The sequence below is a fragment of the Shewanella sp. genome (genome assembly GCF_048265805.1).
Classification (GTDB): Bacteria; Pseudomonadota; Gammaproteobacteria; order Enterobacterales; family Shewanellaceae; genus Shewanella.
The window spans coordinates 1-111,539 of sequence record NZ_JBLXAT010000014.1 but is presented as its reverse complement, the minus strand read 5'-3'; the positions used below and the strand labels follow the sequence as shown (position 1 = coordinate 111,539).

The 111,539-nt window shown below is 47.9% G+C and carries 80 protein-coding genes, 2 pseudogenes and 1 riboswitch; of the genes and pseudogenes, 28 read left to right on the top strand and 54 right to left on the bottom strand.

Annotation, left to right across the window (positions count from 1 at the left end; all coding sequences use genetic code 11):
* Nucleotides 1-159 precede the first annotated feature (159 nt).
* The 4 genes from ACN0TT_RS11590 (at nt 160) to ACN0TT_RS11575 (ending at nt 4,475) form a co-directional block, all read left to right on the top strand.
* Complete coding sequence (locus tag ACN0TT_RS11590) at nt 160-1,188, top strand: methyltransferase (protein WP_417762313.1); 1,029 nt, start codon at nt 160-162, stop codon at nt 1,186-1,188.
* 145 nt (nt 1,189-1,333) lie between these two features.
* Entirely contained in the window at nt 1,334-3,004 is a 1,671-nt protein-coding gene (locus tag ACN0TT_RS11585) for a FapA family protein (protein WP_417762312.1), read from the top strand.
* A complete protein-coding gene (locus ACN0TT_RS11580) occupies nt 2,982-3,326 on the top strand; it encodes a DUF4144 family protein (RefSeq protein ID WP_417762311.1) in 345 nt (114 codons plus the stop codon). The genes ACN0TT_RS11585 and ACN0TT_RS11580 overlap by 23 nt, the downstream gene beginning before the upstream one ends.
* Nucleotides 3,327-3,389: 63 nt before the next feature.
* Nucleotides 3,390-4,475, top strand: a complete 1,086-nt coding sequence (locus tag ACN0TT_RS11575) for a metalloprotease (RefSeq protein ID WP_417762310.1) — start codon at nt 3,390-3,392, stop codon at nt 4,473-4,475.
* Nucleotides 4,476-4,529: 54 nt separating this feature from the next.
* Here ACN0TT_RS11575 and ACN0TT_RS11570 read toward each other — a convergent pair whose 3' ends face one another.
* The 5 genes from ACN0TT_RS11570 to ACN0TT_RS11550 all read right to left on the bottom strand — a co-directional run bounded on the left by ACN0TT_RS11570 (nt 4,530) and on the right by ACN0TT_RS11550 (nt 9,446).
* On the bottom strand, nt 4,530-5,375 hold the full coding sequence (locus ACN0TT_RS11570) for a pirin family protein (protein ID WP_417762309.1): 846 nt from the start codon (nt 5,373-5,375) through the stop codon (nt 4,530-4,532).
* Between the two features lie 350 nt (nt 5,376-5,725).
* Nucleotides 5,726-6,616, bottom strand: coding sequence for an SMP-30/gluconolactonase/LRE family protein (locus ACN0TT_RS11565; RefSeq protein WP_417762308.1), 891 nt, complete (start codon nt 6,614-6,616; stop codon nt 5,726-5,728).
* Between the two features lie 428 nt (nt 6,617-7,044).
* A complete protein-coding gene (locus tag ACN0TT_RS11560) occupies nt 7,045-7,713 on the bottom strand; it encodes a sulfite exporter TauE/SafE family protein (RefSeq protein ID WP_417762315.1) in 669 nt (222 codons plus the stop codon).
* A 185-nt stretch (nt 7,714-7,898) separates the two neighbouring features.
* Nucleotides 7,899-8,663: an SDR family NAD(P)-dependent oxidoreductase gene (locus ACN0TT_RS11555; protein WP_417762307.1), complete on the bottom strand. Its 765-nt coding sequence runs from the start codon at nt 8,661-8,663 to the stop codon at nt 7,899-7,901.
* A gap of 63 nt (nt 8,664-8,726) precedes the next feature.
* Complete coding sequence (locus ACN0TT_RS11550; protein WP_417762306.1) at nt 8,727-9,446, bottom strand: FadR/GntR family transcriptional regulator; 720 nt, start codon at nt 9,444-9,446, stop codon at nt 8,727-8,729.
* Between the two features lie 408 nt (nt 9,447-9,854).
* Here ACN0TT_RS11550 and ACN0TT_RS11545 point away from each other — a divergent pair, with 408 nt between their 5' ends.
* Together ACN0TT_RS11545 and ACN0TT_RS11540 are read left to right on the top strand one after the other, a co-directional pair.
* The gene (locus ACN0TT_RS11545) at nt 9,855-11,504 is read left to right on the top strand and encodes a sodium:solute symporter (RefSeq protein WP_417762305.1); all 1,650 of its coding nucleotides are present in this window, start codon (nt 9,855-9,857) and stop codon (nt 11,502-11,504) included.
* A 246-nt stretch (nt 11,505-11,750) separates the two neighbouring features.
* Nucleotides 11,751-12,767, top strand: a complete 1,017-nt coding sequence (locus ACN0TT_RS11540) for an arabinan endo-1,5-alpha-L-arabinosidase (protein WP_417762304.1) — start codon at nt 11,751-11,753, stop codon at nt 12,765-12,767.
* Nucleotides 12,768-13,052: 285 nt separating this feature from the next.
* Here the strand turns inward: ACN0TT_RS11540 and ACN0TT_RS11535 are convergent, their stop codons facing one another.
* From ACN0TT_RS11535 to ACN0TT_RS11510, 6 genes and pseudogenes are all read right to left on the bottom strand, one after another.
* Nucleotides 13,053-15,467: a beta-L-arabinofuranosidase domain-containing protein gene (locus tag ACN0TT_RS11535; protein ID WP_417762303.1), complete on the bottom strand. Its 2,415-nt coding sequence runs from the start codon at nt 15,465-15,467 to the stop codon at nt 13,053-13,055.
* A gap of 110 nt (nt 15,468-15,577) precedes the next feature.
* Nucleotides 15,578-16,990: an MFS transporter gene (locus tag ACN0TT_RS11530; protein ID WP_417762302.1), complete on the bottom strand. Its 1,413-nt coding sequence runs from the start codon at nt 16,988-16,990 to the stop codon at nt 15,578-15,580.
* 315 nt (nt 16,991-17,305) lie between these two features.
* The gene (locus ACN0TT_RS11525; RefSeq protein WP_417762301.1) at nt 17,306-20,095 is read right to left on the bottom strand and encodes a TonB-dependent receptor; all 2,790 of its coding nucleotides are present in this window, start codon (nt 20,093-20,095) and stop codon (nt 17,306-17,308) included.
* 819 nt (nt 20,096-20,914) lie between these two features.
* Nucleotides 20,915-23,743: a TonB-dependent receptor gene (locus ACN0TT_RS11520; RefSeq protein ID WP_417762300.1), complete on the bottom strand. Its 2,829-nt coding sequence runs from the start codon at nt 23,741-23,743 to the stop codon at nt 20,915-20,917.
* A gap of 1,032 nt (nt 23,744-24,775) precedes the next feature.
* A pseudogene (locus ACN0TT_RS11515) lies at nt 24,776-25,700 on the bottom strand (IS5 family transposase).
* A gap of 370 nt (nt 25,701-26,070) precedes the next feature.
* Nucleotides 26,071-28,923 (bottom strand): TonB-dependent receptor, encoded by a 2,853-nt coding sequence (locus tag ACN0TT_RS11510; RefSeq protein ID WP_417762299.1) that lies wholly within the window; start codon nt 28,921-28,923, stop codon nt 26,071-26,073.
* A gap of 559 nt (nt 28,924-29,482) precedes the next feature.
* On the opposite strand from ACN0TT_RS11510, the gene ACN0TT_RS11505 reads away from it, so the two are divergent.
* The 5 genes from ACN0TT_RS11505 (at nt 29,483) to ACN0TT_RS11485 (ending at nt 37,509) form a co-directional block, all read left to right on the top strand.
* Nucleotides 29,483-32,908 carry a LamG-like jellyroll fold domain-containing protein gene (locus tag ACN0TT_RS11505; RefSeq protein ID WP_417762298.1) on the top strand — a complete coding sequence of 1,142 codons (3,426 nt, stop codon included), beginning with the start codon at nt 29,483-29,485 and terminating at the stop codon, nt 32,906-32,908.
* A gap of 257 nt (nt 32,909-33,165) precedes the next feature.
* The gene (locus ACN0TT_RS11500) at nt 33,166-34,119 is read left to right on the top strand and encodes a glycoside hydrolase family 43 protein (protein WP_417762297.1); all 954 of its coding nucleotides are present in this window, start codon (nt 33,166-33,168) and stop codon (nt 34,117-34,119) included.
* A 17-nt stretch (nt 34,120-34,136) separates the two neighbouring features.
* Nucleotides 34,137-35,678 (top strand): alpha-N-arabinofuranosidase, encoded by a 1,542-nt coding sequence (locus ACN0TT_RS11495; RefSeq protein ID WP_417762296.1) that lies wholly within the window; start codon nt 34,137-34,139, stop codon nt 35,676-35,678.
* 576 nt (nt 35,679-36,254) lie between these two features.
* Nucleotides 36,255-37,130 carry a hypothetical protein gene (locus ACN0TT_RS11490; protein ID WP_417762295.1) on the top strand — a complete coding sequence of 292 codons (876 nt, stop codon included), beginning with the start codon at nt 36,255-36,257 and terminating at the stop codon, nt 37,128-37,130.
* The gene (locus tag ACN0TT_RS11485) at nt 37,123-37,509 is read left to right on the top strand and encodes a hypothetical protein (RefSeq protein WP_417762294.1); all 387 of its coding nucleotides are present in this window, start codon (nt 37,123-37,125) and stop codon (nt 37,507-37,509) included. Before ACN0TT_RS11490 ends, ACN0TT_RS11485 begins: the two co-directional genes overlap by 8 nt.
* Nucleotides 37,510-38,093: 584 nt before the next feature.
* Here ACN0TT_RS11485 and ACN0TT_RS11480 read toward each other — a convergent pair.
* The 3 genes from ACN0TT_RS11480 to ACN0TT_RS11470 all read right to left on the bottom strand — a co-directional run bounded on the left by ACN0TT_RS11480 (nt 38,094) and on the right by ACN0TT_RS11470 (nt 42,305).
* Nucleotides 38,094-39,998 (bottom strand): methyl-accepting chemotaxis protein, encoded by a 1,905-nt coding sequence (locus tag ACN0TT_RS11480; RefSeq protein ID WP_417762293.1) that lies wholly within the window; start codon nt 39,996-39,998, stop codon nt 38,094-38,096.
* A gap of 367 nt (nt 39,999-40,365) precedes the next feature.
* Nucleotides 40,366-41,382, bottom strand: coding sequence for an AraC family transcriptional regulator ligand-binding domain-containing protein (locus ACN0TT_RS11475; protein ID WP_417762292.1), 1,017 nt, complete (start codon nt 41,380-41,382; stop codon nt 40,366-40,368).
* Nucleotides 41,382-42,305, bottom strand: coding sequence for a GGDEF domain-containing protein (locus tag ACN0TT_RS11470; RefSeq protein ID WP_417762291.1), 924 nt, complete (start codon nt 42,303-42,305; stop codon nt 41,382-41,384). Before ACN0TT_RS11470 ends, ACN0TT_RS11475 begins: the two co-directional genes overlap by 1 nt.
* A 349-nt stretch (nt 42,306-42,654) precedes the next feature.
* On the opposite strand from ACN0TT_RS11470, the gene ACN0TT_RS11465 reads away from it, so the two are divergent.
* Both ACN0TT_RS11465 and ACN0TT_RS11460 read left to right on the top strand, forming a co-directional pair.
* A complete protein-coding gene (locus ACN0TT_RS11465) occupies nt 42,655-45,438 on the top strand; it encodes a TonB-dependent receptor (RefSeq protein WP_417762290.1) in 2,784 nt (927 codons plus the stop codon).
* Nucleotides 45,439-45,440: 2 nt separating this feature from the next.
* Entirely contained in the window at nt 45,441-47,345 is a 1,905-nt protein-coding gene (locus tag ACN0TT_RS11460; protein ID WP_417762289.1) for a phytase, read from the top strand.
* A 137-nt stretch (nt 47,346-47,482) separates the two neighbouring features.
* On the opposite strand, the gene ACN0TT_RS11455 is transcribed toward ACN0TT_RS11460, so the two are convergent.
* The 10 genes from ACN0TT_RS11455 to ACN0TT_RS11410 all read right to left on the bottom strand — a co-directional run bounded on the left by ACN0TT_RS11455 (nt 47,483) and on the right by ACN0TT_RS11410 (nt 58,941).
* On the bottom strand, nt 47,483-48,802 hold the full coding sequence (locus tag ACN0TT_RS11455) for a sensor histidine kinase (protein ID WP_417762288.1): 1,320 nt from the start codon (nt 48,800-48,802) through the stop codon (nt 47,483-47,485).
* The gene (locus ACN0TT_RS11450) at nt 48,799-50,130 is read right to left on the bottom strand and encodes a sigma-54-dependent transcriptional regulator (protein ID WP_417762287.1); all 1,332 of its coding nucleotides are present in this window, start codon (nt 50,128-50,130) and stop codon (nt 48,799-48,801) included. Before ACN0TT_RS11450 ends, ACN0TT_RS11455 begins: the two co-directional genes overlap by 4 nt.
* 23 nt (nt 50,131-50,153) lie before the next feature.
* Nucleotides 50,154-51,359: an ABC transporter permease gene (locus ACN0TT_RS11445; RefSeq protein WP_417762286.1), complete on the bottom strand. Its 1,206-nt coding sequence runs from the start codon at nt 51,357-51,359 to the stop codon at nt 50,154-50,156.
* A 12-nt stretch (nt 51,360-51,371) separates the two neighbouring features.
* The gene (locus ACN0TT_RS11440) at nt 51,372-52,727 is read right to left on the bottom strand and encodes an ABC transporter permease (RefSeq protein WP_417762285.1); all 1,356 of its coding nucleotides are present in this window, start codon (nt 52,725-52,727) and stop codon (nt 51,372-51,374) included.
* A gap of 13 nt (nt 52,728-52,740) precedes the next feature.
* Nucleotides 52,741-53,976 (bottom strand): ABC transporter permease, encoded by a 1,236-nt coding sequence (locus ACN0TT_RS11435; protein WP_417762284.1) that lies wholly within the window; start codon nt 53,974-53,976, stop codon nt 52,741-52,743.
* 10 nt (nt 53,977-53,986) lie between these two features.
* A complete protein-coding gene (locus ACN0TT_RS11430) occupies nt 53,987-55,354 on the bottom strand; it encodes an ABC transporter permease (protein WP_417762283.1) in 1,368 nt (455 codons plus the stop codon).
* 10 nt (nt 55,355-55,364) lie between these two features.
* Nucleotides 55,365-56,048 (bottom strand): ABC transporter ATP-binding protein, encoded by a 684-nt coding sequence (locus tag ACN0TT_RS11425; RefSeq protein WP_417762282.1) that lies wholly within the window; start codon nt 56,046-56,048, stop codon nt 55,365-55,367.
* Between the two features lie 139 nt (nt 56,049-56,187).
* Entirely contained in the window at nt 56,188-57,468 is a 1,281-nt protein-coding gene (locus ACN0TT_RS11420) for an efflux RND transporter periplasmic adaptor subunit (RefSeq protein WP_417762281.1), read from the bottom strand.
* Between the two features lie 159 nt (nt 57,469-57,627).
* Nucleotides 57,628-58,476 (bottom strand): EamA family transporter, encoded by an 849-nt coding sequence (locus ACN0TT_RS11415; RefSeq protein WP_417762280.1) that lies wholly within the window; start codon nt 58,474-58,476, stop codon nt 57,628-57,630.
* Nucleotides 58,477-58,581: 105 nt separating this feature from the next.
* Nucleotides 58,582-58,941 (bottom strand): HPP family protein, encoded by a 360-nt coding sequence (locus ACN0TT_RS11410; protein WP_417762279.1) that lies wholly within the window; start codon nt 58,939-58,941, stop codon nt 58,582-58,584.
* Between the two features lie 25 nt (nt 58,942-58,966).
* On the opposite strand from ACN0TT_RS11410, the gene ACN0TT_RS11405 reads away from it, so the two are divergent.
* Entirely contained in the window at nt 58,967-59,257 is a 291-nt protein-coding gene (locus tag ACN0TT_RS11405; RefSeq protein ID WP_417762278.1) for a hypothetical protein, read from the top strand.
* Nucleotides 59,258-59,499: 242 nt separating this feature from the next.
* On the opposite strand, the gene ACN0TT_RS11400 is transcribed toward ACN0TT_RS11405, so the two are convergent.
* Nucleotides 59,500-59,700, bottom strand: a complete 201-nt coding sequence (locus ACN0TT_RS11400) for a hypothetical protein (protein ID WP_417762277.1) — start codon at nt 59,698-59,700, stop codon at nt 59,500-59,502.
* A gap of 127 nt (nt 59,701-59,827) precedes the next feature.
* The gene (locus tag ACN0TT_RS11395; protein WP_417762276.1) at nt 59,828-61,936 is read right to left on the bottom strand and encodes a winged helix-turn-helix domain-containing protein; all 2,109 of its coding nucleotides are present in this window, start codon (nt 61,934-61,936) and stop codon (nt 59,828-59,830) included.
* Nucleotides 61,937-62,140: 204 nt separating this feature from the next.
* On the opposite strand from ACN0TT_RS11395, the gene rluA reads away from it, so the two are divergent.
* Together rluA and asnC are read left to right on the top strand one after the other, a co-directional pair.
* A complete protein-coding gene (gene rluA / locus ACN0TT_RS11390; RefSeq protein ID WP_417762275.1) occupies nt 62,141-62,818 on the top strand; it encodes a bifunctional tRNA pseudouridine(32) synthase/23S rRNA pseudouridine(746) synthase RluA in 678 nt (225 codons plus the stop codon).
* 112 nt (nt 62,819-62,930) lie between these two features.
* On the top strand, nt 62,931-63,392 hold the full coding sequence (gene asnC, locus ACN0TT_RS11385; RefSeq protein ID WP_238896622.1) for a transcriptional regulator AsnC: 462 nt from the start codon (nt 62,931-62,933) through the stop codon (nt 63,390-63,392).
* Nucleotides 63,393-63,430: 38 nt separating this feature from the next.
* Here asnC and lysC read toward each other — a convergent pair whose 3' ends face one another.
* Both lysC and ACN0TT_RS11375 read right to left on the bottom strand, forming a co-directional pair.
* Nucleotides 63,431-64,789, bottom strand: a complete 1,359-nt coding sequence (gene lysC / locus ACN0TT_RS11380) for a lysine-sensitive aspartokinase 3 (protein ID WP_417762274.1) — start codon at nt 64,787-64,789, stop codon at nt 63,431-63,433.
* Nucleotides 64,790-64,920: 131 nt separating this feature from the next.
* Nucleotides 64,921-65,096: riboswitch (Lysine riboswitch) on the bottom strand.
* A 96-nt stretch (nt 65,097-65,192) separates the two neighbouring features.
* The gene (locus ACN0TT_RS11375; protein ID WP_417762273.1) at nt 65,193-65,627 is read right to left on the bottom strand and encodes a DUF3293 domain-containing protein; all 435 of its coding nucleotides are present in this window, start codon (nt 65,625-65,627) and stop codon (nt 65,193-65,195) included.
* A 514-nt stretch (nt 65,628-66,141) separates the two neighbouring features.
* Between ACN0TT_RS11375 and arcA the strand changes: the two genes are divergently transcribed.
* Nucleotides 66,142-66,858 (top strand): two-component system response regulator ArcA, encoded by a 717-nt coding sequence (gene arcA, locus ACN0TT_RS11370; RefSeq protein ID WP_417762272.1) that lies wholly within the window; start codon nt 66,142-66,144, stop codon nt 66,856-66,858.
* A 487-nt stretch (nt 66,859-67,345) separates the two neighbouring features.
* On the opposite strand, the gene fusA is transcribed toward arcA, so the two are convergent.
* From fusA to ACN0TT_RS11350, 4 genes are all read right to left on the bottom strand, one after another.
* Nucleotides 67,346-69,433 carry an elongation factor G gene (gene fusA, locus ACN0TT_RS11365; RefSeq protein WP_417762271.1) on the bottom strand — a complete coding sequence of 696 codons (2,088 nt, stop codon included), beginning with the start codon at nt 69,431-69,433 and terminating at the stop codon, nt 67,346-67,348.
* 581 nt (nt 69,434-70,014) lie between these two features.
* On the bottom strand, nt 70,015-71,673 hold the full coding sequence (locus tag ACN0TT_RS11360; RefSeq protein ID WP_417762270.1) for a methyl-accepting chemotaxis protein: 1,659 nt from the start codon (nt 71,671-71,673) through the stop codon (nt 70,015-70,017).
* 214 nt (nt 71,674-71,887) lie between these two features.
* The gene (rlmC, locus tag ACN0TT_RS11355; protein WP_417762269.1) at nt 71,888-73,066 is read right to left on the bottom strand and encodes a 23S rRNA (uracil(747)-C(5))-methyltransferase RlmC; all 1,179 of its coding nucleotides are present in this window, start codon (nt 73,064-73,066) and stop codon (nt 71,888-71,890) included.
* A 137-nt stretch (nt 73,067-73,203) separates the two neighbouring features.
* The gene (locus tag ACN0TT_RS11350) at nt 73,204-73,650 is read right to left on the bottom strand and encodes a MarR family winged helix-turn-helix transcriptional regulator (RefSeq protein ID WP_417762268.1); all 447 of its coding nucleotides are present in this window, start codon (nt 73,648-73,650) and stop codon (nt 73,204-73,206) included.
* A 113-nt stretch (nt 73,651-73,763) separates the two neighbouring features.
* On the opposite strand from ACN0TT_RS11350, the gene ACN0TT_RS11345 reads away from it, so the two are divergent.
* Nucleotides 73,764-74,180, top strand: coding sequence for an organic hydroperoxide resistance protein (locus ACN0TT_RS11345; RefSeq protein WP_417762267.1), 417 nt, complete (start codon nt 73,764-73,766; stop codon nt 74,178-74,180).
* A gap of 200 nt (nt 74,181-74,380) precedes the next feature.
* A complete protein-coding gene (locus tag ACN0TT_RS11340; RefSeq protein ID WP_417762266.1) occupies nt 74,381-74,821 on the top strand; it encodes a hypothetical protein in 441 nt (146 codons plus the stop codon).
* 42 nt (nt 74,822-74,863) lie between these two features.
* Here the strand turns inward: ACN0TT_RS11340 and ACN0TT_RS11335 are convergent, their stop codons facing one another.
* Nucleotides 74,864-76,648: a methyl-accepting chemotaxis protein gene (locus tag ACN0TT_RS11335; protein WP_417762265.1), complete on the bottom strand. Its 1,785-nt coding sequence runs from the start codon at nt 76,646-76,648 to the stop codon at nt 74,864-74,866.
* Nucleotides 76,649-76,979: 331 nt separating this feature from the next.
* Here ACN0TT_RS11335 and ACN0TT_RS11330 point away from each other — a divergent pair, with 331 nt between their 5' ends.
* Nucleotides 76,980-78,380, top strand: a complete 1,401-nt coding sequence (locus tag ACN0TT_RS11330; protein WP_417762264.1) for a cytochrome C biosynthesis protein — start codon at nt 76,980-76,982, stop codon at nt 78,378-78,380.
* Between the two features lie 116 nt (nt 78,381-78,496).
* Nucleotides 78,497-78,688 (top strand): cytoplasmic protein, encoded by a 192-nt coding sequence (locus tag ACN0TT_RS11325; protein ID WP_417762263.1) that lies wholly within the window; start codon nt 78,497-78,499, stop codon nt 78,686-78,688.
* 77 nt (nt 78,689-78,765) lie between these two features.
* Here ACN0TT_RS11325 and ahpF read toward each other — a convergent pair whose 3' ends face one another.
* From ahpF to ACN0TT_RS11310, 3 genes are all read right to left on the bottom strand, one after another.
* On the bottom strand, nt 78,766-80,313 hold the full coding sequence (gene ahpF / locus ACN0TT_RS11320; protein WP_417762262.1) for an alkyl hydroperoxide reductase subunit F: 1,548 nt from the start codon (nt 80,311-80,313) through the stop codon (nt 78,766-78,768).
* Nucleotides 80,314-80,443: 130 nt separating this feature from the next.
* Nucleotides 80,444-81,010 carry an alkyl hydroperoxide reductase subunit C gene (ahpC, locus tag ACN0TT_RS11315; RefSeq protein WP_417762261.1) on the bottom strand — a complete coding sequence of 189 codons (567 nt, stop codon included), beginning with the start codon at nt 81,008-81,010 and terminating at the stop codon, nt 80,444-80,446.
* Between the two features lie 286 nt (nt 81,011-81,296).
* A complete protein-coding gene (locus ACN0TT_RS11310; protein ID WP_417762260.1) occupies nt 81,297-82,040 on the bottom strand; it encodes a methyltransferase in 744 nt (247 codons plus the stop codon).
* Nucleotides 82,041-82,123: 83 nt separating this feature from the next.
* On the opposite strand from ACN0TT_RS11310, the gene ACN0TT_RS11305 reads away from it, so the two are divergent.
* Nucleotides 82,124-82,687: a mechanosensitive ion channel domain-containing protein gene (locus tag ACN0TT_RS11305; protein ID WP_417762259.1), complete on the top strand. Its 564-nt coding sequence runs from the start codon at nt 82,124-82,126 to the stop codon at nt 82,685-82,687.
* Here the strand turns inward: ACN0TT_RS11305 and ACN0TT_RS11300 are convergent.
* Together ACN0TT_RS11300 and ACN0TT_RS11295 are read right to left on the bottom strand one after the other, a co-directional pair.
* A complete protein-coding gene (locus tag ACN0TT_RS11300; RefSeq protein ID WP_417762258.1) occupies nt 82,684-83,679 on the bottom strand; it encodes a 2-hydroxyacid dehydrogenase in 996 nt (331 codons plus the stop codon). The genes ACN0TT_RS11305 and ACN0TT_RS11300 overlap by 4 nt on opposite strands.
* A 178-nt stretch (nt 83,680-83,857) precedes the next feature.
* The gene (locus ACN0TT_RS11295; RefSeq protein ID WP_417762257.1) at nt 83,858-85,651 is read right to left on the bottom strand and encodes a flavocytochrome c; all 1,794 of its coding nucleotides are present in this window, start codon (nt 85,649-85,651) and stop codon (nt 83,858-83,860) included.
* Between the two features lie 785 nt (nt 85,652-86,436).
* Between ACN0TT_RS11295 and ACN0TT_RS11290 the strand changes: the two genes are divergently transcribed.
* Nucleotides 86,437-88,353: a methyl-accepting chemotaxis protein gene (locus ACN0TT_RS11290; RefSeq protein ID WP_417762256.1), complete on the top strand. Its 1,917-nt coding sequence runs from the start codon at nt 86,437-86,439 to the stop codon at nt 88,351-88,353.
* Nucleotides 88,354-88,483: 130 nt separating this feature from the next.
* Nucleotides 88,484-89,023 carry a glutathione peroxidase gene (locus ACN0TT_RS11285; protein WP_417762255.1) on the top strand — a complete coding sequence of 180 codons (540 nt, stop codon included), beginning with the start codon at nt 88,484-88,486 and terminating at the stop codon, nt 89,021-89,023.
* Nucleotides 89,024-89,105: 82 nt separating this feature from the next.
* Here the strand turns inward: ACN0TT_RS11285 and ACN0TT_RS11280 are convergent, their stop codons facing one another.
* From ACN0TT_RS11280 to ACN0TT_RS11245, 8 genes are all read right to left on the bottom strand, one after another.
* Nucleotides 89,106-90,227: a tetratricopeptide repeat protein gene (locus ACN0TT_RS11280; protein ID WP_417762254.1), complete on the bottom strand. Its 1,122-nt coding sequence runs from the start codon at nt 90,225-90,227 to the stop codon at nt 89,106-89,108.
* A 168-nt stretch (nt 90,228-90,395) separates the two neighbouring features.
* Nucleotides 90,396-91,031 carry a cob(I)yrinic acid a,c-diamide adenosyltransferase gene (gene cobO, locus ACN0TT_RS11275; protein ID WP_417762253.1) on the bottom strand — a complete coding sequence of 212 codons (636 nt, stop codon included), beginning with the start codon at nt 91,029-91,031 and terminating at the stop codon, nt 90,396-90,398.
* Between the two features lie 78 nt (nt 91,032-91,109).
* Entirely contained in the window at nt 91,110-91,646 is a 537-nt protein-coding gene (cobU, locus tag ACN0TT_RS11270) for a bifunctional adenosylcobinamide kinase/adenosylcobinamide-phosphate guanylyltransferase (RefSeq protein ID WP_417762252.1), read from the bottom strand.
* Complete coding sequence (locus tag ACN0TT_RS11265) at nt 91,643-92,428, bottom strand: adenosylcobinamide-GDP ribazoletransferase (RefSeq protein WP_417762251.1); 786 nt, start codon at nt 92,426-92,428, stop codon at nt 91,643-91,645. Before ACN0TT_RS11265 ends, cobU begins: the two co-directional genes overlap by 4 nt.
* A complete protein-coding gene (cobT, locus tag ACN0TT_RS11260) occupies nt 92,428-93,495 on the bottom strand; it encodes a nicotinate-nucleotide--dimethylbenzimidazole phosphoribosyltransferase (RefSeq protein WP_417762250.1) in 1,068 nt (355 codons plus the stop codon). Before cobT ends, ACN0TT_RS11265 begins: the two co-directional genes overlap by 1 nt.
* A 26-nt stretch (nt 93,496-93,521) precedes the next feature.
* Nucleotides 93,522-94,550, bottom strand: coding sequence for a FecCD family ABC transporter permease (locus ACN0TT_RS11255; protein WP_417762249.1), 1,029 nt, complete (start codon nt 94,548-94,550; stop codon nt 93,522-93,524).
* Nucleotides 94,537-95,352, bottom strand: coding sequence for an ABC transporter ATP-binding protein (locus ACN0TT_RS11250; RefSeq protein ID WP_417762248.1), 816 nt, complete (start codon nt 95,350-95,352; stop codon nt 94,537-94,539). Before ACN0TT_RS11250 ends, ACN0TT_RS11255 begins: the two co-directional genes overlap by 14 nt.
* 110 nt (nt 95,353-95,462) lie before the next feature.
* The gene (locus ACN0TT_RS11245; protein ID WP_417762247.1) at nt 95,463-96,125 is read right to left on the bottom strand and encodes a histidine phosphatase family protein; all 663 of its coding nucleotides are present in this window, start codon (nt 96,123-96,125) and stop codon (nt 95,463-95,465) included.
* A gap of 291 nt (nt 96,126-96,416) precedes the next feature.
* Here ACN0TT_RS11245 and metH point away from each other — a divergent pair, with 291 nt between their 5' ends.
* Entirely contained in the window at nt 96,417-100,139 is a 3,723-nt protein-coding gene (gene metH, locus ACN0TT_RS11240) for a methionine synthase (protein ID WP_417762246.1), read from the top strand.
* A gap of 51 nt (nt 100,140-100,190) precedes the next feature.
* On the opposite strand, the gene ACN0TT_RS11235 is transcribed toward metH, so the two are convergent.
* Nucleotides 100,191-100,538 (bottom strand): hypothetical protein, encoded by a 348-nt coding sequence (locus ACN0TT_RS11235; protein WP_417762245.1) that lies wholly within the window; start codon nt 100,536-100,538, stop codon nt 100,191-100,193.
* 579 nt (nt 100,539-101,117) lie between these two features.
* Between ACN0TT_RS11235 and ACN0TT_RS11230 the strand changes: the two are divergent.
* Nucleotides 101,118-101,474: pseudogene (locus tag ACN0TT_RS11230) on the top strand (ATP-dependent zinc protease); the annotation flags it as partial.
* A 123-nt stretch (nt 101,475-101,597) separates the two neighbouring features.
* Nucleotides 101,598-102,509, top strand: a complete 912-nt coding sequence (gene rimK, locus ACN0TT_RS11225; protein ID WP_417762314.1) for a 30S ribosomal protein S6--L-glutamate ligase — start codon at nt 101,598-101,600, stop codon at nt 102,507-102,509.
* A 72-nt stretch (nt 102,510-102,581) separates the two neighbouring features.
* Here the strand turns inward: rimK and ACN0TT_RS11220 are convergent, their stop codons facing one another.
* Both ACN0TT_RS11220 and ACN0TT_RS11215 read right to left on the bottom strand, forming a co-directional pair.
* Entirely contained in the window at nt 102,582-103,025 is a 444-nt protein-coding gene (locus ACN0TT_RS11220) for a hypothetical protein (RefSeq protein ID WP_417762244.1), read from the bottom strand.
* 357 nt (nt 103,026-103,382) lie between these two features.
* Nucleotides 103,383-103,949, bottom strand: a complete 567-nt coding sequence (locus tag ACN0TT_RS11215) for a TetR/AcrR family transcriptional regulator (protein WP_417762243.1) — start codon at nt 103,947-103,949, stop codon at nt 103,383-103,385.
* A 110-nt stretch (nt 103,950-104,059) separates the two neighbouring features.
* On the opposite strand from ACN0TT_RS11215, the gene ACN0TT_RS11210 reads away from it, so the two are divergent.
* Nucleotides 104,060-104,992, top strand: a complete 933-nt coding sequence (locus ACN0TT_RS11210; protein WP_417762242.1) for a hypothetical protein — start codon at nt 104,060-104,062, stop codon at nt 104,990-104,992.
* Nucleotides 104,993-105,107: 115 nt separating this feature from the next.
* Here ACN0TT_RS11210 and ACN0TT_RS11205 read toward each other — a convergent pair whose 3' ends face one another.
* The 5 genes from ACN0TT_RS11205 to ACN0TT_RS11185 form a co-directional block, all read right to left on the bottom strand.
* Complete coding sequence (locus ACN0TT_RS11205) at nt 105,108-105,908, bottom strand: DUF1338 domain-containing protein (protein WP_417762241.1); 801 nt, start codon at nt 105,906-105,908, stop codon at nt 105,108-105,110.
* Between the two features lie 56 nt (nt 105,909-105,964).
* Nucleotides 105,965-107,425: a succinylglutamate-semialdehyde dehydrogenase gene (gene astD / locus ACN0TT_RS11200; protein ID WP_417762240.1), complete on the bottom strand. Its 1,461-nt coding sequence runs from the start codon at nt 107,423-107,425 to the stop codon at nt 105,965-105,967.
* An 8-nt stretch (nt 107,426-107,433) separates the two neighbouring features.
* Nucleotides 107,434-108,462, bottom strand: coding sequence for an arginine N-succinyltransferase (gene astA / locus ACN0TT_RS11195; protein WP_417762239.1), 1,029 nt, complete (start codon nt 108,460-108,462; stop codon nt 107,434-107,436).
* A gap of 98 nt (nt 108,463-108,560) precedes the next feature.
* Nucleotides 108,561-109,778 (bottom strand): aspartate aminotransferase family protein, encoded by a 1,218-nt coding sequence (locus tag ACN0TT_RS11190; protein WP_417762238.1) that lies wholly within the window; start codon nt 109,776-109,778, stop codon nt 108,561-108,563.
* Between the two features lie 395 nt (nt 109,779-110,173).
* The gene (locus ACN0TT_RS11185) at nt 110,174-111,310 is read right to left on the bottom strand and encodes an HDOD domain-containing protein (protein WP_417762237.1); all 1,137 of its coding nucleotides are present in this window, start codon (nt 111,308-111,310) and stop codon (nt 110,174-110,176) included.
* Nucleotides 111,311-111,539: the final 229 nt, after the last annotated feature.

The following is a 111,539-nucleotide window of genomic DNA, read 5'->3' as shown; positions in this document are numbered from 1 at the left end:
AGCGTGAGCCTTCAAATCAACTCACTTCATTAGATCAAAGTCCTAGATTGACGTCCAGGACTTTGTCAGCAGTCTGAAAGGGCTCTTTTGAGCCCTTTTTCATTTCTACCGCAAGCTAGCTTATAATGCCCGCCAATTTCACCTCAGGAATCGACTATCGTGCTCACTGCGCCGTCTGAAATACTTATTCGTAATCAATCACTATTGGCTGATAAACAGGTGCTACTACTCAACCATGAAGCCGACCGCTGCCCCGAGCAGCTACTTGCTGTCTGTGACAGCGTGACGACGCTAGCGCTTGATTACCCACATTTTCAGCTGCAACCGAGCAACAAAGCCAAGTTATATGCCGAGTTTGGTCATAAACTGGCGGCAACGAGCGCACAAGCTTTTGATACCGTAGTGATCTACTTTCCTAAAGCTAAGCCACTGTTAGATTACCTGCTGCATTTGGCCGCCTATTACTTGAAAACTGATGGTGAGCTGATTGTCATCGGCGACAACAAAGGCGGTATTCGGTCATTCAACAAACTAAAATCAACCGAGTTTAGTCCACCGATTAAGCTGGATAATGCGCGCCACTGCTTGCTGTTTGCCAGCACAGTATTAAGCCATCCCACAGCCATCGATATCGACCGTTTTGTCAGCCAATATACGCTTAAGATCGATAACCAGCGGCTGACCATCTGCAACATGGTAGGCACCTTTAGCGAAAAGCAGCTCGATCAAGGTACCGCATTATTGCTTGAGCATTTGCCCACATTAACTGGTCGCGCGCTGGATTTTGGTTGCGGCGCGGGGGTCATTACAGCAGCACTGCTAGCACGTTTTCCAGCGCTTGAGATGGAGTGCGTTGATATCAATGCCATGGCGTTGCTGTCTTGCGAAAAAACGCTGGCAGCCAACGGTATGCAAGCCAAGATATATGCCTCTGACGGCCTCAGCCGATGCACGGCTGGATTTGATGCCATTATCTCTAATCCACCGTTTCATGATGGCTTAATGAGCACGACAGATATCGCCACCCAATTCGTCAAAGATAGCCAGCAACAGCTGCGGCGCGGCGGACTATGGCAGATTGTTGCTAATCGTCATCTTCCCTACGCTGATGGTATTGCTGCCAGCTTTGGAAATGTAAATGTCGTGGCGGAGAATAATCGCTATAAAATCTATAAAAATATAAAATAAACAATAGGTAAGGTGTTAAAGTTATCAATTTTGAGACATTCATTATACGTTTGTTAACAAAAGAGTGCTGCTGATATTCAACTATTGATATACTCGTGGGGTTAAAGTAGGTACCGGCGATAAAAAATCTATATTGGATAACAACATGCTGACACCCGATCTGCTCAATTTTAGCGGCGACGGTCTATTTGCTGAGCTGAAGCTGATCCCTAATACCGACGGCCCAGTTTCTGAAGAGGCCGTGCGACATTTATTGACACTTCCCGAGTTCAATAAGCTATTTCCTATTGATTTTAATATAAAAAAAGCAGTTAAAGACATTAATGCACTCGCCAGTGATGGTGAAGGAAAAACCCCTGTCACCTTTAAAATTGCCGAACGGCGCGACGGCCAAATTTTACTGGAAACCAGCAATGACAAGATGCAAGCCAGTATGACATTGGTCGCCCCTTGGGGTGGAAAGCAACCCGATTTGCCAGATATCTTGCGCAGCCTGAAAGAAAAAGGCATTAGCATGGGGCTCTCGCGCGCCAAAATAGAATCCATGCTGCACAAACTGCCCCAACTCAAAGCCGGTGAAAGTGTCAGTGGTGTAATCGCCATTGGCAAACCCGCTATCAACGGCACCCATGCGCAACTGGAGCGTAAAGTTCCCCTCGCCCGCGAACGCTTACTTCATCCGCAAGAGCGCGAAGATGGCACCGTAGATATGCGTAATTTAGGGTCTGTGGTGATGGTCAGCGTCAACGATGTGCTGATGCAAAAAATCCCCGCAACCAACGGTACCCGCGGCTACAACGTTATGGGAGAAAACATCGAGCCCAAAATAGGTAAAGACTTACCTTTAGTGGCGGGTGAAGGTACCCATTTAGATCCTGACGATCCCAATATTTTAGTTGCCAGCGTGGCGGGTCAACCGGTTGAAGCCAATAACGGCATGCAAGTTGACGACGTATTGCAGATTAAAGAAGTCAACGTGGGCTACGGCAATGTCGATTTCAAAGGCAGCGTGCTGATTACGGGCGATGTGTGTGAAGGCATGCAGGTGCGCAGTTCTGGAGATATCACGGTGATGGGCTTCGTCGAATCGGCGTTATTAGAAGCCGAAGGTGATATCACCGTCAGCAAAGGTGTGCTTGGCCGTCAGCTTGCTGGCGATGAGTTCTCGACCAAATTGCACGCCAAAGGGCAGATCTCCGCCCAATTTGTACAGTATTCGGAGTTAACCTGCCAAAAGAACATTCTGGTCACTAAGCAGTTGCTCCATAGCCACAGCACTAGCGAAAGTAAGTTAATTGTCAGTGATGCCACTGGTCGTCGCGGTGATCTTATCGGTGGCCGCGCCTATGCCGAGAAAGGCATTGAAGCGGTCACCATTGGTGCTACCGCCGACACCAAAACCGAAGTGTTGTGTGCCATGAATTTGGAAACGTTAAAACAACACCTTAAAGAACTCGAAGATGGTGGCCGCAGCTTATTTGTAGCCAAACTCGATTTAGAAGCTCGTTTGCGCCGCCTGCCGCCGAAAGAGGAGTGGCAGAATGATCCCACAATGGTCGACCAAGTCAAAATGATGCTAGCACAGAAGCATCGCGTCGAGGCTGAACTAGCGCGCGAAGAAACAGAAAAAGACCTGCTCAGCAAAGAAACGGAAGATTACTACACCAATTACTTCATTGAAGCAAAGAAGCATATCTACTCCAATGTGGAAATACATATCGGCTCCGCTATTCAACGCACACAACGGGAACATGGCCCCTGTCATGTCTATCATCAACATGGTGAATTGAACTTTGACTACAGCGCCAAAAAATGAGTTAACTGACGTTTGTTGGCCTGCGCTCTGGTTAGCAGCGCAGGCTGATGAATTAGTGGTGGTAGAAGATCTGCACGACTTAATCGCCTTAGCCGGAGAACAATATCGTTTAGTGAATGTTGCAGATCGCCTTATCGACAGCCAATTACAGCAATGGTGCTGGCAAGACAATGCTTGGCTGCACCAACCAGCACGCTGCACCTTAGTAGAACTTACCGAGCATTTTCGCCGCCATGCAGCATTATGTAATGTGTGCTGTTTAGAAAAGCTGACATTCCCTGATTTCACCACGCTAATAAACACATTAAAATCCATTGATTAGGCTTCTACCGCCTGTGCCGAACAGGCATAATCGCCGCATTGATGTAAATGCTAGGATTTTTTTGTGGAACTGCTAAATATCGATTGTCTCGGTAAACCTCTCAAACTCGAAGGCTCTCCTGCTGGTTGGCAACAACTGCACTGGGATGGACAGATCGTCTCACAAAAACAAGGCTCCGCTGATGGCCTAAAAGTACACGTGTTTCGCCTGCATGATGGGAGCCACCAAACCGATATTGAGGTTAGATTAGAGACCTACTTGCGCTGGCAGCCGTTTGTGTTGGATTACCGTTTGGTGGTGGAAGATGAGATCATCGCCAGCGGCCAACGACTAACCAAAGATATTGAGCGGCAAACACCCACTAAACCTGCGGTGGCAAACAAGCAGGTCAAACCGCTGGGCTTACTGGCGTTAGCGTTTAAGCTGTTTAAAAGCGCCAAAGTCATCAAAGTCGTATTGGCTGGTGCCAGCATGGCGGCCTACAGTTGGCTGTTTTCCTTTGAATTCGCCATAGCATTGATCCTCTGTTTAGTGATCCACGAGTATGGCCATATCCGCGCCATGAAGCGCTTTGGCCTACAAACCAAAGGGATTTATTTAATTCCGTTCCTCGGCGGTTTAGCGATATCAGATAGTAAGCTCAACACCCGTTGGCAGAATGTGGTGATTTCCATCATGGGGCCAACCTACGGCATGTTGCTGTCGGTGATCGCGTTTATCGCTTATGAAATCACTGGCATGGAACTACTCGCCGGCTTAGCGGTGTTCAATGCCTTGCTGAATATCTTCAACCTATTGCCAATATTGCCGCTGGATGGCGGCCATATCATCAAGAGTATTGGCTACTCACAAAACCACCTAACTGGGTTAATCGTCTGCATTGCGGGAGCTGCATTGGGTGTGTATATCAGTTACGCCCTGGGGCTGACGCTATTGGGGATTCTACTCGCTGTGGGCAGCTTAGAGATTATTATGGAGTGGCGCTATCGCCATCAGAGTGATCTGTTACCTATGGACCGCTACGGACAAATCGTTTCAGCGGTGTGGTATCTGCTAACGATTGCTATATTGGCAGGCATTATCGCAGTACTGGCCTCCAGCAGTGATAACCCGGTAATGCAACTCCCTTTGCATATCTTACGCGGCTAATGATTGACGCTAGAAATTCGGTGGCATGACTCGAAAGCGTCGCCCAACGGGCCATTAAACGATGTCACCGAATTTACCGCTTTGGTAATCCTTAATCGCTTGCATAATCTCCGCCTGAGTATTCATCACAAACGGCCCCATCTGCACTACTTGCTCACCGATACGATTACCGGCTAGCACTAACATACCAGCTCCTTCAGCCTGACTACGAAGCTGAATGGCTGTTTGTGGATCAACCACCAACATCTGCCCTGCATGAGCCACTTGGCCATGGTCGAGCTTGAGTGAGCCATCGTATAGATACAGTGCCACAAAACTGTATTGGGACAGTTCAAGCTGTGCATCCGCGTTCACGCCTAACATCAGATCGGCCAATGCGCTATTCGCTGCCAGATCAGTTAATGGCCCGACAGCCTCCTGTCCAGCGAACTGCCATTCACCAGCCAGTAGATAGAGCAAACTGCCTTCGCCAGTAATAATGGCATGGTTCAGCTCGCCACTATCGCGATACTGCGGCGGACGCATTTTGTCTTTCGCAGGCATATTGATCCAAATTTGGAAACCATGCAGCCCATCAGTCGCATCAGCCAGTGGCATTTCTGAGTGCACTACACCACGCCCAGTACTCATCCACTGTACTCTGCCTGCACGGACCGCTTTCACATGGCCCATCTGATCACGGTGTTCAAAACCACCTTTACGAATGTAGGTGAAGGTTTCCATGCCCCGATGTGGGTGTGGCGGAAAACCGCCGACATAATCCTGTTCATCGTCAGAACGGATCTCATCAAGCATCAGGTAAGGATCTAAGGTAAGACGCTGAAAATCAGCCACTCGCTGGATATTAACGCCATCACCATCTTGGGTAGGCTGAGCATTAATAATTTGCACTAGACGCATCGCTCTATTCCGCTTTAAAAAACAACCTTGCCAGAATAACGGCAAAAAATTGACACTTAAAGCGGTTTATAACGAATGAATAGATCAACTAATTAGAATATTCGCGACTGCTGACCTTTATTGATCACATAGACAACTGGAAGTGCCGGTCGAGACAAGATTGGTTGTCGTCATTCGCCGTAACAGCAGCTAACGCTAAATCAATTGCATGCTACTGCCTGAAGGACTCATCTCAACGTCACTGAACTTTATTGCCTCTAGCTTGCTTAGTTGACCATGCGTCTTTAGCAGCGCCTCATGTTTGACGCCGCTAATTTGGGAGAACACCAAACATGAAATATCAACAACACCTAACAATTAAATGGTGTAGCAGCTAGGCCCCTAACACCAACATTGAGTTCAAACAGACAACCAGCTTGAGGATATTTCAAACGCTGCTGCAGAGATAACCCTTGATACGCAGTAGTCACAAACAAACGATCAAGATTTTTGCCACCGAAACACACATTAGTGACTTGTGGTACCGGTAGCTCAATCCGCACGTCAATGCGGCCATCTTCGCTATAACGCACAATGCCATGCCCGCCCCATTGCGCAACCCACAGGCCGCCTTCGGCGTCCATGATCATGCCATCAGGGCAGCCCATATCATCTTCAAACTTAGCAAACGGTTCTTTGGTAACGGGCATACCACGAGAATCGAGAATAAACCGATAAATAGTACGTTCTAGTGTGGAATTGTGATACATCACACGGCTGTCTGGCGTGATCACAGGCCCGTTACTGACCACATAGCCATCATCAACCACTTGTGGCCGTTCAGACATGTTAGCCATGCGGTACAGCTTACCTGTCGGCAGTTGTTCACTATCGTCCATAGTGCCAAACCACAAGCAACCAGATGGATCAATAGAGGCATCATTCAGACGGTTAGAACTAGGCTCTGGCGGCTGAACTATTACCGTGCGTTCACCACGAGCAAAATCAACGCGGTAGATACCACTAGCAAAACCAGCAACCATTTCACCCAGTTGGTTATGCACGACCCAACAAACCGATTCGGTAAACGTGCGATACAAATGCAGTTGGCTTTCAGGATTGAATTGGTGAATCCGATTGCGACGGATATCCACCCAGTAGAGACAGTTATCAAACGAGTTCCAGTGCAGGCCCTCACCTAACTGACAGGAAAAACCCCAGCACTTGCGTGCATGAAACAAATCTTGATGATAATTCGACAAAAAATGGGTTCTCCGGTATAAACCGGAGAACCTGAACGCCTGTTCGCCCCCCATAGGCACAGACTGAATCTCTTTATCAAAAAGGTTATTAACTTTCACAATATCACTACTGCTAAATTAAAATTTCGCCCAAAAGCAAAATTAAATTGTTGTCCAAGTAATAAAATTACCAAAAGGACTCTTTAATAAGCATCACAACATTTTTTATAAATTAAAAGCTGCAATCGCTCCCCAAATATATGGGTAAGATAATGCCTGTAAATGAGAATAAATTGAATCGTTTTGGGACGAGAATCGTTAGACTTTGGTCTATAGAAAAGTGTAAAGATGCAGAGATTCACTATAACCAATTGATTTTATTAAACTACACTTTAGTCTTAATTAAACCTTTTGCTTAAATATGGGACAACTCTCACAATTAATAGTCATTATGAGAAGAAAGAGGCAATACCAGAGAAAAATGCTGCCAACAGCGTCAATTTCCTTACGACATCGTTATTAATGTAGCCCTTTAAAAACTCTGACAATAACCATCCGAGTAATATTGCGGGAATACATTGAATAAATAGCACAATGTCAGAATAACCAGCCGCCCCAGCAATCCAAAGGACACATAAACCAAATATATTGATATACAAGAAGAAAACACTAAGGTTAGCTTTAATCTTATGGTGCTCTGCCGACTGATATAACAAGCCCATCGGCGCCCCGCCAGCCGATGTCGTCGTTCCCATAAAGCCAGACAACGTACTCGCAAACAGGTTATTGACCACATTGATAGCGGGTTTATGCCCCACAAAAGACGCCACAACACCGATAATGATGCTGGCCCCCAGCAAATACTTGTAATGGTGCGGTTCAATATAGAGCATCACAATGCCAGCAATGGCTACCCCAAGCGTACCGCCCATGATTGACACAGAGGTTTGTCGCACATCGATAGAACGCATATGCCGAACAGATAAGAGTAGCGTGAGAAACAACGCGTTAAGAATCATTGGTGCAGGAACGAGTTGTGGATAGATGAGAAATAATATGGGCGCGCACAATAAGCCTAGGCCAAAGCCTATGACGCTTTGCAAACAGGCGCCAATCATTAGCACCAAGTATACCCACACCATATCAACCAATATGACACCTATCTATTATTAAATACGACTAAGTTCATCAATCCCCATATTAATGAACTTAGCAATATAATAAAATTATTATAATATAATTAAATAGGTGTGCAACGTATGAGGTTATATAAATGTTAGTTAATGAGAGATAACTCGAATTGTTATATCCAGCCGCCATCAACTATTAACGTTTGTGCAGTTAACATTGCACTTTCGTCTGAGGCTAAAAATAATGCGGCATTGGCTATATCGTCGGGCGTCAAACTCTCTTTGACACATTGATTATCTTGGATCTCTTGCAGCATATCCGGTGTTAACCAATGAGATAACTGCCGTTCGGTAATCACCCAGCCTGGAATTAAGGTATTCACGCGGATATGGTGCTTACCAAACTGCTTGGCTAAGGTACGGGTTAACCCTTCCAATCCAGCTTTAGCTGTAGTGTAGGCAGGCATACAGGCTTGCTTGATATGCCAACTGATTGAACCGAGATTAATAATGCTGCCACCGCCGAGTCGCCGCATTTGTGCCTCTACCGCCTGAGCGGTAAAGAAACACGGACGTAGATTGATCGCCATGCGATCATCCCAATACTCGACAGAGACGTCAGCTACTTCGTGACGCGTATCGTCAGCGGCGTTATTGATCAACACAGAGATATCACCTTGGACAGCCTGTGTTTGGCTAATCGCTGCCTGTAATGCAGCAACATCGCGAATATCACAGTGAATGAAGCTTGGCTTATGATCATATTGCTTAGCGAGGCGAGCACAGAGCGCAATACTGCTTTCATCATCAATATCAACGAAAGTGACTTGCGCGCCCTGCTGGCAGAAACGCTCAACTAAAACGGCACCGATGCCAGCACCACCACCAGTAATGAACACGCTTTTATCTTTGAGACAGGGATAGCGAGTGCGACCCATTAACTGATCTCTCATTTTCTAAACAACTTGTAAGGCAATGACATCATACTACCGAGAAAGCAATTACGCCTCCAGCTTTGCTTGCAATTCTCTATCGATCACCTGCATTGCTTCCTCAATCAGTCCTTTCATTAACGAGCTAGCCAGCTCAGGTTGCCGTGCGACAATCGCATCGTACACTGCTGCGTGTTCTTCGGCGACACTTGAGTCACTCCCTTTGGCTGGCGTAGTGTGTTGGATACTCACGCCCAAGGCTGTGTTAATAAAATCACGCAGATGGAAGAAGAAACGATTACCACTAGCCAGCAGAATGCTGGTGTGAAATGCCAGATCTGATTCATGCAGAGTTTGGTTAGGTGTTCGGGCAGCTTTACGCATGCTCTCTAACGCCTCGGCGATCTTAGCGATATCTTCCTCTTTACCATACTGTGCCGCTAACGCGGCTGCCTGTGGCTCAATGGCAAGTCTTACTTGTAAAAACTCTTTCAACACCTGCAATGATGGGCCGCTTTGCAGCATCCAGTTTAGTACGTTAGTATCGTATAAGTTCCAGCTGGCCGCCGCTTCAACACGAATCCCTTGGCGAGGACGAGAGGAGATTAACCCTTTGGCCGCCAACATTTTTACTGCTTCACGGATAGCAGTTCGGCTAATACCATACATGTCACACAACTGTGCTTCTGTAGGGAGCCCTGTATCAATATTATATTTGCCAGCAACAATCGCTTTGCCGAGTTCATTGGTCACTCGCTGTGACAAATTCAAATTTTCTAACCTTGCCATCGGATGTCCTTGGTTGAGTGAGGTCAATGCAATAGTAGTACAATAGTTTTTTTATACAACGAGTCAATTAGTTACCTATTTCTTACGCGCTAGCTCACAGATTATTTGCACGAATTTTGAACATCATCCATATTAGCTGTGGGGGATGCGAATCATTCGCGAGTAACTCGGTGATGACACGCTGTTTTTCGAGGTGAGTTAGCGCCTTCCCACCCTGTATGCCTGACCCGCTGCGGCGACATAATAACAAGTCGTCGACGAATCTAAGCATGAAAATGGCTTAATGATAACGACAAAGCCCCTTAAATAACTTTATTTTATAATATAATATGTTCTAATTAAGGATTGACTAAGGTGTTGGTAGTGGGAACTGACGCCTAATATTAAAGCACAAACGGAAATAAAAGTATGGTTGAACTAAGTACCTTAGACTGGCTGGTACTCGGTGGCTTTTTTATATTGCTAGCGGGTGTGGTCGTCATGTCGTTAAGACAAAAAGAGGAAGATACCGCTGACTACTTCCTCGCCGGGCGCAATGCCAGTTGGGTGGTGATTGGCGCATCGATTTTTGCTTCAAATATTGGCTCGGAACACCTAGTAGGCTTATCAGGCTCAGGCGCTGAAACAGGCATGGCGATGGCGCATTGGGAACTGCAGTCATGGATTATTCTCTTGCTCGGTTGGATCTTTGTGCCCTTTTATTGGAGCTCCAAAGTCTACACCATGCCAGAGTTTCTAGAACGTCGTTTTAACTCGCAATGCCGGACCTTCTTATCGGTGATTTCACTGATCAGCTACGTACTGACCAAAGTAGCTGTGACTGTCTACGCTGGTGGGGTGGCGTTTAAAACAATTCTCGGTATCGAGTCTATTTGGGGAATCGACTTTTTCTGGATCTCAGCCATTGGCCTAGTGGTGGTAACAGGTATCTATACAGTACTTGGCGGTATGAAAGCGATTATGTGGACCTCAGTACTGCAAACCCCTGTACTGATTATTGGCTCACTGGTGATTCTGGTCGTTGGCTTAGAAACCCTTGGGGGAGGCAACGGCATGATGGCCGGTTGGGATGTAGTAGAACGCGTGAACGGTGACAACATGCACTTGATGCGCTCCGCTTCCGACCCTAACTTCCCTTGGCCCGGCATCATTTTCGGCTCATTCATTATCGGCTTTTGGTATTTCTGTACCGACCAATACATAGTGCAACGTGTGCTGTCAGCCAAAGGCATTAAAGAAGCACGCCGCGGTACTATGTTTGCTGGTTATTTAAAACTGTTGCCTGTGTTTATCTTCTTGGTGCCTGGCATGATTGCAGTGGCACTGAAACAAACTGGCGCCATCAGCTATGACACTTCAGATCAAGCTTTCCCTACTCTCGTCGCACAGCTCTTGCCAGCGGGTGTAAAAGGGATTGTGATCGGTGGGTTAGTCGCTGCATTGATGAGTTCACTGGCATCCCTGTTTAACTCATCTGCCACCCTGTTCACCATCGACTTCTACAAAAAATATCGTCCACAGTGCAGTGAGAAAAAACTGCTGCAAGTGGGTCGTATCGCTACAGTAGCCGTGGTGGTGTTGGGGATTGTGTGGATCCCAGTAATGAAGGCAATTGCTGATGTACTATATGAATATCTGCAAAGTGTACAGTCACTGATTGCTCCAGGGATTGCAGCCGTGTTCGTGATGGGCTTAATCAGCCGCAAGATCACACCAAGTGCGGGTTTCATTGGTATGTTGGTTGGTTTCATACTCGGTATGATCCGTCTGGTGTTATTGCCGTTTAAAGACAGTGTTGCGGGTACGTCATTCGCATGGATTGTCGATATGAACTGGCTGTATTACTGCGTCATGCTATTTGTCATCGTTTGTGCGGTGATTGTCGTTGCCAGTATGTTCACCAAGCCGGCCACCGAGGAGCAGATCCAAGGCCTGACCTTTGGTACCTTGGGCAAAGGCACCATGAAAGAAGTGATCGATGGGTTAGATAAGTGGGATTACATTCACACTGTCGGCATCCTTGGCATTACTGCGTTTATTTACTGGCGCTTCTGGTAAACACCACTCAAGCGATTAAGGCCGTCTAATGACGGCCTTTTTATTTTGCGCAGTTCAATGTTTGCTTGCGCTACCGCAGCGGCTAAGATGCCCGCAGCATTGCTCAACCGCATAACGACCAAAACGTAGGCTGAGCAAGATCGCGTAATACATCATAATAACTATTATTGTATTACTTATGTGCTACCATCCGAAGCTGGGGGATTTGAGGTTTCGGACCAATTATTATTTGATAGGAAACGATTCATGAAGGCGATAGCAAAACTTGCCGCAGCCACTGTGATGGCATTAGGCATTAGCCATACTGCACAAGCAATTCAAGTAGAAGTTCATGACCCAGTGATGGCTAAAGAGGGCGATACTTATTACGTCTTTAGTACAGGCCCAGGCATTACCTATTACAGCTCAAAAGACATGAAACACTGGCAGTTGGTAGGTCGGGTTTTCAAAGACCAACCCACTTGGGCAAAAGGCGTTGCCCCTAGCTTTGATGGCCACATCTGGGCTCCTGATGTTTACCACAAAGATGGTAAATTCTACGTGTACTATTCCATCTCCGCATTTGGTAAAAATACCTCAGCCATTGGCGTTACTGTGAACAAAACCCTCGACCCGAAATCACCCGATTTCAAGTGGGAAGATAAAGGCATTGTCGTGGAATCGGTACCAAACCGCGATGATTGGAATGCCATCGACCCAGCCATTGTTGAGGATGACGATGGCACGCCATGGATGAGTTTCGGCTCGTTTTGGGACGGTCTGAAACTGGTCAAGCTAGATAAAAGCATGACCAAAGTCGCTGAACCAGAAGAGTGGTATAGCATTGCTAAACGTCCGCGCGACGTTAACTTACCTGATACTGAAGCCGGAAATGGCGCCATTGAAGCACCGTATATCTTCAAGAAAAACGGTTACTACTACCTGTTTGTTTCATTTGATTTGTGTTGCCGCAAAATGGACAGCACCTATCACATCATGGTCGGCCGCAGTAAGAATGTACAAGGGCCATACCTAGATAAAAACGGCAACGATATGCTGCAAGGCGGCGGTACCTTGGTACTGAAAGGCAACAAAGATTGGGTGGCGCTTGGTCACAATGCAGCGTACACCTTTGACGGTAAAGACTACTTAGTCTTCCACGCATATGAAACCGCCGATAATGCATTGCAGAAACTGCGTATTTTAGAGATGAAATGGGATAATGACTGGCCAGTGGTTGATCCTGCCGATCTCAACAAAAACACCACAGTGTTAGAGAAGTAAGCGCTCAGTTTCAAATAGCTGAAAGCCTCCGCCAGGAGGCTTTTTCATTGGTTATCACGACTCCTCGTTAATCCACAAGACATCGTCGTTGCCATGAATTCAAAACCAGTGAACCGTGTCACCATACTGTGAGCCCACAACACGGACTAACTATATCGTATACTCAGCAACGTAACGCTCTCGCATGCGGTAAAAAATGGTAACCGTTAGCTGCCGTTGCTATCCCATATAACAAACAGCCCCGCATTCGCGAGGCTGTTTCAATGACTTATAAAACCGAGACTATTACTTCGATTTCGCGGTCGAATTCAGCAAACGGATCCCATAAATACCACCCGCAATAGAGCCCGGTTTAGCAACGAACTTGAGACGATAGCCTTGCTTAGTCACCATCGCAGCAGGAATAGCATAATCGACGTCATAGATACTGTCACCATGCCCATGCCCAGGCTGCAACGCTACGGTTTGTAACAGTTGACCATTGAGCAGAATATCAAAGCTACGATTTACATCACCGCCAAAATAGGTGATACGTAAAGTCTTAGCCTTGCCTTGCTTGTCAGCTAAATCATAAGCAAACCAGTCGGTACTATCGCGCCAGTGCACACCTTTATTAACGCCTGCGCGGCTGCCTTCACCAGCAAAGTTATGCTCAGCTTCTGGCTGCTGCTCACCTGGGTTGATCTTATCCAAGGTTTGCTGTGCTAATAGCTCGGCGGCGGCCTCCTTGGCTTTGGCGTCAGCCATAAACTCAGGATATTTAGCAGCGGACATCTGTGGCAGATAGACTTCGTAGCGGCTTTCGTGAATGCGGAAAAACGGCACTAAGTCGATTTTCTTCGGCTTATCTTTTTCACGCACGCCCTGCTCGGCTTCAAACGCTAATTGCTCACCCGGCAGACGCTTCAAACCTTTGAGGAAGGTTTGAGGCTCACCCACCATAATCGGCAGTGCTTCTGGCGGACAAGTTGGTCCAGCAGCAATGTGCCCCATACGGCTACCGTTAGCAATAAAGTCGAGCTTCTCATTAGCAAATGGCTCCACCTTAGATGCTAATACCACTGGCCCATAAAGCACTGAGTAGTAGTCGCTGCCGTCAGGTAGTTGCTCCAAGGTAGGTTGCACGCCAAAGGAGAACTCTAGCTTGTCACCAGCCTGCCAGCTCCGTTCCAGCGTGAGATAACCATCACGACGTTGCTCGGCTTGCACCGCTTTGCCATTGAGTAACAACCGTGGCGCCACCCCATTCATCCACGCAGGTACGCGAATGCTAATCGCTTGCTTCCCCTTACCAGACGCTTTATCTATGGTCAGCGTCATAGCATTTTGATCGGGGAAATGCGTGCTCTGGGTGACAGCTACGCCCTGCTCTTGCCAATCTAAGGTAGAGCCGATAAACAGGTTCACCAGTAACTCGTTATCTTCATGGGCGTAAATCATCTCGCCATACTTGCTGTGGTTCTCAATCCCAGAGCCAACACAACACCACATGGACTTATCGACATCGGAATACATGCGATAGTGCCCGGGACGCATAGCGGTAAAGTAAACTAAGCCGCCATTCTCAGGGTTTTGCGAAGACAAAATATGGTTGAAAGTGGCACGCTCATAAAAATCGAGATAGCGGGTATCGCCGCTTTCTTGATACAACATTTTGCTGAGCTTAAGCATGTTGTATGTGTTACAGGTTTCGGGCCCTTCCACATCCTCCATCATGCTGGTGAAATCTTTTGAGTCGTGGAAGTGCTCGCGCACACTATTTCCACCAATGGAGACTGAACGATGTTTAGTGACAGTTTCCCAGAAGAACTCGGCCGCATCGTGCCAATCTTGCTTATGTTCCTCTTCGCTAACACGCAAATATCCAATCACTTTTGGGATCTGGGTATTGGCATGTAAGCCGTTGAGCTTATCTTCATGCTTGAGCAATGGTTCGAGAATGATCTTTTGCGAGAACTGCTCAGCCAATGTGAGATAGTCCTTGTCGCCCGTGATTTCATACATGTCGGCAAACACTTCATTCATGCCGCCATGCTCGGAAATCAACATGGTTTGGATCTGTTCGTCACTCAGGTTAGCCACTAAATTCTTAGCCCATTTACCTAAGTCGACCAACATCACTTTGGCTAACTCGTTGTGGCCTAACTGATACGCATCACGAATACCAGCAAAGGTTTTGTGAATGTTGTACCACGGCACCCAATGGTCATTCAGACTAAACAGATCGGCTTTAATTTTGCCCGCTTTGATATCGGCCCACATCTGCATGCCACCGGGAATACCACCAACGTAACCATTACCGTTTTTCAACTGTGCACGGCGCAGTTCATTGATCATATAGTCAAGACGGCGTTTCATCTCGGCGTCACCAGTGGCTTCATAAGCCAGACTCAGCGCAGACAGATAATGGCCGCCGATATGACCATCCAGCCCAGTGTTTTCCCAGTTGCCATATGACTCGGCTTTCACTGGCAAACCTGCCTCACGTAGGAATGGAGACAGCAGTTTGTCAGGTTGAAGTTGTTCGATATAACGGATGTTAGTTTGTTGAGCGTGCGAGAAAGGACTACCAGAGGTTAAGCGTACCTGTTCGAGTGAAAACAGGTCCATCGCTTCGACATTGGCACTCATCCCTAGAGCAACGGCGAGTGCTAATGGCGACACAAGCCGCCCGATACGGGTGGCTTGTGGGTGATTCATGCTTGCCCGAGAGTACCAAACACTGGTATCCCGGCCTCATTGTAGCTATTGAGTTGAATAAAACAGTGACGCTCAGAGTTCCGAATCGGCTCGTTGCAATTCATCATGTATTACTTAGCTCCTGTAACCAGATTTACATTGTCAGTATTTGGCTGCACTGGGGCTGATGTTTCTGCAGCAGACGCATCAACGTCCATATCTAAATGAGTAGCAAGTTCACGGTATTCTTCATCGGTAATGTGATATTTCATCATCAACGAACCGTTAATGAAGTGGAATACGCCAGGGATAACCGTCAGCATCAGGGTAATACCCAGCAGCGAAGTTTCAGTTTGTACTTTGTCCGCTTCATAACCATAGAAAGTCAGCAATACACCAACGACTGCACCAGCGACCCCCATACCCGCTTTTTGGAAGAACGAGATGCCGCCAAAAGCCAAACCTGCCACACGTTCACCAGTTTTCACTTCGCCGTAATCTACCGCTTCAACAATGGCAGACCAGAACACTGGCGCATGCAAGTCCACCACAAATGACAGCAAGAAGTACAGCACAAAGGCGAGTACAACATCATCAGGACCGCTGACCAAATAGAACATCGCCACACTAATAACACCGACGGCCATTTGGCTATAGCGGAACAACTTAAGTTTGCAGTAGCGCTTAGTGATCCACGTAGAAGCGACCATAGCTAAAATGGCTGCGAGTACCCCAGTGCCGAGGAAATAGCCTTGGTCGGTATGCAGATAGTATTTCGCATAGTACATAGCCACCGAGTTGCGAATAACGTAGCCAACGGTGCCCAATAGACACACGCCGCACAGAATCATCATCTGGTCGTTTTTGACCAAATACTTCATTTGAATCCAGATGGATTTTGGATCGACATGGTGTTCTAAACGTTCTTTGGTGGAGAAGAAGCAGAACAACAGCAGAGCAATACCGAGTATGGCCATTGCCCCCATCGACATTTTATAGCCAAGGGCTTTATCGCCTTCCCAGTAGCTCCAGTCGGCCAACTTGGGCACCACGATAGAGACTAAGAACGCAGCAATTTTGGCGAAGAATAAACGGTAGCCGTTAGCCGATAGACGCTCTTTCGGATCATCAGTCAACACACCAATCAACGAAATATACGGAATGGTCACCCCAGTAAACATCAGAGTAACCAGCATATAAGTCGCGTAGGCGTAAGCCAGTTTAAGGTTGTAATCTAAGTCTGGCGTGCTAAACGTCAGGAAGATTGACACCCCGAAAGGTACCGATAAGAACGCCAAATACGGGCGATAACGTCCCCAACGGGTAGTCACTTTATCAGTGATCGTCCCCATAATAGGATCGGCAATACCGTCCAGAATGCGTACAATCAGAAACATTAACCCCATGTCAGTAGGTTTAAGGCCAAAGACATCGGTATAAAAATAAGAGATAATCAAGAAGAATGACGAGATAACGACGTTAACCGCCATATCACCAGCACCAAATCCGACCTTCTCAAACGTTGACAACTTGAATGAACTCATGAGTACTCTTCCATTCTGACTTGGTCCAAGGACAGCTCACCATAAACAGGGCGTTTATAGTACCACCGCCACTTCCTCGGCGTTCTGCATAACTGCCGAAATTTAGCAGATATATAGAAGCATTAGCAATCTTTAAATACTATTATCATACCAATTGAAAGACAATGCTTTATCTCGCTTATCCTGTGGGTTTGCCACACTGTTCACATATCAGCGGAATCTCCAGCTCAGTGAATATCCATTTCTCACACCAACAAGTAGAAAAAAGCCCCGTCAAACGGGGCTTTGGTGGGGAAATGTGCAACTAAGACTCAATTACATCGAGTAACGAATACCTAAACCGTAGGTACGGCTGTAGATAGCGGTACCCGCGTTAAAGACATCTTGGTCTTCGTAATATTCTTGGAACTTCTCGTTAGTGATGTTAGTCGCATCAAAGGTCACAACTAGGTCATCAGTCACGTTGTAACTGAACTGGAAGTCCAAGCTCTGTTCTGGACGACGGTAGATACTACGTGGGTTGGCAAACGAGCCTGAGTCATAAGCATTCAAAAATGCATCACGCCATACATAAGACAGTCGTGTACTGAATGACTCTTTCTCATAAATCAACACCGCACTGTAGGAAGAATCGGACACGCCGAAAATATCGCGAGTGGTATATCCATTAAGTGTGCCATCCGCTTCATAGTTAGGTACATCTTGTGACGAATCTAAGAAAGTACCACTAGCTTGCAGACCTAAACCATCTAACCAGTTAGGCACATTCTCAAGGAAGTACACACCGCCAATCTCGATGCCTTTTAGCACGCCGTTAGAAGAGTTATCAGGCATACCTACGATGTATGGATACATCACGCCTTCATCGTTCTCATGCATCACTCGACGCAGTGAGCTGTATACAAAGCCTTCAATATCACGGTAGAAGTAAGTGCCATAAACTGAACTGCCCTTGCCGAAATAATACTCTAGCGACAGGTCATAGTTTTTCGATTCAACAGGTTTAAGATCTTTATTACCACCACTACCAGTACCGTAACCAATGTTGGTTACATCATCGTAGTAGCGGATAAAGCTATTTAACTGGTCAAAGTTAGGTAAACGGATCGTTTCGGTATACGCCGCACGTAACAGCAAATCATCAGTTAAGTGGTAGCGCAACACTAAATTGGGCAACAGTTTGCTGCTGCTGTTGCTCGCATCATCAGTAATGATCACGCCGACTGGGGCGTCAACATCGAAGAAGGTCATATCCGCTTTGGCATGTGAGTAACGCACACCCACTTGACCATCTAAACGTTTACCAAATAACTCGGTTTCAAAGTCACTTTGTGCATACGCTGACCAAGTGGTTTGTTCGATATCAAAAGTCTGCTTCAGATTTAATTTAGCAGCCTGTTCATCTGACGAATAAAAACCATATAACTCACGGTAAGCTTCGCGGTTACTCCACAAAGAGTGGCCGTTAATGGTTACCCAAGAGGATGGAATATTAGCTTCGCCATCAAAGAAATCGCTATTAGTGTGCAGCATACTTGGGTCTATAGCTGACAAGTTTTGCTGGTTATAGCCCTCTACGCCGCGAGTGTAGTCTTTCGCTGTGCGTAAGTCATAACGTAACCCAGTTTTGGCCTTAGTGAAAATGCCCCAATCTAAATACAGATCAGCATCTAGCGTAAAGGTCAGCGCATCACCTTTACTCTTACCGCCGTTGTCATACATCTGCGCGGTATTCCACATAGATGGATTGGTTAAATCGACAGATTCCCCACCTTCGCCAGTCAATACATCCCAGCCGAGAATGCCATCTTTTTCATTAAAGTTAACGTCAACATAAGGTAACGTTGTATCTGTGCGCATAGCAACAAAGTCAGTTTTATATTCACTGGTTTGGTAAACCAACTCTGACTTAATAGTGGTGTCTGCACCTAAATCCCATTTACCGCCCAAGGCAAACATGTAGCTATCAGTTTGGCTCTTGGTCAAGTCGCCAGAAGTAAATGAATATGGAGCGCCGAGTCCACGCGAATGAACTACGTTGGTGCCATCGTATAAATCGGGATATTGACTGCTTGGCGCCCCCCACCAATCAGCAAAAGAGAACAGCAGATTGTTAAAGCTTTCGTTACGATAACCGTTGTAAAAACCTTCAAACAGATATTCAGAGGTATCGTTTGGTGCCCATTGCAATGACAAGTTCACCGCGGGACGTTCACGTTTACCAGTAAAATCACTTTGGAAAATCGCATCACGCGACAGAACGTATTCAGCCACTTCGCCGGTCTGAGCATTAGTGATTGTTGACCCCGGCGCAGTGCTTAAACCATTTTCCAAGCCCGGCGTCCAATCCCACACGGTATTGCCGTTATCATCGGTCGGGAACATGCGCTCCAAGTTATCAGCACGGAATGGCACAAATGCACCAGGTGTCGCACTTTGGTCACGGTAGTTAGTGCGTGTGTACGACACGTTCAGCAGTGCGCCCAATTCCCCAATTGAGCTATTCCAGCGAGTACTGGCCAACGCACTGACGATAGGATCAGTTTTTTCCGCTTGATCTTGATATACGCCGCGAGCGTTAAAAACGAATTTTGAACCTTCAAAGTTGAACGGGCGTTGCGTACGTACGTCTAACTGACCAGCGATACCGCTTTCCAGTTGGTTTGCAGAACGGGTTTTATAAACTTCAACAGTTTCCAGCAGTGCCGCTGGAATATCAGCGACCGCCAGTGAGCGGCCCGCAGCGGTGAACATTTCACGGCCGTTAATGGTGGTAGTTACGTCAGTCAAACCACGGATAGTAACGGTATTCACTTCACCCGATGCACGGTCTGTTACCTGCACCCCAGTCACACGTTGTAGTGCTTCCACCACGTTATTGTCAGGGAATTTACCGATATCTTCGGCAACGATAGCGTCAACCACTTGCACGTTTTGGCGCTTAAGGTTAACAGCTTTATTCAAGCTGCTGCGAATACCAACAACTTCAATAACTTCCATATCATCAGCTTGTTGTTCTTGAGCCGCATCGTTGTCAGCCGCGAAAACTGCTGGGCTAGATAACGCTAGTAATACAGCACTTGCCAGATAGGTCTGCTTAAACATCTGTTTTATTCTCCGGTAGTTATTATTCAAACCGGTTCAGTCTTAGACACCAACTAGACTTTCCCAGTAATCCTTTAACACTTGAGCCATCTCATTGCCCCCAACGAATGCCACAAGCGTTAAGTTTATGTTAACTAGGTAAAATCATATTGTATGATTAATAGGCTGTCAATCTATCTACAGCCAATAATTGCTATCACTGCCAACGGTAAAAAATACATAAAAAGGTAGATACAAGAACTAACAACATAAAAATATCCTTTTGTTTTGATTGGAATTTTATAATAAAAAGCAATCAATAAGGCTAAAATCAAATAGAAAAGCAAGGGTCTATTAGACCTAGGTCTATCAAGCTATAACATAGGTGATTTACCCACTTAAAAAACAAACATAAAAGCAACATTTAAGACGTAAGCACGCCAAAAAAACTGGTCAAGGCCAGCTTTATGTAAACAAAAGATCTCAATATATTACAAGATATTACAGGTAGTGGTTGTACTGAAAACAGCGAAGAAACACCATAAGATTTCTTGAGCTATCCCCTTAGCTTTTCTAATCTTTGGATGAAAAACAAACAGGATAGATTGCACGGTAAATGAGCGATAAGTCACGCTAATGCTGTGGCAAGCAACGCAGAAATAGTGAGTCATGCTCACAAATAAAATTACCAAACTGAGAGTTACAGCACACTGGTTGCAGCGTATTTGCCTTCGGTCTGCTGAGACATCAATGAATAAACTGCATAATTTTTTAAACAGACATAAGAAAAGGAGCCCCGAAGGACTCCTTTAGATTAAGAATCGCATTTAGTTGTGGCGATTAGAAACTGTAGCGTGCACCCAATGAGAACGTGCGGCTATACAAACTGGTAGTCGTATTGTAGATATCGGAATATTCATAATACGCTTGGTACTTCTCGTTAGTGATGTTAGTTGCATCAAAGGTCAGTACAAGGTCATCAGTCACGTTGTAACTCATTGACAAATCTAGGCTCTTCTCTGGCTTACGGTAAATACCGCGCGGACTTGCGAAGGTAGTACCATCATAGTCCGCCAAAAAGTCATCACGCCACACATAGGACAGACGAGTACTGAACACTTCTTTATCGTAAATCAACACAGCGCTGAACGACTTGTCTGACACACCAAACATATCGCGGGTGTTGTAGCCAGTCAGCTCGCCAGTTTCTGTATTGAACTGCGGAATATCTTGTGATGAATCCAAGAAAGTCGCACTGATCTGTGTACCAAGACCATCTAACCAGTTAGGCAAGCCTTCTGGGAAGTACACTGTACCTAATTCATAACCTTCCAATTTACCATTTGAGGTGTTGCCTGGGCGGCTCAGAATATAGTCATAGGCTTCAGTTTCACCCGGTTCCACATGATCTTGTACCAAACTTAATGAATCGTATGTGAAACCATCGATATCACGGCGGAACCAAGTACCGTAAACAGAGCTGCCGTTACCGAAGTAATACTCTAGCGACAGATCGTAGTTTTTAGATTCAACGGGTTGCAGCTCTGGGTTACCACCCGCAGCAGAGCCACGACGGTTACCTGTCAGATCTTTGGTCCATGTAATGTTTGGATTTAACTGGTTAAACTCAGGTTGGCGTAACGTTTGGGTATAAGCGAAACGCGCAACTAAATCGTCGGTTAACCACAGACGCGCGATCAAGTTTGGCAGGAACTTATCATTGCTGTTACTTGCTTCATCTGTCGCGGTAAGGATATTAGCTGCAGTCGGACTTTCATAGCGCAAGAAAGTCAGATCGTTTTCAGTACGGGTATAACGTACACCGACTTGACCATCGATACGCTTGCCAAATAGTTCTGTTTCATAATCCGACTGAATATAGGCTTCGTATGTTTTCTCTGTGATATCAAAAACTTTACGCAGTGCTAATTCATCATCGGGGAATCCGTAGAACTCACGGTATTCATTGCGATGGTTATACAGATAAGAGCCATTTGCGACTATCCATGAAGTAGGCACATCACCTTCATGATCGAAGAAGAATGGATTTGCATAGGCTACATTGTCGTCGAGGACTTCAGTGTCATGATTGGTTGCATCAACTCCGCGAGTTTTACTGCTTGCACTGCGGTTTTCATAACGCACACCAAATTTAGCTTTAGTAAATATGCCCCAATCTAGATAGTAATCACCATCTAGGGTCCAGCTAATGGAATCACCTTCGTCTTCGCCACCGTTGTCATACAGCGTACCATAATTCCATTGAGCTTGAGTCAGATCCACTTCAGTGGTGTAATCATCTTGCACGATTGCCCAACTTGGAGTGCCATTACCATCATTGAAATCAACGGCTAAGTTTGGCAAACCAACGGCATTGGCACGCATGGCGATGAAGTCAGTTTTGTATTTACTGGTTTGATATACCAACTCAGATTTCAACTGCAGATCTGAGGAGATATCCCATTTACCGCCCAAAGCAAATACATAGCTGTCAGTCTCACTCTTGGCATAGTCACCTGAACTCCATACTGATGGACTACCAACAATACGAGATTTGACGACGTTCGTGCCAGGATAAAACTCCATTGGCGCGTTTGGATCGAGATCTTCCCACCAGTCAGTGTAACCGAACAGCATAGAGTTGAAGCTTTCATTACGGTAGCCGTTGTAGAACGCTTCAAACAAGTATTCAGAAGTATCGTTTGGTGCCCATTGCAGAGACAAGTTCAACGCTGGACGTTCACGCTCACCGGTATAGTCATTTTGGAACACTGCATCGCGCGACAAAACATAAGGTACGCCCTGTGCACCATTAGTAAGATCGAAGGTAGGTAATTCGCCGTTAGCGCCCAATTCAAATGGAACACCATTATCTAGGCCCATTGGCCAGCCATCAAACATACGTTGATAGTGATAATCAAAGCCATTGGTACCAGCGTCACCCGCATAGAATGGTACTACAGCACCCGCAGTGACGTTCTGGTCACGATAATTTGAGCGAGTGTAAGACACGTTGATCAATGCACCAACTTCACCAATTGCGGTATCCCAACGATTAGTAAGTAATGCACTTAATGCAGGATCGGTTTTATCAGCTTGGTCGGCATATACACCACGCGCGTTGACGACGACTTTAGCGCCTTCAAAGTTAAATGGGCGGTGAGTACGAATATCAATTTGTCCCGCTAGGCCACTTGCCAATTGGCTGGCGCTACGGGTTTTAAAGACTTCGACACTTTCAAGTAATGATGCTGGAATATCCGCTACTGCAACCTGTTGGCCTGCTGCAGTGAACATCTTACGGCCGTTAACTGTAGTAGTAACGTCTGTAAGACCACGAATACTTACGGTGTTAACTTCGCCAGAAGCACGGTCAGTTACCTGTACCCCAGTCACGCGTTGCAATGCTTCAACGACGTTATTATCAGGGAACTTACCAATATCTTCTGCGACGATTGCGTCAACAACTTGGACGTTTTGACGTTTTAAGTTAACAGATTTGTTCAAACTGCTGCGAATACCAACGACTTGGATTACTTCCATGTCATCAGCTTGCTGTTGTTGAGTGGATGGTTCAGATTGTTGAGCTACATCGTTTTCAGCGGCATAGACTGCCTGACTGCTCAGCGCCAGAAAGATAGCGCTTGCCAATGTGGTTTGCTTAAACATCTCATTTTCTCCGGTAGTTTTTATATCAATACCGGCAGGCCTCACGACACCCAATTAAGACTACCGGTATCTCTAAACTCCCCAAAGTATCCTTTGACCGCCGTGATAAATTCACGACTTTGTAATTATGATGAAACAAAGGGACTTTAGTTAGAAAAAATAATATTGTATGACGAATTAAGTGTCAATCTGAATGGAGTCTTAATCTCTCAATATCGATCCTAGCTCTCATTTTTTTGTACGATGAAAAAACACACAGACAAGGACAATATTAACTGCATGATAAATAAGGAGTTATTTCATCATTCTTGACAACCAACAATGTTAAAATTTAATTCATAAAAGATCAATTTTCACATTTAACATACAAATGAAACGTGGACGCACTATTTACTGCTCACGAGAGATAAATAAACATCAATGCAACACAAAATACACAAATGTAATTTTAGAACAAATAATGTTCGAATGTTTAATTAACTCAACTTGTCTCAATAGTGCTATATCACCGACACAACTGCGTTTGCAGCACATTTAGCTAACATCCACATCAGACTTCAGCAAACACAAAGGCAAATAAGCAAGTCTTGAAATGCGGCATGATACTGATATTGACGGCAGAAGCCAGCAAACTGAGTAATTTATTGAGTAAAGAGAAGGTTACACTATATCGCATCGTCGTAAATTGTTGTCGGTGGATAATGCTGATATGGCGAAGGCGTACCAATATCAATGCAAAAGCAGACATTACGTCTACTCAGCCTTAGAGAGGGAACTAAATAGAAGTGTCTCAGGGAGGTGCAAATAAGTCCCGAGCGCAACTCCGCATGGACACACTGCTTTCACACGCAAGCACAGTTTGCCGTAAATGGTTAGCCCTTTACAAAGTCCCAGTAGCAGTTGTAGAAATGAACCAATGTAAACAGAATGTCGCCTATCGCCCCAAAGCATAGTTGGCCCGGATGTAAGTGACTCGCGGCTTTGTTTCCTAAATCGATTCAGCGAACAAAGCCCCTAATAATCGTTTAAATATCAAACTACATAGTAAGTTTCAGGCATACCTAGCCCTGTAAGCTTGTTCAACGCCTTTATCATCGCGTAAGTTTCTCCTACCTGACCGTTATAATTTCGCAGGCTTAATCTGCCACCGAGTAGTTGCTTCACTCTGTACATTGCTGTTTCTGAGATTGACCGCCGATGATAACCATACCGTTTTTTCCACTGTGTATTTGAACCATAAAGCTTTTGCCAACTGACCGCTAAGTTACGCGGATGTCCCTGTTCCCAGAGAGCGGCACCTTCCCTCGGTGGAATGAGTAACCAAAGCCCGTTTTCTACGAACGGCATCGTGACAGGCTCTTGTGTCGTAAGCACCATCACCTGAAATATTGCGGATTTTTCGCTGGGTTTGCTTGAGCAAATTCGGCATGACTTCAGCGTCAGTAACGCCGGATAAACTCAGTTCTGCGGCAATAATTTCGTGGCTATGTGTATCGACAGCAATATGCAGTTTACGCCACTCTCGGCGCTTACCATCTGTCCCATGTTTCTTTACTTTCCACTCACCTTCGCCATAAACCTTTAAGCCTGTTGAGTCGATAGCCAAGTGTTCAATGGTGCCACGCGTCTTGGTTTTAAAAGCAATCTTGACGGTTTGGGCTCGTTTACTGATGCAAGTGTAATGTGGGCAAGAAAACGGAATATCAGCCAGTTTAAACACAGAGTTGATAAAGCCTTGCAACGCTCGCAGTGGCATAGAGAAAACACGTTTAACCATCAGCGCGGTGGTAATGGCTAAGTCGCTAAATACGCGTGGACGACCTTTCTTTGGTTGCTCGGCCTTGGCTTTCCACTGCGCTATAGCATCCTCGTCAATCCAGAAGGTAAGTGAGCCACGATTGATTAGGGCTTGATTGTATTGCTTCCAGTTGGTTGTTTTATAGCGAGGTTTTGGCACGGTTGATGAGTGAATTGATGGGCGATGCCGATCAGATCAGCCTTTATCGTTTTAGTTCAACCGATTTAGGAAACAAAGCCGTGACTCGCCGTCATACTCGGAGCATTACGCAAAGCAGCTTAATTTAGCAAGTAGTTCACCTCGGCGTTGAATTCGCGGTCCTCGGATTCAAATATTCTCAACACAAAAAAATAAACAGTTAGTGATTGCTGAACTGTAATATCCGCTAATGTATTTAGCCCCACCTGAGATGAATTACATTGTGATAAGTAATCGCCAGCTAAAGTTTTCAGGTTGAAACGTCAATAGAGAAAGAAAAAACCCAGCTAATTAATTAGCTGGGCTTTTAATAAAATAACTAATTTATGGCTTAGAAGCTATAACGCATACCCAAGGCATAAGTACGGGTATAGATATTATTGGTGCGGTTATACAAGGTTGAATCTTCATAATATTCTTGATAAATATCATCCAGAATATTAGTGGCATCAAAGGTCACCACTAAATCGTCGGTGACGTTGTAGCTCATTTGGAAATCTAAGCTTTTTTCAGGTTTACGATAGATACCACGAGGCATTGCAAAACTTGCTGCATCGTAACTATTCAAGAATTTATCACGCCAAGTGTATGATAAACGAGCACTAAATACCTCTTTATCATAAATCAGCACACCACTAAATGATTTATCAGATACGCCAAACATCTCACGGGTCGTAGTTGATATTTGCTCACCAGTTGTTTGATCAAATTCAGGAATATCCTGCTCAGAATCGAGGAAAGTCGCGCTTACTTGAGTACCCAATCCATCAAGCAAACTTGGTAGATTTTCGGGGAAATAAACAGCCCCTAATTCATAACCGGTTAGTTTACCATTTGAGGTATTCGCTGGTTGACTCAAAATATAACGATTGTTTTCGCCATTAACTTCTCGAGTGATCATTCGTGAAGAGCTAAAGACAAAGCCATCGATATCGCGGCGGAAGTAAGTGCCATATACGGATGAACCAGAACCAAAATAATATTCCAAGGAGAAATCATAGTTCTTTGATGTGGTAGGTTTTAAATCAGGGTTACCACTCGTAGCCTGCCCAAAGCCGAGGTCTGTTAAGTCTTCGGTGTAACCTACTGCGGTACTAAGATCGGCGTAAGCAGGAAGACGAATGGTTTCAGAGTAAGCTAAACGCGCTACAAAATCATCAGTCAGCCAGTACCGCAGCATCAAACTTGGCAACAATTTAGAGCTGCTGTTTTCACCGGATGTTGGGTCAATATAATAGAGTTGTCCATCAACAGGATCTTCATATTGTTTACGTTCGCCAAAATCCATATCCGCTTTTGAATGTTCATAACGGAAACCTATTTGACCATCTAAGCGCTTACCAAATAGATCTGTCTCAAAATCACTTTGGATGTAGGCTGCATATGATGTTTCATCAATATCATAGTTAGTATACATGGCTAGCGCTTGAGGATTGGCACCATATAGCTCTTCAATTTCACTACGATGAGAATACAAGTAGCCACCACGAGGTAAAACCCACGACGTTGGCACATCACCACGACCTTCGAAGAACCCCGTGACAGTATTGAACATGTCAGGATCGAGATCAGTGTAAGCAATGTTGGTTGATAAGGCACCAGCATCGTACAAGCTATGTTTGGCCGTGCGGTCTTCGTAGCGCAAACCAAACTTCATCTTAGTGAAAATGCCCCAGTCGAGGTAATAATCCCCATCAAATGTCCAAGAGATAGAGTCCCCTTCATCCTTGGTACCACTATCATAAAGATCTGCTGTCTGCCACAGCGCTAATTGGGTGATATCTGATTCATCAATTGCGGTGCTTGGGTCATCCAGATAGTTCCATGCGGGTACCCCCCCATGTGAAGCGTTGTAATCAATATCAACACCATAAAAAGCTCTATCTTGATTATTAGCAATGCCACGCATCGCAAAAAACTGTGATTCATAAGTACTCGTTTGATAAACCACTTCAGACTTCAACGTCAGATTATCAATTTCCCACTTACCACCTAAGGCGAATACATAGCTGTCGGTTTCTGCATGAGTGTGATCGGCACTACTAAAACCACCAACATTATATGAGGTTCTGGATTTTACGACGTTAGTGCCATCGTATAATTCAATACCATCATCAATCACCTGATCCCAATTTGCTGCGCTGTTGACGTCACTAAACAACATCATATTGTCGTTGTCATTACGGTAACCGTTGTAGAAAGCTTCGAACAGATATTCGGAAGTATCATTTGGCGCCCATTGCAATGACAAGTTGAGTGCTGGACGTTCACGTTCACCAGTGTTGCTATTTTGAAACACTGCATCGCGCATTAATAGATAGGGAGTACCGTCAGAAGTAGTTGCGCCATAAGCGGTATCCATCCCATGAGCTAGGCCACGAGTCCAATAATCATCACTGATCTCAACCCCAGTTTCTGCGGCATAAGGTAATGAAGCACCAGGTGCGACACTTTGGTCATTATAGTTAGTACGAATATAGGAGATGTTTAACAATGCACCGACTTCACCAATGCCAGTATCCCAACGATTACTCATCAAGGCGCTAAATGCTGGATCAACTTTGTCTGGTTGGTCAGAGTACACACCTTTAGCCGCGACACTGACTTTACTACCCTCAAAATCAAATGGACGGTGGGTGCGAATATCAATTTGGCCTGCAATACCACTCGCTACTTGTGAAGACGAACGTGTTTTAAATACCTCTACACTCCCCAACAATGCAGCTGGTACGTCAGCAATCGCCACTTCACGACCTGTAGACGTAAAGATTTTACGTCCGTTCACGGTGGTGGTTACGTCGGTCAAACCACGAATGCTCACCGTGTTAACTTCACCCGCCTCACGGTCAGTTACCTGCACCCCAGTAACACGCTGCAATGCTTCGACCACGTTGTTATCAGGAAATTTCCCCACATCTTCTGCAACAATGGCGTCAACCACTTGCACATTCTGACGCTTGAGGTTGACGGCTTTATTCAAACTACTACGAATACCAACGACTTGAATAACCTCCATATCATCAGCAGGCGCTTGCGCCTGTTGATTGTCAGGCTGTTGTTCTGCTGGCTGTTCCACTGCTGCAGTTTGTGCTTGTTCATCAGCGACTTCAGCATCGGCCGCATACAGAGCATGGCTGGTCAACGCCATAAACACTGCACTAGCCAGATATGTTTGCTTAAACATCTGTTTTATCTCCGGTAGTTATTTTAATCGTTCCCTCTAAACACCAACGAGTAGCCCGATCTTTTTGATAACTATATTGTTTACCGTCGCAATATTTCCCCAAACATTGGTAGATAAAAATATAGTGGCATATGGTTGAATAAAATCATATTGTATGATTTTTGACAGATCAACTGATTTAAATATCGCCTTTTAGCTAATACTGCAAAAATCTGCGTTAGTTTCTACATCTAGAAATAAATTACAAGTGAGCAGAGGCAGCTTTTAATAAAAATGAAATCAACGAGTTGAAATCGAAATTATTATTTGAGCTATATAAGAAAATTAAAATTAATACGACCAAAGTATTAACAAATGTGGATAGCGCCAATTAATCGACTATTCCCCCCCCTAAATGACTCACAAAATGAAAAGGAAAGATGAACAAGCGTTAACGTAAGTAACTAAAATGCTACTTTTATCTACTTTTTATATTAATGTCGTATTGTAATATAAATATGCCATTGGCACACAAACAACAAAGCAACTATCAAGTGGTTAACCAAAAGGACTGATTCTTATGGTATTTCAACGTTCACTTGTGTCGTTGGGGATAGTACTATCGCTAGCATCCTGTGGGGGGAATGACAGCGATCACGATACTAACGACACAGACCAATTTGCAATTCCGGAAGCCGTTACCGTCGCTGACCCGACCATCAGCGGAGAAGTAAATTATTCAAACGTTTCAGTACATGATCCATCTATCATTAAGGGAGATGATGGTAAGTACTATGTATTCGGTTCCCATATGGCTTATGCCAGCTCTGATGACCTAATGAGCTGGGAACAACTGAATCCATCAGTTCCAGACCCTCTGCCAGATGGAGAGACCGATGGAAATGCATATTCAGCAAAAATCACTCCGTTATTTAATACTTACGAATCGGAAGTTGCTGAAGGTATCGCATGGGTTAAAGGCTATGTAGGCTCTTGGGCGCCAGACGTCAAAAAACTGGCAGACGGTAAATACCATTTCTACTTCAGCCATTGCGCCGGGAATACTAACGGCCAAGATGATGCAGATGTTATCGGCCCAGACTGCTGGCGCAGATCATACTTAGGTGACGCCACAGCCGATACTCTCACCGGACCATATGTAACCGATGAAATCTTCTTAAAATCTGGCCAAGTCACCGGAGAAGAAGACCAACTGCCAGATGGTGCAACAGCACCATATGATGGTGCAACTAACCCGAACGCGATCGATCCGGCGGTCTTTAATGACGCAGATGGCAATTTATGGATGACTTACGGTTCATATTCCGGCGGTATTTTTATACTGCAGTTAGATCCTGATACTGGAAAACCATTGCCAGGCCAAGGTTTTGGTACTCACGTAGCGGGTGGCGCTTATGGCCCTATCGAAGGCTCTTACGTTATCTACAGCCCCGAAACCCAGTACTATTACATGTTTATGTCATTCGCTGGCTTTAATAATGGCGATGGCTACAACATGCGGGTGGCACGCGCAACTTCACCTAATGGCCCTTATCTTGATGCCGCAGGTCAAGATATGGTTAATGCGGCCTCTACCAATTTAGATATCCTAGGCAACTACGGCACTAAGTTACTTGGCAGTATCTTTTTTGATAAGCAAGTTGGCGACGCCGGTAGTGATCACGGTTACATGTCTCCAGGGCATAACTCTGCATACTATGATGCGGAAACAGGTAAATACTATCTGGTATTCCATACCCGTTTCCCTGGACGTGGCGAAGGCCATGAAGTTCGCGTCCACGAAATGTTTATGAATAAAGATGGCTGGTTGGTTGCTTCACCAACTCGTTATGCACCAATAACAGGTGAAAATATCGTTGATGAAGCCGATGTAGTTGGTGCCTATCAATTTATTGATCAGCGCCACGACAATAATACCGAAGCTCACGTATCCACCTACATCCGTTTAAAACGTACCTGGACCAACCAAGGTGACATTCTTGGTGAACATACTGGCCGTTATGAAATGGATGATGCCAATCACATCACGCTTAATTTCGATGATATTGGCAGCTATGAGGGGGTATTGGCATGGCAATATAATGACAATATTGGCAAGTTAGTGCCTACGTTCTCGGCTATTGCAACTGACGGCTCATCCGTATTAGCAATGCAATTACCTGTTTCAGATGTTGCCGAAACCTTAACCAACATTTCTAACGCGCTCATATTACCAACCAATACCAGCACGAATCTGGATTTGGTCGAAATGGGTTCGCAGGATGCCACAATAGCTTGGAGTTCCAGCGATCCATCTGTGATCAAAAACAATGGCAATGTAATCCGTCCAGCAGGTGGTTCTGAGGACGCCACGGTTACCCTAACAGCGACGATCACGCTAGATGGACAAACAGTAACCAAAGAGTTTGTCGTCACAGTACCCGCTCGTTTTGAATACAACCTAGTGGCAAATTACAGCTTCGAAAATGGACTTAGCGACAGCCTGGGACATAAAGCTGATGGCATTTATGTCGGTCCAGGATTGGTAGAGGCCGATGGGGCAGCAACATTTGCTACCGGTCAAGAAGGTCAATCTCTGGCACTTGACGGTACTTATGGTATCAAACTGCCCGATGGCTTAATCGACAGCAATGAATACACTGTATCATTGTGGTTTAGAGCAAACGCCTTAACCACTCATACTCCAGTATTCTTCGGCGCAGCAACTGACAGCTCTTGGGCAAGTCTCGTACCACAAGCGTGGGACAATAACATCATGGTTTGGAGCAATAATAATGGCGCTTGGTATGATGGCCGTACTATGGTTCCTGCTGCGGCTGGCCAATGGACGCATCTGGCGTACTCCGTTAACCATGGTGGTATTCGCATCTATGTGAATGGTGAAGAACGCTTCAATGGTGGCAATTTCCCAGACCTGTATACCAATGTAACTGGAACCTTCGCCATCGGTGCCAACCTATTCGCCGATGCACCATTTAATGGTGATATAGATGAAGTGAAGATCTACGATGCGGCATTGAGCGCTGAAGATGTGAAAGCGTTGGATATCGACCATCTAGATTCAGCTGCGTTGCTACAATCAGCAGTTAACCAACTCAGCCTTGGTGACACCAGCGCCATAGTGGAAGATATGAACCTTACTGCTTCTGGTCCATATGCCTCAGGCGTCACATGGGTTTCATCTAATCCAAGCCTAGTCAGCAACGATGGGGTTGTTACTCGCCCAACGATGACTCAAGGTGATCAACAAGTCACATTAACGGCAACTATCACCCTTGATGGGCAAACTGCCACTAAAGACTTTGTTGTGACCGTACGTTCTATGGGGGCTCCGACGCCAATCGCTGAGTTTAACTTTGACAACAGTGACCTATCGGATGCTCAAAGCAACTTCTCTAGTGGTACCGTTGCCCAACGAACAGGTAGCAGCATAGTGGCTAGCGACAGTCCTGTGAGCTATTCAGAGGGTGTGGTAGGTAATGCCTTGGTGTTGAGTGATGGCTTAGGGGTACAACTGCCAAATAATATGATTGATGATGATACTTACAGTATCTCCCTATGGATCAATCCATCTGCGTTAACCAGCTATACACCAGCACTATTTGGCTATAGCGATGCTAACAACTGGATAAGTATGATCCCTAGAGGCCATGATGGTGTTAGCAACAACACTATGGTGTGGTCAGCAATTAATGGTAACGGTTACTATGACACCAATACCCAATTCCGTATGCCAGTTAATGAATGGTCACACATGGTGATGATAAACAACAGTGGACACATCACCATCTACATCAATGGTGAATTAACCTTCACTGGTGATAACTTCCCCGATGTATTGTCTATCGGCGGTAGCACCCATTTTACTTTAGGCCTTAACTTCTGGGATGTGCCATTTAATGGCATGATCGACGAGGTTGAGTTCTTCGATACAGAGATTAGTGGTGATGATGTGCCGCTGCTCTATCAAGCAGGGATTAACTAAACTTTAGTCGTAAGCAAAAAGCCATGCCAAAGTGCATGGCTTTTTTTCTTTTTAAAGCAACAATCTAGCGAGCTGTGTAAGGGATCACATATCCCTACAGTCATCAGTTATACTGGGACGTCAATCGTTGACTTTTGTCTGTATTTCCCAATAATTGTATTACAATAATATTTAGCAATAACCATTTGCACAGCAGCCATGCGGGGGATGTACAGACATAGCTGCCAGCAACTCACCTATAAGATGAAGGAATGATAATGCGCAAAACATTACCTTTTTTAATTGCTTCGGCGCTGCTTGCCAGCTCTGCTGCACACGCAAAGAATCCACTGTTTGAAGATGTCTTTACCGCTGACCCCGCAGCGATGGTCGATGGTGATACCGTCTACCTTTATACCGGCCACGATGAAGCACCTAACAATAATGTATTTTTTGAAATGCATGACTGGCTAGCATTTTCTTCCAAGGATATGAAAAACTGGACCAAACATGGTCCGATCCTTAAAGCCGTAGATTTCAAATGGGCGACAGGCCAAGCTTGGGCAGCGCACATGATTAAACGTAATAACAAGTATTACTTCTTCGTTACTGTGCGCCATAACGATGAGCATCCTGGCTTTGCTATTGGAGTCGCAGTGGCTGATTCACCACTGGGTCCATTCAAAGATGCCATCGGCCACGCACTGGTGACCGACGACATGACCAAGCAAACGCCTAATGATTGGGACGATATCGACCCGGCAGTATTTATCGACGATGACGGCCAAGCCTACATGTTCTTCGGCAACTTGGTACCTAAGTACGTTAAGTTGAAAGACAACATGATCGAGCTCGATGGCGACATCAAAGTGGTTGACCTGCCTAACTACACTGAAGCCTCTTGGGTGCATAAACACCGTGACTACTACTATTACTCTTATGCATGTGAATTCCCTGAAAAAATTTGCTACGCCATGAGTAAAAACGTCAATGGCCCTTGGGAATACAAAGGTATTTTGAATGAAATCGCTGGCAACAGCGAAACCAACCACCAGTCAATTATCGACTTTAAAGGCCAAGGCTATTTCATCTACCACACCGGCGCTGTACCGCCACAAGATGGGAAAGAAAGTGGTGGCCGCTTCCGTCGCTCCGTAGCCGTAGATAAATTGCACTACAACGACGATGGCACCATCAAACGGATCATCATGACCACCGAAGGCATTCAATAAGCATAAGGATGACAAGGATGAAGATTCTCCAGCCCAAAGTGCTCGCATTTGCCGTTGCAGCATTATTACCGCTCAGTGTACAAGCTCATCAAGCTAGCATTACTTTTGATGCTAGCCAGCAAGGCCCGGTAATCAATCGTGATATCTATGGCCAATTTGCCGAACATTTAGGTCGGGGGATCTACGAAGGCCTATGGGTCGGCAAGGATTCAAAAATCCCTAACACCAAAGGCTTTCGTAACGACGTCCTTGCGGCATTAAAAGAGATTAAAGTACCGTTAGTCCGCTGGCCCGGCGGCTGCTTTGCTGATGAATACCATTGGCGCGAAGGCGTCGGCCCGCAAGACAAACGTCCAATCAAAGTGAATACCCACTGGGGCGGCGTTGAAGAAACCAACGCCGTGGGTACTCACGAGTTTTTCGACCTAGTAGAACTGCTAGGAGCTGAAGCCTATATCAATGGCAATTTAGGCACAGGTACACCGCAAGAGATGGCGGAATGGTTGGAATACATGACCTCTGACAAAAACTCTACCTTAGCCAACGAACGCCGCGCCAATGGCCGTGATAAACCGTATGAAATTGCCTACTTTGGTGTCGGCAACGAAGCTTGGGGCTGCGGTGGCAACATGCGTCCAGAGTATTACTCTGACCTATATCGCCACTATGCCACCTTCTTAAAAACACCACCGGGCAAAATGCCAAAACTGGTCGCCAGTGGCGGTGATACCTCAGATACCAGCTGGACAGATGTGCTGAGTAGCCATATTCCATTGCGTATGCTCGATGGCATCAGCTACCACTTCTATACCCTGCCGAAAAATGACTGGAAAGATAAAGGTGATGCGCTCAACTTCTCGCAAGATGAGTGGTTCACCACCATGGAACGTACCTACCGCATGGAAAAATACGTCAGTGACAACGTCGCCAAACTGGACAAAAACGATCCAGACGGCAAGTTGGGCTTCTACGTCGATGAATGGGGTACTTGGTACAACCCAGAGCCAGACCGCGAACCGGGCTTCCTCTATCAACAAAACTCCATGCGTGACGCGGTAGTGGCAGCGGTTAACTTCAACATTTTCCACAAACACGCAGATCGCGTACGGATGACCAGCATTGCGCAAATGGTTAACGTGTTGCAGGCAATGATCCTCACCGATAACGAAAAAATGGTGCTCACTCCCACCTACTACGTCTATGACATGTACAAGGTGTTCCAAGATGCCACCAGCATTCCGTTTACCATTAAAACGGATAAATATAGTTTTGAGGGGGACAACGTCCCAGCCGTCACCGCATCCGTAGCCAAAAGCACTGATGGCAAGCTCTATGTTGCCTTAGTGAATTTAGATCCAACGGAAAGTGCCACCATCAATCTTCATGTTAACGGTGTCAAAGCCAGCAAAGCCGTCGGCCAGATCCTGACCGCGGATAAAATGGATGCTCACAATAGCTTTGATAATCCGCAGCAGGTTAAACCTGCAAGTTTCAGTTCTTCCCTGAATAAGCTTTCACTGCCAGCTAAGTCAGTGGTCGTGGCCGAGCTTATTCCCTAAAACTTAGTGTCCGCATTGCCGAAAGGGTCGGGGAATCATTGATTCCCCATTTTTTTGGCCAAATTTTGGTGTGTTACTAAATTTGGCGGGTTTTGTTTTAGGGGGGCTTGAAGCGGCAATCATTTCACGAGGCTGATTTATCGCTGGTTTGCTGCAGTGTTAGCTAATCGCCTGCAGCGGGGACGTGCATGGATGCACTAATGTGGCGAAGGACAGGACGTCCGAAAGCCACCTTATGCACATGCAGTTCAGTGACACGCTACAAGCTCATCCCTGAGCGCTCGACCTCGGCTTCCCTGCCTCGGACGGTCACTGACCCGCATGTGCTGAGAATTCACGGAGTACACCTGTCAATTTTGGGGAACCTTTAGCTATTAAAAGCCTAATCACTTTTGCCCCAAAACGAGTTGAAGCCGCGTACTCTGCTGATGAAACTAAGCCGAATTGTAGTGGTCAACTACTTCACTCACTCCTGTTACTGCTTTTGATGAACTAGCGTTAATCTGCAACGACAAACTACTTGTGTCATTGTGAGTTACGCGTAAAAATCTAACAGACTGAATAGTGGAGAATTATATGTCTGTTGGCTACTCAATCCGAATCGACTTCGACAAAACAGAGGAAAGGCCAGAGCGAGTCTTTCACGCAATGGCTGTATACATCGAGGGGTTCAACGAGCTTCAAGAAGCTTTTATTAAAGGCTACGGCAAAGACATAGAGTTTATTCCTTCATTAAACAGTACTCGCGAAGGCTCTTGTATCGCGGATATTGGAGCAAAGCTTAAAGACAAAATTCGTAATGCAAAGCTGAATAACATCTTTGACGGCATCTATAATGGCGTAAGAAAAGAAATCGCCACGGCTAATAAGATTGATTCAGAAAGTGATGTACGAACGTTCGTGGATAACGTCTACACAATAGCATCTGCAAATGAATCATCTTTTGAGCAATTCACTTGTGAGGCTGATGCTCACTTGATAGATGTAGCAAACGCATTGAACAAAATCTACAAAGCCAAGGGTATGCTTTCACCATCCGATTTGGTTCAATTCGGTCGTGAACTAGACTTTGATGACATCAATAAAGATTTTTCTTGCCCTCGAACGGGAGATCAAATTTTTGAAGACACTGTTCAGCCTTTTCCGTCTAAAGAGGTGTTCATTGTTCGTCGTCCGTCTTATGTTGAGAATCTGCAATGGGACTTTGAGTGCAATACACGCAAACCTAAGAATTTCAGTGCGAAAATGTCAGACGCGGAATGGTTCAAAAAATGGTCGAATCATGAAGAACAAATATGGCCTGGTGATGCTTTGCATGTTCAAGTAAGAACGAAGCGAAGAACGAATAAGTTCAAGGAAAAAGTATCATATGAAACCGAGATTTTAAAAGTGATTCGAGTTGTTCCGCAAAGCGAGATAGAGCAATTCACACTGGACTTAGAAAATGACTAGAAGTTATGACACAGCGAAGAAAGAAGCGATATTCATAGCACTACCGCTTCTGGTGCTGTTCTTGATAAAGATGCTTAACAATGAGCTGATGTCATTCTTAAAGCTGTCTGACTTCTCTCTAGCGACTTCTATCATGTACGGGCAGTTACTAGCTAAGACACTTGATGTTCCTGATAAAAACAAGAAAAGAGATAGGTTCAGCACTTATCAGGTATACATTTTTGTTGTGTCTATTTTGTCTATGACAATGTATATCGGATTCCAGTTGATACCTGATATTAACTTCAATTTTTACATAGCTCAGGTAGTTACTTTCTTAGTTGGGATTATGTTTTATATCCCGTTATCAACACTCATGAGTGACTTGTCGAAAGATTAACTGACATTCCCTTATGTTGCTGCAAAGCTTTTGTTTGCTATCTCAGATTCTTATGAGCATGATGAGAAACGGTATGATGCTAGCGCAAGGTTGAGATTAGGTTGGTAATATAAGTTATATGCACTTTTGTAATTAGGTTACTTTCTCTCATCTGAATGAAGTAAGTTAGCTCTATTGCTCTAACTTGCTTTTATCCAAACGCTTGTTCTAACTTCACACTATCAAGCAACACCGATTCCCCTTCGGCGCTGCGTAGGTGCGTTGGGCAGCCATTGAGCAATCGAGATATGGATATTGAGAAGCGATGGTGAGCGAGGGACCGCGAATCAGAGCGATTTGCGAAAATGACAAACCAGAAGCGCCGTAGCGTTTTGCACCGTGGGGCGTCGTCGGGTTTCCAAAGGGCGAGGGACGAGCATCGCCCTTTGGCTCTGGTGTGGAGCGAGTAGCTCCACGACTTTGGCAACCGCAGGTTGCAAGGGCTGCAAGCCATAAATGCCAAGCGGCGAGCTTATCAACTCCACCAAAACCCCACAAAAAAGGGCCATCAAGGCCCTTTTCAACATTCCACAGGAACAGTAAAACTACAGCGAGAAACGGCGTATCAAGCCATTCAACTGATTCCCCAAACCGGCGAGGTTTTCAGATGAATGCGCAATATCATCAGAAGCAGAAGCTGATTGCTCAGCAATATCACGCACTCGCACGACACTTTGATTGATCTCTTCTGCCACGGCGGATTGCTGCTCGGCGGCAGCGGCAATCTGGTGGTTCATGTCCTGAATAGTCGATACCGCTTTAGTGATCTCTTTCAGCATATTACCCGCATCGCGCGACATGCTGACGGCATCAGTACACTGTTGCATACTTTGTTGCATCATGGTCATCGACAACTGGCTGCCGCTTTGCAGGTTACTGATTAGCTTTTCAATCTCAACCGCTGAGCTTTGCGTGCGGCTGGCGAGATTTCGCACTTCATCGGCGACCACGGCAAAGCCGCGCCCAGCTTCACCAGCGCGGGCGGCTTCAATGGCGGCATTGAGCGCCAGTAAGTTGGTTTGCTCCGATACTGCTTTAATGACATCCAGCACCGCATCAATCTGCTCGGTATCGCCGCGCAATTTGTTCATTGCCACTGAGGTTTTATCTAGGCCGTCGGCCAGCGCTTCAATCTGCTGAATCGCTTTGCTCACCATGCTGTCACCTTGGCTAGTTTTCTCATCGGCCTCTTTGGCAGCGTAAGAGGCTTGCTCTGCGTTATCGGCCACCTCTTGTACGGAGGCGGTCATCTCGTTAACGGCAGTGGCGACTTGATCGGTTTGGCTGCGTTGTTCTTGCATTCCGACACTGTTTTGCTCGGTGGTGGCAGAAAGTTGGCTCGCCGCTCCATTGACGTGGTTGATAGAGTTTTCAATCTGTCCCAGCACGCCTTTTAGCGTGAGATTCATCTCGCCGATAGCACGCAGTAATTCGCCGAGTTCATCTTGGCGCGATGACGCGATATTTATCGATAAGTCGCCTTTGGCAATTGCTTGAGCCGCTTTAACTGTGTCTTGCAGCGGCACGGTGATCTTGCGGCCGATAAACAACGCCGCCCATATGCCCACTAAACAGGCAAACACTATGATGCTGATCATCAGATTTTGCATCATCGTTTTGTTGTGTTCCCCTTGTTGCTGTAGGTGCTCAACCAATGCACGAATATGCGACAGCAACTGTTGCGCGACCTGCCCCATATGCTCAGAGACCTTGTGGATGTCGCTATTAAGCACCACCAGCGCATCCAACTCTTGATCGTAACGATCCAATACTGCCAATGCACTACCGACCTCAAAACCGTTAAGTTTATTCACTTGTTGCCGTAAGCCATTGATGGCGGCTTTCGCGGTATGCAAGTTGGTTTCAGAGCCATCATAAACGTAACCACGAATGTGATAGCGCAGCATGGTCATCTGCTGGCTGATCTGCATCGATAATTGCATTAGCTGATGATCTTGCTGCTGTTGTGCCTGTATATTTACTTGCTCAACTAAGGTGGCATAGGTGCTAACCAAGCGCTTGCCAATTTGTGGCCCGTTAGCCATCAGTGTCGCCTTGCGCTCCATCTGCTGTTTAAATGCAACAATAGCTTGTTCGTAGCTATCTAACGCGGCGACGGCCGCATCCACTTGCTGACGGTCAGCTTCATTGGTAAAGAACTGACGTTGCTGTTTGAGCCCAGATTTGGCTTGTTCAGCAATCGCGGTGATTTGTTCATAGAGCGAATTATCACCACGGGCCATGGCATCCATTCGCACCACTTTGGCTTCCAGCAGGCTTTGATCAATACCAGAAATAGTATTCAGCCTTTCGATGTTGTTAGTAATGATGGCATTGGTTTGATAGCCCACAAAGGCAACCAGCAGCATCAAACACAAAATGACGCCGAAACCAGAATGCAACTTGTAAGTCACCGATATATTGTCAAACTTGCTCGCTAGCCAATTCATCACAGCTTCCCCTTTCGAACAGATGTTGTGGCAATGGCGGGCGACTATAGCAGCTATCTTTCAGGAAAATTTTGAGTTAGTTAACCAATCTCTAAAAAAACATCATACATATGATCAAAATGAGAACTAACAAGAAAAATCTAACGGTAACATACCGATTTTATTGAAAAATAAAGGATGAACACCATCACGTAATAAAGGTGATATTGATCGAGAATCGTCACCGTTCTAGCCGCTGCAGTTCACAACCCGCCACCGATTCGTGGCCGTCTTCGCAGCGCCAGCAAAATACGTGATATAGCGCGGCAGCGACTAAGATGCGCCAGCAAAATACGTGATATAGCGCGGCAGCGACTAAGATGCGCCGCTAACGGAATTGACTGGGGAGCATGCCGGTCCAGCGTTTGAAGGCGCGGCGAAAGTTGTGCATATCGTTGATGTTAACGCACTCAGCGAGTTGACGATTGCTGTAGCCGTAAATATCGAGCCGTTGCAGCACTTCGTGGCAACGTACATCATCTTGCAGTTGTTGAAAGCTGACACCGTCCTGTTTCAGACGCCGTTTCAAGGTAGCAGGACTCAACCCCACAAAGGCAGCGCCCTGCTCTAACGTGACGCCGAGCTGGAGTTGCCGACGGCACAAGCGACGCAACTGCGATTGCAAGCTCTCGTGTACTGACGTACCGCGTATCTGCTGTCGTGCGAGTCGCATAAACTGCTGGCAACGCCACGATGACGCGGTCGCAAACGGGGTAAATAGCGCTTCAGCTTTAAGATGTATCGCGCAGCAAGGCGCTGCAAAACGTAACTGTTCACCTAGGGCGCTGCTCAAATGCGCACGCCATTGCGGCGCAGGCCAAGGCAAATCTACCTGCATCAATAGATGTTTCCCCAGTTGCTCCTGTAACCAAGTACGCAACGCCGCCAATATCGCACTGTAGATAAAGCGCTGCTGCTCGCCCAATGCCAGCGTACTTTGCAGCACGAGCACTAAACGTTCACCGTGCTGGCGTGGCCGCAGTTGCACCACTGTGGGAAACCATGGCGCAAGTTGACTAAGATGGCGCAATGCCTGTGCTAAGTTGGCCGAATTGGCCCATACCTCACTCAATAGCGGCAGATGATTGAGTGCCTGCTGCTGCCCATACAGCAAAGCCATCGCTTCTGGCTCGGGGTGCATGCGGCAAAAACGCGCAATAAGCTGTAGCCATTGCCGGCAGGATAGCCGTTTATCGGCCTGCGATAAGTCTTCATAAAATAGCCGAGAACCACGCAATAACTTGTCGACATCTAGCTGTTGCTGCTCTGCCAAATCGACTAAACCACGCGCTAGCGCGATAGGCAGCACTGCATCATCCATGACAAAGCCCGCCGTCAACGCCATTACGCCACTCCCTGCCCGTTGGCATAGCGGCAACGCTTTTGCCAATCTAACCGCATGGTCAAGCGAGTGATAAGCTCATCTGCCGTTTCATGGACATTCAAATTAATGGTCACGGCGGTGACCGACAAGGGCTGTGGTTGCAACATCTGGCTGTGCTGGTGTAAGCCATCAACCACCGCGGTAGCAATCTCTGCTGAGGTTTCTGGCAGTAGCATCACAAAGCGGTCGCTAGTGAAACGGCAGGCCAAATCTTGCGCGCGCAACCTGAGTTCGATAGCGCCCGCCAGCGAACGTAAGCAGTTATCTGCCAGCGCCATGCCCCAACGGCGATTATGCTGAGCGAAACCATCAATATCGACCATCGCTACCGCTAACGGTTTTGACGTCAGTCGATGCAGCTCAATCTCCCGTTGCAGTTGCAACATAAAGTAGCGGGCGTTGTAGAGCTGAGTGACGGGATCAATCAGTTGATGTTCGCGCTGGAAATGTTCGCGCTGTGCCAGTTGGCGATTTATCGACTGCTGCTCTGCCAGCCATTGTACTAAACCGATGGAGATCATCACCATGCCGATGGGCACTGGCAGCGATTCGAGCCAAGCAAATAGACGCATATCGGGCGGATATTTAATGAATTCATCGATCAGATCCAACACCGTGGTTAGCCAATAAAGACTGGTGCCGATTATCAACCAGTTAGTCACTCGGCCACGTGGTCGGCTAATCATCAACAACCACAGCCAAAATAGCGCCATTAGGCTAGCGGCCGACTCACCGAGCACATCGAACATATCGACCTGCTGCCAAGTTTTGGGCATGCCGGAGGAGCAAGCGGCCACGCTCAGCAGCAGCGCGACTAGCAAGGTTAATGCGAGCTTACCTTGGTGTAGCACTGGCCATGTAAGCAGCGCCGTTTTTTGGGGCAATAAGCTGTTCATTTCCGCGAGCATAGCGAGCGTTTATGAAGCGCTGATGACAACCCACAGAATGCCGCGCACCCCATGAGCTGTTTTGACCCCGAGTCAAACTAGCTCAGCTAACACCAACATCGCGATCAACAAACTGTGCGGAGTTACGCCTGCGCCGACATTTCCTCGATGACACGGCCATTTTAGCGGCACATGCTAAGGGTCAAATTGGCTCAAACCGCGCTATTTTCTCCTAAATGACCGCCGCAAATGCACACTCAGTGACCGACTGACATGTTACTGACACATTTCCTTTTTAGCTTGTTGCGGCGTTAACCCTGCATATCAGAATTTTCGGAGAGAAAAAATGACCCGCACCTCTGTTGGCCGCCGCCCACTACGTAGCCGCAAAACGCCGCTGGCGATGGCTTGTGCCATTGTCTTATCCACTGTTGCTGCAAACAGTATTGCTGCTGATATCAGCGGCACTGTAACCGACCAGCAAGGCAAACCGATTCAAGGTGTTAGCATTAGTTTGCAAGGCCAGAGTCGGCCACAGCTCACCGATGCGGCGGGCCACTACCAGTTTCGCGATCTCGCCGCGGGTCAATATCAATTACAGGCGGGCACTGGCAGCCACCAGCAGAGTAAACCACTCAAGCTTGATGCAACGCAAACAGCGACTATCGACTTCAGTTTACATGCCACCGATATCGAGCATGTGGCGGTGATTGGCCAAGGTGGCGCCTTGAGTGCCTCGCTCAATGCTCAACGTAATGCCGATAACTTTATTACCGTATCTTCAGCCGATGCTATCGGCGAGTTTCCCGATTCCAATGCCGCCGAGTCATTACAGCGCATGGCGGGGTTATCAATTGAACGCGACCAAGGTGAAGGCCGCTTTGTTCGAGTACGCGGTTTATCGCCAGATTTAAACGCAGTGACCTATAACGGCGCGCAACTGCCGGCACCGGAAGCGGGTAGCCGCGCGGTCGCGTTAGATGTCATCCCGTCCGATCTGCTGCAATCACTCACAGTGACGAAAACGCTTACGCCAGATATGGACGCCGACTCATTAGGTGGCGCAGTCGATATTAAAAGCCTGTCAGCCTTCGATAAGGATGGTCGGTTTACTAAGCTGACCGCCGAAGGCAGCTTTGACACCCACCAGTCTGAATATGGCAACAAGCTGGCCGCTACCTATAGTGATCGCTTTGCCATCGGCGGGCTAGATGACGACTTTGGCATGGCCTTAGCCGCCAGTAATGCCGTACGTAAATTCGGTTCAGATAACGTCGAAACTGGTGGTGATTGGCAACTGAGTGACCAAGGGCCATTGCTAGAAAAAGTGCAGATGCGCGATTATCAAATCGAGCGCGAACGCTTAGGGCTGGCGGCTAACTTTGATTGGCGCCCCAACGACAGCAACCAAGTTTATCTGCGTACCCTCTACAGCCGCTTTAGCGATCAAGAAAGCCGTAACGCGATTGTCAGCAAATTCGGCGACGGTTTAGCCCTCGGTGATGACCAGCAAAGTGGCAAAGTCAGCCGAGAGCTGAAATCACGCGAAGAGGTGCAAACCATTAAGTCGATTGTGATGGGCAGCAAATCCGACATTGATGACTGGCAACTGAGTAGCCAATTTGGCTGGAGTGAAGCAGAAGAAACTAATCCCAACGGTATTGCTGGCGCCGCCTTCGAGCAAAAATTTAGTGAGGGCTTAAGTTATCAATCCACCCGCCAGCCAGTGATCAGCGGGCCAGACGCTTTTTACGATGCCAGCGGCTACGAGTTAGACGAGATTGAAGTGGTTAACTCCGATGCCAAAGACCGTAGCTACAATGGCCGTCTCGATCTGAGCCGTAATCTCTATTTGGACGATGTGGTGCTGCAGCTTAAAAGTGGTATCAAAATCAATCGCCGTAAAAAATCGAATGAAGAAACCCACTGGTTATATCAAGACTTAGACGAACAAGGCGTGAGTGGTACGGCGCTTACGCTCACCGATTATGCCGGTAAAGCGGTGGACTATGAGTTTGGTGATTTTGGACCACGCATTGAAGAGCAAAGCATCCACCAACTGCTGAACTCCCTCAACCGCGACGACAATATTGACCCGCTAGAATCCACCTTGAACGACTACGTCATCCACGAAGATGTGAATGCCGCCTACCTGATGGCCACCTCCGATTGGGGCAAGCTACGCATGGTGGCGGGCGTTCGCTATGAAGACACCTCACTGCGCGGTGACGGTTGGCAATATGATGAACCCAATGATCAGTACAGCGACCGTCAAGTCGGTAATGATTATGATAACTGGCTACCATCAGTGCAGTTTCGTTATGGTGTCAGCAGCAACTTCATCTTGCGCGCCGCTTGGACTAATTCGCTAGTACGGCCGACCTTTGAGCAAGTCTCACCGGGCTATCTGCTGGAAGGCAGTTCCGACGCGCCAGAAGCCAGCTTTGGTAACCCAGCACTGCAACCGCTGGAGTCAGCAAACTATGATCTGTCCGCCGAATACTACATGGGTGAATCTGGCGTGTTATCAGCGGGGTTGTTCTACAAATCGATCGACAACTTCATATATGAAGCCGATTTAGCGGGCCGCAGTGGCTATGAAAACTATGATGAGGCCACCACCTTTATCAACGGTGATAGCTCTAAGCTGTATGGCGCTGAATTTAACTTTGCCCAAAAATTAGATAGTCTGCCAGCGCCGTGGAATGGCCTGCTATTCAGTGCTAACTTAACCCTCACCCATTCAGCAGCGAGCATTAGCTGGCTGGATGATGGCGAGTTACAAAGCCGCGACATTCGCTTTCCCAGCCAGTCAAATACCACTGGCAATATCGCGCTGGGGTATGAAAACGAGTACCTGAGCTTACGGTTCTCCGCCGCCTATAAATCCAATTACCTGACGGAAATTGGCGCGTTAGATGATGCCGACTACGACATCTACCAGCAGGAACATCTGCAGTTCGATTTTATCGCCAAAGGCTTTATCAGTAAGGATGTGATGGTCTATTTCAAAGCGCTCAATATCAACGACGAACCTTACTACACCTACTCAGGTAGCCCCGCTCGTAACGCGCAATACGAAGATTACGGCCCAACTTATCAAATTGGTATTAACATCAGCGGATTTTAATCATGAAGAATTTTGCCTTATCTCAACTGGTCACTGCCTTTCCGTTACTGTTGTTGGCGGGCTGCCAACAACCTAGCAGTGCGCTGATCCAACCCACGCTATTGAGTCATCCAACCGCTTCAGCCAGTTGGCAAAGTGGTGACGCCAGCACCTTAGTCAGCGTCAGCGAGCAACAAGGTATGCGGTTGCGTAATCGTAACGGTGACAGCCAACTCAGCGGCGAGTTTGACCAACTCAGCGTTAAAGACTTTGGCCAACAGTGGGTCGCCGCCACCTTAGATGAACGCGCCAATAGCATTACCATTGCCAGCTTCAGCGCCGAGACACCGTTAACCCAGCAACTGCAATGGCGCCTCGATAAGCTGCAACCAGACAGCCTATGTTTGTTCCGTGATGCGCAAAATCACACGCTGTCACTGTTTGTGCAAGATGGAGCCAGCCATGCCCAACAGTGGTTACTGGCGCAAGATCAACAATGGCTGAAGACGCCGCTGCTGATGCGCGATATCAATCAACCGCAAAAAGTGGCCGCCTGCGCCGTAGATGATAACCACGGCTGGCTCTACAGCTTGGAAGAAGGCATAGGTATTTGGCGCACACCAGCGCGGTTAGAAACCACCGCCGAACGCACCCCGATTGCACAGCTGCAACCTTGGGGAACGTTATCGGCGGAACCTAAAAGTCTGACCACCGATGAGCAAGGCAACCTGTTCGCCGTGGATGAAGCAGGTAAACAACTGATGTATTGGAGCGTGACGGCTTTGCAACAAGCCAGCCGTCAGCAAAAAACGCCCCATATCACCCTGCGGATGCCAGCCAGTGACACTGAAACCTTAAGTGCCAGTATCAGCCAACCGGGGCAGAGCCGCATTATCATCAACCGTGACGATGGTAGCGCTGTAAGCGTTGCATTGGCCTCAGCCACCAGCCCAGTAGAGGCGGTGTTGCCTATGGTCAGCGCCGATGCCGAAACACCGCCTGCCGACCGCACTGGCGATGTGATGGACGACCCAGCCATTTGGGTTAACCGCGTCAATCCGCAACAATCGCGCATTCTCGGCACCCACAAAAAAGATGGTTTGTATGTGTATGACTTGGATGCCAACCAAGTCGCGCGCTTTGGTGATGGCAAGCTCAATAACGTCGACGTACGTGATGGTTTTATATTTAACGGCGAACGTATCGGCCTCGCCGCCGCCAGCAAACGCGAAGATGACTCGCTAATGTTTTATGGCATTCACGCGAATGGTGATGTGTTCCGTATCGGCAAGCAACCATCCGATCTCGCTCCGATCTACGGTCTGTGTATGGGCAACATCGACGGTAAGTTTTATGTGTTTGCCAACGACAAAACTGGCCGTATCGACCAGTACTTAGTGACCGAACAGCAAGGGCAAATACGCGCTGAACGCGTGCGCCGCTTAAACGTGGCGAGCCAGCCGGAGGGTTGTGCGGTGGATGATCAGCGCGGCCGCCTGTTTGTGGGCGAGGAAGATGTCGCAGTGTGGGCGGCCGATGCTCACCAAGACGCTAGCAGCAAACTCACTAAAGTGGCTGACGTCGGCTCGACCTTGGTTGCCGATATTGAAGGGATGGAGATCACGAGTGGTGAGCAACCACTGCTGGTGGTGTCGAGCCAAGGCAATGACAGCTACGCGGTATTTGATGGTATTCCGCCGTATGCCTATCGCGGCAGTTTCCGCATCGGCTTGAATGCGAAAACGGGCATTGATGGCGCCTCAGAAACCGATGGGTTAGATGTGGTCAGCACACCGGTTGGCAGCCAATATCCGCACGGTTTATTAGTGGTGCAAGATGGTCGCAACCGATTGCCTGATGCACCGCAAAACTTTAAGTATGTGGATTGGAACACCGTACTAAAAACGCTTGATCTATCAAGCAAGTAAACGCCAGCACGTTCATCCGCTGGCAATAAAGCAAAAACGGCCACCCAGTGACACTGTGTGGCCGTTTTTAATGGGAGCAGTCATCAGCGCTAATGCAGCGGCCATTGCTGTAGCGTGTGTGACAGTAGCGCATCTGGCTATTGTGATGGTAACAGCGGCAGCCAAAAACTCACTTCTAAGCCGCCCTTATCGCGATTGCGAATCGCCAACTGTCCGCCGTGGTTTTCAATAATTTCTCGGCACAAGGCCAACCCCAACCCCGTCCCTTCGGTTTTGGTGGAATAGAACGGCAACAAGGCATTGCGTAAGGTTTCATCACTCATGCCTGTGCCACGGTCACACACAGTGACCCACTGCCGATGTGGCGTGTGGCGGATTTCTAGCGTGATCGCTTGTTCATCTGTGCCCGCTTCGCTAGCGTTTTTAAACAGATTCACCAACACCTGCGCCAGTTGCTTAGTGTCGCCATACGCCGCTTGCTGTGGCAATTCTCCCAGCAAGGTAAACGGCCGAATGCCACGCAATGTTTCCAGCAATTCCTGCCAGTAAAACACTTTGCACTGCGGCTGCGGCAGCCGCGCAAAATCCGCATATTGCTGTAAAAAGCTGTTGAGGTGAGCACTGCGCTCGGCAATGGTGATGAAGATCTTTTTCAACATGACGGGATCGGCAGATTGCTGCAGCAGCTTTTGGCCGGAATGCGCCATAGAGCTGATCGGTGCCAGTGAGTTATTCAACTCATGGCTGATCACGCGGATCACCTTTTTCCATGTTTGAATTTCGGCTTGGGTCAGTTCCTGCGTCAGCGGCTTAAATTGGTACAACTGCACCGCCATGCCATTCATGCGCATATTGGCGTAGCTTAAATGCCAAATCTGCGGTTCATCACCCCGTAACAGCGAGAACACGCCATCACGTGGCTGAGTAATGATGGGCCCTAAATCTTCATTGGCAGCGGCCACTTGCCCCAATGTTTTCTGTTCTAAGCGGCTGCCCTGCCCCAACAACTGGCGCGCGGCAATATTGGCAAACAACACTTGCCCGAGTTCATCTGCCAGTAGAATCGCCAACGAGGTATTTTGCAGTACCGTGTCGAGCAACAGCTCGCGTTGGAAGATGTCCGTGCGCTGTTTGCGCATACTGTCAGATGCTTGATTAAAGCGCTGCGCTAACTGATTGAGTTCATCGGCACCGCTAACACTCAATGACACCGAGAAATCGTTATCCTGAAAATTGAGCAAGCCAGTATTTAACGCTTGCAGCCCGTGATTGATCCGCCGCGTCACGCTGCGTCCAACAATCAAGCCGACACCACCGCCAACCAATGCTACAGCTAGTAACATTAGCGATAATGGCCACTGCCAATAGCTTGCCAGCGCCACCGCGCCAGCCGCAGCCCCCAGCGCGATAATCAACACGGCGGTCAACTTGCCTTCAACGCTAAGCCTTAGATTCACGAATGCTCAATCCCATATTTATCCATGCGCCGATACAGCGCTTGGCGCGACAAGCCCAATTGCCTTGCCGCTTCCGCCACCGAACTGGTATTGGCTAACGTGGTTTTGATCTGTTCCGCATCAGGCTCATACGCCGGGCGCGGCACCGCATGTTGTACGCTCGGCAGCCCCAAATCGGCGACACCAATCGTTGGGCTAGCGGCTAACAATGAGGCTCTGGTGAGGATGTTTTGTAACTCGCGCACATTGCCCGGCCAGTCGTAATTCTCTAGCGCGCGCAGCGCATCCAAACTCAGTTCACGCCCAGTGAGAAAATGGCGCGCGAGCGGTAAAATATCTTCACGGCGTTGGTTGAGTGGCGGCAGATTTAGCTCAATCACATTGAGGCGATAATAGAGATCTTCGCGAAAGTTCCCGTCACGAATGGCTTGCGGCAGATCGGTATTAGTGGCGGAAATCAGCCGCACTCGACAGTGACGTGTTTGCGAAGAGCCGAGCCGCTCAAATTCACCAGTTTGCAGCACCCGCAGTAACTTCATCTGCCCAGCAAGCGACAAGTTACCCATTTCATCCAAAAACAGCGTGCCACCGTCGGCCGCTTCAAAACGGCCAATACGGGTTTTGTTAAGGCCAGTGTAAGCACCAGCCTCAGCGCCAAATAGCTCGGCTTCCATCAAATCGGCAGGCAGCGCCCCCGCATTCACGCGAATAAATGGCCCCGCTTTGACCGCGGAGTTTTGCTGCACCAGCTCGGCAATTTTTTCTTTACCCGCACCATTGGGGCCTGTGATCAAAATCGGCACGTCTGCCCGTGCCACTTGCAACGCGGTTTCCACCAGCCGCTGCATTTGCTCCGACTGATAGATCAAACCACTGACATCATACTTAGCCGCAATCTGTTGCCGCCGCTTGGCTAAATCACTTTGTTGCTGCCGTTGCTGTCCAGACAGCTCCGCCAGTTCCAGTAAGTTGTTCACCGTCGCCAGCAGTTTGGCGTCATCCCAGGGCTTGCCGAGATAGTCGGCGGCACCGGCTTTCACTAGCTCCACCGCCATTTCTAACTCAGCCCACGCGGTTAGCAGAATCACAGGTAAGTCAGGAAACTGTTGGCGAATGGCCAAAAACAGCTGTTTGCCTTCACTGCCGTCAGTTTGATCGCGGCTAAAGTTCATGTCTTGGATCACCAAGGCGATATCGCCTTGGGCTAACCGTTTTATGCCAGCGGTAGGTGTGGCGACAACATCGGCATTAAAGCCGTTGACCGTTAATAGCAGCGACAGTGCATCACACACTGCGCTGTTGTCATCAATGATTAAAATGGTGTCCATACGGCCCTTTTATTTACCTGCAGTTATACACTGCGGGTCGCTAGTGCGGGGGAAACTAAACTGCTGCGCCATGCAGGAATCATCGCGGCCGCAACACCTAACAGTAACACGGCTACTGTGGTCGCGAAAATGTAGGATACCGGCAAGGCCTTCATCTGATAATGCTGCACCATCAACTGGTTAACGGCAAGTGATAGTACAACACCAAAGCCGCCACCCACGGCGGTGATCAGCACATTTTCGGTCAAGAAGTAGCGAATGATATCGCCACGGGTTGCCCCTAGTGCTCGACGTACGCCAATCTGGCGTCGGCGTTGATTGCCCCACAATAACGTTAGCCCCACAATACCAAGGCTAGTGACACACACCACTAACGCCATGGTTGCCACCAACATTTTCACGGTAGATTTGGCGCGACGATAAGTGGCATCTTTCACCTGAGTTAACGGCTTCACATTGCGAATAATGCGGTTAGGATCGATGTTCCTCAGTAAATCAGGCACTTTTAACATCAAGTTTGATAGTTCACCCGGTTTACAGCGAATGATGTACGTTGGAGGATAGGCAGAGATAAAACGTGGCATAAACGCCACGCCGGCAACGTAATCCTGCGCCACATAACTCACCATGGCAGGTTCAACCACACCAATAACTGTGGTATCCGCTAATTGTTTGCCCAACGGGTCAACACCTGCGCCATAGAGTTTGTCGGCCAGACTGCGTGTGACCACGATTCCCGCCATGGATGGTCCGTCATTGCTTAACGCAGAACCTGTCATAATTTCAGCGGGGTCAAAGAAACGCCCTGCTATTAGTTTTAGCCCTAACGCATTAAGGATATGGCTATCGCTTGAGACCAAGTCCGCCATGGCGGACACTGGCTTGTCGGGGTCTTCCTCGTTATTCAGATCGCTGGAACTGCCAGAGTTGGATAAGGGTGACGTCAATGAAAAACTCGCATCCACCACGCCCGGCAGTTGGCGGATCTCGTTCATATCACGCACCACATCCTGATAGTTATACTCAGCATCAGATAAAGCGGCGACCGACAATACAAAGATATTTTGCTCATCCAGCCCGGTGGGGCGAGCAACATACGCTTGGCGCTCATGCACCACGAAAGCCGCGTTAGAAATGATGCCTAACGTTAACGCCGCCTGCACGATGATTAACAAAGCACCGGTTTTGCTGCGCCACAAGGTGCGCAGAATTGGACCAAATTCAAACATAATGTTGTTCTCCTACCGCGACTTCAGTGATTGGGCCAGTGAGATCTGGCTAATACGCCAAGCGGGATAACAGCCAGCTAAGAGGCTAGCAATAATCGCTATCAGCACCGTTAACAAGATAGTGAAACCATCGCTATAGACCACTTTGGCTTCATCGGCACTTACCAGCATGCGCACGAAGCCGAGCCCTAACTGGCTGAACGCGATGCCCAAAATGCCGCCGACTAAACCAATGAGGCCACTCTCAATCAGATTTTGGCTAAAGATGGCACTGCGAGTCGCGCCAAGCGCGCGGCGGACTCCGGCTTCGGAAGATTGCCGCAGCAACTTCGCCAACAACAGCGCCACCGAATTGATGATACAGACCAACAGAAACGCTAATGCCATCCAGGTCATCACGCGGGTATCGTTGCTAACCACGTTGTTCAGTGCTAACCATTCGGACGGCGTTGATAACGCATAGTCAAAATCACGCTCAAAAAAGCCGTTTTTGTGTTGTTCCTCAAAATAATGTTGTAGAAAATTCACCAAGGTTGCTTTGCTTTGCTCGTCGGGCAACTCCACCCAGATCTGCAACCAGAAGTAGCGGTCTTGCAGAATGCGTTCATAGCGTTGTTCAGGAGTCTGCGCTGCTGTTGCCGCGCTAGCATTACTGTCTTTACTGGAGGAGTAGCGCATATTGCCATAAGGCAACATCTGCAATGCACGATGTAAGCCAAAGGGCAGATAAACATGGGCATTACCCGCGTATGACCCTTGAGTCAGATCTTGCACTGACGGGTTAGGGGTGAAATCCTCAACCACCCCCACCACTTGATAAGGGCGACCATTGAGTTGTACGTCACGCCCGACCGAGTTTTCACCGTTGAACAAGCGATCATTCATGGTACGGTCGATCACCACTTGAAAGCGCGCATCATCATCGGCTGACTTGTCCCACACTTTGCCGTAGATAAATGGCACGCCAAACAGGGCAAAGAAGTCCCGCGAGCTAACACGGATCACCTCTTTGGTGGCTTTAACGCTGTTATCTGCCAGCGACACGGCCGCCGCCCAACGATGCATCGCCACCACATGCGGCGCAGCATTCGACGCTAACAGCGCCCTTGCCGTGCGATATGTCAGCAGATCGGGTAAGCCATTTTTCAGCAAGTTATTATCGTCTTGATTTTTGGTCCCGTTAGCTAATTGCAGCGCATAAATACGGTCATTTTGCTCCGCCAGCCCATTGGCAGACATCACATGTTGCAGTGTCACCATGGTCATCGACACCGCCACGCCGACGGCTAAGGTGACAATCATTAGGCTGGAGATAATCGGCGTACGTTTAACGGATAACCACGCCAGTTGCATATAGTAAGTCAACATATTGAGTCCCTTGTTAAATGGAGCGAGTGGCTAGTGAGGGAGAGATGGTAGTTGTGCGAAATACTGGCACAACAGCCGCGAGCAACCCCAATAACCAGACGCCGATCATGCCTATGGCGATGTAGTTAAACGGTAAGGCTTGCATTTGGTAGTGCTGCATCAACAATTGATTTAGTCCGAGCGCCAAGATCGCACCAAAACATAAGCCAATGGTGGTCACTAAAAAATTTTCAGTAAGGAAGTAGCGCACGATGTTAAATCGGGTTGCCCCCAGAGCGCGGCGCACACCAATTTGCCAACGACGACGATTGACCCAAATGAGTGTGAGGCCAATAACCCCAAGCCCAGTGATGGTTGAAACTAACACAATCGCCGCCGTCATCATCACCACCATAGTGCGGTCAGCACGTAGCGTTTCATGTTTGTTATTCAGCACTGTGCTCAACCCCGTAATGATGCGGTGATTATCCAACTGCTTGAGTTTTTGTGGCACCGCCAGCATCAGTTGGTTACATTGGCTTGGCTGACAACGGATAAGGTAAGTGATCGTTTTATCTGGTTGATAAAAAGGCAGAAACATCACACCATCATTCGCGCTAACGACCGATGTGATATTGGCATCAGCGGCTACACCTACCACAGTAAACAGTTGGCTATCTTTAATAACTTGCTTATATTTTTCGGTGAGCGGCAAACCAGAGGAAGTGATTTGCTGACCAATGACATCTGCGCCCTTGCCAAACGCGGCATCTGCCACACCGCGGCTAATAACCACCACTTTGCCTGCTTTAAGATCACGTACCATGTCACTGTCATTGAAAAAACGCCCTTGTTCGAGCGCCACGCCAAGCGTGTGCAAACCATGAGGATCGGTAGCGAGTTGCGCTAATCTGACACTTAGCTCCATATCATCATTTTTGGCACTACGACTAGACTGGCTGTAGTGACCAGACAAGGGTTTATCACTGATGTAACTGGCATCTACCACTCCGGCTATTTGTCGTAGTTCCAGTGTATCTCGCTGAATTTCGCCCACGCTAAACAGCTCTTGCCCTAAGGGCTTAATATCGATAGTAAATAGATGTTGTTCATCGATACCGGTGGGCTGATTTATCAGTTGCAAGCGTTGTTGCAGCACAAATGCCGCATTAGCCACAATGGCTAAGGTCAGCGCACTTTGCAGTATAATCAACGAGGCGCCAGTCTTGTTACGCCAGAGGGTGCGTAGAATCGGTCCAAACTCAAACATGGCGTACTCCTTACTTTTGATTGAGGTACTTGGCAGGTTGGGCATAACTGATCCGCCACGCCGGATATAGCCCAGCCAAAATGCTAGCAACAACCGCCATCAGCACCGTAAAACCGAGCATCAGCCAGTCACTGTGTAATACCGCCGCGTCTTCTTTGGCTAATAGCAATCGCAGCAGCAATAAGCCCAACTGACTCAAACCAATACCGATAACGCCGCCGAGCACACCAATTAACAGCGTCTCTATCAAGCTCTGGCTAAAAATCGCCGTTTTACTGGCACCAAGCGCGCGGCGCATACCCGCTTCGGGCGCCTGTTTCAGTAACTTAGCCAATACCAATGCCACTGCATTGATGATGCAGACAAGCAGGAATACCAGTGCTAGCCAAGTGATGATTTTGGTGTCGGTACTGACCACGTTATTTAGTTGCAGCCACTGTGCGGGGGTCGATAGTGCATAACCAAACCTTTGAGTGAAAAAGCCATTGCTCTTTTGCTGATCAAAGTAAGCACTCAAAAAGGCGACGTATTTATCTCTGGCTTGCTGATCTGGCAATTCCACCCAGTACTGCAACCAATAACAACGATTGTTCAAGATAAACTCACGCATTGCTTGCCGTTCTTGTGGAAACTCAGCCCCTTGTTGCTGAAACTGACAAGAGAGAGTCCCTTTCATGTTGTGTAGCAAGTTAGGGGTTTGCACCGTGCCAAAGGGCAGGTAAATATGGCGATTGCCGCCAAACGCGCCCATTGATAAGTCCTGCACCGACGGCTTGGGCATAAAGTCCTGCACCACCCCTACCACTTGGTAAGGAACATCGTCTAACAGTAACTGGCGGCCCACGGAGTTTTCACCGTTAAACAGGCGCTGATTCATGCTGTTATCTATCACCACCACAGGAGTTATTTCATTGTCTGCTTTGGCATCCCACACTTCGCCATAAATAAATGGCACACCAAACAACGCGAAAAAGTCTCGACTGGTGGTGCGGATTAGCTCTTCTGCAGGACTTAAATCACCCTCTGGTAGTGTGAGCACATATTGCATGCTAAACATGGCGGCCTGACGTGGCGCAATATCAGGGTTATCCAACAATGTGCTGACGGTACGATAGGTCAACGACCGCGACATAGCGTTGCTGGTGGTGTCTTGTGATAGGTCGCCAGTAGCCCCCGTATCATCACTGGTATTATTGAGTTGCAGCGCAAAAATCTGACCGTTGCGCTCAGCCAAACCGTTGTTAGACATCACATGTTGCAGTGTCACCATGGTCATCGACACCGCCACGCCCACGGCTAAGGTCAGCACCATTAAACTCGAAATAATGGGGGCTCGCCTGATAGAGCGCCAAGCGAGTTGCAGGTAATAGCCAAACATAACCTGCTCCTTACACCGCTCGTTTGAGCGTGAGGTCGGCGACTTCACCATCCACAATCTGAATATTACGCTGGGCACGACGGGCCAATTCGGGGTCGTGGGTTACCATCACAATGGTGGTGCCTTGGCTATTGATCTGCTCCAGCAGTTCCATCACCTGCCGTGCCATCGTGGTATCCAAGTTACCTGTGGGTTCGTCAGCTAATAGAAATGCAGGCTCTCCAGCCAGCGCACGTGCAATCGCCGCCCGTTGCTGTTGCCCACCGCTGAGCTGCGATGGCAGATGCTTAGCACGTGCGGCTAAGCCCACTTTCACTAATGCTTCCTCGATACGGCGCTTTCTTTCGGCGCGGCCAAAACCACGATAGCGCAGCGGCACATCGACGTTATCGAAGATGTTGAGGTCGGGGATCAAATTAAAGCCCTGAAAAATGAAGCCAATTTTTTCATTGCGCAGCTTTGAGCGCGCACTGTCGTTCAAACCACTAACATTGATGCCATCGAGCTGATAGCTGCCGCCATCAAAACTGTCGAGCAATCCAGCAATGTTTAAAAAGGTAGTTTTACCAGAGCCAGATGGGCCAGTGACCGAGACAAACTCACCCGCTTTTACATGCAAACTAAAATCTCGTAGGGCATGAGTGGCAACGGTATCGGTGCGAAACACTTTCGCAATATGTTCCATTTTAAGCATATCGATTTCCTTTTAGTTCAGTTAGTTACCGCTTACTCGGTAACGATAATCACCATGAAATGTGGTACATCTATGTACCTAAGTATCAGTTTGATAATGTGGCACATCCTTGTGCCGAAGCGTCGGGAGTTGCTTGGTGTCACTTGGTAAGTAACAAGGTATTGGCCTCTTTAAAGCGGCTGGTGTCGGAGATGATCACCTGCTGGCCATCACTCAGCCCAGAACTGACTTCCACATAGCTGAAGCCGCTGGCACCGAGTGCAATAGGGACGCGGGTGGCAGTATCGCCCTGCACCACAAAGGCGCTGCGCCCACTGTCTGAATCGATAAAGTTGCCACGTGGCAGGCGCAGAATATCTTGGCGGTTTTCCAGCAAAATACGGCCAGATAAGCGTTGGTTTTGGCGAATTTGTGCTGGTACAGCATCAGTGAAGCGCAAACGGGCAACCACTTGGTTGTTGGTAATTTCTGGGCTGATAGCCGCAATTTCACCGGGATAAGTTGTGCCATTACTAGTGATTTCGACTGGCATATTGAGGCTCAAGTCATCGGCATAGCTTTCTGGCACCATCACTTCCACTTCGTAGCCAGACAGGTCGACCACGGTCAGCAAGGATTGATAGGCAGGCACTGCCGCTTTCTGCGCTTGCGATAAGCTACCGACCATGCCATTAACGGGCGAAATGACGTTTAACGTATCTGATTGGCGTTGCAACTCGGCGACCAGCAACTCTTGCGCACGGATCTGCTGACTGAGGATTTGGCTTTCAAACTCGGCGGATTGCTTCGCTAGTGTTAGCGATGTTTGGCTTTGTGCGGCAACCAGTTCGGCGCGGCTTAACTCATCTTTGCTACGTTGGAAATCACGATCGCTGACGATCTCTGTTTGGCGCGCCTCTGCGTTACGCGCCAACTCCCGCTTCGCAGCCAGCAAATCAACGTTGGCTAAATCAAGCGCTTGCTGCTTCTCGAGGAGATCGCGTTTGGAGGTAATCTGTTGTTGCGCTTGTTGCCCCTGCAACTGCGCCAGAGTGGCTTGTTGCTGTTTCAGCTCTGAGGTGGTTTGTGGACTATCAATAACGGCGAGCAGTTGGCCTTGGCTGACCTTATCACCCGCCTTTACACTGTAGGTCACAATCCCTTGGGCGGTGCTGTAAAGCGTTGGGCTATTGGCGGCAACCACTTTACCTTGCACGCTTAAATCACGTTGTACATCGCCTTTATCAACAGTCGCGATACGAATGGCACTGCGACTGACTGACATATCCGTGCCCACTGCATGCTGCCATTGCTGCGCTAAATAGAACACGATAGCCAGCAGCACTACCATACCTGCCATCCAGTACACCCATTGGTACTGGCGTTTCGGAGACAATATGACGTCTTGGCCGGTGGTATCTTGGATCGTTGCGACATTCATCTTGGTATCTTCTTATTTGCCAAAGTTACTTAGCTATAACCAAGTTGCATGCCAACTTTTAAATTATTGTTTTATAAAATTTTTTTATTTATTACCTGTCCGTTTTAGCTGTCCACACCTGTCCGGACAGCTAACGATTAACTAAATGACTACGGGATATTAACGCTGCGGTACCGCATAACATTTAGAAACCCACAACGCCAACAACATACAGATACAACCCGCAACCAAACGTGGCCAATCACTGACCTGCCCGCCCCAAAACAGCACGTTTACCGCGATTCCAGCAGGAATAAGCATATTATTCATCACCGCCAATTGCTGGGCATTCACCTTAGTAGAACCATAGCTCCATGCCAGATAACCAAGACCAGAGGTGACAATACCGAGCCACAGCAACACGCTAAGTTCACTGCGGGTATCGGGCAGCAGAGTCCAATCAGCTTTGGCTAACATCATCGCACCACTGACCAACAACGCTCCCGCAAAAAACCAGAAAAACCGCGCTCGATGCGGTAAAGGATTACGATGAGTTTGATGGCGATACCATACCTGACCGAAGGCAAAACAGGCGTTAGCGCCCTGAATATAAGCAAAGCCTAACCAATACTGTTCACTCAACTCAGTCCAACGGATCACCGCTGCACCAGCCACCGCCAACAAAGCCGGTAACCACAACTGGTAGGGTTTACGCTTGGCGAACAAATCAGCAAACAAACTGACGTACAACGGCGTAAAAATGGTAAACAACAGTAACTCGGGCACGGTGAGATACTGATAGCTGTGATACAAAAACAGGTAGGTGCCAGCAATCTCAATCGCCCCCGTCGCCATCATGACTGCGGCCTGCTTCAACGGCACTTTCTGAAAAAACGGCACAAAGATGATAAAGGCCAGCGCCATGCGCGATGCCACCGCAATGTAATCATCCACTTGCCCATGCAAGTACACGCCAATCAATGAAAACGAAAACGCCCAAATGAGCGTGATAAGCCATAACAACGCCATGTATCTAGAATCCAAAAATAGCAAAGCGCCAACACAGAAGATGCAGCGCTATTTTTACGTGGCGGCAGTGTAACAAATAATCATCTCACCGCATGGTTTAAATCATCATACCGCCCGAAGCAAACGCCGTTGCAGCCACTGCATCGCTTGCGCCACCAGCACCATTGCGATAGCGCCTAGCAACACCGTGGAAAAGAGAAACCACCAATGTTGTTGAGTCAGCATGATCAACAATGGATTAGCACCTGCGGGTGGATGCGTGGTTTTAGTGAGCAACATTAAACTCACCGCTAGCCCAGTTGCCAATGCCAAAGTTAACGGAGTTACGGCAAAAAATTCGACAAAACACAGCCCTAAAGCGATTATCAATAATGAGTTAAGCGATTGCTTAACCAAGTTTATTAGCTGTGCTATTGTCAAAAAGGACGCTTGACGACAACTGCCGCCGAAGTGAGGTTTTACCACTTAAAAGTAAAAAGAGGTTTGCTGTATGTTTCCCTACCCCGAACATTACCGCGCAGCCGCACCACCGATGCTGACATTTATCATGGTGATGTGGAGTCTACTCGGACATTGGGTCATCGGTGACGGCAATGCGGTGGTTGCCGTGGTGTTGGCGATATTGTTTCCGCTGATTTTTATCATGCACCTGCATTTAGTGTTTATCGCCGAAGGCATGAAGCGACTCGACCACGCCTTTTACGGCTTGGTACATTGCACACTGTCTTTTGTCGTGTGGACTTTCTGCTTTATGTTAATTTCCGGCAACGGTATTTTGTAGTGCCAACCGGAATGTTAGCGGGTCATGGCCGATCAGCACATCAACAACACCGCACAAAAAAAGCACGCTAACCGTTAGTTGCGTGCTTGCTCAAATTGAGAAAGGGAGTCGTTGTTATTCCTGCGTCTCTTCCATTAATTTTGATTCTTCAGAAGCGAGCAATATGTTGAAGAACATTAAGCACATTAGCCCGATGGTGCTCAGTGTGCCGATGAAATAGAGCAGAATATTCATCACATCACCTATAGTTCAGCATCAACACCGTAAATCACACACTCGGGATATGGCTCACACAGTATGTAGGGAGATTGCAGTTGGTTTTCATCCTTTGGCTGTGGTGCACTAAGCTGCGAAAACGCTGAAAAGAATGGCGCGGCGACCATAATAGGTAACAGCGTTAAGCCAACAAACTTTTTCACATTAGGTACGCTTATTTTCATCATCTTATCTCCTCAGAGTGATTTAACTAGCAGCTAGCGCTGACGTGCATTACAACCTGTAGACCCAAGCTATACACTCAGTAAGACATAACCATAACGAAAAGATGATGAAAATATTATGTGAATTATATCAGCGTGTTAGTGACACAATATCGGTGCTCGACTTAGCCAACATAGATAGAATCACATCACCATGTTCACTGACGGACAGCGAACGATAGGACACATTTGCCATTGGAATAGGCAGTGTCGTGATTTGCCCATTTGAGGTGCTGATCCGGCTGAGTTGTGGCCGTTGTTGCAACGATTCAAGCAGCCACAAATCATCACCCGCCAGCTGCCAAGCACCACCAATATGTGGTGTGTAGCGATCAGTCAATTGTGATACGGCACCGTGTTGTAGACGCCAAATGCCCGGTTTATGCAACCTAGAGAAATACAGAACACCATAACGATCATACTTAGCGCAAAAGGCGTCATTCACCAATAACGCCTGAGTGCCGTTGGCAATATTAAATGACTTTATCTGCCACAATCCCTCAATTGATACCGCGGCAATGAGATGCTGTACGTCGGTGCCCCAAGCAAGATTCTGCACATTGTTCATCTGTTCAGGAAGCTGCAACTGGTTGTTTAGCAAGTCAAACACAAAAGCACGACGATTCAGTGTGCCCGCAATCCATTGATTATCCGCCGAGAAGCTCAACTCATTGATATGCGAGAATGAGGTTAAATGCGTTAACTGTAACTCTTGACCATTTTGACGCCGCAGCCATAACTGTGGCAAACCGCTACGATTGGACACAAACGCCAACACCTTTCCGTCATGCGAAATCGCAGGGCTATAATCACGACGGCTGCTATACACCCAACGCTGCGGAGCTTGGCTATAAGGCAACTGCCAACGCCATAACTCCTCTTCAAACAGCTCGCCTGATACCGCGGTCAACTGCCCGGCGGTGTTACTGGCCGGTGAATTAATCTCAGACACCACACTAGTGATGCGCGTCAGTTGCCGAGATTCAAGTGAGAGTCGATAAAGCTGCCCAGCCTCACCACGGTAAATAATGGCATCACCTTGAGCGCTCCACGCTACTGACCGCAGCGGATAACCAATTTCAATCAAATTGCGCCATTCACCGCTGACTAAATCGAACAGCAGTATTTGAGTATTAAACCAATCAATGCTGCGCAGTACCGCCATTTTCTGACCATCTGGCGCCAGTGCAATGGCATAGTCCCCCTGCCCCGCAACGTGCGGTTGGCTGAGTTGCTCGCGGCGACCGTCAATCAAGTTGAGTCGAAATAGCCGCTTATAACTGGCTTTGCTATTAGTATCAACGTAATACAAAGCATTGCCAGATGGCGCCCAAGCAATACTGGTCGATTGCGTTGCCGCGTGGCAGCCAAATGCTCGTGGTGCCCGCTCAGGCTCAGTCATTGACTGCACTACCAGTTGGCATCCCGCAGGGCTACCCCAGTTTAAAAACGCCAGGAACTGACCATCTGCACTCCACGCCGGATAGCGCATATTACCGCCCATGGCAGGCTGAATATCGGCGTACGTTTGCTCGCGGATCGATAAGATACGAATGCGCCAATGGTTGTCTGTAAGCTCACGGTGAGCGAACGCTAACTTGCTGCCATCATTAGACAAGGCGGGGTCAATCTCCTGCCCTTCAAAAAAGGTGATGGGCTTGACCTGCATAATATCGCTAGCGGATTGAGGAACTACCTCACTCGGCCTATATGGCATACCAAACCATGTTATTAGTCCGGCAATCATCAGTAACAGTAGCCCCCATGCCAGATAACGCCGGCGAACATGGGTAGGTTTAATGCTACCTTGAGCGTACTCGGCAGCAGGTAATGGCAAGAGTAATGGCGGTGTAGCGGGGTCAGTAGCGGTAGTAGATGGCGGTGAGATTGGTGACAGGTCGGCAATCAGTACATAACCTTTTTTCGGCACGGTACGAATAAAGGCTGGCGCCTTCGCATTATCGCCAAATGCCTGTCGCAGCAAGCCGATAATACGGTTGATGGCGTTATCAGACACCGTACCGCCGTGCCAAACTTCGTCGATAAGCATTTCGCGTGACACTACCTGATCAGCATGCTGGATCAGACACAACAAGACCTGCATCACTCGGCTTTCAAGTCGAATCTCCGCTGTACCACGCAGCAAAGTTAGGCGCTGTGGGTCAAGAATCCAGTCATTTATTCGGTATTTGCTACACAAAAAGTTCTCGCCACCCAAGCTAAATATTAACCTATGATACTAATCGCCAACGAAAAAAATGAGAAGCCCTCACCGATGAATTTATCTACAGCGGTATAATCTGCTAGCGCGCCAAACATCGCCTATTTTGGCAAGCGCATGCTAACTTGCATGCAGCATAGTTCGGGGGTAAAGTTGCGCTCCGCTTCAACACTGTGGTGATTTATGAGTGATTTTGTGTACCAGCCGCCAACATTACCGTGGCTCGATACTCTGTATCAGGACCGCGATATTATTGTGATTAACAAGCCATCAGGTTTGTTATCTGTGCCTGGCCGCGCCGCAGAACACTACGACAGCGCTTACAGCCGTGTATTGCAACTGCATGAAGGCGCACAAGTGGTACATCGTCTCGACATGGCCACCTCTGGCGTACTATTGCTAGCGCTGCGACGCAGTGCCGAACGCGAACTTAAACGCCAGTTTCAAGAACGTGAAACCCACAAAACATACTATGCCCGCGTGGCTGGCCATCTACGAGAACCTGCTGGAACAGTAGATCTGCCGTTGATCTGCGACTGGCCTAATCGACCACTGCAGAAAGTGGATCATCAAGTAGGTAAGCCCTCAGTCACCCATTATGAAGTGGTAAGCCAAGGCAAGTATTCCACGTTGGTAAAGCTAACGCCGATAACCGGTCGTTCTCACCAGTTGCGGGTACATATGATGGCACTGGGCCATCCGATTTTAGGTGATGGTTTCTACGCGGATAGCCGAGCGAAACAGATGGCTAATCGGTTACTACTGCACGCAGCATCTCTGACCATAAAACATCCTTATTCTGGTGAATTGCTGACGTTTTCGGCACCAGTCCCCTTTATTGAGGCAGAGCCACAGCAGTAGCTAGCAGGAAAACTTTACAGTTAATCGGTTACTAAATGCTGTTAATCACTGGCAATAAGCTAACAAAACACGTAAATTCGTGCCTGTTTTAAAGAACATAAGGCAAGTTGTTGTGGATACATCATTCCAAAGAGATCAACTGGACAACCAGATCCTCGAAGCCCTGATGCTGGATGCGAGAACGCCTTTCGCAGAGCTGGCAAAACGCTTTAATGTGAGTGCCGGTACTATCCACGTTCGTGTGGAAAAAATGAAGCAGGCCGGTATTATCACCGGTGCTCAGATCACCGTAAATCCAAAAGCCTTGGGTTATGACGTGTGCTGCTTTATCGGCATCAATCTAAAAAGTGCTGGCGACTATCCGTCAGCATTGGCAAAACTTGATGCGCTAGAAGAAGTGGTAGAAGCTTACTACACCACTGGGAATTACAGTATTTTTGCTAAAGTCATGTGCCCATCTATTGATGCGCTGCAACATGTACTGATTAATCGCATCCAATCGATTGACGAGATCCAGTCAACCGAAACGTTAATCAGTTTGCAAAATCCCATCTCTCGCGCGGTCAAACCATAGAATTAAGCGGGCATAACTGCCCGCTTTTCTTAGCCAAATTACACTTCAAATAAACTACGGTGCAATGCGGCAACGACGTCGTTAGCTTCAGATTCATGCACCAGCACACATAAGTTATGTGGGCTAGCCCCTTGGCAAATCATACGCACATTGTGTGGTGCTAAGACCGAGAACACTTGCTGGCAGATGCCCGCAGTGGTCGCAATGCGGTTACCAATAATCGCAACCAAGGCCAACTTATCTTCTACACGCACACGACAATGTTGGGATAGCTCTTGTAGTAGCACTTCCGTTAGCAAGCCTTGCCCACTGGAATCAGAACCGGTTTTGTCTAAGGTAAGTGACACGTTCACTTCTGAGGTAGTAATCAAATCCACGCTGATTTTATGCTTGGCTAATGTGGCAAATGTCTGCGCTAAGAAGCCTTGGGCATGCAGCATTTGTAAGCTGTGCAAGTTCAGCAAGGTTTGGTCACGACGTAACGCCACGGCACGATAAACCGGTGGATTTTCCACTTCATGCCGAATCCATGTACCACCGAGTTCAGGCGCTTTACTGGAGCCAACAAACACTTGGATCTGCTGCCGTACCGCCGGCAGAATCGTGGCAGGATGCAGCACTTTGGCACCAAAGGTGGCCATTTCCGCCGCTTCGTTAAAGCTGATCTCTGGAATGGCCGTCGCGTGAGGTGCCAAACGTGGGTCCGTAGTAAAAATCCCCGGCACGTCAGTCCAAATCTCTACCGCTTCGGCCGCTAACGCCTCCGCCAACAACGCCGCGGAATAATCGGAACCACCGCGACCTAAGGTAGTGGTATTGCCGTCAGCGTCAGCGTCAGCACCGATAAAACCTTGAGTAACAATAATTTGTTGGGATAGTAGCGGTAGTAACTTCTCGGTAGCCAGTGTTTTTAGCTCACCAATTTGCGGTTCGGCGCGGCCAAATAAACTGTCAGTACGCATCACTTGGCGCACATCAAATGCCGATGACACCACGCCACGTTCGCGGATCACCGCTGCAAACAATGCAGAAGAACATTGCTCGCCCATAGATAACAACTCATCAGCGATCGCTTTCGTCGGCTCCAGCTGAAAACGTTGGCTTAGCACATCCACTCGGCTCAATAAGCTGTCCACGGTTGCAGCAACATCATCTGGTCGCGCCAAGCGATCAACAATCGCATATTGGATCTGCGCGATTTTTTTTAGCACCGCCAACCGCTGTGATTCGATAACGTTAGGTTGTGCCAACTCAACCAATAAATTCGTCACACCACTAGAGGCACTCACCACCACAATACGCGTAGCTGGATGGTTGAGTACGATATCGGCACAGCGATTCATTGCGGTGTAATCAGCGACTGAGGTTCCGCCAAACTTAGCGACGACTAAAGACATTAGTTGCTCCTCCATTGCTGGAAGATGGGGCAAGAAGTTACAGGATAAAAATTCATGTCAGCTCCGAACAAATTTCGTTCGAAGAGCCTGGTGCTGGTACAAGGCACCCTAGAAAAGGGAAAAGCGATGGTCACACCAGAAGCTCTCCACCAATAAATACGGTGACAGTCGCCAGGATTCAGCCTGACCAACCGGTTTACGCGAGACCAATCTTGCGTGAACCTCGGCGCTCATCTCCCTCGTGAATTATCAGTGGATATTGGTATCCTCAAATTCACTACCTAGTGAGCGCTCCTCTTCTGTGGCTTCCAACAGGAAGCGAGGCGAAAAAAGTACAGTAATCCGCCTGAGGTTGTCAATAAAAAGTTAACCGTTGCGCCAACAGCACCGCAGAATGGCGAACTTATTCGTCACGTGGCTCCGGCAAAACTTCTACGATACGCACATACTCAGTAAACGGCCCCATTACCACTGCATCTTGCTCACAGTGGCACGGTAGCAGATGCATAATCCCATCAGTGACAAAATAAAAAGCAAATTGCTGATATTTATGCGCCAATTGATAGGCGGCTTGCTGTTCTAGGTAGACAGCCCAGCTCTTTTCTTGGTGCTGCAGGTCGGGAGATGCACCGACCATGGCACGGAAGGCACAGCCGCTGTCGATAATATCTTGCTGTAGTTGCTTGTCGAGCAGTCGATTATGCGAAGTAGGAAGACGTTGCCCTAAAGGATTGTGAGCAGTGATGATGGCAAATGAACAAGGAGGAGTAAGCGCTTGGGTAAGTAAAAAACAACTATTCTGATATTGCTGCCACAGCAAATTGAAGCCTTCGTCCATTATTAAGCTGCCTCTGATTAAAGCTCGAATAAGTCTAGCAAACGGTCCGAAAAATCCAAAGCACTAAAGAGATTGTCGCAAACAAACCGCTCTACTTGTGAAACTGTGTCGTTATTTCGGCAAATCGGCGGTTATCGGGAAATTTGTTAACATTTCATTTGTTAACAAATGCCCAATAAGAGTACAATGGCGCCATTGATCACAAACTGATGTTTTTAGGTCAAGCTGCTCGTAAAGATCCCCAACGTGTTTAAAACAACGCAAAGCTGAGCGGTTCCTGAACGAACAAGAATTTTAATAAGGTATTCAATTGCCAACGGAACTAAAATCCGGGCAGAGTATCTCAATTATTACATTTCGTGCACGTTTTGATGCACACCAGAATTCAACTAATCATGAAGTGTTGACTGTGTACCTTGAAATGGTCATTGACCAATAAGCTTTAACAGTAAAACAACTAACAGGCATGAGCGCTGCTCATGGTTAGACTCAACTGATTTATTAGGTAAAAAATATGCAAAATCCGCACATTCTTATCGTCGAAGACGAAGCAGTCACCCGTAATACTCTGAGAAGCATTTTCGAAGCTGAAGGTTATGTCGTTTCAGAAGCAAACGACGGCGCGGAAATGCATAAAACCCTGCAAGAAAACAAAATTAACTTGGTAGTTATGGACATCAACCTGCCAGGTAAAAACGGTCTACTGTTGGCACGTGAACTACGTGAAATCAACAACATCGGCCTGATTTTCTTGACTGGTCGCGATAACGAAGTAGATAAAATTTTAGGTTTAGAAATTGGTGCGGATGATTATATCACTAAGCCGTTTAACCCACGTGAACTGACTATTCGTGCACGTAACTTGCTGACTCGTGTAACAAGTGTAAGCTCAGAGCCAGAAGAAAAATCACCAGTTGAAGCATTTAAATTCAACGGTTGGACGCTGGATGTTAACAGCCGCTCACTGATCAACCCTAACGGCGAAGCTCACAAACTGCCACGTTCTGAATTCCGAGCTATGCTCCACTTTGTTGAGAACCCAGGTAAGATTTTAACCCGTGCTGATCTGCTGATGAAAATGACCGGCCGCGAACTGAAACCACACGATCGTACTGTGGACGTGACTATCCGTCGCATTCGTAAGCACTTCGAAAACCATCAGGAAACGCCTGAAATCATCGCGACAATCCACGGTGAAGGTTATCGTTTCTGCGGTCACTTAGAAGACTAAAATTTATCTAAGTTACCCCAACGCACTCATTTAAAAGCCCGCAACCTAGCGGGTTTTTTGTTATCTGAGTTGCGAGTTGCGAGTTGCGAGTTGCGAGTTGCGAGTTGCGAGTTGCGAGTTGCGAGGCAGAAGTATAAAAAATGTCATAGAAAAGGCAAGCCGTTAGCCGTTAGCCGTTAGCCGTTAGCCGTTAGCCGTTAGCCGTTAGCCGTTAGCCGTTAGCCGTTAGCCGTTAGCCGTCCAGGATTATCTAGCAGCCAAAGCACTAAGCAACAGCTATCTACTCTTGCTCTTGCTCTTGCTCTTGCTCTTGCTCTGCACTAAAGCTTACAGCTGTGGTTTTAGCTTATAGCTGTGGTTTTAGCAGCTGTCTTTTTACTCGTAGCTCGTAGCTCGTAGCTCGTAGCTCGTAGCTCGTAGCTCGTAGCAGCAAGATACAAAAAAAGCCCGCATTAAGCGGGCTTTTCAATATCTAGCGTATCAAAGCTTATTTAGCAGCTTTTTTTGCTTTAGTTTCTGCGATAACTTTCTCAGAAACGTTAGCAGGACATGCAGCGTAGTGTGAGAACTCCATAGAGAACTGACCACGACCTGAAGTCATAGTACGCAGGTTACCGATATAACCGAACATTTCAGCCAATGGTACGTCTGCTTTAACGCGAACACCTGTCAGACCAGCTTCTTGGTCTTTGATCATGCCGCGACGACGGTTCAAGTCACCAATCACGTCACCTACATGGTCATCTGGCGTGAACACGTCAACTTTCATGATAGGTTCCAACAGCTGTGGACCAGCTTTTGGCATAGATTGACGGAATGCGCCTTTCGCTGCGATTTCGAACGCGATGGCTGAAGAGTCAACTGCGTGGTAAGAACCATCGAACAGTTCAACTTCAACGTCCAATACTGGGAAGCCAGCCAAAGGACCTTCTTTCATCATTGATTCGAAACCAAATTCAACTGCTGGCCAGAATTCACGTGGAACATTACCACCAACGACTGATGAAACGAACTTGAAGCCTGAGTTAGGCTCACCTGGTTTGATACGGTAATCGATCTTACCGAATTGACCAGAACCACCAGATTGTTTCTTGTGAGTGTAGCTGTCTTCAACGGCTTTGGTGATAGTTTCACGGTAAGCCACTTGAGGAGCACCTACAGCCAAGTCAACACCGTGAGTACGTTTCAGGATGTCTACTTTAATGTCCAAGTGCAGTTCACCCATACCTTTCAGGATGGTGTCACCAGTTTCTTGGTCAGTTTCAACTTGGAATGATGGATCTTCTGCAACCATTTTACCCAGTGCAATACCCAGTTTCTCAGAAGCACCTTTGTCCTTTGGTGTTACTGCGATAGAGATTACTGGTGTTGGGAAGATCATAGGTTCTAGAGTACATTCATGTTTTGGATCACACAGAGTGTGACCAGTTTGAACGTTCTTCATACCTACAACAGCCAAGATGTCACCCGCTTGAGCGCTATCAATTTCAGCACGGTCGTTAGCGTGCATCATCACCATACGGCCGATACGTTCTGTTTTACCAGTTGCGCTGTTCAGGATGGTGTCGCCTTTTTTCAGCTTACCTGAGTAGATACGGATAAAGGTCAGAGCACCGAAACGGTCGTCCATGATTTTGAACGCCAGAGCGCGGAAAGGCTCGTCAACAGTAACGGTAGCAACTTCACCAGTTTCTTCACCAGTTTCTGGATCAGTCAGCGGCTGTGGTACAACTTCTGTTGGAGAAGGCAAGTAATCAACAACGCCATCCAGTACCAACTGCATACCTTTGTTCTTGAACGCAGAACCACAGAAAGTAGGGAAGAATGCCAGGTTGATAGTACCTTTACGGATACAACGTTTGATGTCTTCGATAGAAGGTTCTTCACCTTCCATGTAAGCTTCCATCAGATCGTCATCTTGCTCAACAGCAGTTTCGATCATCTGTTCACGGTATTCTTCAACCAAGTCAACCATGTCTTCTGGAACATCAGTCTCGGTGAAGTTTTCTGGCAGACCTGAGTCATCCCAAATGTAAGCTTTACGAGTTAGAACGTCTACAACGCCCTTGAAGTCGTCTTCGATACCGATAGGCAAAGTCATAACCAATGGGTTAGCCGCCAGAACGCGTTTGATTTGACCAACTACACGCAGGAAGTCAGCACCCATACGGTCCAGTTTGTTTACGAAGATGATACGCGCAACTTCTGATTCGTTCGCATAACGCCAGTTGGTTTCTGATTGAGGTTCTACACCACCGCTACCACAGAATACACCAACGCCGCCGTCCAGCACTTTCAATGAACGATATACTTCAACAGTGAAGTCAACGTGTCCTGGGGTATCGATGATGTTAAAGCGGTGATCTTTCCAGAAACAGGTGGTCGCAGCTGACTGAATGGTGATACCACGTTCAGCTTCCTGATCCATGAAGTCCATGGTTGAAGCGCCATCATGTACTTCACCCAGTTTGTGGATCTTACCAGTGAGTTTCAGGATACGCTCGGTGGTGGTAGTTTTACCCGCATCAACGTGAGCAAAAATACCAATATTTCTGTATTTCGATAAGTCAGTCATGATTCAACTTCATTATGAGTTAGTGAATAGGAGACGGAGTGTGCCACTTCGTTTGCTGCGACAGACGGTACCCCATTTATTAAGGCGCGTATTATAACACCGAAATCCCACCTTCCTGCAATCCACAGACTCAAATTTCGCCAATGGATGTTGTATAGAGTGATAAAACGCAGCGTAAATAAAATAAATACGTTTATTTTCATAAAGATAAATAAAACACTCTTACTATTATTTAAAGGCTATCCAGCAATAAAATGCTGATAACACCCCATTTATTTCCCTCAAGCGGCAAAATAATTGTTAATTGAGCAGAATTTTAGCTCGAAACTACCTTAGTTAAAGATAATTTATCGAGCAACGCCGTCGCTGCTGATGAGTGTAGTTGGCTATTTTTCTCATGCTAACTTGCTGTACGGATAACAGAACAGTGAGGTTTGTTGCGATAAAAACGGCGCCATTATAAGCGCCGTTTTATCACAAAGTGGTTATAGCTATGCCCATGTGGCCCAAGCAAATATCATTAGCGGACGACATAGCTACATGGTTGCCACTCAACGTTCGTTAGCCAAGGTTCACCAGCGTTAAATCTTAAACTGTCTCACCAAATCTCCTAGTTGATCGCCGCTGCTTGATACACTTTGGCTGACCGTTGCTGCAGATTTACTCGCCGACATCAAGGCGGTAACAATCTCCTGAATCACGTAGATATTACGGTTAATCTCTTCCGTGACAGAGCTTTGTTCAGTGGTAGCAGTAGCAATTTGGGTACTCATATCATTGATACGAGTGACCGATGAGGTCACAGCCCCTAGGCTTTCAGAGATTAACCGGTTAGCCGATACACTCTGTTGACAGTTCTTCTGACTCTTGTCCATCGCGGTCACGGCAAGGCTCACCGAAGTGTTCAGTTCACTGAGCATCTCGTTGATTTCCAACGTGCTGGTTTGCGTGCGACTCGCGAGGTTGCGCACCTCATCCGCCACCACAGCAAAACCGCGCCCTTGCTCACCAGCGCGCGCAGCTTCAATCGCTGCATTCAATGCCAATAAGTTGGTTTGCTCGGCAATACCACCAATCACAGATAATACGCTGTTGATCTTTTGCGACTGATCATTCAGTGCTTGGACGTGCACAGCAGCACTGTCTATTTCTTCCATTAATGCTGAGACTTGCGTTAATGAATCATCGACGCAGCGCTGTGCTTTGGCGACTTCATCGCTCGCTTCTTGAGTAGATTCCGCCACTTGGTTGGTATTGGCAGCTACTTCGTGCGCGGTGGACGACATTTCAGTGATAGCGGTGACCACTTGGTCGGTCTCATGGTTGTGATTAGCTAACTGGCTAGCAATGGCTTCGGTTTGGTTATGAATGTTATGTGCAGCTTCCACCACTTGGCCAGTAGACTGCGCCACATCACGGATGGTGCCTTGCAGCTTTTCGACGAATAGGTTGAAGGCGCGCCCTACTGCGGCAATCTCATCTTGACCATGAACAGGAACACGTCGAGTGAGGTCCCCTTCCCCTTTGGCGATATCATTAAGATTGTGCAGCATATTGTTCAATGGTTTAGCCATCTTACTGGCGGCCCACATGATCACGACCACGGTCAGTGCGACCAGTACTAGAGTAATCAACACGATGGCCAATATTTTCTTGAGCATCTCTTGCTGAGCAAGCTCACGATATGCGTCCGCTGCAGCGTCAATATCATCAAAATAGGCACCAGTACCAATAATCCAGTCGGTACCAGGCACTTTGGCGACATACCCGAGTTTTTCAATCAGTTCTGAACTCCCCGGTTTTTGATAGAAATAGGTCAGGAAGCCATCGCCAGTTGCCGCCGAGCTCAACAAGCCCTGCACAATTTTGATCCCCTTAGGATCAGTCATGCCTATCTGCTCAGTGCCTTCAAGTTTAGTTTGTAACCCATGAAAGACATTGCGGCCTTGACCATCATATATAAAGAAGTAACCCGACTCACCGAACTTAGCGGTGCGCAGTTGTTCTTTAAAATCGACACCCTGTTGACGCTGGTATGCCACCATTTCACGCGCTATCTCAGTGACATGAATCATTTCCTGTTTGCGCTCGTGGATGAGCTTGTCACGAAAATCGCTGACGGTACTGTCTAATGTCTGCGATTCCATCTGCCAAGAAATAAGTAAAATGACCGCTGTGAGCAGCAATAGCGGAATGACTGCTAGCAGCAGAATTTTTTGTCTAATGCCTAGGTTTTTCATGTAACATCTCAGGTACACGATTAGAGAACGCTAATTATATAGAAAACACCCAACCACCAAACTAAACTTTGGTACAACAGTGAGCTAACTCGAGCAATTACTCTTAATTTAGCTTTAAAAACGAATGATTGACTAGTTTGCGCGCTATTTAACAGCCTAATCACTATAAAGATGATACGTGCCAAAGCGTTTAATAATTCAACAACGCGGCACTTTAACGACACAGCGATGAGGAGTTATGACGCGTCTGATTGTCTTGTCGCGTTAACAGCACTAACACTTCAAAATGCTCGGTATGAGGAAACATATCGAACAGCTGAACATTAACACAGCGGTAAGCGCCAAAATGCTGTAAATCAGCCGCTAAGGTTTTGGGATTACAACTTGAATAAAGGATGTGCTGCGGCGCAAATTTAGCGAGAGACTGGCACAACTCTGCCCCCAAACCACGACGTGGTGGGTTAACGATGACAGCATCTGGTACTTGCTGGGAGCCAGCAGCAAAATTGCGAGAATCAAGCGCCTGAAAGCTCACGTGCTGTAAGCCTAACTCCTCAGCAGCTAACTTGGCACAAGCTATCGCCTCAGCCTCAATTTCAATACCGATGAGGTGCATCTCTGCCGTTGCACAGTGCAAACCAAAGCCACCCACCCCGCAAAACAGGTCCCATAGACTATTAAGCTTTAACGGTGCTAACCACGCTTTGGCTGTGGCATAAAGCTGTGCGGCAACGTCAGGATTGGTTTGAAAAAAACTTTTTGGCCGAATATATAACGGTACTTGGTTAAACATTTCCTTAAGACGCGGTTCGCCAAATAACCAGATCTCTTCATCCCCTTCTAAACGCGCCATATGCACCGGTTGGATATTGGCGGTGACCAACTTAATCGCCGGAAACTCAGCCAATAACTGAGTGAGTTCACGCTCAATACGGGAAATAGCTGTGGTTGAGCGCAACACAAAACGCAGCATAAATTCGCCGCTATGTTGTGCCTGCGTGAGCAACACAAACTTCAATTCACCTTTTGCTTTATCAACACGATAAGGCGCAATGCCGGCTTGTTGAATAAAACGTTCCAATCGTGCTAATAGCTGCTGCATTGAGGCTGGATACAGTGGGCAATTGACCAGACTCACCGGCTCATCACTAGGGGAAACAATGCCAAGTATCGGCTGATGTGCAGCCCCCAGTGCCACCATTTTAGCTTTGTTACGAAACGCCGCTACGGGCCCGACGACAGGGGCTTGATAGCGTTCGACCGCAAAGGGATTGAGTAACTGCTGTAACTGCTGCTGTTTACGTGCAACCTGCTCATCCAGTGATTGATCGAGCAGCACACACGACCGACAGAGATTTTGTTGATAAAACTGACACTGGAGAAACTGACTCACAACCTAAACCTGCTTGTATTGAATGTTGGCGAGTCACGATCGACATACCAAATTGGGCGGCAATGTACCTTGTTTACCGCGAAAAATCATCTTTCAACAGCGAATCGCCTGTCGCAGTGAGACTTGAGGCAAGAGAATCAACGCTGATCCAACGCTTGATTCACCTCATCACATAACTGTTTAAGTGATTGCAGCTTTGCGACGTCAAGTCCTAATAGACAAAACATCTTTTCCGGCACTTGGCTAGCACCTAGTTTTAGCGCTTGCCCAGCTTCGGTCAGCTCAATTACACGCACCCTTTCATCTTGCTCACTGCGGCCACGATGTAACAACCCTTTACCTTCAAGACGCTTCAACAGTGGCGTTAATGTACCTGAATCCAATCTCAGCTTTTCGCCTAACAATTTGACACTAATGCCGTTATCGCTCCAAAGCACCATCATAGCTAGATATTGTGGGTAGGTTAGATCTAACTCCTCCAGCAACGGCCGGTAAGCACGAACTAACGCATTGGCAGCGCTATACAGCGAGAAACACACTTGGTTATCGAGACACAAATGCTGCCCATCTTCTGGCTTTGCCACAGTGCTTCCTCATAAACACAATTAAATTGCGCACAATATACTTGCAATTCGATCTGAGATCGAATTAATATTGCTAACAATTAAATTGCACACAATACAAATTAGGAGTTGTTATGCTTTATCAAACATCAGCCACTGCCAGCGCAGGCCGCCAAGGACATGTCGCCACCGACGATCAACTGCTATCTGTTGATTTAGCTTACCCAAAACAGATGGGCGGTTCAGGGCAAGCCACCAACCCAGAGCAACTGTTTGCAGCGGGTTACGCCGCATGTTTTTCCAATGCCGTGCTATTCATTGCTAGCCAGCAAAAGATCAAACTGAGCCAGGCACCTGTTACCGCAAATGTCGGTATCTACAATAAGGAGGATGGCGGTTTTGCTTTAACCGTCGCCTTAGCAGCTGAGCTGGATTTACCGCAAGAGCAAGCCGTGGAATTAGTCAAAACAGCCCATCAAGTGTGCCCTTACTCCAACGCGGTTAAAGGCAATATTGACGTGGCGCTCACCGTAAATGGCGTAGCACTTTAAACTGCAGTAGCTACGTACGCTCCAGCGTCCTGAGTGAACAATATTGACAAGGCATTAGCCAAAATTTGGTTAATGCCTTGTTTTATATAATTTTTACTTAAGTTGATTTTTTTGACACAATCGTTTGCTTTTTAGGCATTTATAGTCTACTTTGCCCACTCTGACATAGGCAGCTTTTCGTTTCACAAGGAGATAAAGTGATGCGTGCTATGACACTCAGTGGGCTATTGATGTTAGCGCTTGCTAACTCTGCCAACGCGACTTGCGATGGCCAAGAGCAACTCGGTCAAGTCGAGTATCCCAAAAATAGTTCCTATTTTTCTTCCAGCGTATCCAACCAATTGAATGACGTTAGCCAGCAAGCCCAGCAAAAGGGCGAAGGCTACCTAATGCTTGAGTTTAATCTGCGGCCCATTATCGGTAATAAGTCACTGCAACAATATAATATGTGGCTCGCTAGCCGTCGGGTTGAGCGCGTTAAAGAATATCTTACCAAGAGCCAGCTCACATCGCCGATTATTACCCGTATTAATACGGCCTCTGCCACGGAACAACGCCAAGTAGACATCGTCTGGTGTTCGTTACCTGCCGAGCCAGAATCCGATGCTGAAGCCACCACAAAAGTGGCGATGGTTGAATAAAAAACGGCCTCATACGAGGCCGTTTTTTATGACTGCTAGCAATTACAAGCGGAAACGTCCAACTTCTTGCTGTAACGATTGCGCCAACAATTGCAGTTGCTGTGCTTTCTCAGTTGCCACAACCGACTCATCCGACAGATTCATAGAAACTTCACGAATTGCCTCAGTGTTACGGTTAATCTCACTGGTGACTGACGTTTGCTCCTCAGCAGCCGTTGCAATCTGGCTTGCCATGTCGGAGATCTGAGTGATCGCTTGGTTGATCTGCTCTAAGCTACTGCTGGCCGATTCAGCATCAAGCACACTGGTTTCCGCCATATTGTGACTGTGCTCCATTGAGGTTACCGCCTTTGAGGCAGTACGCTGCAGCGTTTCAATCATGGCTTGGATCTCTTGTGTTGAGGCGTGAGTCCGTTGCGACAATACTCGCACTTCATCAGCGACTACCGCAAAGCCACGACCTTGCTCACCTGCACGCGCCGCTTCAATTGCAGCGTTCAGTGCCAACAAGTTGGTTTGCTCGGCAATACCACTGATGGTCAACAGAATGCTGTTAATCTTCTGCGAATGTTCGTTCAGCTCACCAATAATCTTGCTGGCGTTATCAACCTCCTCCGCTAGGTTACGGATCGATTGCTGACTTTGGGTCACTTGCTGTTGACCATTCACCGCTAAGCTCACGGCATCTTGTGACGTTTGCGCGGTCAATTCAGCATTACTAGCAATCTCTTCGGTCGCACTGGCCATCTCAGTGACCGCCGTTGCCACCATAGTGATCTCATCTTGCTGTACGGCAATGCTTTGATTGTTTTGCTCCGCGGAGCGGCGAGTTTCTTGCGACTGGCTCCCCAGTTGATCGGCAATCTGCCCCATGCGGCTAATAATGCCGTGCAGATGTTCCACAAAGCGGTTAAAGCCTGTGGCTAAAACGCCAATCTCATCATGATGGTTTTTCACATCAATGCGTACGGTCAGATCCCCCGCACCTTGAGAGATATCATTCAACGCTTTAGATACTCGTTCCAGATCTTTAAATTGCAGTTTAAAGATGATGAACAGCAACACTGCAAACAGGGCAAGGAAACCAAGTCCCACAATAGACATCATCCACGCCAGCTTGGCGGACGCCGCCATAATGCTGCTCTTGTCCAACACAAACATCAGCGCCCAATCAGTATTCGGCACGTTTTGTACGTAGAACAGTTTAGTGGCGCCTTCGAAGGTGAATTCATCAAGGCCATCAGCGGCAGCGCGTTGCTGTAACCAGCTAGCGGTAAAGCGACTGTCCACATCAGTAATCGGCTTACCGTTGCGCGCATCATCAGGATGACTAATCACAGTACCGTCGCGCTCAAGTAACACACCATATCCATCACCCGGTAGTTTTAGCTTACGCACCGATTTGGTTAGCTTATCAATTGCTAAGTTAGCTGCCGCCGCACCAAAAAACTGACCATTTTTCATTACCGGTTGTGAAATAGTCACCACCAGTTGTTGCATGGTGGCACTGACATAAGGTGACGAAATGAACATCGCATTCTTTTCCTTGGTGCCTTTGTACCAAGGGCGGATCCGGGGATCATAGTTTGCGGTTTGTAGCGCTGGGTCTTGACGATACATGTTGCCCTGCTCATCACCAAAATAGGTCAGGCCAAAACTCATCGCTTGATGGATTTCCATCAAGTACGGCGTCACGTCGTCGTTTGGATGGTTCTCAATGGTTTTACCTAAGGACGCGACCGCATTTTGCCGATCTGACATCCATTGCCCTACGCCACTGGCGAAGGTGTTAATTAATTCGCTGACTTCTCTTTGAGTGCTCTCCATAGCATTGCTTCGAATGAAATACGAAGACATCACTACCAGTAGAATGACTGTGAACAACACAGACACAGTACTCACAGCCAACAGCCGAACTTTCAACGTAGTTCGCATAAACACTCCTTGGGATGCAACACTGCTCACAATAACCGCAATAAAGTTTAGACGGCGAAAACTAAAACACCTAAAACATCACTCTCCATTAGTTAGAAAAAGAAAATAAATTCCGTAAGTTATTTAACCCATAACTTAACTATCGGCAAACGTTGCACAGATATTAATAGAATTTTATTTAATTTCGATCAAAAAACGGTCAAATCGATTAAAAAGGTGTTTTATGTTCAGAAGTTTCTTTTTGGGAGTACTGCTCGCTTTTGCCAGTTTGACCTGCGTGCAGGCAGCGCCTCAATCACCCATTGCATGGCATAAAGTAGATGCTCAAGGTGAACTTAAAATTCCACTCTACTTTGTTTGGTCAAAGACTTGCCCGCACTGCAAAGAAGCGCATCCTTTTATCGATTCACTGCCACAACAATATCCATGGATTGAAGTACACAGCTTTCGCGTTGGAGATGTTGGCACGCAAGAGATTTGGCAACAGTTAGCAGAACAAACCCATAGTTCCAGTCGTTCAGTACCTTTCCTATCAGCCTGCGGCAAAACCATTATTGGTTATTCCAGCAAGGAAGTGACCGGCCAGTTTTTGCTCAACCGTTTAAAACGATGCTATCTGGCCAATGGCGGCCAACTGGCGGCGGAAGATATGCCGACCTCGACGAGTGATGATAGCCCACAAGCGAGCGTGCAAGATGCGACCGATGAACCACTTTTTGCCACTTGTAGCAGTGATGGTGGTGATGGCACCTGTGACGTCGGAGCAGAGGAAGCGGAGATCCAACCAGTAGAGTTACCGATTGTTGGTGCGGTAAATCCCGACAGTATCTCACTCCCCATCCTCACGTTAGTGCTTGCGGGTGCTGATGCCTTTAATCCATGCGCCTTCTTTGTATTACTGTTTCTGCTATCAATTATGGTTAACGCCAAAAGCCGCGGCCGCATGCTGCTGGTCGGTGGTATTTTTGTATTTTTCTCCGGTTTTATCTACTTCCTGTTCATGACTGCGTGGCTGAACATTTTTGAGCTACTGGGAGCCAATAGCGATGGTGGCATCATCATTTTGGTGGCGGGCTTACTGGCATTAGTGGCTGGGGCCATTAACGTCAAAGAGTACTTCTTTACCAAAGGCGAAGTGAGCTTGTCGATGACCGCCGAGAACCGCACCAGCTTAATTAAACGCATGGGCAAGCTCTCCAGTGCCTCCAGTTTAACGGCGATGATTCTTGGCACCACCGTATTAGCTATCCTCGCCAATGCGTATGAACTGCTCTGTACCGCTGGATTTCCGATGATCTACACCAGCGTATTATCAATGCATAATCTGCCGACTTATGAGCGGATGATGTATCTGGTGTACTACAACATTGTTTATGTCATCCCGTTGATTGCCATCGTGGTCGCTTTCTCTATGACATTGGGCAAACGCAAGCTCACTGAAAAAGAGGGCCAAACCTTAAAATTAATGTCAGGGATTATGATGCTGGGATTAGGCGGCACGTTGGCAGCAAATCCGGCAGCATTACAGAGTGTTACCGTGTCAGTAGGGTTAATTTTGGGGGCAATTGTCGTCACTAGCATCGTGGTGACGGTAAGAAAAGTGCTTCAGAAACGTGCAGCTTAGCCGATAAATGATGGTGCAGGTGGTGCAAGAGTAGACTTGTACCATCATTTTGACTTGATTTTACTCTGATCAAGCCTAACACTTACCCTGTCTTTAGCGACCTTAAAGGACACAATATGGCAATATCAATTAGCTCTCAGGCTGTCACACCCAACTTAGACAACGGTGCTGTTGGAGTGAGAGTTGCGCAATTGGCCAAAGATCAGCAAAAAGCTGAAGGCCAGATCGCCCTTAATTTGATTCAGGCAGCTGCGCCTGCTCCACAACCCGAAGGAAACCTCGGACATAATATTGATGTCACCGCGTAAACGGGTTTTCTCGTATATCCGCTAATAGGATTAAAAAAGCCGACCACCAAGGTCGGCTTTTCATTGTCTGCTGCAGTTTAGTCAGCTTCACGGATTAAGTAATCAAAGGCGCTCAGTGCTGCGGTTGCCCCACTACCCATGGAGATGATGATCTGCTTGTAAGGAATGTTCGCCGCATCACCGGCAGCGAATACGCCCGGCATTGAGGTGGCGCCTTTGGCATCAATAATCACTTCACCAAAGCGGCTCAACTCAACTTCACTCTCTTTCAAGAAGCCTGTATTAGGTACTAAGCCAATCTGGACAAAGATACCAGCCAGCTCGATGGTGTGGTCTGCGCCAGTCACCCGGTCTTTATAAGCAATACCGTTCACTTTGCTGCCATCACCGAGCACTTCAGTAGTTTGCGCATTCATGATGATATCGATGTTACCGAGCGATTTCGCTTTTTTCACCAGCACTTCATCAGCGCGCAGCGTGTCAGCAAATTCCAGTACAGTGACGTGCTCAACAATACCTGCTAAATCGATAGCGGCTTCAATACCTGAGTTACCACCACCAATCACCGCCACTTTCTTACCTTTGTAGAACGGGCCGTCACAGTGTGGGCAGTAGGCAACACCTTTAGTGCGATATTGCTCTTCACCCGGGACGCCGAGTTCACGCCAGCGAGCACCGGTGGCTAACACCACACTTTTACCTTTCAACGTTGCACCGCTTTCTAGCTCGATATTCACCAAACCATCACGTTTGATGCTTGCTGCACGTTGGCCGGTGATGATATCAACACCATACTCTTTAACGTGTTGCTCAAGTGCTGCAGACAGTTTGGGCCCTTCGGTGTAGGTGACAGAGATAAAGTTCTCAATCCCTACGGTATCCATCACTTGACCACCGAAACGTTCAGCCACAATCGCAGTGCGAATGCCTTTACGTGCAGCATAAATTGCCGCCGCTGCACCTGCAGGGCCACCACCAACGACTAATACATCGTATGGATCTTTTTCATTCAGTGCCGCGGCTTTGTCTTCCGCCGCACTGGTATCCACTTTCTCAACAATCTCTTCCAGCGTCATGCGGCCTTGACCAAAGTGTTCACCGTTTAAGTACACTGCGGGTACTGCCATTACGCCGCGCTGGTTAACTTCATCTTGGAACAGGCCGCCGTCAATCATCACGTGAGTGATATTCGGGTTCAGGCTTGCCATCAAGTTTAATGCTTGCACCACATCTGGACAGTTGTGGCACGACAGCGAAATATAGGTTTCAAAGTGGAACTCCCCTTTCAAATTGCGGATCCGCTCTAACAATTCAGGATCGGCTTTTGATGGGTGACCACCTGCTTGTAACAGCGCCAATACGAGCGAGGTAAACTCATGGCCTAACGGTACACCAGCAAAATGCACCCGTGGCGCTTGGCCTTGCGGAGCAATTGACATACTTGGAGTACGCGGATTATTGCCTGTTTGCAGGCTAATCTTAGCGGACATGCTGACCAGCTCATTGGCAAGCTCACTCACCTCTTGAGATTTAGCACTGTCGTCACCGGACACGCTAACTTCAATAGGTTGCTTGATGTATTGCAGATAGGTGTCCAGTTGTTGTTTTAAAGTTGCGTCTAACATGAACGTGTCCTGTGAAAAAGGTAAAAGGAGTCTTCTGCCCGCAGGAGGAAAGCGAGCGCAGGCCAAAGATTTTAAAAGGTAGGCTTAGTCGTTCGTCACTAAGCCTGGCGCTTTCGCGGGGAAAGCTAGATCAGATTTTGCCAACCAGGTCCAATGATGGCGCCAGAGTTGCTTCACCTTCTTTCCATTTTGCTGGACAAACTTCACCTGGGTGAGCAGCGACATATTGGGCAGCTTTGATTTTGCGCAGCAAGTCTTCTGCATCACGGCCGATACCTTCAGCAGTCACTTCCATTGCTTGGATGATGCCTTCTGGGTCGATCAGGAAGGTAGCGCGGTCTGCCAGACCTTGACCTTCACGCAGTACACCAAAGTTGTTGGTGATAGTGGCAGTTTGGTCACCTACCATGTAGTAGTTGATTTTGCCGATAGTTTCAGAGCTGTCGTGCCATGCTTTGTGGGTGAAGTGAGTGTCAGTAGATACTGAGAACACTTCTACGCCGAGTTTTTGCAGCTCTTCGTAGTGGTCAGCCAAGTCACCCAGTTCAGTTGGACACACGAAAGTGAAGTCAGCTGGGTAGAAGAATACAACGGCCCATTTGCCCAACAGGTCTTTTTCAGAGATGTCGACAAATTCACCTTGGTGGAAAGCGGTTGCGTTAAACGGTTTGATGGCTGTGTTCAGTGCTTGTGGCATGATATTACTCCCGTAATCAATGATTAAAAATCAATGGGCAACCCGTTTGCCCTCTCGATGGAAGTAATACTAGTCTGGTTGTGGTTTTTATTAAATCAGATAAAAACTATTGTTCCAATCGGTTTTTCCGGAATTATCGAGCTAGCTAACAACTTAACCGATGGAGGCAACATTGACGAGAGTGGCCGCACTTTAGCTGGGGCTATTCTGGCGGTGAGTATGGTCGGCGCTGCGTACAGTCGTGCAAACCTAAAGCCCGACGTCGTGCGCATCAAGCGGCGAGCCGCTAACGCCATTCCTCAAATCTGGTCAGCGGTTGGCTTAAATCAAATGCCAACTTGCCGGAAAGCTGCTGTGCTTGCTGTTTTAGCGAAGCTTGGCTGAACAGTTGTGGCCTACGCGCCGCAAAGATCACCCAATTGCCGCTGCCAGTCAAGCAAGCGCGGACATCGGCAAAACGCTCCAACAAACGCTGGCGCAAGTCAGTATCGCCTCGCGCTTCTTTCCAACAGTTGAGTACCAGCAAGCCGTTGTCTTTCAGCTGATATAAGCAGTTATCTAAAAACTCGGCCTCGCGTTGAAACGCTTGCATGCCGTCAGCATGGAACAGGTCGCAATAGATTGCATCGACGCGGCGGTCATCACGCGTGGCCATATACTCGGCGGCGTCTTGCTGTACTATCGTTAACTTTTTGGACAACGGCAGCATGAAATGCTGCTTGGCAATCGCAATCACCGATTGGCGCAGCTCAACCGCCGTGATTTTAATGGCAGGATCAAAATTGCGCAAAGCGTGAACAAGTAAACCACCACCGAGCCCCAGTACTATCACTCGTCTTGGCGTTCCGTATAATAGCGACAACAACATGGCTTTAAGATAGGTGTGTTGCGGTTGATGCGGTAATTTTTTGTTGAGTTTGCTTTGTTCATCGTTATGACCAAAAGTCAAAATGCGGGTGTCGCCTAACTCCAATACCGAGACTCTGCCGAATTCATCATCTACTGAAGCCAGCAGTTGGTAGTCTTCCATTTATTTCTCCACGTTTCATCGACCAGCGTTGTTCGCTAATATAGCGTCTCACTGTCGAAGGAATGTAATCAGGATACATTTTTATGATGACCAATATTTTCATCATTCTGCTTTATGTTGTCGCCTTTGTGCTAGTACAACGTAGAATTAGCGGTTTGATCCATCAATTCAGCAAACGCAAACATATGAATGCTACGCGCGCCAGCTTGGTGAGCAAGGCGATCAGCTTGATCTTGTTTGTGGTGATGTTGTCGATGGCGGCGATCTCTATCGGATTGGGCTATCAAGATGTATCGCTGTTTGTTTCATCCGCGTTTGCTGTATTAGGAATGGCATTGGTGGCTCAGTGGTCGATTCTATCGAACGTCACTGCGGGGATCCTAATCTTCTTTATGTTTCCCTATAAATTGGGCGATCGCATTAAGATCATCGATGCCGACATCGATACCAGCGGCACATTAGAAGAAGTCACGCTATTTCATCTGCTGATTAAGCTCGATAGCGGCAACACCATTACGTATCCCAACACGCTAGCGTTAACCAAGCCAGTGATTAAACTGCCACGCATTCCTGTACCAGTAGCAGAGCTGCCGGCGCCCAAAGAAAGCAGCGCCGAAAAGTCGGCTAACCCTTCGCTATCTGCTTAGAACAGCTCGTTACCACATTTTTTACCAGCAACCACACGACTGACATTGTCCAACGTAGTTTGGGCGATGTTGTCGAGGGCTTCTCTGGTTAAGAAGGCTTGGTGACCAGTGAAGATCACATTGTGACACGCGGACAGACGGCGGAATACGTCGTCTAAAATCACTTCATTGGATTTATCTTCGAAGAACAGCTCTTTCTCGTTCTCATACACATCCAACCCGAGTGAGCCAATTTGCCCCAGTTTGAGCGCTTCCATCGCATCTTGCGCATTCAGTAAGCCGCCACGGCTAGTGTTAATCACCATCATGCCTGGCTTCATCTTGGCAAAGCTTTCGGCATTGAGCAGATGGTGGTTTTCTTTGGTGAGCGGGCAATGCAAGCTGATAATATCACTGGTTTGATAGATCTCTTCCAAGCTGGCGTACTGCGCGCCTAACTCTTCCACCAGCGGGTTTTTAAACGGATCAAACGCCAACACGTTACAGCCAAAACCACGCAGAATGCGGATAGTTGCCACACCGATTTTACCCGTGCCAATCACGCCCACCGTTTTGTGGAACATGTTAAAGCCCACCAGCCCTTCCAATGAGAAGTTGGCATCGCGGGTACGGCCATAAGACTTATGAATTTTGCGATTCAGCGTCAACATTAACGCCACCGTGTGCTCAGCTACCGACTCTGGTGAGTATGCTGGCACGTTGACCACTTCCAAGCCTAAACGCTTAGCGGCCTCTAAATCGACATTGTTAAAACCAGCACAACGCATCGCAATCACTTTGGTGCCTGAGGCATACAATTTGGTTAATACCTCTTCGCACAATTCGTCATTAACGAAAGCACAAATCACCTCAAAGCCTAATGCCAAGCGCACGTTTTGCCGAGATAAACGATAGTCAAAAAATTCAATATCAGCGTGATAACCACCCGTTTCATTCATCTGGGTAAAGTGCTGAATGTCGTACCGCTTGGCACTAAAAAAGCCGATTTTCATAGCTGTGACCTAGTTCAAAATTGCTGATGTTGGCAGTGTAGGGAAATTTGCTAGGGAAGTCTTGGCTGCTATATGAAAGAAGGCTAAAACATGAGCTGCCGCACACTAACGAAAAAGGCGGACACAAGGTCCGCCGTTAATCTAAGTGAATAATGGACGCTGAGTTAACTTGGGTTAATTACTTAGCTTTGGCAAATTCCGCCGCGTGAGCCCCAGCAATACGGCCAAAGGTCACAATGTCAGAAATAGCATTACCACCTAAGCGGTTAGCACCATGTACCCCGCCAGTGGCTTCACCTGCGGCAAACAGCCCGCTGATCGCTTTACCCTCTTTATTGAGAACTTCAGCTGTAGTATCAATTTTCACGCCGCCCATGCTGTGATGCACTGCAGGCTTCACTTCCAGCGTATAGAATGGGCCGGTAGCCAGTTCACGTGGCATGTTTGGACGTGCAAATTGCGTGTCTTTCCCCGCTTTAACAAAGCCGTTGTATTCAGCGATCGTTTTTTCTAACTGCGCTGCTGGCAACGACATTTTTTCCGCGAGTTCTGCGACTGTTTTGCCTTCGGTAATAATGCCAAGATGGATGTAGTTTTCAATTTTCTTCAAGCTCTTACGCACTGAATCATCGAACAGCAAGAAGGCACTTGCGCCAGTTTGCTGCAAAATGGCGGCAGAGGCTTTATCACGCGTGGTGATTTCATTAACGAAACGTTTGCCTTCGCGGTTAACCAAAATAGCGCCATTACCACGTACCGCTTCAGTGATCATCACCCCACCTTTTGGTGACCAAGTTGGGTGTGCTTGAATATATTTCAGATCACGAGTATCGGCTCCTGCTGCCAACGCTACGTCCAAACCATCACCAGTTGCGCCAGGATGGTTAGTCGCAGCAAAGCCTTTCAGTTTAGGATCGTAGCTGGCAACGCGATCATTATTTTTAGCAAAGCCGCCGGTAGCCATCACCACCGCATTGGTTTTAATGACATAGTAGCCAGTATATTTACCTTCAACTAATACGCCGTCAACGTGACCGTCTTTATCTTCCAGCACCCGCACTACGCGGCTGTTGAACCGAATATCGGCCCCGCTTTTCTTCGCGGCAGTGTAGAGCACTTGCGCCACGTGAGCCCCAACACCAGCGCCCCCTGTCGGACGGTGTGTACGGTTAACACTGGCACCACCCATGCGGCCAACATCACTCATATCGGCGCCCATAGCGGTTAACCAATCAATTGAATCTGAGGAGTTTTTCGCAAGGATATTCACTAACGCCGGATCATTAACGTTGTGACCGCCCTTCATGGTGTCATCAATCATGATGGAGACTTTATCTTCAATCCCCAGTTTTTTCTGAAACTTGGTTTCAGCAGCATTCATACCACCCGCCGCCAATTTGGTGTTACCACCGGCCAGCGGTTCTTTTTCTAACACAATCACTTTGGCGCCGTGTTCGTGGGCAGAAACCGCCGCGGCTAAACCAGCACCACCAGAACCGACTACAACGACATCTATCGTTTCACGAGGGCCTGCGGCGATCGCTTTATCTTGCGCCGCCTTATTCACATCAATCGGCACAAACTTACGTTGCCATTGCCCACCGAACGGTATATCAAACCCAAAGCTATGGCAAGCGTCACAATAAGCCACTGAGGCTTCATGTCCTTTGTGGCATGAAGTACAAGCAATATCGCCAATTAAGTGCGATTTATGCGGTGAAATCTCACGTTTCGCTTCAGTATCGGCGGCGGCCAATTCATTGAGTGAACCATGACAACTGACACATTGCTGATTTTCATGGGTAAGATTGTCATCGGTAGGCCCCTTTTTAGTGACGTGACAATTTTCACATCCCCCCATCTCCGCATGAAATTTTGCCAAATTATCAGCTGCTGCGTATACGCTGCCCGTAAACAAACCAGACAAAACTAACGCTATGCCGGATACTTTGAGTGCTCCTGCTAGTTTCATGGAATTCCTCCAAAATTATATTGCTCATCACAAATAAGTTAATCATATTAGCGACAATGATTATGAGAATAATCCAATATGATTTCACTCCCTACAAATAAGGTAGCAATAACCTGACAAAATAATATTTGCTGAAATCACAATTATTTATTACCAGCACTTTAGTAACTTTTGTTCACAGCGAATATCGCAAAATTAAACTTTTAAATATTGACTTATAAATTAAAAACTAATTAAGAAAATACAATTCTAAAAATGAGATCACATTAATTACGGTGATAAAAAAATCAATTGTTATCGTCGTTTGTCAATATGAGGATTTGGGAAAGTGCAACCACGTTTCGTGTCACGCGGGATTTGTAAGCGATTGCCACTCAAGGCAGCTGACTGCGGCAGGCACATTGGCAAAGTTGTTTAACGACGCAATGCGTTAGCTTATCCATTCTCCCTTAAGGCGTGGCATCTGGCTTCATCAATGTAGTTATGTTTTTCAAAATAATCGACCATTTGCGACAAACGGCGCTTGGCACGGCCGTGTGACAACCTAGGGAACATACAGGACTTGTTCAACCATCCCTTAGTTTTATATCTAAAATTAGAATATACTTATGCCCATATCATCTAACAAGATGGTTAAAATTTTCGCAAGTTACTAGGTTATCTACCATCCTTGTTGAGGCGTAATCACTCGTCACTGCTTGGCTAAACTGTTTTACCTTCAATCAAATAGCCTCTATCAGTTACCAGCAGGAAGCTAACTTCGCAATCAGTTAAGGGATTTATATATGGTGCATCTGCTAGAAAATATCTCCATTGCAACCAAGCTTGCGTTAGGGTTTGGTCTGATGTTGTTACTGTCATTAGTACTCGCCATTACTGGTTGGGTAGGACTCAATCACGTCAGCAGCCACAGTGAGCAGGTCTTTGCCATCCAAAAATTTAATAAAGTGATTTCGGATACCAAAGCGGCAAGAGAAAACTATTTACGTACTGCCAGTACTGAAGACAAAAATGCATTGGCGGCCGAAATTGACACCATGTTATCAATGTTGGCTGAACAAAAGATGTTTTATCAACAAGACCCACAATTAAAAGACACATTTAATAATGTGACACTTTACATTGACCGCTACCGCGATATATTTTTGCAATTAGTGCCACTTAGTGAAGCAAAGCTGAGCGCTAAAAAAAATGTCTTACAACAATCACAGCAGTTAAAAACAACGCTCACATCACTCGAAGCGCAGTTAAATAGTGAGGCAGAACAAACTAATGAGTGGCTTACTGCACAACAAGTCGCCCAAGCTCACATTTATGCGCTAGAAACTATCGGCAGTTTGAGCACTTGGTTAACGAGTAATAAAGACGCTGAGCAACTGCCGAGCGCTCTAAGCCAACAACTTACTCAGTTAACTCAGCAGTTCGCTGGTATCAACCAACGCCACGGCGATGCTGCGCTCGCGCAAGTACAGCAACAAGTGGCCCAGCTCACCACGGGAATCACCGAATACACTCAACAAAGCCAAGCGGTGACCGATAAAGTACAAGAGTATGTCGAAGTTGCGCGCAACATCCGTCAGGATGTCGATGCACTTGAACAAGGGTTGCAAACCCGTCAGCAACAATTTAGCTTACAAGCCAAATGGACACTGGTCGGCGTATCGCTGGTTTCTTTGTGTATCGGCCTGGCCGCCACGCTGCTGATTACACGCCTTATTGCTAAACCGCTGCACGATACGGCCCTCGCTGCCGCACGCATTGCCAAAGGCGATCTCACCAATGCCATCAGTTCAACCCGCAAGGATGAAGTCGGCATGCTACAACAGGCTATCGGCCAAATGACCCACGCGCTCACCGAACTGATCCACAATGTCAGCGGCGGCATCTCAGAACTGAATCTCGCAGCAGATCAACTTTCTTCTGTGACCGAGCAAAACCGTCGCGGCATGGCCGATCAACAGGTAGAAACTGAGCAAGTAGCAACGGCCATGAATGAGATGACCGCCACCGTGCACGAAGTAGCCACCAATGCAGAGCAAGCAGCAGAAGCCACTAGCAATGCGGAGCAAGTCACGCATGCAGGCCAGCAAGCGATGGATGCATCGCTGCAGGTGGTGAACCGCCTACTACAAGATCTGAATAATACCGCCGAGGCGATGCAAACATTAGCGAAACAAACCGAAGGGATCGGCAGCGTAATGGAAGTGATAAAATCGGTCGCCGAACAAACCAACTTGCTAGCGCTAAATGCCGCCATTGAAGCCGCTCGTGCGGGCGAAGCCGGGCGCGGTTTTGCCGTAGTTGCCGATGAGGTGCGCAGTCTGGCTCAGCGCACGCAAGAGTCGACCGCAGAGATCGAAAACATTGTGTCCCAGCTGCAAACGGGCGCACGTCACTCATTGCAGATGATGCAGAACAGTCGAGAGCGCGCCAATGCCAACGCCAAAGCCTCACAAGAGGTAGGCGAGCTCTTTAGCCAAATTGCTCAGGCCGTGTCACATGTGCAACAGATGAATCATCAGATTGCAGCCGCCGCCGAGGAGCAAAGTTTAGTTGCCGAAGAGATCAACCGCCGTATTTCACAAGTAAGTGAAATTGCCAACCAGACCTCAGCCTCATCCAACGAGACCGCCGCTGCCACGCAAAGACTAGCTGAATTGGGCGATCAGCTCGATAACTCGATCAAAGGATTTCGCACTTAATTGATGGGGTATCACATCAGGCAGCAAACAAATGTATGAACAGTTGTTCACAAAGCACCCGCGCCCCTTGACGATAGCGAGTGTCTGCGGCAATGTGATCTGCATCATATAAACATAGAGGTTTTACACAATGAGTATTTACGACATTGAAGTCAACACCATTACTGGCGAGAAAACCAGCCTAGCCGCCTACAAAGGCAAAGTGCTGCTGGTTGTTAACGTTGCATCCAAATGTGGTTTAACCGCGCAATACGAACAGCTTGAAGCGCTTTATAAAGAAGAAGCGGCCGCTGGCTTTGAAGTATTAGGTTTCCCATGTAACCAATTCCTCGGCCAAGAACCTGGCTCCGAAGCAGAAATTCAACAGTTCTGCTCATTGACCTACGATGTGACCTTTCCAATGTTTGCCAAAATTGAAGTCAACGGGGCCAACCGTCATCCGCTTTATCAAGCATTGATTGCTGCACAACCAAAAGCGATCAAAAACCCAGATCCGAGCTTTACGCAAAAGCTGACCGAAATGGAGCTACTGCCAAAAGACGCTACTGATATTATGTGGAACTTTGAGAAATTCTTGATTGGTAAAGATGGTCAAGTGCTAGCTCGCTTCGCGCCAGATGTCACCGTTACCTCTGCCGAGTTCACTGACGTATTAAGCAAAGCACTTTAACGTAAAGTGACAGCTCTCCGGCCATGTGGTTGGCGCAAAACAAGGATGACGAACGCCATCCTTGTTTTTTTATTCAAACTCACTACCAACCGAAAAAGCTGCCCAGCCCTTGCGCTTTGATACTGTCCATATCGAGTTTTGCCTGCACATCACCTAAATCCGCCGCATATTTGGGGTAACCCGCATCACGCGCAATAGCAAATGCCTGCATCGCCATATCACGGTCATCATGTTGCAAATTAAGTAAACCATAGGCAAACGCCGCTTTAGGATGCCCCTGCTGTGCTGCATTGTAAAAACAGGTGGCAATGGTACCAATATAGTCATTATCAAGGATAAAACCGTCAGTCAGCTGCGCTTGTAGCTGCGGCCATAACGCTGGTTGCTGTTGCAATAACACACCCAGCTTGTACAACGCATCCGCCTGCCCAGAGCGATATAACAACAACGCCGCTTTGAGCGGGTCGACTGGGCGACCATCACCTTGCAGATAGATATCAGCTAGCCACTGTTGTGCTTCGGCAATGCCCAAATCTGCGGCTTGCTCCACCCAATAATGATACCGCTCAGCATTGGCCGGCCCACAACTGCCCTGACGGAACAAACTCGCAAGAATCAGTGGTGCTCGCTGATTTCCAGCCGCCGCCGCTTGCTCAAAATAGGACTGCCCCAACTCATAATTCAATAGCTCGCTGTCAGTACAATAGCGCTGTCCCAACTGCAACATTGCTTGAGTATCTTGCTGTTTGGCCGCCCGTGCTAAATAGTCGATGCCCCGAATTTTGTCGGCTTTGTTATTGTGTTTAAACAGAATATCCGCCAATTCAGTTTGTGCTTTTAGCAGGCCAGCAATAGCGGCATCTTCTAAGTGATCGGTCGCCATCGCAACGTTCGCTTCCCAACCTAAGCCGGAGATATCGGGATACACATAGTAGAGGTGTGCCAATTGGTAATGGGCTTCTTGCTCGCCATTTTTAGCGGCACGAACAAACCATTTTTCCGCTAACTTGACTGAAAACTGCGGGCTATCTTTGTTGTAGTACTGTTGTGCCAACGCCAATTGCTTGTTGGCTGTTAGCACGTAAAAATCTTGCCACTGCAGTTGCTGCAGGCGATTGCCAGCGGGCTGCATGAGCAATAACCCTGTAGCCACAAATAACAGTAACAGCATTAGCGCAAACACACCCAGTGCCCAGCGTTTCATTGTAGACCTTAGCAAATGTACGACATTTAAGTTGTCGCCGATCATACGGGCGAAAAACGGGGGGAGAAACGAAAAATTACGGCTTTAAATCATAGATGTGAAACAAATCGAATTTAGCGAAAATCTGCGTTAAGCAGCTAAATTTTCGCTAAAAACTGAAAGAGAATCTCAATAATCAAAGCCAGGTTGTGCTTTGATGCCATGGTCAAAGGCATGTTTAACGTTGGCGATCTCGCTGACAGTATCCGCCAACTCAATCAATTGGCGATGACAATTACGGCCAGTAATAATCACATGCTGCATTGCTGGACGTTGCTGTAATGCGGTTAGCACTCGCTCTAGGTCGAGGTAGTGAAAGCTCACCATATAGGTCAGCTCATCCAGCAACAGCACATCAATAGATTCATCCTGTAGCCAACGTTCCGCCACCTGCCAAGCTTTTTCCGCCGCAGCGGTATCTTTAGCACGGTCTTGGGTATCCCAGGTAAATCCCGTGCCCATCACTTCAAATTGCACACCGGCGTTTTCTAGCAGTTTACGCTCACCGCACTCCCAAGTGCCTTTAATAAACTGCACCACAGCGGCATTTTTACCATGGCCGACGGCACGCGCAACGGTCCCAAAACCGGCGGTAGATTTACCTTTGCCATTACCAGTGAGTACTAGCAAAATGCCTTTTTCATCGCTGGCAGCGGCCACGCGAGCATCAACGACTTGTTTGAGTTTTTGCTGGCGTGCTTTATGACGCTCGGCTTTTTGTTGTTCGTTGGCGGGCTGGGGTTGTGGAGTCAGTTCGTCAGTCACAATCAAATCTCATCGCAATAAGTGAATAGGTTGAGTGCGGAGGCACTTCGGCATACACAATAGCAAATTTATGCGGCTTCAGCCCTTAAGATTCAACGGCAGCCCAGCAACCACCAATGTCACCTTATCGGCCATCGCCGCTAGCTGCTGATTTAGCCAGCCCGCTTCATCCACAAAGCGACGACTCAGCTCACCCAGCGGGACAATACCGGAACCCACCTCATTACTGACTAACACTAAATCGCCTTCAAATTGCTGCACCACCTGACATAACGTTTGGCGACATTCAGCCATATTCGCGGTGGCCAGCAGGTGGTTAGTAAGCCATAAGGTGAGACAGTCCACCAACACCACGTGATGGCGGCCAGAGAGGACTGTCAAGGTATCGGCTAATGCGAGTGGCGATTCAATCAATTGCCACTCAATGGCACTGCTATCGCGTTGCTGCCGATGATGGACGATCCGTTGATGCATCTCCTCATCTTCTGCGGTCGCCGTGGCAATGTAGACAGCTGGCAGTGCGGCAGTGGTACGCTGCTCAAGAAGTGAAGCGACTTGCTGTTCGGCAAAGCGGCTTTTACCACTGCGGGCACCGCCGATCACCAATTGGATCATGCGCCGTTAGTCCGCCCGACCAACAGCAACATATAGATCGCCAGTTCACTGGTCTGTTGGGCTGCCCCTAACGTGTCACCGGTATAACCACCGATTTGACGACGGAAGCAGAAGCACAGCAAGGTGCGAATGATAAACCCAGCGATAACAAAGGTCAGCATGGCGGTAGGCGAAATCACCACAACTAATAACATGCCGGAGATGATCAATATCAGCAGATCGTGAAACGTTTGTTGATTCGCCAACGGCTTACTTTTACCTTCATCCCGCACGTAGGTTTCGGTGTAGATCAGGCTTGCGGCAATGACGCGGCTCAAGGTATGCGCCAACACTAGCGCCCCCAGCGCTGACACCGGATCATACAAAGCTAACTCGGTGAGCAAGGAGAATTTAAGCAGCAGCACCAACACCAACGCGATAGCGCCATAGCTGCCTAAACGGCTGTCTTTCATGATGCTGAGTTTGTCAGCCACCGTCCAACCACCACCAAAACCATCGGCGGTATCAGCCAGCCCATCTTCATGAAAGCCGCCAGTGAGTAACACGCCTGTCAGCATAGCCATCACAATCGCCACTGACATTGGCATCACCAACGACACCAGCCACATGACCAGCGCAGCAATGGCACCCACTAAGGTGCCGACCACACCGAAATAGCGGCTAGCGTGATTGAGGCTGTCACTGTCAACATTGATCTGCGACGGTACGGGAATACGCGTAAAAAACCCGATAGCGATTAGCAATAACCGAAATTGTTCCAGCAAGACAGCCCGTTTGGCCATTAAGCAGCTCCAGAATTAACCACAGGTTCGACGACAGAGGTCACGCCAGCTTCATCAAAACTTGCCATGTCATTATAAAATGCCACAGCAGCTTGCAGCAGCGGCAGTGCTAAAGCTGCGCCGGTACCTTCACCCAAGCGTAAACCTAGGCGTAGCATAGGCCGAGCATTCAAGCGCAGCAATAGGCGTCTATGACCATTTTCACCAGATTCGTGAGAAAAGATCAGATAATCACGCACGGCAGGTGCTAGCTCAACCGCAACCAATGCGGCAACAGAAGCAATAAAGCCGTCCACCAGCACAGGCACACCAAACTCAGCAGCGGCCAAGATAGTGCCAGTCATCTGCACAATCTCAAAACCACCAAGACAAGCCAGAATTTGGATAGGGTTAGTCAGGTGAGAATAATGTTCCAGCAGGGCTTGTTCAACGATGATACGTTTGCGTTTCAGCGTCACAATATCAATGCCAGAGCCTTTACCGGTGCACTCCGCCACTGGAATACCAGTCAACGCGGCCATGACTGCCGCAGCGGACGTGGTGTTACCAATGCCCATTTCGCCAATCGCCAGTAAGTTAGTGCCATTGTTGACATGGCGTTGCACCAGTTCACGCGCAAAGGCAAAACCTTGGTGTACCGCATCAATGCTCATGGCTGCTTCTTTGTGCATGGCTTTAGTGCCGCTGCCAAGGCGTTGATTGATGATACGAGGATCATTAACTTGGTCTTTGATACCACAATCAATCACTTCTAGCGCCATGCTATTTTGGCGACAGAAAACATTGATCGCGGCTCCACCATTAACGAAGTTTTGTACCATTTGTGAGGTGATTTCACTGCCACCCACAGACACACCGTAATCAGCCACACCATGGTCACCAGCAAACACCAACATAGTAGGTTTATTGATAGCCAACTTGTCAGCCGCTTTGGAGAGCTGAATACGACCGAGTTGCAACGCCAGCGTTTCAAGTTCGCCCAACGCGCCTAACGGTTTAGTTTTATGATCAATACGCGAGTGGATCTCACTATCAAGCGTGTGATTCACTGGAGATACTGTGTACATTTCGATTCCATCCTGATTTCATTTATTTATTGTCCGCGCCGTCTTAACACGAACAAGAAAAACACACTGCCGAGCGCAGAAGTAATGACGCCCACCGGCAGTTCCTGCGTAGGTAGTACGCTTCTTGCGAGCACATCTACCCACACCATAAACAAACCGCCTACTAATGCCGTCAGCAAAATCGACTGACGTTGCGGCACGAGTAAACGCACCACATGAGGCACCATTAGCCCCACAAAGCCAATCCCACCACAATGTGCCACCAAAGTAGCGGTGATTAGCGAGCACAACAGCAACATCATTAGCCGCAGTTTCACTACCCTGACCCCCAGAGTGTGAGCGGTCTCATCGCCGCCCTGCATAGCTAACAATTGCCGCTTTTGCCCTATGACTAAGGCAAGTGCCACAGCAACAATTCCCATCGGTAACCACAGTTCTGACCATTTGGCTTGAGCAAAACTGCCCATGGTCCAAAACAACAACGACTGTGCCGCCAATGGGCTAGAAAAATACAACAGCAAACTGGTCAACGCGCCAAACATAAATGACACGGCCACACCGGATAACAACATGCGTTCAACTTGCGTCGTCACTTGTTGTCCCGACAAACTCAACACCAGCACCACCGACAAACATGCGCCTAAAAATGCCCCCGTCGGCAACGACAAGCCGCCCAGTATGCTGGTACCCACCAAGGTCACCACCAGCACCGCACCAAACGATGCACCGGAGCTGATACCAAACAGATAGGGATCCGCTAACGGATTGCGCGTCACACTCTGCAGGACAAAGCCGCTCAGCGCCAGCCCTGCCCCCGCCGTAAATGCTAGCAACACGCGCGGTAAGCGCAGCTCCCAGATGATCCGTTCATTGATGCTGCCCGCTTGCTCGGTACCCATGCTGTGATGCCATAGCAATTGTGCCACATCCGTGACACTCATCTGCGCCGCACCAAAACTGCTCGCCAATAACGGCGTGATGATCAGCAACACCAGCAAGCCAATGAAGCCCAACCAGCGCCTTAGCGATGGCGTTAGGTAATCAAGGCGCGTCATTGGCAGGCACTCCTTGATGCGCAGCGGCGGTATAACCGTAGTAATAATGGATCAACGGTTTGCCGTGCTGCGGGTGCTTAGCCACTTGGCAACACACGCCAAATACTTGCGAAATTCTTGCCTCGGTCAGCACCTCGACGGCCGAACCAGCGGCGACACCACGGCCGTTAGCAATAAGCAGCAATTCGTCGCACAATGCTGACGCTAAATTTAAGTCGTGAATCGAAGCGATAACCGTTATTCCGAGACTACGTACCAGCTCAAGAATTTGAATTTGATAACGGATATCCAGATGGTTCGTCGGCTCATCTAAAATCAACAAAGAGGGTCGCTGCACTATCGCTCGGGCGATTAACGCTCGCTGTTTCTCACCACCAGAAAGGTGACTAAAAGAGGCATCGGCTTTATCCGCCAAACCAACTTGGCATAACGCTGATTGAATAGCGTTATTATCCTCCTTGTTATTGGCTTGGAAAAGGCCTTTATAAGGGGTCAGACCGGTGGCTACAATTTGCTGAACAGTGCTGTTCATTTCGGTGGGAGTGTCCTGCAACACCACTGCCACGGTTTGAGCAAAGGTTTTATGGTCTATGCTTTTGATTTCACAATCATTAAGTAGGATTTTCCCGCTGTCTGGCTGCACATAGCGATAGAGGCAGCGTAACAAACTGGACTTACCAGCTCCATTAGGGCCAATTAAGCCCAGCATTTTGCCCGGTTGCAGCGCGAAAGAGATGTCGTCGAGGATCTGTTTGCCATCAGCATGCCAGCTAAGGTGTTCAGCCCTGAGTACTGGGTTCATGCGCGTCCTCCGCCTTAATTGACCCATTCAAAAACGGCTAAGGCTACCAGTTTTGGCTAAAGAGTCACTGATAAGCAATAAAAATGGCTAATTATTTGATCTGCAATAGCTTAGAAAGTCCAATGCAGGCGGCCGCTGCACTGCCATTCGCCGTCAATTTCACTAGCGAATACGCTGATTTTCATGATGGAACCATAGGGCAGATCAAACGCGGTAAAGAGTCCTGCGGCAGGCAGTTTATCGGGACAGAGTACTTCACTCATCAGCGAGCGGATCACGCCGCCATGGGTGACTAATAAGGCGGTATCTTTATCAGATTTCAGCATTCGTTGGTGCAAGCTGTGCCAGCCCGTCACCACCCGTTGGTGAAACTCGCGCACCGGTTCGCCAGCTGGCGGAGTAATATCCAGTGGATCTTGCCAGAACGCCATCAGCTCATCGCCATGGCAGGCTTCTAACTCGGCAAATGGCAAACCATCCCATTCGCCAAAATTGAGTTCGGCTAACCAAGGCGCGATCTGCAACGGCATTTCAAAAAACTCGCCCATATCATCGGCGATGTATTGGGCAAACTTAGTGCAACGACGCAATGGCGAACTCAGCAAGGTTAACCGCGCACCGTCAATATCATCGGAGATTGAGCGCCAAGCTTCCCACATCTGCTCTAGCCCAGCAGGACTGAGCGGCACATCGGTACGGCCACGCAGCAACTCGCCGCCTTCACAGTGACCATGGCGCATCAGATAAATAGTCAGTTTACGGGTTCGTGTCATCTCGATTCCTAAGCCTAAACTTAAACAAGGCACAACCTCGTCCCCGCGCAGTTGCTACGCTGGGTTATTGATGCCTTTCTTAACGAGTTATAGCTACTAATTTCACCTTGCCGCAGTTCCCACGAATCCGTATCATGGACGTCTATACGTTTATATGTCCAAAACTACCCTATTTTAACGTCTGCAGCCATACTTATGCCGTCACAATTGGCGTATAGCCTATATTGTGATCTGGATCATACAACAATTGCAGACATTTGTGTTCATGGCATAAATAAAAGGTTTTTTACGATGGCAACTTGCAAAACTCCGTCATTGCCGCTTCGACAACAGCTCGAAACGGCACTCTCGCAGCGTATTCTGATTATTGATGGCGCCATGGGCACCATGATTCAGGGCTATAAGCTAGAGGAAGCTGACTACCGTGGCGAGCGTTTCCAAGATTGGCACTGTGATGTTAAAGGCAACAATGATTTATTGGTGTTAACTCAACCAGAAATCATCAAAACAATTCATCGCCAGTACCTCGAAGCGGGAGCTGACATTGTCGAAACCAACAGCTTTAACGCTACCACCGTGGCGATGGCTGACTACGACATGCAAGCGTTGGTGACAGAGATTAACTTTGAAGCCGCCCGCCTCGCCCGCGAAGCGGCCGATGAAGTTGCCGCAGCCACCGGCATTCCACGCTATGTGGCAGGGGTGCTTGGTCCGACCAACCGTACCTGCTCTATCAGCCCAGACGTAAATGACCCAGGTTTCCGTAATATTCACTTTGATGAGTTAGTAACGGCTTACACCCAAGCGACTAAAGCGCTGATCGACGGCGGCGCCGATATCATCATGGTAGAAACCATCTTTGATACGCTCAACGCCAAAGCGGCACTGTTCGCCATTGATGCAGTGTTCGAAAAACTGGGCCAGCAACTGCCAGTGATGATCTCCGGCACCATTACCGATGCCTCTGGCCGCACCTTGACTGGTCAAACCACTGAAGCATTCTACAACTCACTGCGCCACATCAAGCCGATCTCCTTTGGTTTGAACTGCGCCTTGGGGCCAAAAGAGCTGCGCCCTTATGTTGAAGAGTTGTCACGCATTAGCGAAACCTTTGTCTCGGCTCACCCAAATGCCGGTTTGCCGAACGAGTTTGGTGGCTACGATGAAACGCCCGCCGAGATGGCCGAGGTTATCGGCCAATGGGCTAAAGAAGGCCTGCTTAACTTCGTCGGTGGCTGCTGTGGTACCACGCCAGCACATATTAAAGCGATCCGCGAGGCGGTGGAGCAATACGCACCGCGCCCGCTGCCGGATATCCCTGTCGCCAGCCGCTTATCCGGTTTGGAACCACTTACTATCGACAGCAACTCGCTGTTTATTAACGTGGGGGAACGCACTAACGTCACCGGTTCGGCACGCTTCCTGCGCCTGATTAAAGAAGGCGATTACGAAACCGCACTCGATGTTGCCCGCGACCAAGTGGAAAACGGTGCGCAGATCATCGATATCAACATGGATGAAGGCATGTTGGACGGTGTGGAAGTAATGACCCGCTTCCTCTATCTCATCGCCTCTGAGCCCGATATCTGCAAAGTGCCGATCATGATCGACTCCTCCAAATGGGAAGTGATTGAAGCCGGCCTCAAATGTATTCAAGGCAAAGGCATTGTGAACTCGATTTCGCTCAAAGAGGGCGAAGCCAAGTTCATTGAACAAGCCACCTTAGTGAAACGCTATGGCGCGGCGGCGATCATCATGGCGTTTGATGAAACAGGCCAAGCGGACACCCAAGCGCGTAAGACGGAGATCTGTACTCGCGCTTATCGCATTTTGGTCGATCAAGTCGGCTTTCCGCCAGAAGACATCATCTTTGACCCGAACATTTTTGCGGTTGCGACCGGTATCGACGAGCACGATAACTACGCGGTCGACTTCATCGAAGCCATTAAAGATATTAAAGCCACCCTGCCGCACGCGATGATTTCTGGCGGGGTATCCAACGTGTCGTTCTCGTTCCGTGGTAACAATCCGGTACGTGAGGCGATCCACGCGGTGTTCCTGTATCACGCCATTAAAGCGGGCATGGATATGGGTATCGTTAACGCCGGTCAGCTAGCGATTTATGATGATATCGACCCAATCCTCAAAGAACGGGTTGAAGCCGTAGTGCTCAACCTGCCCTGTCCGGTGGCTGATTCCAGCAATACCGAACAGTTACTCGAGATTGCCGACAACTATCGCGGTAACGGTGCGGGGGCAGCCAAACCAGAAGAGCAAGAGTGGCGCCACTGGCCAGTGAACAAACGCCTTGAGCACGCGCTAGTGAAAGGTATTACCGAATTTATCGACGAAGACACCGAAGAAGCCCGTCAAGCCGCCACTCGTCCGCTGGATGTGATTGAAGGGCCGTTGATGGACGGCATGAACGTGGTCGGCGATCTGTTTGGTGAAGGTAAGATGTTCCTGCCGCAGGTGGTGAAATCCGCTCGCGTGATGAAAAAAGCCGTGGCCTACCTCAACCCATTTATTGAAGCGGAAAAAGTCCAAGGCCAAAGCAACGGTAAAGTGCTGATGGTGACCGTTAAAGGCGACGTGCACGATATCGGCAAAAACATCGTTGGCGTGGTGCTGGCGTGTAACGGCTATGAGGTGATCGATCTGGGCGTGATGGTGCCCGTCGAGAAGATCGTCGACGTCGCGAAAAAGGAAAATGTCGACATCATCGGTATGTCAGGGCTCATTACTCCAAGCCTTGATGAGATGGTGCACAACGTCAAAACTTTTGAGCGCGAAGGCCTGACCATTCCGGCGATTATCGGCGGCGCGACTTGCTCGAAGATCCACACCGCAGTGAAGATCGCCCCGCACTATCCGCACGGTGCAATCTACATCGCTGATGCCTCACGCGCGGTACCGATGGTGAGCAAGCTGATTAACGATGACACTCGCCAAGCGACTATCGATGCGACCTACGAAGAATACGCTGTGATGCGCGAGAAACGCCTATCACAGACCAAACGCAAGCAACTGGCCAGCATTGAAGCGGCGCGTGAAAACCGTGTCACCCACGATTGGGCCGCTAATCCGCCGATCAAACCTAAGCAACTCGGCATTCAAGTGTTTGATGATTACCCGCTGACTGATTTGGTGGAGCGCATCGACTGGACACCGTTCTTCCGTGCTTGGGAACTGCATGGTCATTTCCCAGAGATTTTAGAAGATAAGATCGTCGGTGAAGAAGCACAAAAAGTGTATGCCGATGGCAAAGCGATGCTCACCAAAATCATCGAAGAAAAGTGGCTCACGGCCAAGGCGGTGATTGGCTTGTTCCCTGCCAACAGCGTTAACTTTGACGATATTGAGCTGTACACCGACGAAAGCCGTAGCGACGTATTGATGACCACCCACCATCTGCGGATGCAGATTGAACGGGTTGGCAACCATAACTTCTGCCTGTCAGACTTTGTCGCACCCAAAGAAACCGGTATCGCCGACTACATGGGCGGCTTTGCAGTCACCGCTGGCCACGGCATTGACGCACATCTTGAACGCTTTGAAGCGGCCCACGATGACTACAGTTCAATTATGCTCAAATGCCTCGCCGACCGTTTGGCCGAAGCTTTTGCTGAGCGCATGCACGAGCGGGTACGTAAAGAGTTTTGGGGATACGCCGCCGATGAGAACTTAGATAACGAAGCGCTCATTCGCGAGAAATACAAAGGCATTCGCCCTGCGCCTGGCTACCCAGCTTGCCCAGATCACACCGAGAAAGGCTTGCTGTGGGACTTGCTCAAACCGAATGAGTGCATCGATCTCAACATTACCGAGAGCTTTGCCATGTACCCAACAGCAGCGGTATCGGGTTGGTACTTTGCCCACCCACAATCACGCTACTTTGGCGTGACTAACATTGGCCGCGATCAGGTCGAAGATTATGCCCGCCGTAAAGGCATGAGCATTGTGGAAACCGAAAAATGGTTAGCGCCAGTATTGGATTACGATCCAGAGCAATAATCATATTTGGTAAAGCACAAAGGCGCCCTATTTGGGCGCGTTTCAGACTGCTCAACGAAAGGTCAGCGCCTGTGACTCGGCAATGACCACCTGTTCATTATCGCCAGAGAGATGGATTAAGTAGAAATGCACCGTAATAGGATGTTTTAGTCTCTGATTATCAAGAATATATTTCAGTGGAAATGGGTAATCAACCACGCCGGATTGAAAGTTGAAAATGGGATAACGATCGTTTGGAAAGCTGCCATCAAAGGTCGTGCCCTCCTCCACGCTATCGAATAAGCAAGCGATGCTATAGAGCTGCCGAGGATGCCAATCTTCATCACTGATATAAAAACGTACCTCGGCATTTATGACACTGCGTGCTATCAAGCGCTGGCAACAGTGTAGCGACTTCAATACGCGTCACCGCTTTCGCCGCAGATGAGGCTGGTTGTGCCCATGTTATCGTTGACCAATAGCCACACACCCAGCAACTGCATAGCAATATTGTTTTGACTAAAATCCTAACCATAAATGCTGCCATCCCTGTCAAATTAAGGTGTTAGCTTAAAAGATCTGCCAACTCAACGTGCTGACAGAACGGGCAGATTGACGAAAGTTGAATAGCCACCGTATGACACCTGCGCTTTGTTGCATCCAGCTTGCTTAGCTGACTAAGCGCCACAGGCCGCGCCTCACTCATCGCGCGTTAAATTTAAGCAAAAATCACATTTGAAAGATCACCCCCCTCGCAGTTATGAGGTAATTATCTTGCCCGTAAAGTCGCATATTGAAAGCGAAAGTAATCGGTTTTCTCGCACCTAAGCCACCTTTTGTGTCGAATAGATTAAATTTTGGAGTCGGCACACTAAAATTGCTTTGCCAATGTCCGCTTTTCGGCTATAAAGCACGCCAATTTACAGGCGTCATAGTGGTACGACGTCCCGTTGAGTTTTTCAGGCATTCTGGCCTTATTTTTCTGAGCACAATCCCAACATGAAACACATTAATGAGCCGAAGATTGTTATCGGCAGCGATGAGTGGTGCGCGTTCCCCACGTTGAATATTCCCGCCATTAAAGCGCGCGTAGACTCAGGGGCAAAAACGTCATCACTGCATGCCATCAATATTCAGCCTTTTTCACGTAACGGTGAGCCTTGGGTAACGTTTGAAGTTCATCCACTGCAAGATAACCGTAAAGTGATGGTGCACTGCGAAGCACAAGTGATCGACCAACGCATTATCAAAAGCTCTAGCGGCGACCGTGAGAAACGTTTAGTGATCCGCGTGCCACTAGTGCTGGGTGAACAATCATGGGATGTGGAAGTTACCCTAACCAACCGCGATAGCATGGGCTATCGCATGCTGTTGGGGCGCGAGGCGATGCACGGCCGCACCTTGGTCGACCCTGCGGGTCAATGCCTATTGGGCGAGCGCCCTGCGCCGCAATTAGCGGGGTTGTATCAGTCACCAGAGATCCGCCCAACCGGATTAAAGATCGGCCTGTTAGCCAGCAATCCTAATCTGTATAGCAACCGCCGCATTATTGAAGCAGCAGAAAGCCGTGGGCACGAAATCCAGTTTTTCAACATCAAAAACTGCTACATGAAATTGGATGCGACTAAGCCGGAGATCCACTACCGTGGCGGCTTAGTGCTGAACGATCTGGATGCTGTGATCCCGCGCATTCGTCCAAGCATGACCTTCTATGCTTGTACCCTGCTGCGCCAATTTGAATCACTCGGTATTTACTGTTTGAACAGCTCAGTGGCCATTGCCCAGTCACGCGATAAGTTGCGGGCTCTGCAACTGCTGCTGGATAACGGCCTAGATATTCCCACCACTGGCTTTGCTAACTCACCGCTGGATACCGGCGATTTGATCAACATGGTGGGTGGCGCGCCGCTGATCATCAAATTGCTCGAAGGCACCCAAGGCAAAGGCGTGGTTTTGGCCGAAACCCGCAAAGCGGCAGAAAGCGTTATCAATGCCTTCAAGAGCCTCAATGCCAACATTCTGGTGCAGGAATTTATCAAAGAATCCAGCGGTAAAGATCTGCGCTGCTTTGTGGTTGATGGCAAAGTGGTGGCGTCGATTCAACGCGTTGCTGCGCCAGGCGAATTCCGCGCCAATATCCATCAAGGTGGCCGCGCGGAGCTGATTAAGATCACACCTGAAGAACGCCGTATTGCCATTAAAGCGGCTAAGGCGATGGAACTGAAAGTGGCTGGGGTGGATTTGATCCGCTCCAATAAAGGGCCGTTGCTGCTGGAAGTGAACTCATCACCGGGTTTAGAAGGCATTGAAACCGCGACCAACGCCGATATTGCGTCACGCATGATTATGGCGATTGAGAAACAAGTTGCGCTTAAAAAGCCTACTAACTAAGCGCCATGAGCAGCAAAAGCAGAAATGCCACCGCTAGCTAGGTGGCATTTTTATTGATAGTGTCACACGACATCACTTAGAAATTAGCGGCTTTTGTTCCAGATGCGCCAGCAGTAACACCATAAAGCGAAACAGCGATTTCAGTTTTAGATCATAATCTTGCTGGTCATCGGCCTGCACCAATTTACGCAGCGCATTCATCTTGGCGTAGGCGTTTTTCACCATGTAGACGCTATCTTTGCCGAGATATTTTTTAAACTCGTCAAACTCACCGATCGTCCGGACACTTACTTGGCGCCGATCCAACTCCAGCCCCTGCTCCAACGCCTTATCAAACGCCTGATGTTCCAACCCTGCCACAATCTTATCCGCAGGCACGTTAGCTTGTAGCGCTTCGGCTAAAAACAGTAAGTTACTTTGAATTTCAAACAGTAACGCTTGCTGTTTGTGCTGACGGTTTTGCCAACGGCCAAACTCCTTTTCCACAATGTCGTATAGCTCTTTCCAAATACTCATGGCGTTCCTTGCTACCAGCACACTACCGCACTGGCGTTGATGAGGCGTCACTTAGCCGCCAATCTGCAGGTTATAATGCCATGATATCGTTGCTGAAAGCAGCGTTTGGCTGCAATATTTTCAGTGAAAACAGCGCTTAATTGCTCTCGGTAACGCCAAGACGTTGGGCAAAACTTTGCAGCAACTGCTGTTGTTGCGGCTCCACTTTAGCTAAATAAGCTTGATAAGCTACTCGCGAGCGCTGTACCAACTCCGCCGGTGCAGTGGCCAGTAATCAAACCGACTTGCGTAGCAGGCTACAATCCTCGTACAAAGAGGAGTCAACGCAATGATGTCACTAACATAGTGTTCTTACTGCTAGATCATCGATTTCACTACAGAATAAATGAATTGTTTTAAAGATGAACGGTGAGCTTCTGGATTAGTTAGTATGGATTTGCCAAAAGGATTTGCATCTGTCCATGCTGATGCCATCGTCAAAATCAACGTAAGAATGTACTCTGCTTTGAATTCAGAACGTATAAAACCTCTAGCTTGTCGCTCGCGTATAGCAATAGTTTGCTTTTCAAGACTTAAATCATTCCCCAGAGGCCACGTATGTTCTGCATCGAGCCCATTCCACATGACCAGCTTCATAAGGTGAGGATGCTCCATCGCAGACTCGAATAAGTCTGCAGCGTACTTAGGAAGGTCATCTGCATCAAAGCATACTTTCTTGTATACATCATCTAAATGATATCTAAGCACTGCCTCAAACAGCTTTTCCTTATTTCCAAAATAACTATAAATCAAACTCTTATTAGCTTTAGCTTGCGCCGAAATCCGATCGACACGCCCCCCCGCAATACCAAACATTGAAAACTCATTTGTTGCAGCTTCAAGTATTCGTAATTGCGTTTTCTCTGCTTTGGTTAAGCCTTCCATTAAATACCGGTCCTCAAGATCGCTCTCTGTTGACATCGATTTAAATCATGCCATAATTGCGAAAAACAACCAACTAGTTAGTTTTTTATAAATTTGAAACAGAGGCCGCAATGTACCAGACATCCCTGACTAACAGTAATCATATAGGGCGTTATGTTGCACTGATAACGCTGGGGGCCATTAGCTTATGCCTTATTTCAATCGACGCAGGCGCTCATGATGCCTATTCATCTGTTGTTTTAGACAGTGCATTTAGAACCCCAGCTCCACCCAATGATATCTTCCAGCAAAACCCATCACATGTTTTCAACGCTACTACTGTCATGTTTTTTATAGCAATTTTTTTCATGGTCGTTGCAGCAACAGACAGTTATAAGTACAAGTCAACAGTTCCATTAGCTATGGTCTTAGGGGCTGCATTTTGTGTAGTTCCCGAGGCAATTGATAATTACATCGCTGGTTGCTATTGGTCTCAATCGCATGATCCAGATAAGTTATTATTCTTCTTAATGGGAAGAGAATTCGACTATTACGTTGGTATTATGTGGTGGGCATTTGGCGCAATTTTAGGGTATTTATTGTATGCAGTTCTTCTCAGAAAAGTAACAACAGGTACTTTATGGGTTTGTTTAGCTCTATCAGGCGTAGCTGACATAGTGTTAGAGGAAATTTTACTAGGCTATGGTGGGATCTATACATATTTCGGTCATCAACCACTTGTTCTTATAAAGAATTTTCCGTGGTGGTGGCTTTTTGCTAACGTATCATCTCTATTTCTCAGTGTGGCAATAGCGTACAAATTCCGTTCATGGTTCAATGGATGGAAGAGTATATTTATCTTATTACTAATGCCGTTTTGCTATATTGGTGCATTCACTCTTGCTGGTATGCCAGCAATCTTTGCAATTCAAGGAAATTTCAGTCCCTTAACTACGGAAGCCTTGGGCGTCGCAACGTGTGTAATTTCTGTCGTACAGATTGGTGCGATCATGAAATTAGTTCTTGGATTAAATCCATTTCATCTAAAAGGTTCATGTATCTAAAACTAACTTATATCCAAAGTTAAAGATCTCACAAATGAGGCCAAATACAAAACACTCAGCCTAAAACAAAAAATGCCAATAAAGGCATTTTTTGTTTTATATCATAATATTGAAGCTACCGTCTTGCATTAGTGCTTTCAAAAATCTTATCGGCTGAGGCTTCAACAAAGCCACGATAAAGCGTTCCGTCCGCTTGCGGATACCTCAGGGCAAACTCATAAAAGCAGCTCGGAATAGTATGGCCGCCATCGCTAAACGCCACCGGAATATGATCAGCCATGGTGGAGGATTGCTCCAACATCACCGCAGGCGATCCTTTGATCTCACCGCCAGCATTATTGAGCACAATGCCCGCATGCTTCAAGGTATCGTTGACCGCCACAATAGTGTCATACCCCTCAAGATGATTGATCGACACGGTAAAGTGATTGGCACGATAACCAAAAGCGGCTAACCACGCGGCGTATTCACTTTCTGCCAGCAACTGCTCGTAGGTGCTAAAGTCCAACTGCCAGTGCCGCCCCGAATACAAAAATGCGTCATCAGTGACATCAGCCTCTGTTACTTGTTCGACCAACCCCGCCACCGTCTGCTGTAACCATGGGCTAAACTGCTCCACCAGTAACTCAGAGATAAAGACCTTCGGCTGGGTCGGATCTGGATGCTCATAATGCTTAGCTTTGAGCTTTTTCTGTTTGAACTCATAGTCGCCCGCCGCCCGATAACCCAGCGCTTCAAAATGTGCCGCTAACACAGGCAAACCCACTTTAGGCAGGTTAAACGTCCGCAACGCGATATGATCATTGATGATCTCGCCATCTTTAGCCAACAACTCACGAACTTTAGCGGCAGACGGAGTCATGCGCACATAGTCTTGCCACATTGCGGTGAACAGTGAATCAATATTCTGGTGCATAGCTACTCCTTGAAGATCCACCGCATCGGTACAGCTCAACACCGATGCGCACAAAATTACAGGGTTAACCCTGGGCTTAATTTTTCCGGCAAACTTAAGCTATCTGCCTCCATTGAAGCCACCGGATAAGCACAATAATCAGCGGCATAGAAGGCACTGGGACGATGATTGCCCGAATCACCGATACCACCAAACGGTGCCGAACCAGCAGCGCCGGTGATCTGTTTATTCCAGTTGACAATACCTGCGCGGCTGCGGGCGAGAAAATAGTCGAACTCATCACGGCTGTCAGACAGTAACCCCGCGGATAAACCGTAGCGAGTGTTATTAGCAATGTTAATCGCCTCATCAAAATCGCTATAACGGATCAGTTGTAGCAAGGGGCCAAAGTATTCTTCATCAGGCAACTCAGCCACATTGGTGACATCAATCAAGCCCGGCGAAACCAGCCCGGTACCCTCGGCCAACGAGGTCATAGTCACTAAACTATGACCACCTAACTGTTGCAATTGCGCTTGCGCCTTCAGCATGGCGTTGGCGGCATTACTGGAGATCATCGCGCCCATAAAAGGTTGCGGCTCAGCATTCCACGGCGCCACGCGGATCTGTTTGATCGCGCTCACCAGATCATTGATCAACGCATCGCCCTGCGCGCCTACCGGCACCAATAATCGGCGCGCACAGGTACAGCGTTGACCAGCGGAGATATAAGCTGATTGAATAATTTCATGCACGGCAGCCTTACGGTCTGCCACATCTCGTACAATTAATGGGTTATTGCCGCCCATCTCCAATGCCAAAATCTTACCCGGACGGCCACCAAACTGCTGATGCAACATCTGCCCCGTGCGCGAACTACCAGTGAAAAACAAACCATCGATCCGTGGATGCGCCGCCAAGGCTTTACCGGTGTCGACTTCACCTTGCACGAGGTTGAGCACGCCAGCGGGTAAGCCCGCTTGCTGCCACAGTTTGAGCATCAACTCCGCCACGGCGGGTGTTTGCTCTGACGGTTTAAACACCACACTATTGCCTGCTAGCAACGCTGGCACAATATGACCATTGGGTAGGTGACCAGGAAAATTATATGGGCCAAAGACTGCCACTACGCCATGCGGCTTATGACGTAACACTGCACGAGCAGCTGGTAAATCGCTTTCGCTAGTGCCGGTACGCTGCTGATAAGCCTTGGCTGACAAGGCAATTTTGCCAATCATCGCCGCCGCTTCGGTCGCGGTTTCCCACAAAGGTTTACCGGTTTCTTCAGCAATCAACTGCGCCAGTTGCTCACGGTGCTGTTCAAGCTGCGCTTTATAGGCTTCGACCACTGCCAGACGTTTATCAAAGCCCTGCATAAACCAGTCAAATTGTGCGGCGGCTGCGGCATTGACTGCGCTATCCACCTGCGCTGCCGTTGCGGCATTGCCTTGCCATATTTGCTCGCCATTAGCAGGATTAAACGACGCCATAGCGGCGCCTTCACCTGCTTGCCATGTTCCGTTGATCAGCTGTGTCATAAGAGGTCCTATATTGCGATTACGCGCAGTTGCTCGCCATTTTTAAGTAGTAAAGCCGCTGCCAGTTCGGAAGAGATATTCACGCTGGTACTGTCGTCGGTGATATTGAGTTTAGTTAAGGTGGCGCGGAAATCCGCCAGCCGCGTATTGGCCACAATGAAAGGATTATCGCTGTCGCTCGCTGGCGATGAGGGCACAATGTTGACCGTCAGCAAGCGGCTTTCTTTGACTGAACGGATATCTTCACGGGGGCACTCAACTGTTGGGCCGGCGTCAAAAATATCGATGTAATTGCGCCAGCGAAACCCCTCCGCCTGCAACATACTCAGCGCGGGCCGCGTATTAGTGTGTACTTCACCAATCACCCGCTGCGCGACTTCTGGCAACAAACATACATAAACAGGGCTGCGCGGCATCATCTCAGCCATAAATGCCTTTTGTCCTAGGCCGGAGAGATAATCCGCTTGGGCAAATTCAATGCCTAAAAAATGCTGTTGCAGCCAACCATAAAAAGGAGAATTGCCCTGTTCGTCACTGATGCCACGCATTTCGGCAATCACAGTTTCGCCAAAGCGTTCGGGGAATTGTGCCAACAACATAAAGCGTACCCGAGACAACAACCGACCATTTAAACCTTTACGGTAATTTTGCCGCAGAAATAGCGTACACAGCTCAGCAGAGCCAGTATAGTCGTGGCATAGAGTGAGTGTTTCCACTTCATTACGCACGCCGATTTGGCTGGAGTAATACACCTCAGTTCCGAGTCGATAGTGATAAAACGCATCGGTTTGACCAACAGCCGCTTCGATACCACAGGTGCCCACCACTTCGCCTGTATCACTATCTTCCAGTACCAGCAGATAGCCTTCGTTCGCAGGATGGCTCACCGCTTTGGCAAAAGACTGCTCAGAGCGGGCAATTCTGGCCGCCAATAACTCATCGTTTACAGGTAGTGAAGTGAATCCATGACCAGACTCAACAGCAATGGTATGGAGCACAGCGTAGTCAGATTGACGAATTGGCCTAATGATTAACATGGTTAAATCTCCCTGAACCCCACGACAACGAGGGGGCGCAGACGCCCCCTATGGGGATCGAAATATACGTAATTCGAACGAGCAAACGTTGAAATACGTTAACCAGCTACCACTTGTGCTACTGCCGCTTCGAAACGTTTCAAACCTTCGGCAATATCTGCTTCAGGGATGATCAGCGATGGTGCAAAACGTACTACGTTTGCGCCTGCCACCAACGTCATTAAGCCATTGTCGATAGCCGCTAACAGGAAGTCGCGGCTACGGCCTTGATATTTTTCATTGAGTACGCCGCCGAGCAACAACCCTTTGCCGCGCACTTGAGAAAACACATGATACTTGTCGTTAATCGCATTCAGGCCATCACGGAACAGCTGTTCGCGCTGTTTCACACCGTTGAGCACTGCTGGCGTATTGACGATATCTAACACCGCATTACCGATAGCGCAGGCCAGTGGGTTACCACCATAGGTTGAACCATGTGTACCGACTTTAAAGTGAGCAGCAATTTCAGTAGTTGTCAGCATGGCAGCCAATGGGAAACCGCCACCGATGGCTTTGGCAGAGGTCAAAATATCTGGCGTCACATCAGTGCCCATGTACGCATACAAGTCGCCGGTACGACCCACGCCAGTTTGCACTTCATCAAAAATCACTAAGGCGTTGTGTTTGTCGGCCAGCTCGCGCACTTTGCTCAAGAACTCAGGTTCTGGGCTGATAATACCGCCCTCACCTTGCAGTGGCTCGATCATGATGGCGCATGTAGCATCAGAGATGGTCGCTTCCAGCGCGGCGATGTCGTTGTAAGGAATATGGGTAATGCCCTGGGGTTTTGGCCCAAAACCATCAGAGTATGTTGCTTGACCACCGACACTCACGGTAAAGAAGGTACGGCCGTGAAACGCTTTATCAAAGGCGATGATCTGCTCTTTGCCTGCACCGTACTTATCAAACGCATAACGACGAGCCAGTTTCAGTGCGGCTTCGTTCGCTTCGGCGCCGGAGTTAGCAAAGAAGACTTTTTCTGCAAATGTCGCGTTAACCAATTTAGTCGCCAACGCTAATGCAGGTTCGTTGGTCATCACATTAGATAGGTGCCACAGTTTTTCGCCTTGTTCTTTTAGCGCTGCCACTAATGCTGGATGACAATGGCCCAATGCGGTGACCGCAATACCACCAGCAAAGTCGATATACTCCACACCTTGTTGATCCCAAACTCGGCTTCCTTGTCCTTTCACAGGGATAACTGGTGATGGTGCATAATTAGGCACCATGACTTTATCAAACTGAGCCCGATCTAAATTCATTTCTACAGTCATTATTGCTAGTCCTTTCTTCGCAGAAGGTGGCTTTATGTGCGCTTCTGTTGCAGTGTTTGTAAAGTGTTTGCACAAAAGAATCTGCATGAGCGCGTTTCGTTTATGTGACATTATTAGCAATATTGTGATCAAAACACCAGATTGCTGCGGAAAGCATCAATCTGTAATGTGCAAAGATTGAATAACAAACTCAATTAGCTCGTTAAAAACTCACTTTGAATCACTTTAGAGGCATAAATAGTCATAAAAAAAATATCGCCACCCGCAGATGGTTAAATATTCACTTTAAGAGAATAATTAAACAGATATTAGCAGCGTATGCTAATCCTGAGAAGATGTGTGAGGCGCAACTATTTGCGGGAATTGAGCCTCATAATGGCAAGCATGCTGTACAGCTAGACAGGTTCTGTTTTCCGGAAATTTTGACCGCTGAGGCGGATCTGCTCCTGCTCGCTTAACTCGTAATAAGTGAACAGCAGTTTTTTATCACTAAAGGTGAGTTGTTGGCTTTCCTCTAACAACAAACATTTAGCATAACAGGCAGATTTATCTAATGTTTTCGCCGCATCCGATAGTGATGTAAACATCATTGATATGGCCCGCTCACGTAACAATTTTACTGGCGCTGAATCGGCAAAGCCTAAGGCCGCCGGCACCTGCCAGCAAAGATTGGCACTATGCTCGGCAATGACTGGCCACAGCTGTTCCAACGGAAACTGGCACACCGACACAGCATCATGCAATTCACCATCATGCTGTGCCATCGCTTCTCGCCGCCAAGTATGGCGAAAACCTTCGTAGATGTTCGCTGCCACGCCAAGTAGTAATGACATGCCCAACTGCTGCATTAACGCAACGCTATACAGCAAAATGCCGTCTTGCTGATGCAACTGAGCCAACGCCCGCGCAGCCACACCTTGCAGTTGCAGGTAGCGCCATACTTTGCGGTTAACCCAAACTAAACTTGGGTTCGCCGATAGCCAATGGCGACAGAGATAATAAGGAATATATAACCTGAGTTGATCGATACCGATATAGTTGAGCACCAGCTTGAGATCGTTAACTTGGATATCGCCCCCTTGCGGCCGTTTCGCCACAAACGCTGGGCTATTCACTATGGTGATTAGATCGCGTTCCAACCACGGAATATCGGCCACCACCGGCCGTAGCCGATTAAGATCAAGCTGCGGTGAGCTAATTAACTCCAGTAACAGGAGTTGCTTCTTAGAGATGGCGCTGTCTTTTAAAAACAGTTCAGGCTTGGCGATATGGTTATCCAACTCGCCGAGTAGGGTTTTCACCAATTGGTTGCGAATACTGTCGATTAACGCTTGAGCTTGCTGCTTTTTCGCTAAGCGTTGCATGGCCGCTTCACGTTCAACTTCCAGTTTGAATACCAGCTCTTCTAGCTCCGTCGCTAACGGCAAACTCCCCTGCTCACGCTGTTGACCAGCAATCAGTTGGCGATAAAAACGCTGTTCAATGTCGAAAACCGAGGTAGGTTTAACCCCACCAGCCACAGAAGCCACCACGCTCAATTCCTATCCAGATAACAAATATTGAAAATCAATTTATATTCTAACTGGTTAGCGTTAATTCAGCGTAGATTTTTCATCAATTTGTTATTCGCTCAGCAGATGTCAAAATCCAGCTATTGCTGAGTCCCTCGCTTTTAGCAGCGCAAAACATCGAGTAGGGTGAGGCGCTAACGCCTCATCCCTCTCACAGAACCGTACGTACGGGCCTCGTATACGGCTCATG

What these genes read in the sequence shown, in the direction of transcription:
- ACN0TT_RS11435 (WP_417762284.1), bottom strand. Translation starts at nt 53,976, where the DNA reads ATGTTTGAGTTTGGACCGATTCTACGCACCCTCTGGCGTAACAAGACT.
- ACN0TT_RS11190 (WP_417762238.1), bottom strand. Translation starts at nt 109,778, where the DNA reads ATGACTGTAGAAATGAATTTAGATCGGGCTCAGTTTGATAAAGTCATG.
- ACN0TT_RS11405 (WP_417762278.1), top strand. Translation starts at nt 58,967, where the DNA reads ATGTTTCCCTACCCCGAACATTACCGCGCAGCCGCACCACCGATGCTG.
- ACN0TT_RS11210 (WP_417762242.1), top strand. Translation starts at nt 104,060, where the DNA reads ATGTACCAGACATCCCTGACTAACAGTAATCATATAGGGCGTTATGTT.
- ACN0TT_RS11490 (WP_417762295.1), top strand. Translation starts at nt 36,255, where the DNA reads ATGTCTGTTGGCTACTCAATCCGAATCGACTTCGACAAAACAGAGGAA.
- ACN0TT_RS11570 (WP_417762309.1), bottom strand. Translation starts at nt 5,375, where the DNA reads ATGCGTCTAGTGCAAATTATTAATGCTCAGCCTACCCAAGATGGTGAT.
- ACN0TT_RS11475 (WP_417762292.1), bottom strand. Translation starts at nt 41,382, where the DNA reads ATGGCGTTGACGGCGGGCTTTGTCATGGATGATGCAGTGCTGCCTATC.
- ahpC (WP_417762261.1), bottom strand. Translation starts at nt 81,010, where the DNA reads ATGCCACAAGCACTGAACACAGCCATCAAACCGTTTAACGCAACCGCT.
- ACN0TT_RS11510 (WP_417762299.1), bottom strand. Translation starts at nt 28,923, where the DNA reads ATGTTTAAGCAAACATATCTGGCTAGTGCAGTGTTTATGGCGTTGACC.
- ACN0TT_RS11205 (WP_417762241.1), bottom strand. Translation starts at nt 105,908, where the DNA reads ATGCACCAGAATATTGATTCACTGTTCACCGCAATGTGGCAAGACTAT.
- ACN0TT_RS11540 (WP_417762304.1), top strand. Translation starts at nt 11,751, where the DNA reads ATGAAGGCGATAGCAAAACTTGCCGCAGCCACTGTGATGGCATTAGGC.
- ACN0TT_RS11500 (WP_417762297.1), top strand. Translation starts at nt 33,166, where the DNA reads ATGCGCAAAACATTACCTTTTTTAATTGCTTCGGCGCTGCTTGCCAGC.
- ACN0TT_RS11430 (WP_417762283.1), bottom strand. Translation starts at nt 55,354, where the DNA reads ATGTTTGGCTATTACCTGCAACTCGCTTGGCGCTCTATCAGGCGAGCC.
- ACN0TT_RS11300 (WP_417762258.1), bottom strand. Translation starts at nt 83,679, where the DNA reads ATGAAAATCGGCTTTTTTAGTGCCAAGCGGTACGACATTCAGCACTTT.
- astD (WP_417762240.1), bottom strand. Translation starts at nt 107,425, where the DNA reads ATGACACAGCTGATCAACGGAACATGGCAAGCAGGTGAAGGCGCCGCT.
- ACN0TT_RS11295 (WP_417762257.1), bottom strand. Translation starts at nt 85,651, where the DNA reads ATGAAACTAGCAGGAGCACTCAAAGTATCCGGCATAGCGTTAGTTTTG.
- lysC (WP_417762274.1), bottom strand. Translation starts at nt 64,789, where the DNA reads ATGTCTTTAGTCGTCGCTAAGTTTGGCGGAACCTCAGTCGCTGATTAC.
- ACN0TT_RS11420 (WP_417762281.1), bottom strand. Translation starts at nt 57,468, where the DNA reads ATGAATGTCGCAACGATCCAAGATACCACCGGCCAAGACGTCATATTG.
- ACN0TT_RS11450 (WP_417762287.1), bottom strand. Translation starts at nt 50,130, where the DNA reads ATGGACACCATTTTAATCATTGATGACAACAGCGCAGTGTGTGATGCA.
- ACN0TT_RS11520 (WP_417762300.1), bottom strand. Translation starts at nt 23,743, where the DNA reads ATGTTTAAGCAAACCACATTGGCAAGCGCTATCTTTCTGGCGCTGAGC.
- ACN0TT_RS11545 (WP_417762305.1), top strand. Translation starts at nt 9,855, where the DNA reads ATGGTTGAACTAAGTACCTTAGACTGGCTGGTACTCGGTGGCTTTTTT.
- ACN0TT_RS11445 (WP_417762286.1), bottom strand. Translation starts at nt 51,359, where the DNA reads ATGTTTGAATTTGGTCCAATTCTGCGCACCTTGTGGCGCAGCAAAACC.
- astA (WP_417762239.1), bottom strand. Translation starts at nt 108,462, where the DNA reads ATGTTAATCATTAGGCCAATTCGTCAATCTGACTACGCTGTGCTCCAT.
- ACN0TT_RS11375 (WP_417762273.1), bottom strand. Translation starts at nt 65,627, where the DNA reads ATGGACGAAGGCTTCAATTTGCTGTGGCAGCAATATCAGAATAGTTGT.
- ACN0TT_RS11220 (WP_417762244.1), bottom strand. Translation starts at nt 103,025, where the DNA reads ATGAGTATTTGGAAAGAGCTATACGACATTGTGGAAAAGGAGTTTGGC.
- arcA (WP_417762272.1), top strand. Translation starts at nt 66,142, where the DNA reads ATGCAAAATCCGCACATTCTTATCGTCGAAGACGAAGCAGTCACCCGT.
- ACN0TT_RS11480 (WP_417762293.1), bottom strand. Translation starts at nt 39,998, where the DNA reads ATGAATTGGCTAGCGAGCAAGTTTGACAATATATCGGTGACTTACAAG.
- ACN0TT_RS11285 (WP_417762255.1), top strand. Translation starts at nt 88,484, where the DNA reads ATGAGTATTTACGACATTGAAGTCAACACCATTACTGGCGAGAAAACC.
- ACN0TT_RS11425 (WP_417762282.1), bottom strand. Translation starts at nt 56,048, where the DNA reads ATGCTTAAAATGGAACATATTGCGAAAGTGTTTCGCACCGATACCGTT.
- ACN0TT_RS11505 (WP_417762298.1), top strand. Translation starts at nt 29,483, where the DNA reads ATGGTATTTCAACGTTCACTTGTGTCGTTGGGGATAGTACTATCGCTA.
- cobU (WP_417762252.1), bottom strand. Translation starts at nt 91,646, where the DNA reads ATGATCCAATTGGTGATCGGCGGTGCCCGCAGTGGTAAAAGCCGCTTT.
- ACN0TT_RS11485 (WP_417762294.1), top strand. Translation starts at nt 37,123, where the DNA reads ATGACTAGAAGTTATGACACAGCGAAGAAAGAAGCGATATTCATAGCA.
- ACN0TT_RS11495 (WP_417762296.1), top strand. Translation starts at nt 34,137, where the DNA reads ATGAAGATTCTCCAGCCCAAAGTGCTCGCATTTGCCGTTGCAGCATTA.
- ACN0TT_RS11415 (WP_417762280.1), bottom strand. Translation starts at nt 58,476, where the DNA reads ATGGCGTTGTTATGGCTTATCACGCTCATTTGGGCGTTTTCGTTTTCA.
- ACN0TT_RS11440 (WP_417762285.1), bottom strand. Translation starts at nt 52,727, where the DNA reads ATGTTGACTTACTATATGCAACTGGCGTGGTTATCCGTTAAACGTACG.
- ACN0TT_RS11535 (WP_417762303.1), bottom strand. Translation starts at nt 15,467, where the DNA reads ATGAATCACCCACAAGCCACCCGTATCGGGCGGCTTGTGTCGCCATTA.
- ACN0TT_RS11585 (WP_417762312.1), top strand. Translation starts at nt 1,334, where the DNA reads ATGCTGACACCCGATCTGCTCAATTTTAGCGGCGACGGTCTATTTGCT.
- rluA (WP_417762275.1), top strand. Translation starts at nt 62,141, where the DNA reads ATGAGTGATTTTGTGTACCAGCCGCCAACATTACCGTGGCTCGATACT.
- ACN0TT_RS11265 (WP_417762251.1), bottom strand. Translation starts at nt 92,428, where the DNA reads ATGGCCAAACGGGCTGTCTTGCTGGAACAATTTCGGTTATTGCTAATC.
- ACN0TT_RS11555 (WP_417762307.1), bottom strand. Translation starts at nt 8,663, where the DNA reads ATGGGTCGCACTCGCTATCCCTGTCTCAAAGATAAAAGCGTGTTCATT.
- ACN0TT_RS11560 (WP_417762315.1), bottom strand. Translation starts at nt 7,713, where the DNA reads ATGATTGGCGCCTGTTTGCAAAGCGTCATAGGCTTTGGCCTAGGCTTA.
- ACN0TT_RS11255 (WP_417762249.1), bottom strand. Translation starts at nt 94,550, where the DNA reads ATGACGCGCCTTGATTACCTAACGCCATCGCTAAGGCGCTGGTTGGGC.
- ACN0TT_RS11310 (WP_417762260.1), bottom strand. Translation starts at nt 82,040, where the DNA reads ATGGAAGACTACCAACTGCTGGCTTCAGTAGATGATGAATTCGGCAGA.
- ACN0TT_RS11360 (WP_417762270.1), bottom strand. Translation starts at nt 71,673, where the DNA reads ATGAAAAACCTAGGCATTAGACAAAAAATTCTGCTGCTAGCAGTCATT.
- ACN0TT_RS11215 (WP_417762243.1), bottom strand. Translation starts at nt 103,949, where the DNA reads ATGGAAGGCTTAACCAAAGCAGAGAAAACGCAATTACGAATACTTGAA.
- ACN0TT_RS11325 (WP_417762263.1), top strand. Translation starts at nt 78,497, where the DNA reads ATGGCAATATCAATTAGCTCTCAGGCTGTCACACCCAACTTAGACAAC.
- ACN0TT_RS11290 (WP_417762256.1), top strand. Translation starts at nt 86,437, where the DNA reads ATGGTGCATCTGCTAGAAAATATCTCCATTGCAACCAAGCTTGCGTTA.
- ahpF (WP_417762262.1), bottom strand. Translation starts at nt 80,313, where the DNA reads ATGTTAGACGCAACTTTAAAACAACAACTGGACACCTATCTGCAATAC.
- metH (WP_417762246.1), top strand. Translation starts at nt 96,417, where the DNA reads ATGGCAACTTGCAAAACTCCGTCATTGCCGCTTCGACAACAGCTCGAA.
- ACN0TT_RS11345 (WP_417762267.1), top strand. Translation starts at nt 73,764, where the DNA reads ATGCTTTATCAAACATCAGCCACTGCCAGCGCAGGCCGCCAAGGACAT.
- ACN0TT_RS11335 (WP_417762265.1), bottom strand. Translation starts at nt 76,648, where the DNA reads ATGGAGAGCACTCAAAGAGAAGTCAGCGAATTAATTAACACCTTCGCC.
- ACN0TT_RS11530 (WP_417762302.1), bottom strand. Translation starts at nt 16,990, where the DNA reads ATGAGTTCATTCAAGTTGTCAACGTTTGAGAAGGTCGGATTTGGTGCT.
- cobT (WP_417762250.1), bottom strand. Translation starts at nt 93,495, where the DNA reads ATGTACACAGTATCTCCAGTGAATCACACGCTTGATAGTGAGATCCAC.
- ACN0TT_RS11280 (WP_417762254.1), bottom strand. Translation starts at nt 90,227, where the DNA reads ATGAAACGCTGGGCACTGGGTGTGTTTGCGCTAATGCTGTTACTGTTA.
- ACN0TT_RS11465 (WP_417762290.1), top strand. Translation starts at nt 42,655, where the DNA reads ATGACCCGCACCTCTGTTGGCCGCCGCCCACTACGTAGCCGCAAAACG.
- ACN0TT_RS11550 (WP_417762306.1), bottom strand. Translation starts at nt 9,446, where the DNA reads ATGGCAAGGTTAGAAAATTTGAATTTGTCACAGCGAGTGACCAATGAA.
- ACN0TT_RS11400 (WP_417762277.1), bottom strand. Translation starts at nt 59,700, where the DNA reads ATGATGAAAATAAGCGTACCTAATGTGAAAAAGTTTGTTGGCTTAACG.
- ACN0TT_RS11525 (WP_417762301.1), bottom strand. Translation starts at nt 20,095, where the DNA reads ATGTTTAAGCAGACCTATCTGGCAAGTGCTGTATTACTAGCGTTATCT.
- ACN0TT_RS11250 (WP_417762248.1), bottom strand. Translation starts at nt 95,352, where the DNA reads ATGAACCCAGTACTCAGGGCTGAACACCTTAGCTGGCATGCTGATGGC.
- ACN0TT_RS11340 (WP_417762266.1), top strand. Translation starts at nt 74,381, where the DNA reads ATGCGTGCTATGACACTCAGTGGGCTATTGATGTTAGCGCTTGCTAAC.
- ACN0TT_RS11245 (WP_417762247.1), bottom strand. Translation starts at nt 96,125, where the DNA reads ATGACACGAACCCGTAAACTGACTATTTATCTGATGCGCCATGGTCAC.
- ACN0TT_RS11460 (WP_417762289.1), top strand. Translation starts at nt 45,441, where the DNA reads ATGAAGAATTTTGCCTTATCTCAACTGGTCACTGCCTTTCCGTTACTG.
- ACN0TT_RS11305 (WP_417762259.1), top strand. Translation starts at nt 82,124, where the DNA reads ATGATGACCAATATTTTCATCATTCTGCTTTATGTTGTCGCCTTTGTG.
- ACN0TT_RS11330 (WP_417762264.1), top strand. Translation starts at nt 76,980, where the DNA reads ATGTTCAGAAGTTTCTTTTTGGGAGTACTGCTCGCTTTTGCCAGTTTG.
- fusA (WP_417762271.1), bottom strand. Translation starts at nt 69,433, where the DNA reads ATGACTGACTTATCGAAATACAGAAATATTGGTATTTTTGCTCACGTT.